A 113132-nucleotide genomic window follows, 5' to 3' on the forward strand; every position below is an offset into this window, starting at 1 on the left:
AGCTTCCAGGCCGCCAAAAGCCAGGTCGGTCTGGACCAGCACCAGGTCCGCCGTTGGGACTCCTGGCACCGGTTCACCACCCTGGCCCTGGCCGCCCTCGCCGTCCTGGCGATCTGCGCCGCCGACATTGCCGACCAGGACCACGCCGATAACGGCCTGATCAAGCTCACCGTCAACGAGATCCGCCGACTGATCAACGCCTGCATCATCCACCCGATCAGCGACCTCGCCCACCGTTTGCACTGGTCAGGCTGGCGACGCCGGCATCAAGCCCGAGCCCGCCGAGCCCACTACACACGCCGCCTCAACCTCGAACTCCAGCCATGATCCCGAACGGCGGCTGCCGTACTAGGAGGGTGGCGCAGGTTCTTCTGGCGTCGTGAACGGTGATCGGCTTGACGCCTGCTCTCTCGCACCTCGTCTGCCAGGAGCGTTGGAAGTTGCGCGGCTCGATGGGTGTGCCGTAGCGGGTGGTGAATACGAGTCCGGTTTCGTGCCACGCGTTGCCGGCGGCTGCTTCGGCCTCGTTGAGGTTCCCCCGGTAGCTCGGAGGCTTTCGATCATGCTCTGATGGAGCTGAAGGGAGTTATCCGTGGCACCACCGAAGAAGTACCCCGATGAGCTGCGTGAACGTGCGGTGCGCTTGTACCGGGAGTCGGACCCCAAGCCCGTGATCCGCCAACTGGCGCGGCAGCTCGGGGTGCATCACGAAGCGTTGCGCAACTGGATCCGCCAGGACGAAGCCGACCGCGGCCAGCGCAACGACCGGCCCACCACGTCCGAGGTGGAGGAGCTGCGCCGGCTGCGGCGGGAGAACGCCGAGTTGAAACGGGCCAACGAGATCCTCAAGGCCGCCTCGGCTTTTTTCGCCTCGGAACTCGATCCGACCCGGCGACGGTCATGATGCTCGTTGACGAGCTGAAAGACCGCTTCGGGGTCGAGCCCATCCTCCGGGTCCTCAACGTGGCCGTCTCCACCTATTACGGGTGGCGCACCCGGGCCGCCAACCCGTCTGTCCGACGCCGGCAGGATGAGGAACTGGCCGTGGAGATCGCCGAGATCCACGACGTCTCAGGTGGCACCTACGGCAGCCCGCGAGTGCACGCGATGTTGCGTCGGCAGGGCCGCCACGTCGGCCGCAAGCGGGTCGAGCGGCTGATGCGCGGCGCCGGCCTGCAAGGCGCGTTCCTGCGCAAGAAGTGGCGCATCCCCTCGACCCGGTCGAACCCGAAGGCGACACCGGCGCCGGACCTGGTCAACCGGCAGTTCACCGCCGCGGCTCCGAACCGGCTGTGGGGTCGCCGACGCCACCCGCATCCCCTGCGGAGAGGGCGTGTTCTGGCTCGCCGCGGTGCGGGATGTGTTCTCCAACCGCATCGTGGGCTGGCGCTGCTCCGACCGCTGCGACACCGACCTGATCCTCGGCGCCCTGGAATACGGCATCTGGTCCCGCGACGTCCGCGACGGCCAACTGATCCACCACTCAGACCGCGGGTTGAACTACACGTCTTTCCGCTTCGCCCAACGCCTGGCCGACAACGGCATCCTTCCGTCGATGGGCTCGGTCGGCGACAGCTACGACAACGCCCTGATGGAGAACTTCTGGTCGACACTGAAGATCGAGCTCGTCTACCGCAACTCGTGGCGCACCCGCGACGAGGCCGAGAACGCGATCTTCACCTACATCGACGGCTGGTACAACACCCGCCGCATCCAGAAAGACCTCGGCTGGCGATCCCCAGACGAGTACGAAACCGCCTGGCACACCCACCACGCCCAACAGAACGATACGGCTATCGTTCAGCCTGAGCCCTCCGGCGCCAGGTAACCAACCCTCCGGCAAACCGGGGGAACCTCACGTCCGTGGACTGCGGTGGACCGTTCGGACAGGTCAGCCCTGCTGCTGGCCCAGCTCATTGACGCCTGGTGGTTCCTTCGGGACGAAGTAGTCAAGCCCTGCCGGGCGGAGGGAACCGACGGGCTAGGCCAGGGAGATCAACACCCTGCCTCACCGTCGTGTGCGGCGGTAACTTCAACGCCGTACAGGTCGACGGGCGCCTGTAGCTCGGTGGATGCCTGTGGCTCGGCGGGGTCAAGAGGGTTCAGGTCGCTGGGGTACCACACCTTGAGGTATGCGGTGGTCCCGTCGACTTGCTTGGTGTAGCAGACGCCAGGACCAGTGACGACCAGGGTGCCTGGTGCGGGAGGGTGGTTCTCGCTGTGGAACTGCCAGCCGTCTTTCGCCGCTGCCGTCGCGTAGAAGGTGTGGATTGCCTGACGGTCGAGGCCGGGACGATACTGCCTCCCGGCGTAGGGGAAGCCGTCGTCGGTGTCGCATCCGGAGTAGTTGTCCGTCAGCACTGTTCCGTCGGGATGAGCCTGTAGCACGGGCAGCTCACCGAGCGTGCTTGCAAGTCGTACGTCGCGATCAGTGCAGCTGCCAAGGGGCGATGCGACGTGCAGGCAGCCGGCGAGTGCCCAAGCGGTTGAGGTCGCCACCAGGATGGGGGCGACTCCTCGTCGGACGTACGATTTGAGCACGATTAGAGCGTACGGGCAGCCGAGCAGACGGGGCGACTACCTGTGCCCGATGCGTGCCCGATGCAGGGGTCAACACCGGCCCACAACGACACCCGGCAACCGCGACCTGAACGTTCCGTGCTCATCCACGACCCAGGACAGCTACTAAGGCGTGTTTCGTAAGTCGGGCTGGCGGCGTCGGGGTCATGGCGTGGCGGTGATCGACAACTGAAGAGGTCTCCGGTATCTGGTTCTGCGACCAAGCAAGAACTTCATACCGGAGACCTCGTGGCCAGCGTAGCGGTGACGAGGCGGCATGACCTCACCGACGGGCAGTGGGCTGTTCTGGCTCCGCTGCTGCCTGCCGTGTCGGCCACGGGTCGTCCGCCGAAGTGGGAGAAACGGCAGCTCATCGATGGGATCCGGTGGCGGATCCGGATCGGTGCCCCATGGCGGGACGTCCCGGCTGAGTACGCGCCCTGGCCCACCGTCTATGGCCTGTTCCGTCGGTGGCAGAGGGACGGGACCTGGGACAAGATCCTGTCCGCGCTACAAGCCGCCGGTGACGCGAGCGGCCGGATCGGTTGGACGGTGAGCGTGGACTCGATGACCAGCCGCGCTCATCAGCACGCCGCCGGCGCCCGCACCGACGGGCATCTGCAGAAGGAACCGCCCGGCGGGGTGCACGACGAGCCGGCCGATCACGCGTTGGGCCGCTCCCGGGGTGGGCTGACCACCAAGACTCACCTGGCTTGCGAGCAGGGACAGAAGGTCCTCTCCCTGGTCGTGACCGCCGGGCACCGTGGTGACAGCCCGCAGTTCATCCCGGTCCTGCGCCGTATCCGGGTGACCCGCCTCGGTGTGGGCCGGCCCCGCACCTGCCCCGACCTGGTCCTGGCCGACAAGGCCTACACCAGCCGCGGTAACCGAGCCCACCTGCGCTCACGCGGCATCAAGGCCTGCATCCCCAGCAAGACCGACCAGGACGCCCACCGCAAAGCCAACGGCTCCAAAGGCGGGCGCCCGCCGAAGTTCGACCGAGACCTCTACCGGATGCGACATGCCGTCGAGAACGGCATCGCCCGACTCAAGCGCCACCGCGGCGTGGCCACCCGCTACGACAAGTTAGCCGTCCGGTTCCAGGCCGTCCTGACCATCACCATCATCTGCGAATGGCTCTGACCGGGCTTATGAAACACGCCTTAACGGTGTAGATCAATCTGATTCCCAAGCTGAGGGCGGGTCGTCGGCCAGATGTGGCAGCACGGCTGACGGACTCACGGCGAGTAGCGGAAATCCAACCGGAACTTCATCGCCTTCACGAACGAACACAGCCGAGACAGTGCCGGCGGTGGTCGCTGGAATCTCGGTGTCGACCTTGTCAGTTGACACTTCCGCTGCCACGTCACCGACCTGCACTTGGTCGCCCAGCTGCTTCTTGAGCCGGACAACGGTCGCGCTTGTGACTCCCTCGCCTAACGAAGGCATCTCGACTGCCGTTGTATCGTCGGGCAACCTTGGCCAGGGCCGTGTGTCGACAGCGGCTCGTGCAAGGTGTCGCCTACGAGCGCCGATGGCCGAGGCGATCACGACTGCGAGGCCGACCAGTGGTGCACCGATGTTCCATAACACGTGCAGCAACCTCACACCGCTCCTTGAATGGGGGACGCCAAGTCAAGCACAGGACTCAGCAGGTTGCTGTCGACAGCAATGGGGCCGGACGTCGGTGGCGGGCGAGGAGGGCTATGGATCAGCGCCCGACCTCAGAGACGTGTGCGGACGCGGCCGGGCGATGCGCTCAGAACTTACAAGCGAGGGGTCCAGACGCGGAGCCGTCCCAGGCTTACCGAGGAAGCGGGTTGGCTACGTAGACGCCCTTGCCCTGCCGACCGTCGATCAGCCCTTCGGCCTTGAGTAGCAGCATGGCGGCGCGGATGACGGTGTTGCTGACCTCGTAGTGCTCGCAGAGGGCGGCGAACGAGGGCAGCTTGTCGCCCGGCTTCAACTGGCCGGAGCTGACCTGCTCGCGGATATCCCGGGCGACCTGTAGGTATGCAGCTTCAGACATCGGTGGTGCTCCCAGCTTGGCGGCTGGTGCAAGCAGACCACATCGCGGGCTCGACTTACAACGCTATGTGTCGTAGCTGTTGACCCTGCGCACATTGCGTCCTAAGTTGCTCGTGGGGCTACTCAGCTTGGCGGCCGGGTCGTCCTGCCGTGGGCGCCCTGTCTCCGGACACGGCTGACCGGGTGCCCACGGGACCGCAAGCGTCGGCGGGGAGGCATGGTGACTAGACCGAACGATGCAACTGGTGCGACCGCAGGCGCCGTGCCGGATATCAGGCAAGACCTGATGCGGGACAACAGTCGGCGGCGTGTCTCGTACGACGAGTACGTCTTGGCGGTGGCGCTCACCCTTGCCCGCCGGCATCGACCCGTCTGGTCATGGCAGCACTGGCGGCACGTCTGCCGCTGCGGAAGCGACCTGCCCTGCCGAAGCCGTCATTCCATCCCGATCAACCGCGGCCACTGGCCCAGTCGGGACGGGCCGCGATGACGACGCACCATCCGATCAAGCCGGCTTGGACCTGCGGCGGCTGCGCGGGGGAGTGGCCCTGCCAGACCCGGCGGCGCGAGCTGCGAGCCGAGTACGACCGCGCCCCGGTCTCGCTGGCCCTCTATCTGGCCGCCCAACTCGTCGATGCCGCCCAGGACCTGGCCCACGTCCCCGCCGGCCACCTGCACCACCGCTTCCTCGGCTGGACCCGATGAGCATCCTGCGACGCGGCGACGAGAAGTTCCACTACAGCGACGGCTCCCACAAGTGGATTCCACCCGACCCGGACTACGACCAGGAGGTCTGGGACGAGCAGGTCCGCCAACACAAGCAGAGCCACCTAAGGAACGAGCGCCCGAAGGTCCGGATCCAACGCCTCGTGTGATGCCAGCAGTACAGCAGCGAAGTACAGCAACCGTGCCAGCCGAACCGAGCCGAGAGGGCGCCACCAGCCCGTCTGACCTCGCATCGAACCCGATCTGACCAGCCCGCCGAGAGTTCACACCGAAGAGGTCACTGGTTCGATCTCAGTATCGCCCACCATTGATGTATGCAGGTCTGAGGCCCGTCACCGGAACCACCGGTAACGGGTTTCCGCCGTCTTGCCCCTTAGGTTGGGAGCAGATTGGGAGCAATGGCGACCGGCTTGTGATCGTGACCTGGGAAACGCGACGCTCCTCCGTGGACCGCAGGCGTGCCCGTCGATCCCGTCGCCGGCGTCATGGCGACGCAATCGGTCGAACACGAGCCCATCTAGACGGCCTGGTTCGCGACCTGGTGGGATTACTGGAGGATCACTTACCGCTGGCTGCTGGCTGCTGGCTGCTGGCGGTGGCCGGTGCGGCAGTTCGTCGACGAGCACGAATTCCAGGCGACCGCAGTGGTGAACCTTCAGCGGTACCACTGGACGTACCCGCACGACCCGCTTCCCATGCTGCGGCTCGGTGATGCAGTCGGGTGATGCTGCATGAGCCAACGGCGCCACGGTCCTGCCTGTCGTGGAGGGCGTCCGGGTCTGGGGCGAGGCGCACCTTCAGCGCACCGACGGCCAGGCCACACCCGACGAGTCGATGCGCTGCACGCACGCGATCGCGTCGGCGCGCGGCCGGTCGAGCTCCGGCGACTTCGGGGGACTCCGGATCTGACGGTGCCTCGGGGTCGACCCGCCGGGCCGTGCAGGCACCGTGAGTGACTGAGTGTAGTCGCGTTCTATGCGGCTGGAGGGGGCGCGACGTCGGAGGCGGCGTGGCTGCTCGATGCAGGAGGTGCCGCCGAACGGGCGACCAGGGTGGCGCGGCGGCATCCGACCGCGACCTGCGCCGCCGCTGCCAACCGCTCCACCCGGAGGTCACGGGCAGCGCGTACCAGGGACACCTCGGTCCCGCGGAGACGCGGTCGCCGGCGATGCTGTGCTCCCCCAAGAGCGTCGTCGTGCCGTGCGGCCGAAGCGGGCAAGATGCTCCATCAGCGCCGATCGGGTGGAGTGGCGATTCATCCATCATGGATCGGCGGAATAGCAGCTTTAGTGGATGTAGGGCGCAGAAGGACTGTCGAAACGTCCAGGCCGGTAGCGCGATGCGTCATAGCGTGCAGGGTCCGGCACCCCATAGTCTCGATCATCGAAGTCTCGGGGCCAGGCCACCCGGCGCCCGGCACCCGAGCATGGATGGAGACGACGTGGTCACTGAAACCCTGCTGCTTGCCGAGACGGTCGCGAGCGGGCTCCGCGCTCTGGTCACGGCCGACGACGCAGGGCTGCGGCTCACCGCCCGCCGCGGATCCCGCACCCTCCTGCGGATCCGCCTGGGGGTGACCGTGGGTGGTCGCGACCTCGCTGCTGAGAGTCGCTTCCGCCGCGCGTCGACGCGCAGCATCGCCGAGACGCTGGCGCCCCGATCGGGAAAGTCGACGACACCGCGGACGTCGACGCACGAGGAGCTGACGGTGACGCTCGCGGATGCGAGCGACCGCGAGTGGTCCATCGATGTCCGAGTCGCCGCCGACGGCATCGCCCTCCGCTACGGCGTACCCGACCTGCAGGGGTTGAGCACCCTCGACGGCGAAGCGACCGCCCTCGAACTCGACGGGTTCGAGCGCGCGTGGATGCTCGCGTATCAGACCTGGTACGAGACCCCCCGATCCGGGTGGGACATCCCGCGGTTGTCCAGCGGCGCGTACGGGTTTCCCGCGCTCCTGCGCGGGCCGGAGGGTGAGCACGTCCTCGTCACCGAGTCCGGCATCGACGGGCGCTACAGCGGCGCGCACGCCCTCGTCGACGCGGCGGAAGGCGTACTCGCCTTTCAGCAGGCGGACGCCGTCACCGAGATCGCGCGCGGCGCCATCACGCCCTGGCGGGTCTTCGTCGTGGGTGGGATCGCCGACGTCGTGGAGAGCACGTTCGTCGACGAGCTCGCGCCCGCCCAGCATCGATCCGTCCAGGACGCCGGCTGGGTGCGGCCGGGTCGCGCCGCCTGGTCGTGGTGGTCGGACTTCTACTCCGGCGCCCAGTTGGACGCGCAGAAGCATTTCGTCGACGTCGCGGCCCGACTCGGCTGGGAGCACCTCCTCATCGACTGCGGCTGGGAGGAGACCTGGGTCCCCGAGATCGTGTCGTACGCCAGCCGTTTTGGCATCCAGGTCCACCTGTGGACCGTCTGGCACGACCTCGACGGGCCGGAGAAGCTCGAACGCCTCGCCCGGTGGCGCTCGTGGGGCGTCGCCGGCATCAAGGTCGACTTCATGGAGTCGGAGTCCAAGGATCGCTACCGCTGGTACGACTCGATCCTCCAGGAGACCGCTCGTCTCGGGATGATGGTGAACTTCCACGGGTCCGTCATCCCACGCGGCTGGGCGCGCACCTGGCCCCAGGTGATCGGCTACGAGGCGGTCCGCGGTTCCGAGTACTACGTCTTCTACAACGACACTCCGTTGACGGCTGAGCACAACGTCATCCAGCCGTTCACCCGCAACGTCGTCGGTGGGATGGACTACACGCCGGTGGCCTTCACGGCGCCGGGACGGTCGACCAGCGACGGGCACGAGCTCGCGCTCAGCGTCGCGTTCGAGTGCGGCATCACCCATTTCGCCGACAGCGTTGACGCGTACCTGGAACGTCCGCTCGTCGCGCGCTTCCTGGCGGAACTCGCCCCGAGCTGGGACGAGACCCGCCTGCTCGCAGGAACACCCGACACCGAGGCGATTGTGGCGCGCCGCTCCGGCGATCGCTGGTTCATCGGAGGAATCGCGACCGGCCCTGCCCGCACCGTCGAGGTCCCGCTCGACCGGCTCGGCGAGGGGTCCTTCGACGCGTGGATCGTCGGCGACGCCCTCACGGAGGACGGCCGCGGCCTGACCGAGACGAGCGCGACGGTCGATCAGACCCTCACCGTCCCGGTCAGCCGGGACGGCGGATTCGTCGCCATCCTGACATCGGCCGGCGGCGACCTGTTCCGCGCGGCACCCGTCGAGCCGGTGGCTCTTCCCCTCGTGCCCGCCGAACTCGTCGAGCTCGACGAAGACGGGCGGGCCGAGATCGTCGTCCCGGCCGCGGTGTCGGTGCGGGTGGCCCCCGGCTGGCGTGCGACCCGCCTACAGGCTGGTCGATGGGACATCCAGGCGCCCGCTGACCTTCTCCCGGGCGAACTGGGCGTCGTCACGGTCGAAGGCGGTCCCACCCGCGGGGTCCCTACCGTCACCCCCGTCCGGGCCGTCCGCCCGCTGTGCGGCACAGCGCCGCTGTCCTCCCTTCCGATGCTCGCGTTCCGCAACGAGAGCGGACCCGTCGAGCGGGACATGAGCAACGGCGGCGGCAACCCCGGGGACGGTCGGCGCATGTCGATCGCCGGACAGGAGTACGACACCGGCCTGGGCATGTCGTCGCCGGCGGAGGCGCACTTCCACCTCGGCGGACGTGCGGAATGGTTCGACGGTGCCGTCGGCATCGACGACGAGACACCGGCGACGGCGGCCGCGGCGATCGTCGAGGCCGACGGGAAGGTGCTGTTCCGCGTCGATCTGACCGCCGGAGTCCCGGCCGTCGGATTCCGGATCGACATCGCCGGCTACCGCACGCTGACTCTGCGCACCGAGCCGTACTCGGAGTCGGCCGCCCACATCGACTGGGCGAACGCCACTCTCACCACCCTGTCGTATCCACAGCAGTCCGGTCACTGACGACCACCGCCACATCAGAGGAGAACCCGTGCACAAGAGATTGCTCAACACCGCGGCGGTCGTCGCCGCGGCGGTCCTGCTCACTGCCTGTTCCAGTGGAAACACCGGTGGTGACTCGAACGAGAAGGTGGCCATCACCTACGGAGTCTGGGCGGGAACCCAGACTCCGGCGATGAAGGAGATCGCCGCCGCGTTCACCAAGGAGCACCCGAACATCACGGTCAAGGTCGAAGAGCGCCCGTGGCCGGAGTACTGGTCCACCCTGCAGACCGGCGCGGCCGGCGGCACCGCTCCCGACGCCTTCTGGATGCTCGCGCAGAACATCCGGCCCTATGCCTCGGGCGGTCAGCTCCTGAACATCTCCGACGAGATCAAGAAGGAGAAGGTCGACCTGAGCAAGTACCCGAAGGCCGTGCTCGACCTGTATGACCAGGGCGACGGCAAGACCTACGGTCTGCCGAAGGACGTCGACACCAACGCGGTGTGGTTCAACAAGGCGATCTTCGACAAGGCGGGCGTCGCCTACCCCGCCGCGGACTGGACGTGGGACGACTTCCGGCAGACCGCCAAGAAGCTCACCGATCCCGCCGCCGGTGTGTGGGGCGTCGCCGCTCCGATCGACTACCAGGGCGGCTACTACAACACCATCTTCCAGGCCGGCGGCCAGGTCATCTCGGCCGACGGCAAGACGGCCGAGATCGACAGCCCCGAAGCCCAAAAGGGCATCGAGTTCTGGACGAACCTCCACGCGGACAAGTCGTCGCCGACGCTGAAGCAGCTGTCGGACACCGAGGCTGAGACGATGTTCGAGCAGGGCAAGGTCGCCATGTACATGTCGGGCGCCTACTGGGCGCTGAAGCTTTACGAGAACAAGGCGATCGCCGGGAACGTCGACGTCGCCCCGCTCCCGATCGGCGAGAAGCGTGCCACCGTCACCAGCGGCATCGTGAACGTCGGCTACGCCGGAACCAAGCACCCGGACGCGGTGAAGAAGTTCCTGCTGTTCGCCAGCGGCAAGGAGGCGGCGGAGATCCAGGCCAGGTCCGGTGCCGTGCTCCCCGCGTACGAAGGCGGTGAGAAGACCTGGATGGCGGCGATGCCGGAGTTCAAGAACCTCCAGGTGTTCATCGACGCCAAGGAGTACTCGGTCCCGCTGCCGGTCCAGGGCAACGCCGCCGAGTGGCAGGGCGACCAGACCAAGTACCTCACCGCAGCGTGGGAGGGCACCACCAGCGTCGCGGACGCGACCAAGCAGTACGCGGACGCGATCGACAAGGTTCTGGCCGAGAAGTAATGAGGGCCATACTTAACCGGCCGGGGCGGCAGAACAGCCGTCCCGGCCCCACCTCGCCCCCGCCCGTCCGCCGGCCTCGGAACCGCATCGACTGGTGGGCGATCCCGATGATCGCCCCGGCGCTCGTCGGGCTCGCCGCGCTGTATCTCTGGCCGTTCCTCTCGACCTTCGTCAAGAGCTTCATGAAGGTGCCCGTCTTCGGCGCCGGCACGTTCACCGGCGTCGACAACTACACGAAGCTGTTGAGTGACGAGGACTTCTGGCGTGCTCTCGGCAACTCCGCTCGGTACACCCTCCTCGTCCTCCTCGGCATCCCGATCGCGATCGTCCTGGCGGCCCTGATCGAACAGGCCGCGAAGGGACGCACCCTCTACCGGGTGCTGTTCTTCCTCCCTGTCGTGACCCTCCCGGTCGCGGTCGGGATGGTGTGGCGGTTCATCCTCAACGGCGACTTCGGCATCCTGAACTACCTGCTCTCCCTCGTCGGCATCCCCGGGGAGTACTGGGTTGCGGACGACCGCTTCACGATCTACGCCTTCGCCGTCGTCGGCATCTGGATGGGCCTCGGGGTCAACCTGATCATTCTGGGCGCCGGGCTGCAGAGCATCCCGGTCGAGCTCTACGAGGCGTCGGCCGTCGACGGAGCCGGGCGCATCCGGCAGTTCTTCTCGATCACGCTGCCGCTGCTGAGCCCCAGCATATTCTTCGTCACCGTGCTCACGATCATCAGCGCGCTGCAGATGTTCGACCTGGTCTTCGTGATGCTCGGCAGCGTGAACAACACCGCCATCGACGGCTCAAAGACCATCGTCTATCTCTTCTACGAGGCCGCGTTCGTCCAGTTCAAGCAAGGGTACGGCGCGGCCATCGCGATCGTGCTGCTCGTCATCATCATGATCGCGACCGCGATCCAGTTCCGCCTGCAGAGGAGGTGGGTGAACTATGACTGAGATCGAACTCGCCACCCCGCGCGTGCTGACCGCCGGCCGACGCAGTCCGCGGGGCCGCTCCGCGAGCAGCAGAGGTCAGTGGCGGATCCACGTCCTCCTGATCGTCGCCGCGACGCTTATGGTCGTGCCGTTCGTCTGGCAGATCCTCACCGCGTTCAAGACCTCCAACGAGGTGGCCTCCCTCCCGCCCACGCTCTTCCCCGCGACCCCGACTCTCGTCGGCTTCGACACGTTCTTCGCGTCGGTCCCGTTCTGGGCCCAGTTCGCGGTGTCGGCGACCTCGCTCGTGCTCCGCGTCGCCGGGCAGGTCCTCGTGGCGGCGCTCGCCGGGTACGCCTTCGCCCGGCTCCGATTCCCCGGCCGCAAGGTGATCTTCGCGCTCTTCCTGCTCATGCTGATGGTGCCGAGTCAGCTGTTCGTGCTCGGCCAGTTCGACATCATGAAGGAACTGGGACTCCTCAACACCGTCCCCGCACTGGCCATCCCCGGCATCTTCAGCGCCTTCGGCACCTTCCTGATGCGGCAGGCGTTCATCACCATGCCGAAGGAGTACGAGGAGGCCGCGCAGCTCGACGGGGCCGGGACGCTGCGGGTCTTCTGGCGCGTGATGCTGCCGATGGCGCGACCCATGCTCGCCGCTCTCGCCGTGCTCACCTCCCTGTACTCCTGGAACGACCTGCTCTGGCCCCTGATCGTCTCGCCGGCCGGCGACAACCGTCCGCTCACGGTCGGCCTGGCGAGCATGCAGGGACAGTTCGGAACCGACTACCCCGCCCTGATGGCCGGGGCGCTCATCTGCACCCTGCCCCTCGTCATCGTCTTCATCGTCCTGCAGCGACAGTTCTTCGCCGGCATCGCCAGCAGCGGATTGAAGGGATAGAGATGCCCCTCGCACCGGACATCGTCCACCTCAGGCGCGGCGGCGTCAGCGTCGTCGTCGACCTCACCGACGGGCGCCTCCCGCGCATCCTGCACTGGGGAGCCGACCTCGGCGCCCTCGACCACGAGCAGCTCGCCGACCTGCGATCCGCCACGCTTCCGACCATCGGCGACAGCGCGGTGACCTACCCGCAGCCCGTGCCCGTCATCCCTCAGCTCGCCGAAGGGTGGCTCGGTCGTCCGGGTGTCACGGGAAACCGTGGCGGGCGGGCGTTCGCGCCGTGGTTCCGCGATGCTGCCAACACGACGACCGACGACCGGGTCGAGAGCGTGGCCACCGATCCAGACTCCGCGCTGCGGATCGCGCTCCGGCTCGACCTGAGCGCGGAGGGCGTGCTGTCGCTCTCCGCTGAACTGCGCAACGACGGGACGGAGCCCTACGCGCTCGACGGCGTCGAGCTGGCCCTGCCGCTCCCGGACACGGCCGGCGAGCTGCTCGACCTCAGCGGCCGGTGGGCACTGGAGCGCGTTCCGCAGCGCCATCCCCTCCCGATCGGGACCTGGCTGCGCGAAAGCCGTGGCGGAAAACCCGGACTCGACCACTCCACCATCTTCGCCGCCGGTGAGGCGGGGTTCGGGTTCGAGCGGGGCGCGGTGTGGACCGCGCACCTCGCCTGGAGCGGCAACCAGCTCCTCGCCGCCGAACGCACCCCCGCCGGCACCCGGCACCTGCGCGCGGGTGAGATCCTGCTCTCCGGCGAGCTCACCCTCCAGCCCGGCCAGTCCTATGCCGCCCCTACGGTCCACGGCGTGTGGGGCGACGGCCTGAACGAGGTCACCCACCGGATGCACCGGATGCTCCGGGCCCGTCCTGCGCACCCGAAGTCGGCCAGGCCGGTCCTCTCCAACACCTGGGAGGCCGTCTACTTCGACCACGACCTGGCGAAGCTGCGGCGGTTCGCCGAGCGCAGCGCAGACCTCGGGATCGAGCGGTTCGTCCTCGACGACGGCTGGTTCACCGGGCGCCGCGACGACACCAGCTCGCTCGGCGACTGGGACGTCGACCCGGTCGTCTGGCCGGACGGCCTCGACGGCCTCGCCGACCACGTCCACGGCCTCGGGCTGCAGTTCGGCCTCTGGTTCGAACCGGAGATGGTCAACCTCGACTCCGAGCTCGCGCGCGCCCACCCCGACTGGATCTTCGACGGCGGCCACGGACCGGGCCTCCCGTCGCGGTACCAGCACGTGCTCGACCTCGGGAACCCGGACGCCTACGCGCACGTCCTCGGAAAGGTGTCCGCCCTCGTCGACAGGCTCGGCATCGACTACATCAAGTGGGACCACAACCGGTACCTCACCGATGCCGGCCACAGCGGGAGCGGCCGGGCGGGCGTCCACGAGCAGACCCTCGCCGCGTACGCGATGATGGACGAGTTGCGCCGCCGGCATCCCGGGCTCGAGATCGAGTCGTGCGCGAGCGGCGGCGGTCGCATCGACCTCGGCGTCCTGCACCGGACGGACCGCGTCTGGCCCTCCGACTGTAACGACCCGCACGAACGCGTCGACATCCAGCGATGGACGGGCGTGCTCGTCCCGCCGGAGCTGCAGGGAACCCACATCGGTGCCGAGGACTCGCACACCACCCACCGCGTCGCGCCGCTCGACTTCCGCGCGGCGACGGCCTTCTGGGGCAACCTCGGCGTCGAACTGGACCTGACCGAGCTCGACGACGACACGTTCGCCCACGTCAGAAGATGGGTGGACGCGCACAAGCAGCATCGGAGCCTGCTCCACACCGGCCGAACGGTTCGCGCGGACACGGGTGCGGACGTGCGACTCGACGGGGTCGTCGCGGTCGACGGTTCCGAGGCGATCTTCGGATTCACCGTGCTGTCGCGCACGGCCACCTGGCCGCCCGCGCGCCTGCGGTTCCCCGGGCTCGATCCCGAACGGCGGTACCGCGTCACCGAGTTCGCGCCGGGGGTCCCCGTACCCGCCGGGCAGCGGCCGCCGTGGCTCGACGCCGGCGTGCGTACGACGGGGCGGGCACTGCATGTCCACGGTCTCGAGGCACCCTCCCTCGACCCGGATCGCACGGTGCTGTTCCGCATCGAGGCGGTATGAGTCCCGTCGCGTGGCCCCCACGGCCGACGGTCAGGTCCGCCTGCGGCTCGACCACGCTCGTCGTCGAGCCGCTGGCGGCGTCGCTGCGCCGCCTGACCGTCGGCGGCGTCGACCTCGTCGAGCCCACGGATACTATGCCTGGAGTCCCCGGCATGGCCGGGGCGATCCTCGCGCCGTGGCCGAACCGCGTCGAGGACGCGCGCTGGTGGCACGACGGCCGCCGCCACGAGCTCGACGTCAGCGAGCCGGAGCTCGGCAACGCCAACCACGGCCTGCTCGCCGGCAGACGCTTCGACATCGTCCGTCAGCAGAGGGCCGCGATCGTGCTCGGCACGATCATCCGACGTCCTCCCGGCTATCCGTTCGAACTCGATGTCGTCGTCGTCTACCGGGTCGATCACCGAGGAGTGACCGTCACCACCGACGTCGTCAACGTCGGCGCCGAGCGCGCCCCGGTCGCCCTGGGCGCCCACCCCTACCTACGTCTCGGCGAACAGCCAGTCGAAGCGCTGCGACTCAGCGTGGACGCGACGCACGCCTACCGTCTGGACAAGCGGCACATCCCGCGCGAACGCTTCCCGGTCGACGGCACGTCCAGCGACCTCCGGCGACCGCGACTCGTCGCCGAGGCACCCGGCCATGCCACGCTGATGCGGGAGGATGCCGACGGTGAGCTCGTGCATCGCCTCGGCGCCGATGACGGGACGCAGCTCGAGCTCTGGGCCGACCCGGCCTACCGCTGGACCCAGCTGTACCGGGCGGATGCGTTCCCCACCGAGCATGGCGAAGCGCGGGTCGCGCTCGCCGTGGAGCCGATGACCGCGCCGCCGAACGCGCTCCGCACGCGAGAGGGACTGCGCTGGCTCGACGCCGGCGAGCGATGGAGCGTCTCATGGGGCATCCGCCTCACCGGATGATCGGCGGAGCCCACCGCTCGCCAGTCACGAGTCCCGCGCGCGGAAGGCCGAGGGGCTCATCCCGTGGCGGCGCCGGAAGTGCCGTGAGAAGTAGAACGGGTCGTGGTATCCGACATCGCGGGCCACCTCCGCGATCGTCGCATCCGTCGTGTCGAGGAGCTGACGCGCTCGCGCCATCCGCAGCGCCGTGTGGTGGGCGAGGACGCCGCCGCCCGTCGCACGCCGGAACAACGACGTCAGATGGGTCGGAGAGACGCCGACCAGTCGGGCGAGCTCAGGCACCCGCACGGATCCGTCGAGCCGGTCGCTCAGATAGTTCATCGCCCGCTGCAGCGGATCTTCGGGTGCCGGCAGCAGGCAGTCGACCGCCAACTGGGTCAGCAGCTTCCACGCGGCGCCGGAGGCGGCCATCAGCCGGGCGGGCGTCTGGTCCCGTTCGAGGTTGGTGACGATCTCGTCGAGGAGCGCGACAGCGCGCTCCATCGTCCGTACCCGTAGCACCGGTCGCGCCGCCGTGACCTCCATCCCCTCGACGAGCTCCGGCGCATCGGTGCCCGCGATGTGTGCCCACCAGATCGTCCAGGGATGGCTCTCGTCCGAGCCGTACGAATGGGGGACGCCCCGAGGGATGACGATCGCCTGCTGGCTGCCGATCCGATGGGTCGTGTCGCCGATCCGCGCCCAGCCGGTGCCCGCGGCGCAGACCATGACGATCGTCTCGTTCGTGCCGCGCGGTCTGCTCATCTGATGGTCGAGCGCGTCCGGATAGTAGCCGACGTCGGTCACCAGAAGGCGCCGGGTGACCGGCTTCCTGAGCGCGCCGGAGACGACGGGCCGCGGCACGACGACGAGCCGCTGCCCCCGGAATCCATCCTCGACGGGCATGGGGACATTCTGGGGTAACAATCGTCGGATTGTCCATGGGTGCTTGCCCTTACTGCATTCCTAGCAGGAGGGGTTCGCCGATTGGATGGAGCAATGCTCAGCGATGACCTCCGCCCGGCCGCACCCGAACACCTGCGTGAACGCCTCGACGCCGGCGACGCTGTCGCGTGGAGCGCCCCGGTGACCATTCCGACCTATCAGCCCGGGACGCCCGACGAGTTCCCGATGTTCCTCGACCGTCGCGTCTACCAGGGGTCGAGCGGACGCGTCTATCCGATCCCGTTCATCGACCGGGTCTCCTCCGAGCCGACCGACCGGACCTGGCAGGCCATCCATCTGGAGAACCGCTGGATCCGGCTCATGGTCCTCCCCGAGCTGGGCGGACGCATCCACATCGGTTACGACAAGACGGCCGACTACGACTTCTTCTACCGCAACAATGTCATCAAGCCGGCGCTCGTCGGGCTCGCCGGACCCTGGATCTCCGGCGGCGTCGAGTTCAACTGGCCGCAGCACCACCGGCCCGCGACCTTCCTCCCCGTCGACACCGCGATCGAGGAGCACGCGGACGGATCCGTCACCGTCTGGTGCTCCGACCACGACCCGTTCACCCGCATGAAAGGGATGCACGGCGTACGCCTGTCCCCGGATCGTGCCGTCGTGGAACTCGTCGTGCGGCTCCACAACCGCACCAGCGACGTCCAGACCTTCCTCTGGTGGGCCAACGTCGCGGCGCGCGTGCACGACGACTACCAGTCGTTCTTCCCGACCGATGTCGCCTATGTGGCCGACCACGCCCGGCGCGCCGTCACCGCGTTCCCCGAGGCTGACCGGCCCTACTACGGCGTCGACTACCCGGCTCGGCACGCCACCGGCGGCGACCGGATCGACTTCTACCGGAACATCCCCGTGCCGACGTCGTACATGGTCACCGACACCGAGGACGACTTCTTCGGCGGCTACGACCACCGGGCCCGGGCCGGGTTCGTGCACGTCGCCGATCGCCACATCGCTCCGGGCAAGAAGCAGTGGACGTGGGGTGACGCGGCCTTCGGGCACGCGTGGGACCGGCTCCTGACCGACGAGGACGGGCCGTACGTGGAACTGATGGCCGGCGTCTACACCGACAACCAGCCCGACTTCGCCTGGCTCGAGCCGGGAGAGACGAAGGAGTTCAGCCAGCTGTGGTTCCCGATCCACGAGATCGGGCCCGCGCACCAGGCGACGGCGGAGGCCGCCGTGCGGCTCGACGTCGCGGACGGCGTGGTGGCCGGAGGCGTCTGCCTGGTCGCCGAGCGTGACGTACGCGTCACGGTGACGGCCGGTGACGACGTGATCATCGACGAGCGGGTTTGGATCGCCCCGGGGGTACCGTTCCGCTTCGAGGCGGCCACGGGGTCGGCTCGACCTGCTGATCACGAACTGCGGGTCACCGGCGATGATGGTGGACGCCTGATTGCCTGGCGTCCCCGCGCGGAGATCAGCACCGAGGAGCCGTGGACGGCGAGCGAGCCGCCCGCTCCGCAGGAGATCGCCAGCCAGGACGAGCTGTACTTCACGGGCATCCATCTCTCCCAGAACCGGCACCCGACGAGATCGCCGCTGCCCTACTGGGAGGAGGCGCTTCGCCGCGACGAGCTGGACAGCCGCAGCAACACGGCGCTCGCCGAGCACCTCCTGCGCCGCGGCCGCTATGCGGAGGCCGAGACGCACCTGCGGCGCGCGCTCGACCGCCAGACCCGGCGCAACGGCAACCCGCGCGACGGCGAGGCCCGGTACCTACTGGGGCTGGTCCTGATGCGCACCGGTCGCGACGCAGCTGCGCTCGATGCCTTCGCCAAGGCCGCGTGGGACGTCCGATGGCTCGCCCCGGCCCAGCTGGAATCCGCTCGGATCCTGGCGCGGGGCGGGTCGGACCGTGCTGCGCTGGCGGCCGTCGAGAAGGCGCTGGCCGTCAATGCCGCCGATTCGCGTGCGCTCGCGCTCCGGATCATCCTCGAGCGACGCCTCGGCCGCACCGACCTGGCGGACGAGCACCTCCGGAGCCGGCTCGCGCTCGATCCGCTCGACCAGGTGGCTCGCGCGCTCGCCGGTCTGCCGGTGAGCACCGACGGTCGTACCGTCATCGACGTGGCGCTCGAGCTCGCGGCGGCCGGCGAGGACGATCGGGCGATCACCCTGCTCGTGCAGGCGGGGGAGCGGCCGGTCGGACTGTCGGGCAATGTCCGTCCGATCGCCCACCTCCACCGGTCCGTGCTGCTCCGTCGGGCCGGCCAGATCGAGAGCGCGGACGACGCTCTCGCGGAGTCCCGCCGCGTCGACCCGCGCCGGTGTTTCCCCGTCGGGCTCGACGACCACGACGCGCTGCGTGCCGTGCTCGACCTGTTCCCCGACGACCACCGCACGGGTGCGCTGCTCGGGATGCTTCTCTACGACGCCGGCCGTGAGGAGGAAGCCCTGCGGCTCTGGCGGCGCGCGATCGACTCCGGGGAGGCGGACGCGGTGACGTTGCGCAACGCCGCCGTCGCCGCCGTGAACCTCTACGGCATGGCCGAGGATGCCCTCGGCTGGTACGGCGCGGCCCTCGGCCTTCACCCCTCGGCCCGTCTCCTCTATGAACGAGACCAGCTCCTCGCGCTCGTCGGCGCCCCGGCCGAGCGACGACTGGACCTCCTGGAGGACAGGCTCTCCTTGGTTCTTGAGCGCGACGACCTCACCATCTCGTACGTCGAACTGCTGACCGCCGTCGGCCGGGCCGCGGATGCCCATGCCGTCCTGACCTCGCGCCCCTTCGCGCCCTGGGAGGGCGGAGAGGGTCTGGCCCTCTCCGCGTGGGAGCACGTCGCCCTCGCGCTCAGCCGCCAGGCGGAGGCGGACGGGGACATCGACTCGGCGCTCCGGCATGCCGAAGCTGCGCTCACCCCTCCCGCGACTCTCGGCGAGGCGCGCCATCCGCTCGCACCGACGACAACGATCCACGAGCGCCTCTCGGCTCTGCACGCCCTCCTCGGCGACCAGAAGCGGGCGGAGGCGGCCCAGGCGATCGCCGACGCTCAACCGCTCCCGCGGAGCCTCGAACCGGACGCCGCGCCGGACTACTTCGCGACGTCGCTCCCGCAGCTGCTGCTGTTCCGACCTCGGACGCTCGCCCCGAGGGCGCCGGGAGCAGCGGCAACCGAGTCGGAACGTCCAGTCCCCGAGGCAGAAGGCGCATTCCTGGGTGACTCGACTGCTCCTAGCCTCGAGAACGTCTCCTGAGGACAGGACCTCGGGAGACCAAGGCACCCCACCATTGACAAGGGGAAGCATGCGAAATCGACGCCGTCCCACATCCATCGCCATCGGGGCGACGGTGGTCGCCGCGCTCGGGCTGTCGCTGCTCACAGCGACCCCGGCGGCCGCTCTCGTCACGCACACGATCACCTCGCCGGACGGTCAGATCAATCTCACCGTCAGCGACCACGCGAGCGGCGCGATCACCTACGGTGTCACCGCCGGCAGTACCACGGTGTTCGACTCGTCGCCGCTCGGCATCACCACCAGCACCACCGACTTCACCAGCGGCCTGACCTACACGGGAGAGACCCGGGCCGTGATCACCGAGACGTACTCGCTGCCGGCCGGGACGAAGCCGAGCTACACCAACGACGGCCGCGAGATGACGCTGACCTATACCAGGGGCGGCGCGACGCTGCAGCTCATCGCCCGCGCGTACAACGACGGCATCGCCTTCCGGTACCGGATCCCCGGCACCGGGGCCGCCAGCATCACCGGCGAGTCCACCGGCTTCCGGCTCAACCCAGGTGACGGAGGCTGGGCCGCACCCTGGAACGCCAACTACGAGCAGGACTACATCTACCGCAACGCCGCCGGCCTCAACGCCGGTACCAACCTGACGATGCCGGCCCTGATCTCGGTGAACAGCAACAGCTACTTCGCCCTCATCAGCGAGGCGAACGTCTACAACGCCAACGCCAGCTACGCGCCTGCGATGCTCCGGGGCGATGGCGCCGGCACCGGCCTGCTGAACGTCGCGCGAACTCCCGACCAGGGCTTTCCGATCGCGAGCACCTACCCGTTCCAGACGCCCTGGCGCACGGCCATCATTGCCTCGAACCTTGACAAGCTCTACAACAGCGACCTGGTGCAGAACCTCAACCCGCCGGCCGCGTCGACCCCCTCGTGGGTCCGGCCCGGGCGGGCGGCCTGGTCGTGGTACACCGACGAGGACAGCGCATCCGACCTGAACAAGCAGAAGCAGATGGTCGACTTCGCGGCCTCGATGGGCTTCGAGTACATCACCGTCGACTGCTGCTATGTCCCGGCGGTCGACCTTCCGGCCATCTCGGCCTACGCGCACCAGAAGGGGGTGAAGGTGTTCGCCTGGGTCACCGCGGACGCGGGGCAGACCCCGGCCGCGGCGACGAAACTCATCACGGATCACAAGGCGTACGGAGTGGACGGACTGAAGGTCGACTTCTTCCTGAACGACTCGCAGGCCGTCCAGCAGTGGTACCAGTCCATCGGCGACGCCGCCGGCGCCGGGCAGATGATGCTCGACCTGCACGGCAGCACGAAGCCCGGTGGCGAGAACCGCACTTGGCCGTGGGTGCTCACCACCGAGGCCGTCGCCGGCACCGAGCACTACAAGTACCCGCCGCCCACCACCGCCGCCGCCGACGTCACCTACCCCTTCACGCGTGGTCCGATCGGCCCGATGGACTACACGCCGGCGATGATCTCGCAGAACGCGTCCGTGCTCACCCAGGCACACACTCTCGCGCAGGCGATCGTCTACAACACCGGCATGATCAACTACGCCGACTCGGCCGCCGCGTACGAGCAGTGGCCGGGGCGCCACCTCATGCGGGCGATCCCGACAAGGTGGGATGAGACGAAGGTCGTGGAGGGCTTCCCGGGGGACCACATCACGATGGCCCGCCGCTCGGGCAGCGACTGGTTCATCGCCGGGATGACCTCGCCGGCGCGCACGGCGTCCGTTCCGCTGACCTTCCTCGGCGCGGGCTCCTACACCGCGACGATCTTCTCGGACAACGCGTCGGGCCGGGTGCAGGTCAGCACGCAGACCGTCACCAGCGCCACCACGCTGTCCCTGCCCGAGATCGCCACCGGTGGAGTGGCCGTGCAGATCTCTCAGACGCCGCTCGCCCAGATCGGAAGCGGCGACGCCCGGTACGAGGCGGAGTCCGCCGCCAACACCCTCGCCGGCGGCGCCTCCGTGCAGGCGTGCAAGGGCTGCTCCAACGGGTCGAAGATCGGCAGCGTCGGCTCGGGTGGCTCGGTCCAGTTCAACAACGTGACCGCGTCGACGGCAGGCACCCACCGGATGACCTTCAGCTACACGTCCGCCGATCCGCGATCCGTCCGCATCACGGTGAACGGGACCGTCCTGAGCACCGAGAACCTGCCGGACTCCGGCGGCTGGGAGTTCCTCAACAAGTGGAGCGTCGACGTGCCGCTGGTGGCGGGCAACAACACCATCAAGCTCGATAACCCCGGCGCCTTCGCCCCGGACATCGACGCCCTGACGATCGAGCGCGCCACCGAGGCGGAAGCAGCCGGCAACACGCTCGCCGGCTCCGCCACCGCGACGAGCTGCTCAGGCTGCTCGGGGAGCTCCGCGGTGACGGGCCTCAGCGGCAGCGGCACGCTGGACATCACCGGTCTGACGGTCGCGGCGGCCGGTAACCACACCGTCCGCCTGGACTACGCGAGCGCCACTGCGCAGACCGTCCAGCTCCAGGTCAACGGGGGCACCGCCAGCACGGTGAACCTCCCCGCGACGGGATCGGCCACCGCCGTGGCCACGAAGACACTCGGTCTGTCGCTGGCGACCGGTGCGAACACCATTCGGGTCAGGTCGGCATCGTCCGCTGCCGTCGCGATCGACCGAGTGACCGTGGTGCGGTAACCGCTCCGGTCGACCGTCGGGCGGCGACCTCGTGCATCCAGCACGAGGTCGCCGCCCGATGCCGGGTCGGACCGGTCGACGATTACGACGACTCCCGACGCTCGACCAGCCGTTCGTGCGGCTGGCCCACAACAGCGTGGTCGTCACCGACACCGGCGCCGGGTTCGGGGTGTCGGTACAGTCCGGCCCGCCCTCAGTTGGCGCGCCCGACCGTACGCGCGGCGCCGAGGTCGACCGCTCCGCCGAGTCTGGCGACGGTTCCGGATCCGTACGTGTCGCGCTGGCGGAGATCGATGACAGCCTCCGGAGCGTGTCGCCCTGGTGGATCTCGATTTCGCCCTTGCCGGATGTGTCGAGCGGGTGGGCGGCAAGGCAGCCGGCACTGTTGGCGTTCGCGATGTCCTCGTTGACGCCGATCGCGGCTGCGAACATGCGGGCCACGGCCGTTCTTGCGGTCACATCTCGTCTACCCGGCCCGTCCAGCAACATCTCAAACGGCGGCTGCCGTACTAGGGTCATGTCCCGTGTGGTGGGCATCCGATCAAGGCGGACGACTACCCGGTGGCCAGGGTCGTCTGCCAGGAGGAGCAGGGCGCGCTGTGGTTGGTGCGCGCGTCGGCGTGTCCTCCCGGTCATAGCCCCGCCCGGGAGGGCACGCTGCCGCTGCTCGCCGCCGCTTGCCCGGGACCGCCGAACTTGGAGTAGGGCTGTCAGTCGGTGCGGAAGCCGGTCATCATCGAAGCCGGGTAGCGGCTGCCTGCGGAGCCCTGGGGGAGGACCTCCCGGATACGGGCCAGGTCGGCCTCGGTGAGTTCTACGTCGGTGGCGCCGACGTTCTCCTCCAGACGTGTGGCGCTGCGGGTGCCCGGGATCGGGACGACGTCCTCGCCCTGGGCGAGCAGCCATGCCAGGGCGAGCTGGGCGGGGGTGATGCCCTTGGTGGCGGCGAGCTTTCGGAGCTGCTCGGCGGCGTTCAGGTTGTAGGCGTAGTTCTCGCCCTGCCAGCGCTCGTCCCAGCGGCGCATGTCGTCCTCGGGGTACTCGTCGGCGGGCTTGACCACACCGGAGAGGAAGCCGCGGCCGAGCGGCGAGTACGGCACCAGGCCGATCCCCAACTCCCGCAGGACCGGCAGGATCTCGTCCTCTACCTCGCGTTCGAAGATCGAGTACTCGTATTGAAGGGCTGTGACCGGGGTGACGGCGTGGGCGCGGCGGATGTACTGCGGGCCGACGTTACTCAGGCCGAAGTACTGCACTTTGCCTTCGGTGATCAGGTCACCGACAGTGCCGGCGACCTCCTCGGCCGGTACGTCGGGGTCGGAGATGTGCTGGTAGAAGAGGTCGATGCGGTCGGTCTGGAGGTAGCGCAGGCTGTTTTCGGCGACCTCGCGGATGTTCTCCGGGCGGCTGTTGACGCCGCTCCCCAACGTCTTGCTGGTCATGTCGAAGCCGAACTTGGTGGCCAGGACGACCTCGTCGCGGAAGTCGTTGACTGCGTTGCCGAGCAGCGTCTCGTTGCTGCCGGTGCCTTGGCCGTACAGCTCGGCGGTGTCGAAGAAGTCGACTCCGAGTTCGTGGGCGCGGTGAATGGTGGAGATGCCGTCCTCGTCGTTCGAGGGGCCGTAGGCCATGGACATCCCCATCACGCCCAGTCCGAGCGCGGAGACGCGCAGTCCCTGCCGTCCCAGGGTGCGGTGCTGCATGAGATCGCTCCTCGTGTCGAATTGGCAGCCCATAGCTGACCAAACCAAACTGTTCGGTATTACCGTACGCCTGTCCGGAGTGCCGCGCAAAACCGAACGGTTCGGTCGCCTATCCTGGGCTCATGCCTCGTTCCACCAGCCCTGGCCGGACCCCGGACGCCGCCACCTCGAGCGAGTCCACCGACTCCACGCGCCAGCGGATCGTCGCCGCGGCCAAGGAGGAGTTCGCCCGGCATGGGATCGCCGGCGCCCGCGTGGACCGCATCGCCAAGCACGCCAGGACGAGCAAGGAACGTGTCTACGCCTACTTCCGCAGCAAGGAAGCCCTTTACGCGCACGTCGCCGAACACGAGACGACCGCGCTCGTCGAGGCGACTCAGCTGGATCCGGCCGACCTGCCCGGTTATGCCGGCATCCTCTTCGACCACTTCGCGGCTCGTCCGGACCACTACCGCCTGATCACGTGGGGTCGCCTGGAACTGGCCGGGTCCGCAGACAACACCACCAGCCCCCTCCAGGCCACGATCGCCGGCAAGCTCGACAAACTCCGCGACGCTCAGCGCATCGGGCTGCTCGACCCGGCCTGGGACCCGGTCGACGTCCTCGCCCTGATCAACCAGATCGCCATGACCTGGGCAGGTCAGCCCGAAATCGCCGCCGCTGCCGCAGACCAGGCCGTGGACCCCTCTATCGCCGCCCGTCGCGCCGCACTGGTGACCGCCGTCGAGCGCATGTTCCCTCGTCCGCACTGAGGCCAACACCCAAACCGTTTGGTTTGACGCGCACCTCCGGGTGCGTCCGTTGAAGATGACCTGGTGGACGAACGCGCGGTCCGCTGGCGCGGGAGTGATGACGTGCCCTTGTGCTCCGTGACGAAGTCCTGCCCTTAGCGCAGCGATCGGCGGCAGGCAAACGAGCGTCACCGATCCGGGCGAACGCACTCCACTGCACAACCTGATCGATGCGGTCTTCGAGTGCTGACCGGCGACGGCGGACGAGCGGCGGCCCCAGGTCCGGGGCCGCCGCTGTCCCGTCACGACCGTGTGTGGCGTGGCGTCGCACCGCGGCCGGTTGGCCCGGGGGTGAGTGCTGGTCCTGTCTTTCGGGTACGCCACCAGATGGTCGCGGTGATGACGACGACCGCAAAGGCGGGGACGAGCTGGTACGGCGTGCCGACTCCGGCTGAGCGGTCCTGCAGTGCGCTACCGAGGTCCACCCGCAGGGACACGGCCAGGATGAGGCTGAACGTGTTGAGGACGGCGTGCAGCATGACGGGGATCTCAAGCCCGCCGGTGCGCCAGGTGATGATGGCCAGTCCGGTCCAGAGCACGAAGTACCAGACGATGATGTACGGATCCGTCGCGCCGTGTACGGCCGTGAACAGTACGCTCGAGGCCAGCACCCCGGTGATCAGTCCCGCCCGTGGGCTGCGGGTCCAGCTTCCGATCACTCGGAAGATCAGCCCCCGCACGCCGTATTCCTCACCAGCCGACTGCAGCGGGGTGAGGAGCATCGTGGCGAGGAAGATGGCGACGAGGTCGGTCTGCGACCAGGGGGACTCCTCGACGGGTGTGAGGGCTCCGAGGGCGTTGACCACCAGCCAGGCGGGACCGAAGATGAGCAGCGACTTGCCGAGCAGGTCGAAGCGGAACCGCGACGTCACGGAGTGCAGCGACGCACTGGGTACGCCGTAGAGCCACCGCTGGATGAGCATGCTCCACGGAATGAGCAGGCCGAGGGAGAACATCGTGCTGGCGTGGTAGAGCGGCGTGTAGTCGCTGCCGCCCAGGATTGGCGGGGTGTTGCCCATCCGTACGTCGAGGAGCGCAGCCGCTCTGCCGATGGCCGTCGGAAAGACGACGAGACCGGCCAGCAGGAGGATGATCGCGAGAATGCCGCGGCCGATACGGCGTTTGTCGCCGGCGAGCACCCGGTGGTACTCAACTCCGGTGGGGACTGACGGCCCGTTGCGGGGCTCGGCCGGAGTCAGTAGGGAGTTCGGTGTGTTCATGGTGGTCATGGCTTCCTCTGGTGGATGTGGTTACTTTCCGGCTTGGTCGAGCACGCTGTGACGCAGGCGGAGTGCCCGCTCGGTGCTCCCCAGCGCGGCCCCGACGGCCAGGGCGAAGTTGAGCCAGATCGGTAGCCGGACGGGCGATTCGAAAGTTCCGATGTTCTCGGCGATCGGGGGGATCTGCGACACCGGTTCGGCGAGTTGCAGCAGGTTCAGGCCCACGCCGACGAGGAGCATCAGCGCCGAGAGGAAACTGATCGAGTGGCTCAGTGCCGGGTGCTCGCGTTCGATGCGGGCGCGGCGTCCCTCGGCGGACTTCGGGTCAGGGATGAGTCGGTGCTCCGCGCCGGCGATGGTGACGTAGTGGCACCGCTTGAGCCCGAAGGCGCTGGCCGCCACTTCGATGGTGCCCCCCTCGACGGGAAAGGCAGCCGGGAGCTTGGACTCGGCGTGGTGTCTGCCGTCGAGATACAGGTGCGCTCTCGCCTTGCCGCCTTCCGGGTCGGTCCGGCGCGGGATGTCGACGGCATACACCGTCCGCCGGCCGCCCCCGTCGGGTAGCGGGAGGTAGTACAGGGCGCGGAAGGGCAGTTGCCACCAGCGGAGACGTTTCAAGGCCCGTCCGTCTCCGCTGGTGATGCGCTTGGCTGCCCGCCGTTGCCGCCAGTTGTCGATCACGTTTCCTCGCTCACCGTTGGCCGCCGCTTCGCACTAACACGCTGTACTAGTGGCGACGCTAGCACGGCGTGCTAGTACGCTGTGCCAGGAGGTGACGGATGGCACGAGACGACGGCAGTGCCGGCTCACGGGAACGGATCCTCGCGGCTGCGGCGGCGATGCTCGCAGAGGATGTGACCACGCGGTTGAGCGTGCGTGCGGTCGCGGCGCGGGCAGGGGTGAGCACGGGCTCGCTCAGGTTCCACTTCCCGACCCAGCGCGCGCTGCAGGACGCCGTGCTCGCCAGGATCTACGACCAGATTTTCCCGGACGACCCGATCCACGACCGGTCGCTACCCGCCCGGGATCGGCTGGTCAGCTGTCTGCGGCAGGTGCTCGCCCCCGCCGGAGTGGGGGAGCAGGCGCGTGCGGCGTGGGGCGCGGCGTACCAGACATTCATCGCCCCCGAACAGACCGCGGAGGTACGCGCGGCGTATCGGGCCGTGGAGCGGGAAGGGGGGCGCCGGGTCGAGTACTGGCTGACGGTTCTCGCTGACGAAGGCGCGCTCCCCAGGGAGGACCACACACGCCGAGTGAGATTCCTGCTCACCGTCCTGCAGGGGCTCTCCATCGAACGAGCCCTACCCGCCGAGGACTCGATCCTGAAATCCGAAACCGAAACCCTCTACCTGGCCGTTGACTGCATCCTCAACGCCCCGACCGCCTGAAGAGGCTGTCTCCGGTCGCACTCCGGTGCGGCTATGCCACACCGAGGCGGCCGCAGGTCGACGGATCAGGCACCCTGGCGCACGACAGGCTTCCTCAGAATGATCTACGACGGCAGCCGCCGGAGCCTCGCGTTTTCGGGTGGGTCGGGTTGGGCGGGCTGGCTGCGTTCCGCGCGCTGCGAGCCGCAGGCGTCGGCTGTCCAGCCGAGAACTCACCGGCACCTCTGATTCCGGCCGCCGACGACACGTGCCGGATGAGGTCCCGATGACCGAGGTCCGGGGCGGCACGCGGCCCGCTGCGGGTCGCCGCCCGGGCGGCGACCCGGACCGGCCGTGGCACCGTTGGGCCGCGGCCGATCCGGATCGATCTCAGCTGCTCCTGTGCCCGGCGGCGGCGGTCAGCGGGACCAGCGCTGGTTGCTGCCGCCGTTGCAGGTCCAGATCTCGACCGGGGTGCCGTTCGCCGTACCGGCCCCGGTGACGTCCAGGCAGAGCCCGGACTGGGCGCCGACGATGGTGCCGTCCGGGTTCAGCGTCCACTGCTGGTTGGCGCCGCCGTTGCAGTCCCAGATGCCGACCGCGGAGCCGGGCGCGGTGGCCTGCTGGAGCACGTCCAGGCACTTGTTCCCGTACACCCGCAGGGCCCCGCCGCTCGACGTCCAGTTCTGGTTGGCGCCGCCGTTGCAGTCCCAGATCGCCACCTGCGTGCCGTTGGTGGTGCTGGCGTTCGGGACGTCGAGGCACCGGCCGGATCCCGCGCCGAGGAGTCGGCCGCTGGTCGAGGGCGGCCCGGCGACCGCCGTGACGGACAGGTTGTCGAACTGCGCGGTCTCGCCCTGGCTGGTGCCGAGACCGACCTGGCCGGTCGCCCAGGTCGCGTCGGTCGCCGTGCCGACGGTCGCCCCGTCGATCTGGGCGGTGATGGTGCTGCCGGAGAAGGTCAGCGCCAGGTTGTGCCAGGTGTTGGTGCCGGGCGCGGCGACCGTGCCGCTCCGGATGGCGACCATCGCGTTGTCGGTGTTGTTGCGCAGCAACGACCAGGCCCCGGTGTTGCTCAGCCGCAGGTAGTAGGCGTTCAACCCGGCCGGCCCGAAGGCGTGCTGGGTGCCGGCCCGACCGATGATCTCGGTGTAGCCGGCCTGCTCCAGCAGGGTGTCCGCGGAGACCTTGTAGTTCGACCAGCCGACGTCGCCCAGCAGCGCGTACGGATCGCTCAGGGTGTCCCAGGTGATCGGCGCCCGGGGCGACATCTGCCGGACGCAGCGCCCGCCGCGGCCGCCGCCGCAGGCGGTCACCTCGAAGGCGCCCTGCATGTCGGAGAGCAGCCGCGCCTCCCGGCCCACCGCGTACCCGTCGAAGGTGTCGGGGTAGGGCAGCGCCAGGCTCCCGCTGGGCGGGCTGGTCGCGGCGCCGTGCCCACCACCGGCGCCGGTGGTCAGGGTGTAGACCCAGCCCGGCTGGAGGGTCACCGTGAAGCTCCCGCCCGACGGGGTGACGTCCTGGGTGTGCACCAGGTACTGGGCCGGGTCGGTGCCGGTGGCGTGGGTGGCCCACACGTGCACGGTGCCGGTGGAGAGCCCGCCGGTGACCGATGCGGTGAAGGTCTGCGCCGCGCCGGCGTCCATCGTCTCGATCACCGAACTCCAGGCGTTCGACCCGGGATCGCGCAGCGTGACGTAGCTGCCGTTGCTGCGGTTCCCGCCGAGGTAGCCCGAGGCGCTGTCCAGGTACCGCCAGCCGGGGGCGGTGAACTGGGTGGTCTGCGCCATCACCCAGGCGTTGCGGCCGATCGAGTAGGCGCCCGACCAGGGCTGGGCGGCCACCGCCACCCCCATCGTCGGGTACGGCAGGTTGGGGTAGAGGGCCGCGATGATCGGCCAGTTCAGGTAGCCGGTCATCCTGCCGTCGAGGTAGCCGCGGTTGATTCCCCGGGCCAGTGCCACCGCGCCGCTGTTGTAGTCGTCGGAGCCGTTCTCGCTGGCCCAGAGGGTCTTGCCGGAGGCCAGCGCGTTGGTCGAGCTCGGACAGTTGCTCTGCGACCCGCGGTAGCCGCAGACGTAGTGCGAGCCGAGCACGTCGACGGAGGCGGCGAAGGTCGGATCGGCGACCACCGCGTCGGCGACGTCGAAGCTGGTGTCGTCGGCGACCACCTTGACGTTGCCGTAGCCGTGCGCGTTGAGGCTCGTCTTGAGGCTCTCGTACCAGCCCTTGTCGTAGCCGCGCTCGTTCCACCCGCCGAGGTAGTCGACCGTCAGACCATGGGCGTTCTTCGCGCAGTCCAGGAAGTCGATCAGGTAGTTCACCATGTCGGCCGACCAGAAGTTGCCGTTGCCGATCCAGCCGGGCGCACCCCAGGAGAGCGCCGCCAGCCTGATGTTCGGGTTGCGCGCCTTGGCCTGCTCCATCAGCCACCACTCGTAGCCGCGATTGCAGTCCAGGTCGGACGCGGTGTGCCGGTGGCTCGGCTCGGCCCCGCTGGTCGAGTTGGTGTCCCCGCCGACCTCCACCTTCATGATCTGGACGCTGGCGCCGTAGCCGGGCTTGAACAGGTAGTCGAGGATCTGGCTGCGCTGCGGCTCGGGGTAGTCGTAGAGCAGCCGGCTGTTGCCCCCGCCGCCGCTGATCGCCCCGACCCCGTCGAGGGTCCGGCCGGTCGCGCCGCCGTTGATGGTCACGGTGGTCGCCGCCGCGGCCGGCGCCGCGTCGAGCGTCGTGGTGAGGATGGTGGCCAACCCGGAGGCGGTCAGGCAGAGCGCCAGGAACCGGGCCGTGCCACGTCTGAGGAGACCGCTGTACGCCATGGAGGCACCCCTTAGGAACGGGCGGTACGGGGAAGAATATATCGACAACTTTAGATCAGTGCCCTCACATCAATCAACGATTCCGCACAGAGTCGATCGGAAGATCTGTTGCTTCTTGTTGGCCGAGTGGTCGAGCTGACGTCCCCGACGACTCGGAGACCGGTGCGGCCGACACCGCGACGCCCCGGCAGCTGACCGGGCCGGGAGCCTGGTCCCGGCACTACCAGGAAAACCAGGAACCCGGATACCGGCGGCCCACCGGGTGACAGTGTCTGTCATGAGCACGATCGTGGAAGGGACCACAGCCATGACAGAGCGGATCACCACCCCGTTCGGGTTCGCCTCCACCGCCGACGAGGTCATCGACGGGGTCGACCTGACCGGCCAACGGGCCATCGTCACCGGCGGTGCGGGCGGCATCGGCATCGAGACCGCCCGCGCGCTGGCCCGCGCCGGCGCCGAGGTGGTCCTGGCGGTACGCCGGGTCGGCGCCGGTGAGGAGGCCGCCGCCGAGATCGCGACCAGCATCGGCGCGGACCGGGTCACCGCCCGCGAGCTGGACCTGGCCGACCAGGATTCGGTACGCCGGTTCGTCGCCGGCTGGGATCAGCCGCTGCACATGCTGATCAACAACGCCGGGATCATGGCGCTGCCGGAGCTGCAGCGCACCGCCGAGGGCTGGGAGATGCAGTTCGCCACCAACTTTCTGGGGCACTTCGCGCTGACCGTCGGGCTCCACGACGCGCTGGCCGCGGCCGGCCGCGCCCGGGTGGTGTCGGTCAGCTCCAGCGGCAACCTCTTTTCCCCGGTGGTCTTCGACGACCTCCACTTCGCGTTCCGGCCGTACGACCCGCTGCTGGCGTACGGGCAGTCCAAGAGCGCCGAGGCGCTGCTCGCCGTGGAGGTGACCCGCCGCTGGTCCGGCGACGGCATCTGGTCGAACGCGCTGAACCCGGGCGCGATCGCCACCGGGCTGCAGAAGCACACCGGTGGGCTGAAGTCGCCCAAGGAGATGCACAAGACCCCGCAGCAGGGCGCCGCCACCTCGGTGCTGCTCGCCGCGTCCCCCCTGCTGGACGGCGTGGGCGGGCGGTACTTCGAGGACTGCGTCGAGGCGCCGGTGGTCACCGAACGCCCGGTCGACTACGCGGGTGTGGCGGCGTACGCCGTCGACCCGGGCAACGCCGAGCGGCTGTGGAACGTCGCCTCGGACCTGGTCGCGGCGGGGGCGGGTGCCCGATGACCGTCGTCGGCTTCATCGGGCTCGGCGACCAGGGCGCGCCGATGGCGCGTGCGGTCGGCGAGAGCGACCACGACCTGCACGTGTGGGCCCGTCGTCCGGAGTCGCTGGCGGCGATCGAGGGGACGCCGTACACGGTGGCGGCGAGCATCGCGGAGCTGGCCGGAGCGGTCGACGTCCTGCTGCTGTGCCTGCGCGACGACGACGACATCGCCGACCTGCTGGACCACCGTCGGCTCTTGGACGGGCTGCGGCCCGGCAGCGTGGTGGTCAACCACGGCACCGGCGACCCCACCGGAAACGTGGCGTTCGGGGAGCGCTTCGCCGCGCGCGGCGTGGCGTACCTGGACGCTCCGGTCAGTGGCGGCGGACCCGGCGCCCGGGCCCGGACGCTGACCACGTTCGTGGGTGGCGACCGGGCGGCCCACGACCGCTGTGAGCCGATCTTCGACACGTTCTCCCGCCTGGTGGTGCACATGGGCCCGGTCGGCACCGGCCAGCTCACCAAGCTGCTCAACAACTCGATGACGATGAGCAACCTCAAGAACGCCGCCGACATGCTGCGCATCGCCGAGCGGCTCGACGTGGACATCCCGGCACTGATCACGGCGCTCTCGGTGAGCAGCGGGGCCAGCTTCATGCTGGGCGCGCTGAACACCGAGATCACCCCGGACGTCGCGCCGCACCTGCAGTCGCTCATGCGCAAGGACATCGAGCACTTCGCGGATGCGGTCCGGGCGCGCGGGGTCGACCCGGGCGAGCTGCGCGACCGCGGCCTGGCCGGCGCGGACAGCCTGGTGGAGGCCGTCGCCATCGTCGCCGGACGGTCGACGGCCGGGGCCGGTCGAGAAGCCACGCACCGTGGCGGATGAGTCGCGACGCCGGCTGACGTAGCCCTGCGGGTCAGCCGCGTGCGGCGGTGATCGCCGCGTCGAGCAGCCCGTCGAGGGCGCCCCGGGCGGCATCCGGATCAACGCGGTGGCGAGCGGATCGACCGATCGCCGACCGTGGTGGTGGGTTCACCCCATGCATACGTACCGTGGACTCGCGTGGTCCGTGCCGCAACGGGCGGTTCACGGCCCGTTTCCCGACACGTGCTGTGCTGCTCCGGTCGCAGGGAGGGCTCGATGGTCGCCGACGCACCACTGTCCTGGGATCCGCGCCGGCTGCTCGTCCTCGCCGAGGTGGCCCGCTCCGGTTCGCTCGCCGCCGCGGCCCGCCGGCTGCGGGTCTCCGTCTCCGGCCTGCACTACCAGCTCGACCGGCTGGAACGAGAGGTCGGCGTGCGGCTCGTGGACCGCTCGGGCGGGCGGGCCCGGCTCACCGTGGCCGGCGCGCTGCTGCACGCCCGGGCCGGGGGCCTGCTCCGTGAGCTCGACGCGGTGGCCGAGCAGGCCCGGCGCGGGCCCGCCGAGCTCACCCCCCTGCGACTCGTCGTGCCCTGGCCGGTGGCGTCCGGCCTGCTGCTGCCGGCGCTGCCCGACGGCCCGGCCGCGTGGGGGGTGAGCGTCCAGGTCGTGGAGCGGGCCGAGGGGCTGCGCCAGGTCCGCGACGGGCTGGCCGACGTGCTCGTGGCCGCCGACTGGTCCGGCGACCGCCTCCGGTGCGGCCCGGAGGTGCGGGTCGACCCGCTCTTCGCCGCGAGCTACCTGGTCGCCCTGCCCCGCTCCGGCCAGCTGGCCCGGCGGTCGGTGGTGGACGTCGCCGACGCCGCGCTGCGGTGGGTGGCGCCACCCGGCGGCGGCGCCCTGACGTACTGGCGGATGCAGCGGCACCGGCTGGGGATCAGGCTCGACGAGGTGGCGTCGACCGACCAGCAGGAGTACGTCGGTCTGATCGACACGGGCGAGTGCGCCGGCCTGGCCGAGCCGATCCTGGCCGGCAGCGTCGCACCGCAGACTGTGCTCCGACCGCTGCGCGGGCTCACCCCGTACCGGTACTTCGCCGCGTACCGCCCGGAGACGGCGGACGACTGGCGGGCCCGGTACCTCCTGGACGCGTTCCGGGCCGCGGGGCGCGCGTACCGGCCCACCCGTGACGATCTTTCGAAGAGTCCGTACGGCTGACCGCCGTCACCGCTGTCTGCGAGCCGGTCCACGGCGCGACACTGGCCGCGTCGTCCCGACATCCTCCAGGGAGCAGCCATGCGCCGAGTCCGCGCGCTCGTCAGCGTCCTCACCCTCCTCGTCGGCCTTCTCGTGGTCACCCCGTCCGCGGCCCGGGCGGACGACCCCGTCTTCGACCCCGGTCCGATCGCCGCGTCGCCCGGTTGCCGGGGGCGCAGCGGCGCCAGCCAGGAGATCGACAACGAGAACTACCGCACCGTCTTCGGCTGGGAGTACCAGGTCTGGCAGGCCCTCAGCGAGTGCGACACCCAGAACCTGATCCAGCAGTTGCAGCGCAACGCGCTGCTCACCGGCGGCTGCTCGCTGGCCTTCAAGGCGATCGGCCTGGCGCCACCGGCCAAGCTTCCGGCCACTGTCGGTGACGTGATCTGCACGTCCGCCACCCTGGCCCAGGGCGGGTTCGCGCTGGCGCTGGCCCAGGCCGACCAGAACGGCGGCGGTTGCGGCGTCATCATCAAGTACCGGGTGACCTACGTGGTGGACATGGTCGGCAACACCGGCGGAAGCCTGACCGTCAACGGTCTGCAGATCCTGTCCCGGCCCTGCCCGAACGGGGTCGCGCCCAAGGCCGACCTCGGCAGCCAGATCGTGGCCGGAACCGGAGCGGGCGAAATCAACTGGTACGACTACGACTACGACGGGCTGCCGGACCTCGGCGCCCCGACCACCGACCCGGTGGTGCTCGCCGACTACAGCCAGCCCGGCTGGGCGGCGGTCCCGCCGACCGAGGTGACGGCGGCGCACTGCGCCCCGATCACCGTCCCCGCGCCGTCGGTGACCGGTGACGGCGCCGCCGGGTACGCGGTGAGCGGCGTCGGCAACCTCGACCAGCTCCAGCACGGCACGGTCGACGCCTCGTCGGGGCCGGACGCGGTCACCTACACGCCCGACGGATCGGGCAACGGCACCGACGTCATCACGTTCAGCTATGACGGGCCGACGCAGCTCTCCTCGTCGGTCACCGTACGGGTCACCGGCTGCGCGAAGCTGTGGATCCAGTTCGGGTTGGGCGGCAACTGCGTGCAGGACTGCGACGACCCGCACTACGACACGATGATGCCGCTGACCATGAACGTCCGGATGACCAACACCCTGACCAACTCGGTGTATCTGACGGGGAACCCGTGGGGTGGCCGGGAGGAGGGCAACCTCCAGGTGGACGCGCCGGACTGGAACATCCGGCACGTGACCGTCAGCGACGGCACCATCCGGGACACCGAGTGCACCATCACCTACGGCGAGGACGGCGCACCGGTCGAGGTGACGTACCGGTACGTGTACCACGACGGTTCGCACGTGCGGGCCACCGACTGGATCACCACCAACCAGGTCATCTGAGTGGTGCCGTCGGGGCGGCCGGGACCCGGCCGCCCCGACGTCGCCACTGCTACGCCGGCGGTCGCCCACTCCCGGCGGCGCTGACCATCGCCGGGTATTGCCAGCACTACCGGAAGACTCGATCCAGAGTCCTGGTTCGTGCCGTCGGCGCTCACCTAGCCTGGGCAAATGACGTCGGACATCACCCTGCTGAGGGCCGTGACCCGGTCTCGGTTCCTGGTGTCGGCGTGGCCGTGGCGCGGCATCGCCTACACGGCGACCACGGCGGTGGCGGCCGGCCTGCTCTGGCTCCTGCTCGCCGTGCCGCTGACCCCGTTGGTCTCGGCGGTCTGGGTGCTGAGGTCCCATCCCACGAGCCCGGACGAGGCGGCGCTGCGCACCGGTTCCGACCTGTTCGCCGCCGCCGTGCTCGGTGTCGTCGGCGTGGGCCTGCTCGCGCTCGTGATGCCGAGACTCGCCCTCGCCGTGGGCGAGGTCGAGCGGTGGCGGCTGCGACTGGCAGACACCGCCCCGGTGCGAGCGCGGCGCATCGGCAACCTCTACGCCGATCCGGCGACCTGGCGTGCGGTGGCCTACCTGATGCTCCTCGGCATCGTGGCGCCGGTGTGGCTCGCCGTGCTCGCCGTCGTGGGCCTGCTCGTCGTATCGACACCGGTCGCGGTCCAGCACCGCGCGGTCAGCATGGACTCGGCCGGGAGCATCGCCGGTCGGGCCGTGCTCGGCCTGGTGCTGGTCCCCGTCCTGCTCTATCTGACCTCCGCGTTCGGTGGAGCGCACGCCGCCCTCGCACGCCTGCTGCTGTGCGCCGAACGCGACCCGGCCGAGGCCGAACTGGTCGAGGTGACCCGGTCCCGGGCCCGGCTGGCCGACGCGTTCGACGTCGAACGGAACCGCATCGAACGCGACCTGCACGATCTCGCCCAACAACGACTGGTGAGCCTGACCATGCAACTCGGCCTCGCCAAGCTCGACCTGCCCGACGACTCGCCTGCGGCCGCCGCGGTGGCCTCGGCGCACGCGCAGGCCAAGACGCTGATGGCCGAGCTGCGGGACCTGGTTCGCGGCATCAGCCCACGGACGCTGCGCGAGCTGGGACTGCGGGCGGCGGTGGAGGAACTCGCCGCGGGCAGCCCGCTGCGGGTACGCGTCGACGCCGACCCGGGCCGATTCCCGGCGGCGGTGGAGACGGTGGCCTTCGCGGCGGTGTCGGAGGCGCTCGCCAACGCCGTGAAGCACGCCGGGGCGACCGAGGCCGTCGTCACCACCCGGCACGCCGGCGGCACGCTCACGGTCCAGGTGTGCGACGACGGGCGCGGCGGCGCCGACCCGGCGCGCGGATCGGGCATCACCGGCCTCGCCGACCGGGCGGCGGCCGCCGACGGTCGGCTGCTGATCTCCAGCCCGCCCGGCGGGCCCACCATCCTGCGGGTGGAGCTGCCGTGCGCGTCGTGATCGCGGAGGACTCCGTCCTGCTCCGCGAAGGGTTGGTCGGCCTGCTGTCCCGATTCGGCTTCGACGTCGTGGCCGCGGTCGGTGACGCCGCCGCTCTGGTGGCGGCCGTGGACGACACCACTCCCGACCTGGTCGTCACCGATGTACGCATGCCGCCGAACTTCACCGACGAGGGGCTGCGGGCCGCCGTGGCCGTCCGCGCGGCGCACCCCGGCCTCGCCGTGGTCGCGCTGAGCCAGTACGTCCAGCACAGTTACGCCGGCGAACTGCTCGGCTCGGGTGACGGTCGGGCCATCGGATACCTGCTCAAGGACCGCGTGGCCGACGTCGCGGAGTTCGCCGACGTGCTGCGGCGGGTTGCCGCGGGCGGCACGGTCGTCGATTCCGAGGTCGTCCGTCAACTGATGCAACGCGGCCGTGATCCGCTGGCCCACCTGTCGACCCGCGAGCGTGAGGTGCTGGCACTGATCGCCGAGGGTCACTCGAACGCGGCCATCGCCCGCATCCTCGTGCTGACGGAGGCGGGAGTGAGCAAGCACATCAGCAGCGTCCTGGCCAAGTTGCACCTGCCGGTCAGTGACGACACCAACCGGCGGGTCCTCGCCGTTCTCGCATACCTGCGGGGCCAGCAGTAGGCGAGCCGAAAAACCGGCGTACGCCGTCCACACCCGATCGAGTAGAGGGAGTCCTCGTTGCACCGCCTCACCACCCCTTCACGGTCCACCGCTTTCTCCGGCGGGGCCCTCACCTCGCTCGTCGCCGTGGCCACGGCCCTCGTGGCCGCCTTCGTCCTCGCCCCGCCCAGGCTCGCGGCGGGCGGCTCCGGCGGGGAACTGGGTGACCAGGGACGCCTCGTCGACGCCCTCCGCGCCGCATTCGTCGAGTACTGGGCGTCCGGCGACCGGTCCTTCCCGCCGAGCCTGCAACGGGTCGTCGAGTACTGGTTCCGTTACCACCTCGCCAAGGCGGTTATCGCCGCCGCCCTGCTGATCGTGCTCGTGACGCTCGGCGGCCTGCTCTGGCAGGCATACCTGAGGGCCGGCGGCCTCCGGCGGCGGACGAGGGCCGTCCTCGCGTCGGCTGGCGTTCTCGTCACGGTGCTCACGACGATCGCCACGGCGGCCGTGATGGCCAACGTCCAGGGTGCCCTGGCCCCCTTCGCCTCGCTGCTGCCGATGCTGACCGACGGACCAGCAGACGGGGAACTCACCGACACGCTGGCGCAGGTCCGGCAGCGACTCGCCGACTCCACCAGCCCCGGCGCCCGGAACCGGCCCGTCATCGAGGCGATGATCAGCGACTTCGCCCACTATCACTCGGCGATGGCCGTGATCGCCGCGACCGTCGCGGTCCTCCTCGGCGGCGTGAGCCTGGTGCTCTGGACGAGACGTGCCGCCACGACCCCGCCCGACCGGCGAACCAGGCGTGTGCTGGGCTCGTACGGCGTCGCCTCGGCACTGCTCGCCCTGGCCGTGACAGCGGTCGTGGTGGCGAACGCGACCACCGCGGCGGACCCGGTGCCGGCACTTCGAGCGTTCTTCGCCGGCGGATGGTGACCGCCGGGCGGTGGTCACACCGGCCGCAGCGAACGGATCAGGATGGTGGCCGTGGTCAGCGGCCGAGCGGACGGTAACTGAGGCAGATGACCCCGTTGCCGAATCGGCGTTGGTCGAGCAGTTCGAAGTCGGTGCGTACGCCGGTGGGCAGCCCCGGCTTGCCGCCTCCGACGGCCGTGGGCCAGACGATCAACTGGCACTCGTCGACCAGCCCGGCCCGCATGGCCTGCGCCGCCAGATCGGCGCCTCCGATGGTGATGTCACCGTCGGCCGTGGCCTTCAGGTGCTCCACAGCCGCGGGGTCGAAACGGCGTTCCAGCCTGGTGGCGGCCGTCGACACCGAGGTGAGGGTCGTGGAGTAGACGATCTTGTCCGCCGATTTCCAGACGTCCGCGAAGGTGGCCATGAGGTCGGACTGGGCGGCCAGGGCAGCGTCGGTCTCCCAGACGGCCATCATCTCGTACAGGCGCCGTCCGTAGAGGAACGTGCCCACCGGCCGCAGCAGGTCGGTGGTGAACGCGAACACCTCGTCGTCGAGCGGGAAGAAGGCGAAGACTCCCTTCTCGTCCTCGATGTAGCCGTCGATCGACACGTTGGTCACGTAGATCAGCTTTGCCATACCGCTACCTCCGGGTGCGCTGCGATCCGACTCAGTCAGTCTCAGGATCTGGCAGACGTTTCTGCCTCTCGCCCGTCCTACGAACGACTCGGCCGGAATCCGACACCATCCCGGGAGAAGGTTCCACGGTAACGACGGCTGGTCGACGAACTGGCCCGGCACACCGACGCAGGGTCCCGGTCCGTGATCCGGCCGCGATCGCCGTTGAACCGCACCGGCCCCGGTGCGGCGCCGTCCGACCCGGCCCTGTGGCACCAGAACCACCTCTGGCCGACCATGGGCACGCTGCGCAGCCCCGACGGCCCGTTCGCCGGTTGCAAGCCGGGAGGCCACCGGCCGAAGGAGCGGCCCTGGGCCGAGCGGTACGACGACCGTTGAGCGACGCCGGTCGCCCCTCCGGATCGAGGAGGGGCAACCGGTGGCCACCGCGCTCAGCCGGCCCGGCGGGCGGGCCGGTCCCGCGGACGTTCCGGGACCGGCCGGCGGTGTCGCCGGCTCAGCCGACGGGGCTGGCGCCGGTCTGGAAGACGTTGATGAAGTTGCCGTCGGTGTCCCGGATGGCGGTGGAGCGGCTGCCGTCGCCGAGGTCCATCTGGTCCCAGACGATGGTCACGCCCAGCTCGCGGAACCGGTCGGTGGCCCGGGCGAGGTCGTCGACCCGCAACACGAGGGCCTTGTTGCCGATGGGCCGGATGTGCTCCGGCGGATCGAGGAACATGTCGGGGACCCGGTAACCGTTGGCGGGTTGGAGCAGTTCGAGCCGGAAGCCGGCGCCTTCGACGTACGCGACGTCGGCGTTGATGGCGTCGAACCGCGAGCGGGCGGTCTCCCGCAGCCCGAAGACGTCGTTCCACCAGCGCACCGCGGCGTCGATGTCGCTGACGGTGATCGTGATGTTGTGCAGGGACAGGGTGAATCCGGGACTGTCGTTGCTGGGCATGGTTCCCTCTTTGGAAGTGGTGTGGCGCTGCGCCGGCCCGGCCGACGCCTGCGTTTCGGGTTGGTGGCGGCGGCCCCGCTCGGCATGCTCCCGAGGTCACGGTCAGCATCCCAGCGGGGCGCCGTCGGCCGGACCGTAATGGCGGTTCCGGTTCCTGCCATGCGGCGGTAGGCGGTGCTCAGATCTGGTTGACGCCGCCGTCGACGAACAGCTCGATGCCGGTGACGAAGCTGCTCTGGTCGCCGGCCAGGAAGAGCGCGACCGAGGCGATCTCGTCGGGGGTACCCATCCGGCCCAGCGGGACCTGGCCGGCGAGGAAGCCCTTGAGCTGTGTCGCCTTCTCCTGGTCGGGAGCGAGGCCGGTGATGCCGGGCGTGTCGGTGGGGCCGGGGGTCAGGGTGTTGACCCGGATGCGGCGGCCGCGCAGCTCGTTGGCCCAGGTCCGGGCGAAGGAGCGCACGGCAGCCTTGGAAGCGCCGTAGACGCCGAAGGCCTCCGTGCCGGTGCTCGCGGCGGTGAAGCCGGTCAGGATCACCGAGGCGCCGTCGTTGAGCAGGGGCAGCGCCTTCTGCACGGTGAAGAGCAGACCCCTGACGTTGGTGTCGAAGATCTGGTCGAAGTGGTCCTCGGTGACCTGCTCCAGCGGGCGGAAGGATCCGCCGCCGGCGTTGGCGAACAACACGTCGATGCGCCTGCCCTGCTGCTCGACGGCCGCGTACAGGCGGTCGAGGTCGCCCGGCTCCGCGACGTCGCCCCGGATGCCGGTGACGGCGTCGCCGAGCTCGGCGACGGCCGCGTCGAGGGCGTCCTGCCGCCGGCCGGTGATGAACACGTGCGCGCCTTCCGCGGCGAATCGCCGGGCGGCTGCCAGGCCGATCCCGGTTGTGCCGCCGGTCACGACGGCGGTCCTGCCCTGAAGCTGACCCATGGTGTTGCCTTCCGGTCCGGTCGCTGTCCCCAGCGAGCTGGTGGTGTGCGGAACGGCCCTGGAAGTGGGCCGCTGAATGTAACCGTAACTGTTACGACTGACGGCGACAACCGAGGCCCGACCTGGGGTGACCGATGTATCATTTGTGGTTACAGCAGACGGGTGGGGTGGGCGGAATGAGTGGAAACAGCAGGTTGTGCGTCGCCGTGCACGTGTTGACGTGGATGGCCCTGGACCGGCGCGACCCGGCTGCGGTGGCCACGTCGCAGCGCATCGCCGTCAGCGTCAACACCAACCCGGTGGTCATCCGCCGCTGCCTCGGCCAGCTCCGCGAGGCCGGACTCGTCCAGTCCCGTCGGGGGGCCGGCGCCGGCTGGAGCCTGGCGCGGGAACCGGAGTCGATCACCCTGCTCGACGTGTACCTGGCGGTCGGGGACGACGAGCCGCTCTTCGCCCTGCATCACTCCCCGCCGAGTCAGTCGTGCCCGGTCGGATTCGGTATCCAACCCGCACTGCGGCAGGTCTTCGGCCGGCTCGACGAGGCCGTCCGGCGGGAGCTGGCGACCACCACCATCGCCGACATGCTCCTCGACGTGCTGGCCCGGCAGCCGTAGCGGGGGTGGATGCGGACGACATGACATCTCAGCCGTTCGCTCCGGCCTGAGGCGGGTATGCGGCGACGGCGACAACGTCCGTCTCCGACCCGTCCACCAGTCCCGGAGGGCCCGCGCCATGACCGCTCAGCCCGACCTCGACCTGGTCTTCTGGTCCGGTTCGGTCCGCACCAGGCCCTTCGTCGACCATGTCCGCGCCGCGCGGGCCGGCGGCTTCACGAGCATGGCCGTCGCCGCGGACACCTACCGGGCGGCGATCGGCTCGGGACTGTCGCCGCAGGCCGTGATCGGGATGGCCGAGGACGCCGGGGTGCCGATCCGGCATTTCGAGGCTTTCACCGACTGGGCCCCGATCGACCTCGCCGCCGGCGGCGGAGCCTCAGGGACAAGTTCGATGTCGCCGGTGGAGAGGGCTTCGCCATCGCCGAGCGGCTCGGAGTACGCACGATCCTCGCCTTCCCCGCCTTCGACACCGCCCAGGCCCCACCGGTCGACGTGCTGACCGAGGGTTTCGCGCAGCTGTGTGACCGCGCCGCCGATGCCGGGATGGACGTGCAGTTGGAGTTCGTGCCGGTCTTCGGGGTGCCGAACCTGGACCTGCTGCGTTCCATCCCGGCCGAGTACCTGTGGAGCGCCCAACTCGCCGACGGCGCGCGCGAACCCCAGGGAGAGAGCCTCGCCGACGACGGCCTGAACTACCGGGCCTTCGCGGGGGAGGGCGACATCCCGCTGGTGGACGTACTGCGGATCCTGGCCGAGAAGGGCAACCTGCGCCAAGCCGGCCCGGAGACCTTCTCCCGGGTCGCGGATGCGATGGACCCGGTGGAGGCCGGCCGGCGCGACGGTGAGACCACCCGCGCGGTCCTGGCCCGCGCCGGCATCGCGGTGCCGAAAAGGCCGTAGCGGCGCCTGGTCCGCCCCCGATTCCGATGAGCCCACCTCGAGGGAGCCTGCCGTGTCCGCCGAACGTGAGATCCAGAACCTGATGGCTCGCTACTGCATGATGCTCGATGCGGGAGACTTCGACGGTCTGGCCGAGTTGCTGTCCGACTGCACCCTCAACCTCGATGGCGCGACGGCCAGCGGACGGGAGGAAATCCCGCAGCTGGCCCGAGCGGCCCTCAAGGTCTACGACGACGGAACCCTGCGGACCAGCCACATCACCTCCAACATCCTGCTCGAGGTCGACGAGAGCGCCGAGACCGCCCGGGCGCGTTCCTATTACACGATCTTCCAGGGCCTGGAGAACTTCCCGCTCCAGGTCATCGCGACGGGCCGCTGGACCGACCGCTTCGAGAGAAGAGACGGACAGTGGCGCTTCGTCGAGCGGGAGGCGCGCATCCACACGGCAGGAGACGTCAGCCACTACATCCAGATGCAGGGCTGAGCCACCCGGTACCGGCCGCGAGAAGGGACATCGGATGAGAAGCGCACGCGAGCTGATGGTGGCCTACACCGCCACGATCGCCGATCCCGACGCCACGGCGGCGCTCTTCGCCGACGACGGGGTCATCGAACTCCCGTACGTGTCGTCGATCGGGCGGCCGCCCCGCATCGCCGGACCGGACGAGATCCGCGCGTTCATCGTGGGCCTGCTGGAGATGGTCCCGGACTTCGGCTTCGACCACGTCGAGGTCTTCATCGACACTCCGGACCAGGCGTTCGGGGAGTACTCGGTGGAGCGCCGCACCGTCACCGGCCGTCCCTTCAGCCAGCTGTACGCGGGACGGCTCGTCGCCGCGAACGGCAAGATCCAGCTCCTGCGGGAGTCGCTGGATCTCGTCCGCGCGGCCCGGGCCGTCCTGCCGGGCGGAGTTGCGGACATCCCGGCGTAGGGATGGCGTCTCCGGTGTGGCACGACGGTACGGCCTACGAGGCGTACGTGGGGCGGTGGAGCCGGCTCGTCGCGGTGGAGTTCCTGCGCTGGCTCGACCTGCCGGCCGGCCTGCGGTGGCTCGACGTCGGCAGCGGAACCGGCGTGTTGACCTCGACGGTGCTGGCAGCGGCGGGGCCGCGTCGGGTCGTCGGCGTGGACCCGTCCGAGGGCTTCGTGCGGCAGGCCCGCTCCGCCGTCGACGACCCGCGGGCCGACTTCTCCGTCGCCGACGCCCAGGTGCTGCCCCTGCCGCGCGGTGCCGTCGACGTGGTCGTCAGTGGGCTCGTACTGAACTTCGTTCCCGATCCGGCGCGGGCGGCGGCGGAGTTCGCCCGGGTGGTCGTCCCCGGTGGGGTGGTCGCCGCGTACCTGTGGGACTACGCCGAGGGCATGGCGATGATGCGCCACTTCTGGGACGCCGCCAGCACCCTCGATCCCGCGGCGGCCGTCCGGGACGACGGGCGCCGCTTCGCGCTGTGCCGCCCGGAGCGGTTGCGCGCGCTGTGGAGCGACGCCGGGCTGACCGACGTCTCGGTGCAGGCGCTCGGCGTTCCGACGGTCTTCGCCGACTTCGCCGACTACTGGACGCCGTTCCTGGGTGGTCAGGGCTCCGCCCCGGCCTACCTGGCCTCGCTGACCGAGCGGCAGCGGAGCGCCCTGCGGGACCTCCTCGCCGCCCGGCTCCCGGCCGGCCCCGACGGGTCGATCCGGCTGACGGCCCGTGCCTGGGCGGTCTGCGGCACGTCGTCGACCACGCCGGTCCCGGTCTGATCCGTGACGGGGAGGCGGGGTCAGTCCACCCGGGTCAGAAGCGGCTTGCCCTTCTCGACGACGTACGTGGCGAGTTCGACCGCGACGCCGGCACCGACGTTCTTCGCCTGGTGGTGCACGCCGTAGGGGACGGTGAGCGCGTCCCCGGCGTTGCACACCCTCGGCGGTTGGCCCTCGAGCGTGTACTCCAGGGATCCCTGTAGCACGCAGATGATCTCTTCACCGGGATGGAAGTGCTTGAACGGAGGTGAGTCCGGGGTGAACTCCACGCGGGTCTGGATGATCTCGCGTCCCGGAATGCTGATGTCCTGCCTCTGGAGATCGATGCGCCACAGCCCCGGCGCGCTCTCCGTCGCCGTCGGACTGATGCCCTCGGGTCGGTCCTGTCCACTCATCACGGCCTCCGACGAGCCGTCGTGCGGGACGGCAACCGCTCCGTTCGGTGCAACCACCAAAGGATAGGCGTCCCCGTCGGCCTCGACCCGAAATGCCGGACAGGGTGACCCGAAGGGGTGGTGGTGAAACGGGTCGGCACGCCGCCGGCGACCGGCCGGACGGCGTGCCGACCAGGGGTCGCGGGGCTAGACGGCCCGCGGCTTCGGCAGCGGGATGAACGTCCTGATCTTGCCGGAGACGCGACTGCGCTCGATCACGTCCACGGCCCGCACGGTGACCACCGGGTCGGCCATCCCCACCTCGCGCAGCGCCGCGACCAGGGCGTCGCGTACGTGGTCCAGGTCGTACTCGCTGCGCAGTTCGACGATCACGTCCGCGCCGGCGGGGGTCTGGCGGACCTGGTACTGCGCGATGTGCGAGTCCCACAACGGGGTCCAGAAGACGTACGGGTGGACCAGCACGTCGCCCGCGTACTCGAACAGGTCGTCGTGGCGGCCCCGCACCGGGGCGATGCGGCGGCCGGTCCACGGGCCGGGGTTGGGCGTGTCGAGGAACCTGACCTCGTCGGCGATCTCGTAGCGGATCAGCGGGAAGACCTTGTTGACCACGTTGGTGACGAGGAGCTTCGCGGAGAGCTCACCGGGCGGCACCGGCGCGCCGTGCGCGTCGACCGGCTCGTACACGACGGTGTCCTCGACCAGGTGCAGCGCCTCGTCGCCGGGGTAGGAGCAGGCCAGCATCCAGGTCTCGGAGGTGCCGTAGAAGTCGATCACCGGCGCGCCGAAGGCCGCCTCGATGGTCTCGCGCATGTGCGGATGGAGCGGCTCCGCGCCGACGAGCATGATTCGCGGCGCGATGGTGAGCCGACCGGCCTGCTTCTCGTACGCGAGCCGGTGCAGGATCGACGGGTAGGCCAGGATCTGGTCCGCGTCGAACTCGTTGAGCCGGGTCACGATCTCGGCCAGCGGCATCGTGACCGGCACCTTGCAGCTGTCCTTGGGCGGGTCGAAGGTGGCCCGGATGGCGTCCGAGGCGTGCGAGGCGTGCCCGGCCCCGACGAAGGCGCCCCGGCCCGGCAACGGCAGCGCCAGGTCGCGGGCCAGCCACGGATGCATCCGCCAGGCGGCCACGCCGACCTCCAGCCAGCCCTGCCAGTCCCACGGGAACAGCCCGGTGAGGCCGGACGACCCGCCGGTGGTGACGACGTGGTACTCGTCGAACAGGTAGGCGGGGCCCTCCGCCGACACCTTGTCGAGGTGGGCCTGCGCCACCTCCAGGTTCAGCCGGGGGTCGGTGACGATCTCGTCCCAGTTCTCCATCACGTCGGCCTTGGTCATCGGCGGGATGGCGTCGAGGTCGCCACCGGAGACGGTGTCGGGGTCGATGTGCTTGAGCCGCTTGGCGTGCCAGGGCGAGTTCAGCTTCGCGTGGCGGATCAGCTCGCGCAGCCGCTCGTCGCGCAGCCGGTGCAGCCGCTCCAGCGGCCAGGCCAGCTTCTCCGACTCCGCGGCGACCCGCGACAGCATCGCCTGAAGGTGGGGTTGCCGGGCCTCTTCGTAGGTGGGCGACATCGATGACCTCATCTCTGCGTGGACGGTGGGCCGGTGTGGTGGGGCGCCCCGGGAACGGTGGTGCGGGGCAGGAGCTGGACCAGTGCCGCGACGGTGAGTCCGAGACCGGTGAGGCAGAGCAGGCTGACCTGGACGGCCCGCGTCCCGGCCGGCTCGGTGGCGCCGTAGAAGACGATGCCGATCAGCGCGACGCCGACCGCGCTGCCGACCTGCACCGCGGTGTTCAGCACGCCGGACGCCGCCCCCGCGTGCCCGGCGCCGGTGCCGGCGAGGGTCATCGAGGTGAGCTGGGCCATGATCAGTCCCATCCCGACCCCGCAGACCAGCAGGGCCGGGGTGAGCAGCACGACGTGGCCGCCCGGACCCACCCCGCCCACGGTGACGGCCAGGACGATCCAGCCACCGGTGAGCGCGAGAGCGCCGAGGGCGACCGCCTGACGGCCCAGCGTGCGGGTGAGCACCGGCCCGGCCAGCGTGGCGGCGAAGAAACCCGCGCCGATCGCGGTGCAGATCAGGCCGGAGTGCAACGCGCTGAGCCCGTACCCCTGTTGCAGGCTCAGCGCCAGGACCAGCAGGAACGCGCCCATGCCGGCGTAGTACAGCAGGGTGGCGACGACGCCGACGGTGAACGCGCGCCCGCGGAAGAGCGCGGTGTCGACCAGCGGCTGGCCGCCGCGGGCGGTCAGCCGACGCTGGTGGGCGGCGAAGGCCGCCAGCAGCGGGACCGCGGCGGCCAGGCACAGCCACGACCAGAGCGGCCATCCCTGCCGGCGGCCCTCGACCAGCGGGAGCACCGCGGCGACCAGCCCCGAGGCGACCAGCACCGTGCCGACCAGGTCCAGCGACGTCCGGCCGCCGGCCCGCGATTCGGGCACCACCCGGGGCGCGGCGACCAGCACCGCGACGCCCACCGGCACGTTGATCAGGAAGCAGAGCCGCCAGCCCAGCCCACCCGCGTCGGCCTGGATCAGCAGCCCGCCGATGAGCTGCCCGAACACGGCGGCGAGCCCCTTGCCCAGCCCGGCGACGGCGAACGCGCGGGCGCGGTCGGCCCCGGTGTAGACGATGCCGAGGATCGCCAGCACCTGCGGCGCCATCAGGGCGGCGCCGAGGCCCTGCGCGATCCGGGCCGCCACCAGCGCGCCCGCCGTGGGTGCCAGCCCGCAGGCCGCCGAGGCGATGGTGAACAGGGCGACGCCCAGGGTGAACATCCGCCGCCGGCCGCGCATGTCGCCCAACCGACCCCAGGTGATCAGGCCGCTGGCGTACGCCAGGCCGTAGCCGGCGACGATGAACTGCACCGCCGCGGAGTTCGCCCGCAGGTCGGTCTGGATCGACGGGATGGCGACGTTCACGATGAAGAAGTCCAGCGTGATCATGAAGTCGCAGCAGAGGATGACCGCCAGGACGCCCCAGTGCCGCCAGAAGGTCTCCCGGTCGGTGGCCGCCACCGGTGCCGCTGCCTGCTGAACCACGGTGTCCTGCTTTCCAGCCCGGGGACGTGTTTCCGACAGTCAAGTGAAGTCCCCTGACCAGGGCCTGACACGACTCTGACGGCCGAGGTCAGGTGGCGGTCAGCCCTGGGTCGGCACGGCCGACGCGCAGAGCCTGCTGTTCCTGTCGCGAAACGCGAAGAACATCGGCGCGCAGACCGACATCAACGAGGCCGGGCAGGTCGCCTGGGTCCCGCTCGATGAGGCACGTGGGCTGGTGCACAACGGCGAGATCTTCGGCGCGGGCACGGTGATCGCGGTGCTGGAGCTGGTTGCCCGTGCGGCGCGCGGCGAGCTGTAGCGGTCACTCCAGCAGAGAATCGACTGCCTAGAGCTCGGTCTGGCGGCGCGGAGTGAGCCAGGCCAGCGGTTGTCCATCGAGGGCGGCGTCGGCGAGCCGGTGTGCGCTGGCCGTCTTCAGCGCCGCCCGCGAGCTGTCGATCCAGCGCTGCACGTTGTCGACGCCCTGGTGGCGGTACTCGACCGCCTGGATGAGGCATTCCAGCTTGTCGGCGTCCCGGGCGACGACAGCTTCCAGCGTCTCGCCGGCTTCGTACTCGGCCACCGCGCCGGTGATGGCGTCCGCGACGGCGGGTGGGCAGTCGGCCACCTGGTCGGCGGTGACTGCGGTGTTGGGTACGGCGGTCAGGTAGCGCTTGGCGATGTGGGGGATGTCGGTGATCCGCGTCTCCTGGGTGTCGTGCAGAACGCACAGCATCGACACCCGGGCCGGGTTGGCGCCCTCCATGGCGGCGAGCATCATTCCGATGAGCGCGGTGCGGAACGAGTGTTCGGCGATGGACTCGGGGTGCTTCACACCGGCGAACCACCAGCCGGTGCGGGCGGCGCGCTTCAGGACACCAGCCTCGAAGATGAAGGTCATGGCTCCGGCGGCGTCGTGGTCCTCGGTCATCTGCCCGTCCCTGTGCCGGTGAATCCGTCCGCCCGCAGGCTGTAGAGGATAGAGGTTAGTTCCTGCCGCGACTGTGCGGAGATCCGGTCGCTGTCCAGGAGTGGGATGGTGCGGTCAAGGAGTGCTCGGCCCTGGTGGGGTTGTCCAGAACGAGGCTACGGCGCGCCGCTAGCAGGGCCCAGATGTTGTGGATGTTGAGGTCGACGAAGGGGTGGCCCGGGTCCAGCCGTCCGACGAGGTGCCGAAGAAGGACCGAACCATGCCAGTCGGTGAGCGGTCCGGGCATGAAGGAGTCGTCGCGCTGGCGGTACGGGATCTCGCCCACCCAGTACGCCGAGTAGTTCAGGGCTGCTCGTTCACAGGCGTCATCGGGATGCGCGTGGGCGATGAAGCTACGTAGCGGATCCGGGTCGCCCTGGTTCGCGAGGGACGTTACAACGGAGCGGGCGTCCGGCCATAGCGGTGACCAGGTGTGAAAGGCGGTGGTTCGGCGGGCGCGGGCGGTGGTCTGGGTGAGCCACCCGGCAGCCGTCCTGGTCGGGTCCATGCCAGCGAGGAAGCAGGCTTGCCGGTGCAGGAGCACATCCTGGTTGGGCCCGGAGGCTGCCCGATCGGCGAGCACTTGAAGGTGGGCGAAGAATGCGCGTTGCTGGTCAACGGGCAGAGTCGGCCCGGGAGCTACCGGGCCCCGCCGCGAATGGACGAGGGCAAGCCCCCGAGCGAAGGTCGGTGTCTGCCCCAGCACTGCCCACAGAATCAGGTCGGTCAGGCGATGCGTGAGGACGGACCAGCCGAGCGGCTGCATGGCGATATCGGAGCGGGCCGTTTGGTCGTCGAGGACGGCAGCGAGGATGAAGTCAGCTTCGGCGGCGTCGGCGAGTGCCGCCAGCAGGACGGGGTTCGCCCCGAGCCGTCCGAGTCTGTGCCGGAAGGCGAGCGCTTGTCCGAGCGGCACTGCCGTGAATGGCCGACGTCCTGACTCCCAACTCTGCACAGTTGCCCGGTCGACGTCCAGGTCGGCGGCGAGCTGCTCCTGAGTCAGCGGGATGGACTCTCGAATCAGCTTGATCAGGTAGCCGGTCACCGCACCGCGCTGCGGTGCCGCTCGTCCGCGAGCTGCCATCCGAATCCCCCACGCTGACCGATGGTCGATGTTTCCGCCGTGGAACTCATGCTGCTGACGTGCTTGCGGTCTGCCCACTCGTACTCCGGGTGAGTCCAACCGTCGTCGTCGTGATCGTAGCGTCGTGGTTACCGAACGTTCCAACGCCGGCCCGTGGTTCGGGTCCGGCCACGACTTGGTGCCCGCCGGAGGAAATGTGTGATGCGAGAGAGGACGCCACCGTGGCGACGAGTGTCGTACGACCAGTACCTGATCGCCGTCGCAATGACGTTGGCACGGCGACACCGACCGGTGTGGTCGTGGCGGCGGTGGCGCTGGGTCTGCCGCTGCGGCGTCGACCTGCCGTGCCGCAACCGTCACCGCATCCCGATCGGCTCCGCGCACTGGCCGGAGCAGGAGCGGTGACCGGCCAGGAGTGGCGCATACTCGGCGTACACCTGCGGGGTGTCGATGGGATGTGCACCGGCTGCCGAGCCTGGTTGGGGGCGGCTCACGCCGTACCCGTGCTGGCAGGTGGAGTGGGCGACCAGCCGGCGGGCGCGGCACCTGACGGTGACCGTCCTCGGGGGCCGGCGGTGACCACGCACGGGCCGGTGCTGCCGCTGTGGAGCTGCGGCGGGTGCGGCGCGCCGTGGCCGTGCGGGACGCGGCGGCGGGAGTTGCGGGCGGAGTTCGTGGGCGCCCGGGTGTCGCTGGCGTTGTACATGGGGGCGCAGTTGGTGCGGGCGTCGGCGGATCTGCACTGGGTGCCGGGTGGGGTGCTGCATCGGCGGTTCCTGGGCTGGCTGCGGTGAGCATCCTGCGGGCTGGGGATGAGAAGTTCCACTACAGCGACGGCTCGCACCGGTGGATCCCGCCCGACCCGGACTACGACCAGGAGGTCTGGGACGAGCAGGTCCGCCAGCACAAGCAGGGTCATCTCAGGAACGAGCGGCCCAAGGTAAGCATCCGGCGCCTCGTCTGATTCGGGCGGTGAAGCGGCCGGGCTACGCAGTCCTGCGTAGGGACATGGCCGCTTGCGGTGGGATGTCGTGTCGCCGCCGACGGGCGAGAGTCGGTCACCGTGCAGTTCGCGATTCCACCGTCCCTGAGGGAGACCGTGTCATGGCCACCGACAGCTCATCCATCCCGGCGCGGATCGCGCTCGCGCTCGGCCTCGTCGTGGCAGCCCTCGGCGTCCTGGTCCAGTTCCTGGTCGGGGTGCCGGGTTTTCCCGCCATTCCACCCGGCCCGATCATCCTGGGCGTGGCAGCGATCGTCGTGCTGGCCCTGCCCCGGCGACGTTGGCCGCTGGTGGTCGGCCTGGTCGCGGCCGTCTTCGTCACCGGCGGTGGCCTGATCGAGGGTTCCGTCTGGGGTCGCCTGGCCGATCCGGCGACGTTCGACGTGTGGAGCGGGGCGGTGCTGCAGTGGAGTGGACTGCTGGTCGCACTGATCAGCGGCGCGCTGGCGGTCCGGCTGGCCTACCGCCGCCCGGGAGCCGTGCGCTGAAGCATCGCACCGGTGCGCTCGATGCGCCGAGGCCACCACGAGGGCCGGGTGCCGGATGATTCGAAGAAGTTACGTCTTGACGAAGCCCATGTTATCGACCACATTCGATGGTGAGGACGGAGCGGGGCTCACCGGGCAGGTCCTGCCTCCTCGAGAGTTGGCGCGCACCCGTAGTGCGCATATTCATGTTAGCGCTAACAGTCTCGACGTCAGACCGTCGGGACGATGGCCATCGAGGAGGATCATGTTCACTTTCGGAAGGACTGTGCCCAACGCCCCGCCCCAGCGGCGCGGATGGTTGCGGCGTGGCATCGCGGCCGGCGTGGCGGCGGTGCTGGCCGGCGTCGGCGCCACGGCGGTGATGTCGACTCCCGCCTCCGCGGCTACGGTCGACACGACCGCCTGGTACGTGCTGGTCAACCGCAACAGCGGCAAGGCCCTGGACGTCTACAACCTCGCCACGAACGACGGCGCGCGGATCGTGCAGTGGACCCGCAACAACGGCAACCAGCAGCAGTGGCAGTTCGTGGACTCGGGCGGCGGCTACTACCGGCTGCGGTCCCGGCTCTCCGGCAAGGTGCTGGACGTCTACAACTTCTCCACCGCCAACGGCGGCAACATCGTCCAGTGGTCCGACCTCAACGGGGTCAACCAGCAGTTCCGGCTGGCCGACTCCGACAGCGGCTACCTCCGGCTGGTCAACCGGAACAGCAACAAGGTGGTGGAGGTGCAGGGAGCCTCGACCGCCGACGGCGGCAGCATCGTCCAGTACGACGACTGGAACGGCGCCAACCAGCAGTGGCAACTCGTCCGGGTCGACGGCGGCGGCACCCCCACCACACCGCCGCCGAGCGGTGGGTGCAGCCTCCCGTCGACGTACCGCTGGTCCTCGACCGGCCCGCTGGCGAACCCGAAGTCGGGGTGGGTGTCGCTGAAGGACTTCACCGTCGCCCCCTACAACGGCCGGAACCTGGTCTACGCGACCACCCACGACTTCGGCTCGTCCTGGGGCTCGATGAACTTCGGCCTGTTCACCAACTGGTCGGAGATGGCCACGGCCAGCCAGAACGGGATGTCACAGGGCACGGTCGCACCCACGCTGTTCTACTTCGCCCCGCGCAACATCTGGGTCCTGTCCTACCAGTGGGGCCCGTCCGCGTTCTCCTACCGCACGTCCACCGACCCGACAAACGCCAACGGATGGTCGGCGGCGCAGCCGCTGTTCACCGGCAGCATCTCCGGCTCCGGCACCGGCCCGATCGACCAGACGCTGATCGCCGACGACACGACGATGTACCTCTTCTTCGCCGGCGACAACGGCAAGATCTACCGGGCCAGCATGCCGATCGGCAACTTCCCCGGCAGCTTCGGTTCCAACTACACCACCGTCATGAGCGACAGCACGAACAACCTGTTCGAGGCGGTCCAGGTCTACAAGCTCCAGGGCCAGACCCGGTATCTGATGCTCGTCGAGGCGATCGGCGCGCAGGGCCGCTACTTCCGCTCCTTCACCGCCACCAGCCTTGGTGGCACGTGGACCCCGCAGGCGGCCACCGAGAGCAACCCGTTCGCCGGCAAGGCCAACAGCGGCGCCACCTGGACCAACGACATCAGCCACGGTGAGCTGATCCGCGCCAGCGCCGACCAGACCTTCACCGTCGACCCGTGCAACCTCCAACTGCTCTACCAGGGCCGGGCCACGAACTCCGGCGGCGACTACGGCCTCCTGCCGTACCGGCCGGGCCTGCTGACCCTCCAGCGCTGACCGCTGCCGCACCCGGCCGCAGGGCCGGTCTCCCCGGATCGGAGGCCGGCCCCCGAGCCGCCCGCCGGCCCCTCCCGCCCACCACCGTACGACCAGTCGAGAGGAAACGATCATGCGGAGAACGGCAAGGTGGTTCGCGGCGTGCGCCGCGCTGGCCGTCATCGTCACCGGTGTGGTGGCCCCGGCCGGACCGGCCGACGCCGAATCCAACGGCGGGGTACGGGTGATGCCCCTCGGTGACTCCATCACCGAGGGCACCCAGGTGCCGGGCGGCTACCGCATCGGCCTCTGGCAGCGCCTGGCCAACGGCCGCTACACCACCGACTTCGTGGGCTCCCAGTACAACGGTCCCGGAAGCCTCGGCGACCACGACCACGAGGGCCACCCCGGCTGGCGCATCGACCAGATCGACGCCAACATCGTCGGCTGGCTGAACAGCTACCAACCACACACCCTGCTGCTGCACATCGGCACCAACGACATCCTCCAGAACTACAACGTCTCCACCGCACCGAACCGGCTCTCCACCCTGATCGACCGGATCACGAGCACCGCCCCCGCCGCGGAGGTGTTCGTCGCGCAGCTGACCCCGCTGGCCAACAGCGGTCAGGAGGCCGCGGTGCGCACCTTCAACGCCGCCGTCCCGGGCATCGTGCAGGCCAAGGCGAACGCCGGCCGGCACGTCCACCTGGTCGACATGCACAGCGCCGTGCCGACCGCCGACCTGATCGACGGCATCCACCCCACCGCCACCGGCTACGACCGGATGGCCGCCGCCTGGTACGCCGCCCTGCAGGCCGTCCCCGGCAGCATCGGCGTCCCAGGCGGCACGGGCGGCACCGCCACCCAGGTCGTCGGCGTGCAGTCCGGCCGGTGCCTGGACGTGCCGGGCGGCAGCACCACCAACGGCACCCAGGTGCAGCTCTACGACTGCTGGGGCGGCGCCATGCAGCGCTGGACGTACACCGCGGGAAGGCAGTTGCAGGTGTACGGCAGCAAGTGCCTGGACGCCGCCGGCACCGCCAACGGCACCCGCGTGGTCATCTGGGACTGCACCGGCGGGGCGAACCAGCAGTGGAACCTCAACGCGAACGGGACCATCAGCGGCGCACAGTCCGGGCGCTGCCTGGACGCCGCCAACTGGGGCACCGCCAACGGCACGAAGATCACCCTCTGGGACTGCCACGGCGGCGCCAACCAGCAGTGGAGCCTGCGCAACTGACCTCCGCCCGAGCCCGCGCAACCGACCAGGAGCCCCGGAGGCCGACATGACGCTGCCCGGCGGACCCCGCATCCGGCGGGAACCCGCTTCGAGGTCGGGCCGGCCGACATGCCGGTCAGGTGAAGTAGAGCAACCGGCAGGCCGGCAGTCGCTCGGCCAACTCCCGCTCGAACCACGCGCGCAGTTCCCGCATGGCGGGCGCCGGGTAGACGTACTTCACCGCGCCGTACCTGCCGAACTTGCGGCTGCGGGACTGCTCGTCCATCTCCAGCCGAGTGCGCGGATACCAGCCGAGCAGCACGTCCCTGCTGCCCGGGGTGAAGCGGTGGGTGATCAGCTCGGCGGTCAGGTCGAGTCGGTCCACGCCCGCGACGGCCGCCCGCACCTCGTCGAGGAGCGCGCCGTAGTGCTCCTGCCAGTTCGGGACCGGCATGATCGGCGCGATGGTCAGCCCGACGGGATAGCCGTCGAGGGCCACCCGGCGCAGCGCGTCGAGTCGGTCCCGGCCGGTCGCGGTGCCGCCCTCGAAGCGGCCGCTGATCGGTGCCGCGTTGATGCTGAAGCGGATCCGGGTACGGCCGGCGTGCGGCAGCCCGACGAAACCGTCGACGTCGGCGAACTTGGTGGTCCAGCGCAGCTGCACCGGCGCGTTCCAGGTGCCGAAGTGCTCCACCGCCCGACGCCAACCACCGGTGAGGTGCTCCAGGGCCAGCGGGTCGGTGTAGCAGGACGCCTCGAACGTCGTACCCTCGTCGGCCCGGGCCGTACTGCGGCTCGTCACCGTTCCCCGGCCCACGTAGCCGGCGAGCCCGGCGAGGATGTCGTCGAGGTCGGCGTACACCCGGGTGACCGGTGGACCGGACAGCGAACCGGCGAGGTAGCAGTACTGGCAGTGCGCGGGGCAGCCCTCGGCGAGGTCCACCCGCCAGTCCGCGCTGGGCGCGATGGGCTGCAGCGTCCGCCGGGACGGCGGGCTGACGACGATCGCCATCGTCGACTTGGCCCGCGCGTACGTCTCCCGGTCGGTCTCGCCGCGGACCCCGGTCAGCCGGTTGGCCCGCAGTCGCTCGACCTCGATGCCGAGCCCTTCGACCCGGGTGACGATCTGTCGTCCGTGCGGATGGTCGAGTGCGGCCGGGGTGACGACGACCCGGCGCGGTGTCCACCGGCGTGCCGGGCGGGCGGCGGGTGCCAGCCCGGCCAGGTCCCGGATCGCCACCTGTTCGCTGCTGGCGTCGTGCGTCGCCGCGGGCACCCCGACCGCGAGCGGTGCGTCGACGTCGACGGCGTCCTGTTCCGGGCTCATCCGGGCCGGATACCCGTTGCCGCGGCGTCCGCACCTGCTCGGCTCCTTCCAGGCGCCGCGCGGGGAGCTGCTGTCCGGCTCCACCCTTCGGCCGGTACGGTGCCACCGCTCGGCGCGGTAGGTTTCCATCGAGAGACATCGAAGTCGCAGTGTCGATCGACGCCGGAGTTCCGGCAAGGGAGCCCATCGTGACAGGTCAGGTTCGTGCCCGCAGCAAAGTCGTCTGCGCGGCCGTCGCCGGCATCCTCGCCGCCGCGTCGCCGGTCGCCGTCACCGCTCCGACCTACGCGGCCGAGGCGAACATGTCCGCCAATGCGGTGGTCGTCTGGGACCGCAACGCGCAGACCGCGATCTGGGACGTCGCGGGTCAACAACCGCAGGTGCAGGCGCGCAGCTTCGCCATGGTGCACGGCGCCGTCTACGACGCGGTCAACGCCATCGCCGGCCGGCCGTACCAGCCGTACCTGGTCGCGCCGCACACCAACGGCCGGGAGTCGGTGGACGCGGCGGTCGGCACCGCGGCGTTCCAGGTGCTCAGCACCCTGTTCCCGACCCAGCGGGAGCGGCTGGAGACGCAGTACGAACAGTGGCTGACCATGATCCCCGACGGGGCCGCCAGACGGCGCGGCGTCTCCGTGGGCAGCCAGACCGCCGCCGCCATGATCGCCGCCCGACAGAACGACGGCGCGTTCGGCAACCCGTCCTGGCCGGTCGGCACCGAGCCGGGCCAGTGGCGGCCCACCCCGCCGACGAACGCGAACGACGGGGCGTGGGTGGCGGACCTCAGGCCGTTCCTCCTCCCCAGCGCCTCGATGTTCCGCTCGTCCGGCCCGCCGGCGCTCACCAGTGACCGGTACGCCCGGGACTACCTCGAGGTCAAGGCGATCGGCCGGGTCGACAGCAGCATCCGGACGGTCGACCAGACGCAGGCGGCGATCTGGTGGCACGACCGCCACCTTGGTGAATGGGAGATCAAGCGTCAGCTCGCGGAGAACCAGCGGCTGACCACCCTGCAGACGGCGCGGATGTTCGCCATGGTCGACCTCGCCGAGGCCGACGCCACGACCGCCTGCTACAACGAGAAGCGCGCCTGGATGTTCTGGCGGCCGATCACCGCGATCCGGCTGGGCGACACCGACGGCAACCCGGCCACCGACGCCGATCCCACCTGGACACCGCTGCTCGTCACGCCGCCGCACCCCGACTACACCTCCGGGCACACCTGCTTCACCGCGGCCAGCATGTCGGCACTCGGGTACTTCTTCGGCCGGGACGACATCCCGTTCAGCGCGTACAGCGAGGCGTCGGGCACCACCAGGTACTTCGGCGGCTTCTCACAGGCCGTCGCGGAGGTCATCGAGGCCCGGATCTGGGGCGGAATCCACACCCGCACGGCCGACGTCGAGGGCGCGAGGATCGGCGCGCAGGTCACCGCGTACATGGTCAGGAACTACTTCCGTCCTCGGCGCTGACCCGCGCAGCATCGCGTCCAGGCCGGGATCGGGCAGGAGCTCCCGGACCTCCTGGGCGCAGCGGCACCCGGCGGCGATCGTGGCGGCCCAGTTCAGCGCCTCCTCCCGCGAGGCCACGTCGACGACCACCAGGCCGCCGATCACCTCCTTGGTCTCCGGGTACGGACCGTCGGTGACCAGCCCGTCGGTGCCGACGACGCTGGCCTGCTGGCGTTCGAGCCCGCCGGCGAACACGAACACGCCGGCGTCCACGGCCTCCTGGACCGCCGCGCGCGCGGCCTTGGCCACGTCGGGCAGTTCCTCGGCCGGGATGTGGTCCATCGCGCCGCCGTCGAACGTGATCAGGTACCGCGTCATCGGCTGACTCCCTCGTCCGGGCGGTCTCCTGCGGCCGCCTCCCACCTGCGCTACGAACGACCCACCCGGAATCCGACACCGGGCCGGGAGATCTGCCACCGGAACATCGCCGGGCCGGCCTCAGCCCGCCGGGTCGAAGGTGGCGGCGGCGCGGCGCAGCCGGTCGTTGACCGCGCGCCCCACGCCCACCTCGGGGACCGGCTCGACCAGGATCTCGTCCACCCCGGCGGCGTCCAGCCGGTGCAGGCCGTCGAAGAGGCGCGCGGCCGCCTCGGTCAGGTCGCCGGCGGCGGAGAGCACCTCCACCGCCGCGTACTCGGCCGCCGGCCGCTCCCGGAAGGCCAGGAAGCCGCGCCGGACGCCGTCGCCGGGCGACGGCTGCGCGCCTGCGACCAACCGCAACGGGGTACGCGGGGCGTAGTGCGCCGCCAGCGTGCCCGGCGCGACGGGCTGGCCCGAGCTGCCCGGGCGGACGGTCACCGGGCCGCCGACCGCGTCCTCCAGTTCCTCGACCGGCAGCGCGCCGAGCCGCAGCACCACCGGCCGTGCACCGCGGGCGTCCACGATCGTGGACTCGATCCCGCAGCGGGTCGGGCCACCGTCGAGCACCACGTCCACGGCGGCGCCGAGGCCGCGTACGACGTGCTCGGCCCGGGTGGGGCTGAGCTGGCCGAACCGGTTGGCGCTCGGGGCGGCGACCGGCACCCCGGCCGCCGCGATCAGCGCCCGGGCGGCCTCGTTGTCCGGCACCCGGACCGCCATCGTCGCCAGCCCCGAGGTGACGATCGGCGGGATCGCCGCCGGCCGGTCCACGATCAGCGTCAGCGCGCCGGGCCAGAACCGGTCGGCCAGCGCGGCGACCGCCGGCGGCACGTCACCGACCAGCTTCGCCAGCTCCGCCGGGTCGGCGAGGTGGGTGATCAGCGGGTCGAAGCTGGGCCGGGCCTTCGCCTCGAAGATCCGGGCGGCCGCCCGCGCGTCCAGCGCGTTCGCGCCCAGGCCGTAGACGGTCTCGGTGGGGAAGGCCACCAGCCCACCGGTACGCAGGACGGCGGCGGCCTCGGCGATGCCGCTGTCGGCCGGCAGGACGCGTGGGGATCCGGTGCTCACGCCCCGACGCTAACGCCCCGCCCCGGGTGAGGACGAATCAGCCCTCGACCAGCGAGTCGAAGCGTTCCCCCTGCTCGATCCGGTCGATGAGGTCGAGTACGGCGCGACCTGGGTCGGCGCCGGCCCACCGGTACACCCGGCAGGCGGCTCTGGCGTACACCTGCTCGTCCGCGGTGGCGGCGGCCAGCCAGGCGTCGTGTGTCCGGGGCAGCGGCCCCGCCGAGGAATCGCGGCAGCGGTCCGGGGCGGTGGGCGGGTACAGGTACCGCGCGTCGCCGGAGACCAGGACGGCGAGTCCCTCGTCGAACCACTGCGGAATCTGGGCACGCCGGGAACCGAGGCGCACGTGCAGCTCCACGTGCGAGAGCTCGTGTGCGGCGATCACCGGGTCGATGCCCCGGGGTGAGAGCATCACCGCCCGGTTGAGCACCGCGACCCCCCGTTCGCCACCGCCGCCGATCCGTCGGTAACACTCCGGCGTCAGGCAGGCGAGCACGGCCGGGTCGCTCTCGCGCCCCTGGTAGAAGGCGTCGACGGTCTGCTTCGCCGCCCGGTACGTGGCGATCAGTCGTTGCCGGTCGCTGTCCGGCAGGTCCCGTTCGGCGTAGAGCCGGTCCTGCACCGGTGCCAGTCCGTAGCAGCGGGGGCAGGTGGCGGCGGCGGCCGACGGGAACGTCAACACCGCCACGAGGCCCGCGGCCAGTAGCAACCCGACCAGGCCCCCCGCCAGCCAGAGCCGGCGTCGGACCGTACGTGTGGTGGACGTCATGCGGGCCCCCGAACTGTCGGGTCCGGATCGCGATCGACGGGTCGCCGCACGATCACCGGACGAGAGGTCCAGTCTCGGGCGGGGCGTACGCCACGCGCGTCATCCTGAGGTCGCAGGCCGCCCGGTTCGGGTCGGCGCGGGTGGCCGTGACCCGACTAGTCTCCTCGGACCATGGAGCCGATCGTCGCGGGGTGGTGGCTGTGAGCCCGACGCAGCGTGTCCTGGATCCGGATCGGGTGCGCCGCTATCTGGCCGCCTCGTTGGGGCCGAGCGGCGCCGTGGCCGACTGCGGGCCGCTCACCGGCGGCGGGTTCGCCGCCGTGTGGTGGGTACGCCTCGACGACGGCCGGGAGGTGGTGCTCAAGGTCGGGCCGCCCCCGCAGGTGCCGGTGCTGCGCTACGAGCGGGACATGATCGGGGCCGAGGCGCGCTACCTGCGGCTGGTGGCCGCCCGGGCGCCCGGGGTGCCGGTGCCGGCGCTGCTGCACCACGGCCGGCACCCGGAGCTGGGCGACTGGCTGCTCACGGCGCGGCTGCCCGGTCGTACCCTGTGGGAGCTGACCCGGGCCGGCGCGGACGTCGGGCCGCTGCGCGCGGAGTTCGGCCGGGCGTTGGCCGCGCTGCACGCCGTCACCGGCGACCGGTACGGCTACGACGGCGGACGCGCCGCCGCCCCCACCTGGCGCGGGGCCTATCCGGCGATGGTGGACGACCTGCTCGCCGACGCGGCCGACTGGGCGGTGCCGCTGCCGGTGCCCGCCGCCCGGATCCGGGAGCTGGTCGCCCGGCACGCCGCCGTCCTCGACGCGGTACGCCGTCCGGCGCTGCTGCACTTCGACGGCTGGGCCGGCAACGTGCTGGCGGTCGACGGGCGCGACGGTGTTCCCCGGCTCAGCGGGCTGGTCGACGGCGAACGGCACCTGTGGGGCGACCCGCTGGTGGACCTGGTGTCACCGCTGCTGTTCCGCCGCGCCGAGGACGAGCCGGACGACCCGCTGGTACGGGCCTACCGGGCGGCGTCGCCGTTCCCGCTGGACGCCGTGGCGCGCCGCCGCCTCGGCCTCTACCGGCTCTACCTCTATCTGCTGATGACCGTGGAGATGCCCAGCCGGGGCATCACCGCCGCATCCGACCCGGGGCGGGTCGATCGGCTGGCCGGGCTGCTCGACGCGGAGCTGACGGACCTGGCGCGGACGCCACCGTTCAGGCGCCCGCTCCTGCCGGACGGAGGGTAGGCGCTCGACGTCCGGGCCGGCCGGCGGTCACCGGCCGGCCCGGACGGCAGGCCCTACTGCTCCAGCGTCGGGTAGTCGATGTAGCCGCGCGGGCCCGGCGTGTAGAAGGTGCTCGGGTCCGGCTCGTTGAGCGGCGCGCCGATCTCCCAGCGGCGGGGCAGGTCCGGGTTGGCCAGGAAGTTGCGGCCGACCGCGACCAGGTCGCCGAGACCGCCGTCGAGGATCCGCTCCGCGTCCGCCCGGGTGGTCACCGAGCCGAAGCCGTCGTTGGCGATGAACGGGCCACCGAAGCGGCGCCGCAGGTCGACGATCAGGTCGCTCGCCGGGTCGGCCAGCGCGTGCAGGTAGGCCAGGCCGAGCGGCGCGATCGCGTCGACCAGCGCGCCGTAGGTGGCGGCCACGTCGGCGGCGTCCTCCTCCAGCGCGCCCTGGATGTTGTGCGCGGGCGAGATCCGGATGCCGACCCGGTCGGCGCCGACGGCGTCGGCGACCGCGCGGGTCACCTCGATCACCAGCCGGGCGCGGGCCTCCGGCGAGCCGCCGTACCCGTCGGTGCGCACGTTGCTCGACGGCGCCAGGAACTGGTGCAGCAGGTAGCCGTTGGCGGCGTGCAGCTCCACCCCGTCCAGGCCGGCCGCGACGGCGTTCCGCGCCGCCTGGACGAACTCCTCGACGATCCCGGGCAGCTCGTCGCCGCGCAGCTCACGCGGCTGCGGGTACGCCTTCATCCCGTCGCGGGTGAAGATCTCACCCGGGGCGGCGATGGCGCTGGGCGCCACGGACTCCAACCCGCCCGTGTTGTCGGGGTGGGCGATCCGCCCCACGTGCATCAGCTGCATGAAGATCGCGCCGCCGCCCGCGTGCACCGCGTCGGCGACCGCCCGCCAGCCCTCGACCTGCTCGGGCGAGTGGATGCCCGGGGTGTCCGCGTACCCCTGGCCGACCGCGCTGGGCTGGGTGCCCTCGGTGATGATCAGGCCGGCCGAGGCGCGCTGGCCGTAGTAGGTCGCGGAGATCTCCTGCGGCACCTGGCCCTCGCCCGCGCGGTTGCGGGTCAGCGGCGCCATCACGATCCGGTTGGTCAGTTCCAGCTTGCCGAGGGCGAACGGGCTGAACAGGGCTGTCATCGTGTCTCCGCTTCGTCGTCGAACGGACGTCGTGGATACGCCGGCGTCCCGGGATTGATCAACTCGGCGGCCTGCCCCGCGATTCCCGAACCCGCTCGTGACCCACGTCTCGGTGCCGGGAACCGCCCATCCTGGGACGGGCGATACCTGGTTGTGCACGCCGATGTCGGGCACCGTACAAGGGTGCCGGCGGACGCTCCGACCGGCGGAAGGAGAACCATGACCGGCGACAAGCTGCCCGGTGGCACCTACCGGATGGGCGACCTCACCGTGAGCCGGTTCGGCTACGGCGCCATGCAACTGGCCGGCCCGGGCGTCTTCGGGCCGCCCCGGGACCGGGCCGCCGCCGTCGACGTGCTGCGCACCGCGGTCGAGCTGGGCATCCGGCACATCGACACCTCGGACTACTACGGCCCGCACGTCACCAACGAGATCATCCGGGAGGCGCTCGCGCCGTACCCCGACGACTTGCACATCGTCACCAAGGTCGGCGCCCGCCGCGACGACCAGGGCGGCTGGCCGCCCGCGCGCACCCCGGCCGAGCTGACCGAGCAGGTGCACGACAACCTGCGCCGCCTCGGCCTGGACGCGCTGGACGTGGTGAACCTGCGGGTCGGCGGCATGAGCTCGCCCGAGCCGGGCTCGATCGCCGAGCAGTTCGGCGCCCTCGCCGAGCTGCGCGAGCGGGGGCTGATCCGGCACCTGGGGCTGAGCACGGTCACCGCCGACCAGCTCGCCGAGGCACAGTCGATCGCCCCGGTGGTGTGCGTGCAGAACTTCTACAACCTCGCCAACCGGCAGGACGACGACCTGGTCGACGACACCGCCCGACAGGGCATCGCGTTCGTGCCGTACTTCCCGCTGGGCGGCTTCTCCCGCCTCCAGTCCGACGTCCTGGACCGGGTGGCGGGCAGCCTCGGCAGCACGCCGATGTCGGTGGCGCTGGCCTGGCTGCTGCACCGCTCGCCGAACATCCTGCTCATCCCCGGCACGTCCTCGGTGGCACACCTGCGCGAGAACATCGCCGGCGCGGCCCTGAACCTGCCCGGCGACGCGCTCGCCGAACTGGACGCGGTCGGCGGGTGATCCCGGCCGGGCGTCGACCGCGTCGCCGGCGGGTCACCGGGGCGCGGGCAGGCTCCGCCGCCAGGCCGCCGCCAGCCAGCGCTCGTACTCGGGGCCGACGGGCTCGTCCACGACCAGGCAGAACGGGCCGATCACCCGGCCCGCGCCGCCGGCCAGTCCACCGTGCAGCATGGTGAGGTTGTGGCCGAAGAGCAGGTCGTACCGCTCGCTGGGGGCCAGCACCTCCCACCGGCCGCGGCCCTCGCCCCAGGTCCGCCCGGTGGCGGTGAGCAGTTGGTGGCAGAAGAGCCGCGCGGTGTCGCCGACGCACCCGCCGCACGCGCAGCGCCGGGCCAGCGGCCCGGCCAGCGGATACCGCGCCCGCTCGCCGTCGGTCAGCGGGGCCTCCGCGTGGTGGAAGGACAACCCGTGCCACATCGGCTCGCCCAGGCCGAGCATCGCGCCGATCGACGGGTACGCGCAGCCGTGCTCCGGCTGCCGGGCCAACGCCGCGCGCAGGTTGCCGCCGAGCCAGCGGGCCAGCGACCGGGCGTCCCCGGCTTCCTCGGTGGCCGCCCGTTCCCGGTGCACGGTGCCGAGCAGGTCCAGCCAGTCGTAGTAGGTGGTGGCGCTCAGCCCGTCACCCGGGTCGGCCAGGAACACGCCCTGGTACATCTTGTGCGCCGGGGTGGTGGTGTAGCCACGGTCGCCGAACTGCCGTCCCGCCGGCGCCCAGTCCGGGTCGTCGGCGGTGCTCGGGGTCAGGTACGAGCAGTGCTGTCCGTCGTGGTGCGGCAGCAGCGTCCGGCTGCCGAAGCCCTCCGGGACGTACGTCTGCTGCTCCTTGTCCTGCTCCAGTCGCATCGCCGAGGGCGCGCCGCGGCGCACCAGCGCCACCCGCAGTGCCTCGGAGAGCTCCACGGCCAGCCGCCGGCTCTCCTCGCCGTCGAGGCGTAACCGGCCCAGCCGGAAGATCACGTAACCCTGCTCGGTGATCAGCTGCGCGGCGGTGGCGACCAGCGCGTCGCGGGCGTCGGCGCGTTCCCGCTGGTCGCCCTCGACCAGGCTCGCGCAGTCCAGGTGCAGCTGGGCCGGGGCGAATCGCATGGCCTACCCCCTGTCGGCGGAGCGCCACTGCGGCAGCTCGGGGTCGTGGTGGTCGACGCGGAAGAGGTGCTCGAAGAGCAGCCGGGCGGCGATCTGGGCGGTGGCCCCGGTCGGGTCGTAGCGGGGAGCGATCTCGGCGACGTCCAGGGCGCCGACGGGCAGCCGGCGGAGCACCTCGTAGACGTCGAACAGGTCGCCGACCTGGAGCCCGCCCATCGTCACGTGGCCGGTCCCGGTCGCCGCGCTGGTGTCCAGGACGTCGATGTCCAGCGAGACGTAGACGGTGTCGCACTCGTTGCCCAGCCGCTCCACGGTGGCCGCGAGCGCCGCCGCGGCGCCGTCCCGGACGATCCGCGCCCCGGGTACGACGTGGAAGCCGTCGTCGACGAGCTGCCGGAACTGGTCGTACCTGGTCACGTCGCCGACGCCGACGAAGGCCATGCCGGCGCCCGTCATCCCGGGCAGCTCGCTGATCCGGCGGGAGTTCGAGCCGTGGTAGAGCGGCCCGTGCAGGGTGCTCCAGTTGCCGAAGTCGAAGTGGTGGTCGATGTTGACGAAGCCGACCCGGTGGCCGGCGGCCCGGTCCAGCTGGGCTGCCCGGAACCCGGCGAAGGTGGGGAAGGTCGTCGAGTGGTCGCCGTTGAGGAAGATCACCTGCTCGGCGGCGGCGGCCAGCCGCCGGCTCTCGGCCGCCACGGCCTGGAACGTCCGGACCGTGTCCGTCGGATAGACGTGCAGGTCACCGGCGTCGACCAGGCGCGGCGCCCGGTAGCGGAAGCCCTGCCCGGTGCGGGTGTCCAGCATGTCCCACTGGCCGAGGCTGGCCAGGGAGTTGGCGAAGACGCCGCTGGCCTGGCGTACCGCGCGGGGTCCCTCGGCCGCGCCCGGCCGGGAACTGGCGGTCCCGTCGAACGGCACCGCGGCGACCGCCCAGCCGTCCCACCCGGACAGCTCCCCGGCCCGGACGGCGGGGGCGCCGAAGAGCGTCCCCGGGCCGGCCCAGCCGGGCAGCGGGTCGTCCTGGAAGTCGGCCGGGGCCGCCCGCCGGGCCAGCTCGGCGAAGTCCGGAAGGGCACTCATGTCAGCTGACCTAGCCTCTCTCCGACGATGCGGCCGGCCCGCGCGACCTTCTCCTGGAACAGCTCCCAGCTGCGGTCCGGGGTGAGGTTGCGGGGCCGGTAGACCGGCGGCGCGTCCTCCCGCCAGTTCGCGAAGTCCCAGTCGAAGATCCGCGGTCGCAGCCGCGCGAAGTCCGGGACCAGCGGGTACGGGACGAAGTTGTAGAGGTTGAACAGCCAGAGCAGTTCGCGGTGCTGCCAGAGCCAGTCGACGGTCTGGGCGTGCGACTCCTCGGTCTCCTCGTCCAGCCCGCCCATCACGTTGAGCACCACCCGCAGGCCACCGTCGTGCAGCAGCCGCACCTTGCGGCCGTAGTCGTCCAGGCCGCGGGAGAGCTTGCTCATCCGCTTGAGCAGCTCCGAGTCGCCGGACTCGAAGCCCAGCTCGACCGCGGCGACGCCGAGCGCCTGCATCTGCTCCAGGATGGCCGGGCGGACCTGCATGACGTGGGTCTGCACGATGAACCGGTAGCCGGGGCGGTCGGCGAAGACGTCGATGAGGTTGCGCACCGCCTCCGGTGACTGGCCGAACGTCTTGTCCCCGATGTAGAACAGCCGCGCCTCGGGGAAGCGGGCGGTCAGCCGGTCCACCTCTGCCTCGAGGGCCCTGCGGTGCACCAGGATGAGCTGCCGGGTCCAGGCGTCGCCGCAGAACGAGCAGCGGTAGAGGCAGCCGTGGCTGGCGTTGAGGCGCAGCAGCGGCACCTGACCCCGGTAGCCGTCCAGGTGCCGGTAGTCCGGCACCCAGTCGATGAGGTCGTCGGCCCTGCCGAGTACGGGAAGGTTCTCCGACAGCCGGCCGGTGCCCCGGGCGAGCCCTACCAGCCGGCCCACCAGCGCCGGGGTGAGCTGCCCCCGGTGCACCAGGTCGACCTCGTCCGGGTCGACCAGCGGGGCCATGTTGCCGCCCAGCACCACCTTGCGCCCGGCCCGGCGCAGCAGGGGAGCGACGTGCAGCGCCAGCCGCAGGTTCTGCGCCAGCGGGGAGATGAGCACCAGGTCGCCGGGGGAGCTGTCGGCGAGGATCGCCTCGGCGCAGCCCTCGGGCTGGGCCGGTTGCCTCGACAGGTCGCAGAACCGTGAGTCGAGGCCGCCGCTGCGGACCAGCGCCGTCAGGTGCGCCACCCACAGCGGCATCTCCCAGAGGCCGTCCTGCGGGATGAAGTACTCCGGGAAGTCCGCCCGGAAGGTGGCGTCGTAGTCGGCGTAGTACCGGGTCAGGTGGGGGTCGGGCTCCGCGGTCGACGGGAACGGGAGCTGGACGATGACGGCGGAGGTCATGTGCGCTGGTACCGATCGACCGGTGGCATGAAGAAGTGAGCCCCCGTACGAGATGGAGCGGCGCGCTGCGCCGGCTACTGATCGACGTCCGTGACTTTCCAGACCGAGCGTACGCAGTTCGACCCGGGGCCGGGAGTAGCCGACCGGGGGTAGCCGAACGAGGTGGCCCGCTGGTGTTCTCAGCGGCGCCGGTGGGCGTTGAGCCGGGCGGCCCGACGGGTCAGATGGTCGCGTTCGGCCAGGTGGGAGGCCTTGCCGGCGGCCTCGACGTACAGCTTCACCGCGGTGGCCAGGTCACCGGCGCGTTCGTGCAGGTACGCCGCCACCGCCGTGTGCCGGGGCAGCGAGGCGTCCAGTTTCGCCAGCGCCGCCAGCCCGGCCCGGGGCCCGTCGGCCTCCCCGACGGCCACCGCCCGGTTGAGCCGGGCGATCGGACTGCCGGTCAACCGCACCAGCTCGTCGTACCACTCGACGATCTGCACCCAGTCGGTCTCCTCGGCGGTGGGCGCGTCGGCGTGCAGGGCCGCGACGGCGGCCTGGGCCTGGAACTCGCCCAGCCGGTCGCGGGCCAGGGCCGCCTGGAGGATGACGACGGCCTCCGCGATCGACGTGGTGTCCCATCGGGCGCGGTCCTGCTCGGCGAGCGGCACCAGGCTGCCGTCCGGCGCGGTCCGGGTGTCCCGCCGGGCGTGGTGCAGCAGCATGAGGGCGAGCAACCCCGCCACCTCGGGGTGGTCGATCGTCACCGCGAGCTGCCGGGTCAGCCGGATCGCCTCGGCGGCCAGGTCGACGTCGCCGGAGTAGCCCTCGTTGAACACCAGGTAGAGCACCCGCAGCACCGTGGCGACGTCGCCGGGCTGGTCGAACCGTACGCCGGAGACGGTGCGCTTGGCGCGGCTGATCCGCTGCGCCATGGTCGCCTCCGGCACCAGGTAGGCCCGGGCGATCTGCCGGGTGGTCAGGCCGCCCACGGCGCGCAGGGTGAGCGCCACCGCGGACGACGGCGTCAGCGACGGATGGGCGCAGAGGAAGTAGAGCTGGAGGGTGTCGTCCGCCACCGGCGCCGGCCCGGGCGGCGGTTCGTCGTGCAGCAGTTCCTCCCGCCGCCGGCGCGCGGCGTCCGCCCGGGTGGCGTCCAGGAACTTGCGCCAGGCCGCCGTGACCAGCCAGCCCTTCGGATCCCGTGGCGGGTCGGCCGGCCAGACCCGGACCGCCTCGACCAGCGCGTCCTGCACGGCGTCCTCGGCCGCCGCGAAGTCGGCTCCGCGGCGGACGAGGGCACCGAGCACACTCGGCGTGAGACGCCGGAGCAGGAGCTCATCCATCGGAGGAGGTCATTCCGTGATGGTCGGCGCCTCGGTCAGGAACGGGCGCAGCTCGAGCCACTCGTGGATCGGCCGCCCGCCCGCCCCGGGCGCCGCCGACAGCTCCCCGGCCAGCTCGACCGCCCGGTCGTAACTGTCCACGTCGATCACCATCCAGCCGGCGATGAGGTCCTTGGTCTCGGCGAACGGGCCGTCGGTGACCGGCGGCCGGCCCTCGCCGTCGTACTGGACCCACGTGCCCTCGGGGGCGAGCGCCTGCCCGTCGACGAACTCGCCGGTGCCCTCCAGCCGGGCCGCGAAGTCGTTCATGTACTGGATGTGCGCCGAGATCTCCTCCGGAGTCCACCGGTCCATCGGCACGTTGTTCACCGCGTCCGGAGCGCCGCGGTAGTGCTTGAGCAGCAGGTACTTGGCCATCGTCTTCTCCTCGGTGCCGGGTGCGACCCCATTCTGGTCGCGTTCACACCGGGGACGGAGCCGGCCACGCGTTCTCGACATCGCCGTCCGAACCTTTCGCGGCGCGCCGCCGACGGGCCTGCCGGGACCCGACCGCCGGTAGGATCGCAGGCCATGGCGCTGGGACCGGTGTTGGTGATCGGGCTCGATCCGGTGCGGATCCCGGGCTGGGATCCCGAACCGGTGGTGGCGGCGATCGCCCGCGGCCAGGCCCGCTTCGGCGAGCACGGGATCGAGGCAGACCTCTGCCTGGTGGTGCCGGACGACCACCCCGAACGGGAGATCGTCGCGGCGCTGACCCGCCGGGACTACGCCTGCGTGGTCGTGGGAGGTGGCATCCGCAAGCACGAGCCGTTGCTGGAGCTCTTCGAACGCGTGGTCAACCTGGTCCGGCAGCATGCGCCCGGCGCCGCGATCGCCTTCAACAGCACCCCGGACGACACCGCCGCCGCCGCACTGCGCTGGCTGAGGTAGGCCCTGCGGATCAGCGCTCGGCGTCGAGGAGCCGGTCCAGGACGCCGGCGGTGCTGATCAGGGAGAGGTGGCTGAACGCCTGCGGGAAGTTGCCGATCTGCTCCCCGCTCGGCGCGATCTCCTCGGAGTACAGGCCGAGGTGGCTGCTGTAGGTCAGCATCTTCTCGAAGGTGAGCCGGGCGTCGTCGAGGCGGCCGGACTCGGCGAGGGCCTGGACGTACCAGAACGTGCACATGGTGAAGGTGCCCTCGGCGCCCGGCAGCCCGTCCGGGGAGGCCTCCGGGTCGTATCGGTAGACCAGGCTGTCGGAGACCAGCTCGGCGTCCATCGCCCGCAGCGTCGACTGCCACATCGGGTCACGGGGCGCGATGAAGCCGACGGTCGGCATGGCCAGCAGCGAGGCGTCCAGCACGTCGCACGCGTAGTGCTGCACGAACGCGCCGCGTCCCGGGTGGAAGCCGCGGGTCATGATCTGTTCGTACGCGGCGTCCCGCTCGGCCGTCCAGCGGGCGACGTCGGCCGGCCGGCCGTGCCGTTGGGCCAGCCGGATGCCCCGGTCGAAGGCCACCCAGGACATCAGTCGGCCGTAGGTGAAGTCCTGCCGCCCGCCCCGGGTCTCCCAGATGCCGTCCTCCGGCTGGTCCCAGTGGTCACAGAGCCAGTCCAGCACCTTGGTCGTGTTGCGCCACTCCTGGTAGGAGCTCGGCAGACCCTCGATGTCGGCGAGGTGCAGACAGTTCATCGCCTCGCCGAAGATGTCCAGTTGCAGCTGGGCGGCGGCGTCGTTGCCGATCCGCACCGGTCTCGAGCCGCGGTACCCCTCCAGGTGCGGCAGCACCTCCTCGCCGAGCTCCCGGGAGCCGTCCACCCGGTACATGATCTGAAGCGACTCCCCGCTCTGCTCGGCGTCGCGGATCCGCTCGGTCAGCCAGTCCAGGTAGCCGCGAGCCTCGGCGGTGAAGCCCAGGCTGAGCAGGGCGTGCACCGAGAAGGAGGCGTCCCGCACCCAGGTGTAGCGGTAGTCCCAGTTGCGTTCCCCACCGATCTGCTCCGGCAGGCCCGCGGTGGGCGCGGCGACCAGCCCACCGGTCGGGGCGTACGTCATCAGTTTCAACGTCATCGCCGAGCGCTCGACCATCTCCCGCCAGCGGCCGGTGTAGCGGGAGCCGCCGAGCCACCGCCGCCAGAATTCGCGGGTCTGCTCGTACAGCTCGAGGACCTCGGCCGGGCTGACCACCCGGGGCGGCTCGGGGGACTGGGTGTGCAGCACCACCCCGCCGGTGTGCCCCTGGCGCAGGACGCCGGTGGCCGTCACCCCGCCGTGCTCGTCGTGGTCGAAGTCCCGTTCGTCGAGGAGCATCCCGTCGCGCCGGACCGGGTTGACGGTGAGGGTCAGGTCGCCGCTGCGGAAGACGGTGCCCTCCAGGGTGAAGTCGACCGTGTGCGGCCGGCGACCGTAGTCGAAGCGGGGTTGGCAGTCCATCCGGAACCGCATGCTGCCCCGCACGACGCGGATCATCCGGACGATGCAGTGGTGGTCGGTGGCCACCGCGCCGGCCACCGGCATGAAGTCCACCACCTCCCCGACGCCGTCGGCGCTGAGGAACCGGGTGATCAGGATGGCGGTGCCGGGCAGGTAGATCTGCCGGCTGACGTAGTCGACGTCGCACGGGGAGATCTGGAAGTGCCCGCCCCGCTGCCGGTCCAGCAGGCCGCCGAAGATGCTGGGCGAGTCGAACCGGGGCGCGCAGAACCAGTCGAGCGTGCCGTCCCGGGTGACCAGCGCGGCGGTCTGCAGGTCACCGATCAGCCCGTGGTTCTCCACCGCCGGATACGCCTCCACCAGCAACCTCCCCCTGGTCCCGGTCGAGCGGGTACCCGGTGAGCCGTCGACCATTCCCCGTCCGGTGTCGGCCCGCGGAGACGACGCCGCCCGCGTCGTCCGGTCGGGCCCCGGATCCCGGCGTGCCCCGCAGGAATGCCCATTGAGCTGGGAAAACTCCTCTCTCGGGCCTGGACACCTGCCCTTCCGAAGGTGCTATAGCTGTATTGACCCATTTTGATGGATTGCGAACGTTCGTCGCGTTCGGAGCCCATCATCGGCGCACCCGACGGGTGCCGGCTCCGGGGACAGCGCGGTCCCCTCCGGCCAGCAGGGGCTCCCGCCGCGCCGCGGTCGATCCTTTCCGGCCGGACGAGCGCCCGTTCACGATGTCGAGCGACGGGTGCTCAGCTAGGAGCACCGATGTCCCTGTCACCGTCCCAGCGATTCCGACTACTGGTCGCTCCAGCGGCCGCCCTCGCCCTGGCGCTCTCGGCCGCCGCCGTCACGCCCGCCTCCGCCCGGAGCCCCGGCGCGGACCGGGCGACCACCGTGGCGCCGGTCGCCGCCCCGACCGTCACCCCGATCGCCAAGCCCACCTCCCGGGCCGTCAAGCCCGCCGCGCCGGCGAAGCCCACCGCCGCCCGCAAAGGCAGCCGCGCCGTGGTCACCTGGAAGAAGCCCGCCGACCACGGCAGCGCCATCACCGGGTACGTCGTGACGCCCTACCGCAACGGACGCGTCCAGCCGGCGAAGTCCTTCGACGCCACCACCACCCGCCGGTACGTCACCGGGCTGCGCACCGGCGGGACGTACACCTTCACCGTGGCGGCCCGCAACAAGGCCGGCGTCGGGCCGACCAGCCCGCGCTCCGGCGCGCCGAAGGTGCTGGCGCTCCCGTCCGCACCGACCATCATCGCGGTGTACGCCAACAGCGTCGGCGCGACGCTGAGCTGGACCCCCGGATCCGACGGCGGTTCCCCGGTGACCAACTGGGTGATCACCCCGTACGTCGGTGGCGTCCGGCTGGCCGGTCAGACCGTCGGCCCGGCGACCACCGGCAGCGTCACCGGCCTCACCGCGGGCGTCACCTACCGGTTCACCGTCGCCGCCCGCACGGTCGAGGGCACCGGGCCGGAGTCGCCGCTGTCGCCGCCGGTCATCACCAACGTGTCGCCCACGTTGTCGTTCGGCACGCCACCGCCGGCCGCGGTCGGCGTCGCGTACGTGGCCAACCTGAACGTCACCCACGGGGTGCCACCGTTCGTCTGGTCGGTAGCCTCGGGCAGCCTGCCGTCCGGCCTGACCCTCCAGGCCTCGAACGGCACCCTCTCCGGCGTGCCGACCACCGCGGGGACCTACCCGTTCGTGGTCCGGGTGGTCGACTCGGCCGGCAACGCCGGCTCCCGACTGGTGGTGCTCGTCGTCAACCAGGCACCCAGCCTGAACTTCCCGCCGCCGCCGCTGGCCGAGGTGGGCGCGATCTACTCCGACCAGCTCGTGGTGGTCGGCGGCACGGCGCCGTTCAGCTGGTCGCTGGCCGCCGGCTCGCTGCCGCCCGGGCTGACCCTCGACCCGGCCACCGGGCTGCTCTCCGGCCGGCCGACGGTGGCCGGCGCCTACTCGTTCACGGTCCGGGTCACCGACGCCTTCGGGCTGACCGACACCCAGGACGTCCGGCTGATCGTCCAGGCGGCCAGCATCGTCACACTGACCGCCGACACGACTCTCACCAACTTCGGCACCCCGGTGGGCTTCCACGTGACGATCGGACCGGGCGTCGCCGAGGGGAGCGTCACCCTGATCGACGTGCTGCCCAACGGCACCGAGAACCCGATCGCCTCCTTCCCGGTGACCCTCAACGCGGCGGCGTTCCAGGTGCAGATGCCGGCGTTCGGCCTGAACACCTTCCGCGTCCAGTACGACAGCACCAACACCAACGCGACGGTGGAGTCCAACACCGTCACCATCGACGTGCGGGCCGTCACGAGCCAGCTGTCGATCGACCAGTTCGCCCAGTCCGGCGTCGGTGGCGTCGCCGACCAGTTCATCTCGGTGATCAACACCACCTCGATCGACCTGCCGATCGCCGGCTTCCAGATCCAGACCCCGGGCCTGACGGTCACCGTGCCGTCCAGCGCCCGGCCGCTGCCGCCCCGGCGGGGCTACCTGATCGCGGCCACCGACTACAGCCTGACCAACATCCAGGCCGACCTGGTGGTGCCGAGCCTCGGCACCGGCGGCGGGTTCCGGATCGTCGCCCCGGACGTGCCGCACACCGTGGTGGACGCCGCGGGCAACGCCCCCGGATATTCCGAGGGCACCCCGCTGCCGGCGTTCGGCAGCCCGCCGTTCGTGCACTTCGCCTGGGTACGCCTGCGGGTGAACGGGGCGCCGTACGACTCGGTCAACAACGCGGCCGACTTCCGGCTGGTCTCCACGGTGATCGGCCCGATCAACGGGGTGCCGTCGGCGCTGGGCAGCCCGTCGCCGCAGAACAGCCTCGGCACCTACCAGCAGAACGCCAACCTCCAGTCGACCCTGCTGGACAACGGGGTCGCCGCGACCGCCACACCCAACCAGGACAAGACGGCGACCCGGTGGGTGGTCCGGTTCACCGTCACCAACCGCTCCACCGCGCCGATCACCCAGGCCCGGGTCCGGATCACCGCGCTGAGCCAGGCCAACGGCGCCCCGAAGCCGTGGGGGCCGACGCCGATCTCGCACGGCGACCTGCGGCTGATCAACCCGGCCACGCCCACCAGCACGGTCACGCTCAGCAACGGCAACACGGTGACCGTGAACAACCTGTCGATGGACGCGCCGGCGACCTACCCGCCCGGTGGTGGGCTGTCCACCACCCTGGCCATCCCGCTCGACCTGGGTGGGCTCGGCTCGGGCCGCTCGGTCAACCTGGCGTTGACCTTCGCCATCGACACCGCGGGCCCGATCTGGGTGGGCTGGGACCTCGACGCGCTCGGCGGAACGCCCACCGTCACCACCGCCCGGGTGGCGGCCAGGTCCGCCCACCTGCCCAAGGCGGGGCCGAACACGGCCGGTTTCCGCACGTCCCCCAAGCTCAGCGGCGCCCAGCGGTGAGCTGAGACGAACCACCACGTGCGGGTGGCGTGCCTCCGGGCCGCCACCCGCACCGCCGTCCGCGCGTTGACCCTCTGTAGCGCCATCGAAGGGGGCACAGAGATGCGGACGTCCGGACGCTTCGCCTACGGCCTGCGGGTCCGCGGCCTGGACGACGTCGAGGAGTTGATGCCGGCGGACCCGGACGGCACCGAGCCGGAGCTGGAGATCCGGCAGGCCGGTGACGGCCCGCCACCCACCACGGTTCCTCTCAACCAGCGGTACGGGGCGCGGCTGCTCGCCGACGGGCGGCGGCACCTCGCCATGGACCGGGACCGGGGCACCGCCACCTTCCACGGGCCGCCGCTGAGTCGCGACCTGCTCGCCCACCCGTACCTGGCGCCGGCCGCGGTCGCGTTCAACCGGTGGGCGGGCCGGGAGACGTTCCACGCCGGCGCCTTCGTCCGCGACGGCCGGGCCTGGGCGGTACTGGGCCCGCGTACGGCCGGCAAGAGCAGTCTGCTGGCGGCGCTGGCGGCGCGCGGCGTACCGGTGGTGGCCGACGACGTGGTGGTGGTGGACGGCGCCGACGTCTTCGCCGGACCACGCTGCATCGACCTCCGGGAGCCGGTGCCCGGGGTGGGACTCGACACCCGGCCCGCCCGGGAGCGCACCCGCACGAGGGTGCCGCTGCCGCCGATCGCCGACCGGACACCGCTGGGCGGCTGGTACTTCCTGCGCTGGGGGGACGAGTTGAGTGTGCCGGCCGTGACCGCCGCCGAACTGCTCGGCCGGCTGGCCGCCTGGCGCTCCTGCCCCGAGCTGCCGTCCGCCCCGGCGACCCTGCTGGCGCTCGCCGCCCTGCCGGCCTGGGACCTGACCCGGCCGCGGGACTGGGCCGCGCTGGACCGGACCTGCGCGCTGCTCGGCGTGGCCCGGGCCGAACGGGGCCCGGCGTGACCGCCGCGGCCCTGCCGGACGCCGTCCGCTGCCTCGCCCTCGACGAGGCGGCCGTGCGGACCTCGGCCGCGCTGCACGCCGACGGGATCGACAGCCTGCTGCTCAAGGGCGCCGGGCTGGCCCGGCACCTCGGGACCGCACCCGTACGCCGCTACATCGACGTCGACCTGCTGGTCGCCCCGGAGGCGTTCGACGCCGCCCGGACGGTGCTGGACGGGCTCGGATACCGCTCGGTGATGCCGGGCGCCCGCCCCGACGACTGGGTGCTCGACTACGAGCAGGCGTGGACCGTTCCCGGCCCCGGCGGCCTGGTGGTCGACCTGCACCGCGGCTTCCACGGCGTACGCGACCCCGACGCGTTCTGGGCCGCCCTCTCCGCGACGGCGGTGCGGATCCCGCTGGCCGGCGGCGTCGTGGCGGTCCCCGACCGGGTGGGGGCGGCGCTGCTGGTGGCCCTGCACGCCGCCATGCCGGGCCGGTCGACCGGACCCCGCGCCGACCTGGAACGGGCGCTGGAGGTGTTCCCGCCGGACGTCTGGTCCGCCGCCGCCGACCTCGCCGGCCGGACCCGGGCGACCGCGATGTTCGACCTGGGGCTGCGCCGCGTCGAGGCCGGCGCCCGGCTCGCCGAGCGGCTCGGGCCCGGCGGTGAGCTGACGACGGTGGAGTGGCTCACCGGTCACCGTGGTTCGGGGGCGGCGCACCTGCTGGCCCGGGCCGCCGAGTTGCCGACCCGCCGGCAGCGGCTGCGCTACCTGGCCCGTCGGCTCGTGCCCTCCCCGGCCGCCATGCGCTACGGCCGACCGCTGGCCGGTCGCGGTCGTGCCGGACTGACGCTGGCCTACCTGGCCCGGTTCACCCGGGCGACCTGGCAGGTGCCGCGGGCCGTACCCGAGCTGCGTCGCGCGGCCCGGCTCGCCCGCCGCGACGTCGCCGCACGGACCGGTGCCGGCCGGCCGCGCGCCAGGCGCTCCGGCGGCGTCCTGCCGGCGCTGGCCCGGCAGACGCGCCGGTACGGGCCGGCGGGGCTGCGGGTGGCGGCGTGGACGGTCCGCGCGCACCGGCTGGTCCGCCGGCAGCTGGCCGATGGCGGCCTGGCGGCCGTCCGGCTCTCCGCTCCACCGTCGGGCGCCGATCGTGGGCTGGTCCGGGGGGTGCTGCGCCGCACCGGCGCGAACTGCCTGGAACGGTCCCTGGTGCTGCAACGCTTCGACGCCGACCGGGGCGCCGCCCGGGTGCTGGTGATCGGGGTGACCGCCCCCCGGCGCGGGTTCCACGCCCACGCCTGGCTGGACGGTGACGCCGACCAGCACCGGGCGGGCATGCAGGAGATCCTGCGTCGACCCGCGCCGGCCGGCTGGTTCCCGGCCGGTCAGGACCGCTGAAGCAGGCCGTGGCCGTCCAGCTCGGACAGGAAGCGGGTGACGTCGTCGGCGGCCCGCTCCCGCTCGACCGGAGCGGTCGCGGCCAGCGCCTCGGTCAGCTCGTCGGCGGTGGCGCCGTCGAGCAGCCGTCGCCAGAGCAGTGCCGCTGAGCGGTCCAGGCCGAAGTAGACCGAGTTCCTGGTGTCCAGGACGACGATCTCGTCGCCGGCCTCCCGCCAGGCCGCGTGCTGCTGGCCGATCCGGTAGACGGTGTGCCGTTGTCCGTTCATCGGGAGACCTCCGTGGTCGGTGACTGAACCGGTGGGTGTCGGACGAGCCAGAGCTGCTGGACGAGCGCCATCGTGCCGGCCGGGATCGGCCAGTGGGACCACACCGTCCGCAGGCCGGCCGGGTCGACCAGCGTCTCGTCCACCCCGGCGCCGTCCCAGCTCCGGACGAACTCCCGGGTGGGGGTGCGCAGGAAGGCGCCGAGGAAGTTCGCCTTGCGGCGCGCAGCGACGATCACCTCGGGCAGCTGCCCGGCGGCGATGCCGGCGAGCAGGTCCACCCGGGCCGGGCGCCACCGCCGCCCCGCCCAGCCGGTCAGCGCGGCCACGAAGCCGGGGTCCAGCAGCGGATGCACCGGCAGCACGTCGTGGTCGTCGCTGACCAGCGCGAAGGCGTCGATCCCGGTACGCAGGTCCCGGCGCCGAAGGTGCCAGGCGACGCGCCGGTCGAGCCGGTGCGGCTCGGCCCGCACCTCGGCCCGGTACGCCTCGGCGACGGCCACGGCCACCTCCGGGCGCAGCCACGGCATCGGCGGCAGCAGCGGCGCCGGTCGGCGGCCGAGCCGGCGCACCGCACCGGCGGCCCGGCGCAGGTACGCCCACGCCGTACGCGGCGCCGGCCGGCGCCAGCCGGCGAGCACCTGGTCGCCACCGGCCCCGGTGAGCAGTGCGCCGCCCCGGGCCAGCTCGATGATGGGCAGGTGCACGTGCAGGTTCACCGGGTGCCGCAGGCCGTACCGGTGCAGGAACCGTCGCGCCACCTCGCCGACCAGGTCGAGCTCGTCGTACACGTGCTGGATCTGCCAGTGCTCGCGGACGCCGAGCACGTCGACGATCCGTTCCTGCCAGGACGACTCGTCGGTGCGCGGCACGTCGGGATAGCGCCAGGTGAACGGGACGGGGTCGGGCAGCCCGTGGCGGCGGGCGACCCGCACCGCGACGGCCAGGACCAGGGACGAGTCCAGGCCACCGGAGAAGCTGACCAGGCAGGGCGGCCGGAGCAGCGCGGGCAGCACCGCCGATTCCAGCGCGGCCAGCGGCGAGTCGGCGGCCGGGCTGGCCGGGGCGGTCGACGGCGGATCGACGCCCAGCACGACGCCGGCGGCGATGTCGAAGGTGGCGACGGAGGACATGGTCACCTCAGATCCGGGTGAGGCGGCCGCGCCGCCGGGCCGAGCGCAGCGCGCGGTCGAACAGCCACACCGACGCCGGAAGCAGGACCGCCACGCCGCCGGTGAGCAGCAACAGCTCCGCCCCCCAGGGGTCGCCGGCCAGCGCCTGCCGCAGACCGTCGATGGCGACCCGGCTGGGCAGCACCGCCGTCAGCGCGGCCGGCACGCCGGGCAACGCGGTGACCGGGAAGTAGGCGCCGGAGACGAAGGAGAGCGCCACGAGCAGCAGTCGGGCCAGCACGTCTCCACGGCCGGTGACCACCGTGACCGCCATCAGCGCGATCCCGACCCCCATCATCGCGGCGGCGCCGGCCAGCAGGATCAGCGCCACTCCGAGCCCGCTGGCCTCGCCCACGTCCAGGCCGAACAGCAGCGCGAGGACCACCAGGTAGAGGGCGGCCCGCAGCAGGGCGACCAGGAACGGGTACGCCGCCAACCCGACCGCGAGCACCCCGGCGGAGACGGGTTGGACGGTCAGCAGCTCCAGGGTGCCGTCGCGCTGCTCCTGGGCGACGCGCCCGGCGACCTGGCTGGTGGCCGTCTGGACCACGAGCATGAAGGTGATGCCCACGGCCACGAAGTCGAAGTAGTGCGGCGACGCGCCGAGCAGGCCGTCCTTCGGGGTGAGCACCCGGGAGATCACCAGGAAGAGGGCGAGGTTCACCACCCCGTAGGCGATGTCCAGCAGGAGCGGCGCCCACATCCGGCGACCCTCGGCGAGGTCCCGCCCGGCCAGCGCCAGAACCGCCCGGGCGCTGCCCGGTGCGCGCGCCGGCGCGGCGGACACCGGTCGGGCGGTCGGCGCGTACCCGGACGACGGCACGGGGACGGTCATCGGGTCACCGTTCACCGTGGACCGGGAAGCTGAGGGCGCGGTCGCACCGGTCACGGTCCTCGGGATGGTGGGACACCAGGACGCAGGTGAGGTCGCGGCGGCGGTCCAGGGCGGCCCAGAGCAGGGCGCGGGCGTGGACGTCCAGGGACCGGCCGGGCTCGTCGAGCAGGAGCAGGGCCGGATCGCCGAGCAGCGCGCGGGCGATGGTGACCCGGGCCCGCATGCCGGCCGAGCAGCGCTCCGTCGGCACGCGGGCGAAGGGCTCGATCTCCAACTCGGTCTCCAGCCGGGCGACCGCCGTGCGCGCGGCCGGCCCCGCGAGCCGGAGCCGGGCGGCCAGCAACAGGTTGTCGTGTCCGGACAGGCGGCCGTAGAGGCCCTGCTCGGGGGTGAGGCAGACGCCGGTGAGCCGCCGGGCCTGCGCCGAGCCGGCCGGGTGACCGGCGACGCTGGCCTCGCCGGCGGTGAAGGTGAGCGTGCCGGCGAGGCAGCGCAGCAGGGTGGTCTTCCCGGCGCCGTTCCGGCCGTCGAGCAGCAGACGCGTGCCGGCCGGGACGTCGAGGTCGAGCCCGTCGAAGACGGGGCGGGAACCGAAGCGCCGGGCGGCGTCGCGCACGCGCAACGTCACCACCGGCTCCGTCTCAGGCCGAGGCGCCGGCACCGCCGAAACCGTCATCCGCACCCAGGCCGCCGCCCTGGGTGAGTTCGGCGAGGGTGCCCAGCCGCTGGATGCGCGGCGGCTGGTAGACCCGGTCGGTGTCCGACTCCTGCGTGGCGCCCTGCGGCATGCGTACCTCGTTCACTTTGTTTCCCCTTGTCGTTTTGCGGCCCTTCTGGGAGATTACCGGCTCCTGGTCCTTTTCGTGGGAAGAAAGGCCAGGTCAACCGGTCGAGCAGCCGCGTCATGCGGTGCTGGCGGTGCCGGCGCCGGGATCCGCCGCGATCCGCTCGGCGCCGACCCGGCCCTGGTGGCCGGCGAGGACCCGGTCGACGATCCGCTCGGCGAACGCCCGGTCCAGGGCGCCACCGGAGACCGCCCGCCGGTAGAACAGCGGCCCGGCCAGCTGGTCGAGCACGTCGGCCGGGTCGGTGTCGGCGGGCAGTTCCCCGCGATCGATGCCCCGCTCGACGGCGCGCAGGATGACGGCGTGCCGCGCCTCGCCCTCCCGGCGGTGCAGGGCCGCGACCTGCGGGTCGCGTTCGGCGGCGTCCACCAGCGCGAACATCAGCCCCGCTGCCGGGCCGGCGGAGAGCGCCGCGGCGAGGCCGGCGACCAGGTCGAGCAGGTCGCCGCGGAGGGTGCCGGTGTCGGGGTCGACGGGTGGGCGCCGCACGCTGTCGAAGGCGTCGAGGATCAGCGCCGCCTGGCCGTCCCAGTGCCGGTAGATGGTCGTCTTCGCCACCCCGGAACGCTCCGCCACGGCCTCGATGGTGGTGCCGGCGATGCCGCGCTCGGCGAGCAGGTCCAGCGCCGTGGCGATGACCACGGCCCGGGTACGCCGTACCCGTGGATCGGTCGCCCGGCCCATCCGTGTCCCCTCCCGTCCGGCGCCGGGCGGGTGGCGCCTACCGCCACAGCTCCCGGTGCTCCTGCACATACTGGCGCAGGGTGCGGGGTGGCCGCCCGAGCAGGTGGGGCAGGGTGGGGTCGACCCGTTCGGCCTGGCCCCGCCGCAGGCCGGTGTGCAGCACGGTCTGCACCAGCGCCTGGACCAGTGGCAGGCCCCGGCGGCGCAGGTGGGCCAGGTAGCCGCCGACGGTGGCCGGCCGGTAGCCGATCGGCCGGCCGAGGACCTCGGCGAGCAGGGCCGCCACCTGGTCGAAGTCGAGCGCCTCCGGGCCGGTGAGGGTGTACCCGGCGCCGGCGTGCGCCGCCGGGTCGGCGAGGACGACGGCCGCGACGTCACCCAGGTCGCGGGTGTCGACGAAGGCGACCCGTCCGTTGCCCGCAGGCAGGAAGATCCGGTCGTCCTCGCGGATGTCCCGCCGGTAGGCGTCGGCGAGGTTCTGGGCGAAGAAGCCGGGCCGCAGGATCGTGTACGGCAGGCCGCAGGCGCGCAGGTGCGTCTCGACCCGGTGGTGGGGGACCACCCGGTTGGTGTCGGCGCCGGTGACCGAGGCGAACACGACGTGCCCGACGCGGTGCCGGACGGCGGCGTCGACGAGCGCGTTGAGGGTGGGTCCGACCCGGGCGATCTGCGGCGGCCGGAGCAGGAACAGCGCGCCCGCGTCGGCCAGCGCCGGGTCGAAGGTGCCGGGGTCGGCGAAGTCCAGGCGTACGGCGGGGACGCCGGGGAAGCGTCGCCGCAGCTCGGCCAGGTCGAGTCCGGCGACCCGCACCGGCATGCCGGCGGCGGCCAGGGACCGGGCGACCGCCCCGCCGACGTTGCCGGTCGCACCGGTGACCAGCACCGGGGCGGTCACCGCGCACCGCCGGCGACGTCCAGGTAGACCAGGGCGAGGCCGTCGCGGCGCGACGCCTCGGCCAACTCGTCGTGGGTGGGGGTCCGGGGCACGTTGATCCGGATGCCCATCCGCCGCCCCGCCCGTCGGTGTCCGGCCGCCTCGATCAGCGTGCGGTAGGCGGTGGCCACCCGGTCCGGGTCCTCGACGAGTTCGGCGCGGGCCGGCCGGTGCCGGCCGAGCAGGGTCACCGCCACGTCCGGCCGGTCGCGCAGGTTGACCCGCCAGGGCGAGTTGGTCAGCACCAGCAGCCGGCCGTCGCCGTTGTCCCGGTAGGCCACCGGGAAGACCAGCTCGCGCCCGGTACGCCGCCCGGTCACGTGCAGCAGCAGCAGGTGCCGGCCCACCCGGCCGGCCCGGGCCGGATCGGTGAGCAGCCAGCGCATGACCCGGTTGACGACCCGGTAGGGGGCCTTGGGCGGCCGGATCCGTTGCACGGCCGGCCGGGGGGAGGATGCCATACCGGTACGGTAACGCTACGGGACCGTAGCGGAAAGGGGTTCGTCGCGCCGCTGCGATGATCACCGGGTGCCGTCGTCGCATGCCGTCCGGCACAGCGGGAAGGCCCACCGGTCGACCGGACCGAGCCGAGGAGGCCGCGCCATGCCCGACACGTCACCCGCCGCAGGCGGCTTCGCCGTCGTGGAGATGTTCACCTCGCAGGGCTGCAACAGCTGCCCGCCGGCGGAGGAACTGCTCTCCGAGATCGACCGGGACGCGCGCCGGCACGGCAGACCCGTCCACGCCCTCGGCTTCCACGTCGACTACTGGGACCACCTGGGCTGGGCCGACCCGTACGGCGCGCAGGCGCACACCCTGCGCCAGGAGGCGTACGCGCGGGCGTTCGGCTCGGGTGGGTTGTACACGCCGCAGATGATCGTCAACGGCACCGTCGAGTTCGTCGGCTCGGACCGCCGGCAGGCCGACTCGGCGATCGCCGCCGCCCTGGCGCGCCCGCCCGCCACGACGCTGACCCTGACGGTGGCCGGGGCCGGGGCCGGGGCCGGGGCCGGTGACCGGGTGGTGCTGGACTACGCGACCGGGCCTTTGCCCGCGCAGTCGGTGTTGAACGTGGCGGTGGTGGAACGCGGCCTGGAGAACCACGTCCCCCGGGGGGAGAACGCCGGGCGGACGCTGCGCCAGGACGGCGTGGTGCGCGCCTTCACCGCCACGCCGGTGGACACCCAACGGGGGCGGGTGGAACTCCAGGTGCCGCCGGCCGTCGACCCGCACCGCGCCTCGGTGGTCGGCTACCTGCAGAACGACGCCGACAAGAGCGTCGTGGCCGCCACCGCCGTCGACCTCTGACCAGGGGAACCGACGATGTCGAGCGGCCCGGCGACACTGCTGAGACGCCGCGACGAGCCGCTCCAGGCGTCGTTCCTGGAACTCTTCTTCGACCTCTCCTTCGTCTTCGCGCTGCGCCAGCTGTCGGTCGTCCTGCTGGACGACGTGAGCCTCGCCGGGGCGGCCCGCACCGGCCTGCTCCTGCTGCCACTCTGGTCGGTCTGGGTGGTGACGGCCTGGTTCACCGACTGGTTCGACCGCGACAACCGGTGGATCCAGGCCCTGCTCGTCGGCGCCACCCTCGGGGTGCTGCTGATGAGCGTCGCCGTGCCCGAGGCGACCGGGGACCGGGCGCTGCTCTTCGCCGGGGCGTACGTCGTGCTGCACGTCGGGCGCAGCCTCGTCACGGCGGTATCGTTGCGCGGCCACCCGCTACGCCGCCGTACGCTGCGGATCCTGGTCTGGTTCGTCGCCTCCGGTGTGCTGTGGCTGACGGGGGCGGTGTGGCCGCCGGGCCGGGTGCCGCTGTGGGTGCTGGCCGCCGGCTGGGACCTCGCGGGACCGCACCTGGGCTGGCCGGTGCCCGGTCTCGGCCGGGCGCAGCCCGGCGAGCTGCGGCTGCGCGGGCGGCACCTCACCGACCGGTTCCAGCAGGTCTTTATCGTCGCGCTCGGCGAGCTGGTGATCGCCGCCGGCCTGGCGTACGCCTCGACCGGACTGGCGCCGCCGGAGTCCATCGCGTTCCTGCTGGCCTTCGCGGCGGCGGTGCTGATCGGCCGGCTCTACGTCCGGCCGGCCGGCCCTCGCCTCGGCGCCGCCATCGACGAGCGGAACCCGGCCAGGTTCGCCACCCTCACCGGCAACCTGCACGGGATCATGATCGCCGGTGTGCTGGGCACCTCCGTGGCGGCCGACCTGGTCATCACGCACCCCGTCGAGGTGGAGTCCACCGCCGCGACGGTCCTGACCGCCGTCGGACCCGCGCTCTTCCTGACCGGCCGGATCGCCCTGTCCGCCGTCGTGTACCGCCGATGGTCCTGGTCCCGGCTGCTCGGCCTGCCCGCGCTGCTGGCCATCGCGCTCGCCGGGCGCTTCGCGCCGCTGCTGGTGGTCACCGCGGCGACCGTCGGGGTGCTCCTCGCCGTGGCGCTGGCCGAGCGCCGGCCGGCCGTTCCGGCTCGCCGGTCCGGTGTCCGAGCCTAGGCTGAGGCTGCCCCGACCAGCGGACCCGCGGAGGACAGATGGCGACGGCAGGCGTGGCGACGCGGCTTCCCCCGATCACTGTCGAACGCTGGGTGAACTCCCCGCCGTTGACCCCGGAGGCGTTGCGCGGCCGGGTGGTGCTGGTCGACATCTGGGAGTACACCTGCGTCAACTGGATCCGCACCGCCCCGTACGTCAGGGCGTGGCACCGCGACTACGCCGACCTCGGACTGGTCGTCGTCGGGGCGCACGCGCCGGAGTTCGCGTTCGGACGACGGCCGGAGAACATCGACCGGGCGATCGAGGAGCACCGGCTCACCCATCCCGTCGCCATCGACAACGACTACCGGTTCTGGCGGGCCCTGCGCAACGACGCCTGGCCGGCGAAGTTCCTCTTCGACGCCGACGGCCGGCTGGTGGACCGGTGGGTCGGCGAGGGCGACTACGACCGGGTGGAGTCGGAGATCCGGCGGTTGGTCGAGGCGACCACGCCGGGTGTCGCGCTCCCACCGGTCACCCCCGAGGTGACGGCGTTCGTCGCCGGCGGGCAACCCACCTACGTCGGCATCACCCCCGAGACGTACCTCGGCGGGGACCGGGCGGTCCCCGGCACGTACGCCCTCACCGGTGACTGGCAGGTCGCCGGCGAGTACGTCGAGCTGACCGGCGGCACCGGCGAGCTGACCCTGCCCTTCGACGCCGGCGAGGTCAACCTCGTCGTCGACCCCGGTCCGGGCGGGCCCGCCGAGGTTAACGTGCTGCTGGACGGGAACCCGATCGACGGCGAGCGGGGCCCCGACGTCGGCCCCGGCGCGATGGCGTGGGTCGACCGGCCGGCGATGTTCCGGCTGGTCGCCGGGGCGGCACGCGGCCAGCGCCGGCTCACCCTGGTCACCGACCGGCCCGGCCTGCGCGCGTACGTCTTCACCTTCGGCCCGTAGGCGCTGTCCCGGCGGGCGGAACCCGGACGGATGGGCGGTGCGATGAGCGACACGACCGAGCAGGCGATCCTGGCCGGCGGCTGCTTCTGGGGGATGCAGGACCTGATCCGCAAACGCCCCGGGGTGCGGCAGACCCGGGTGGGCTACACCGGCGGAGAGGTGCCGAACGCCACCTACCAGCACCATCCCGGGCACGCCGAGGCCATCGAGATCACCTTCGATCCGGCGCAGCTGGCCTACCGGGACCTGCTGGAGTTCTTCTTCCAGGTGCACGACCCCACCACCAGGGACCGGCAGGGCAACGACGTCGGGTCCAGCTACCGGTCGGCCATCTTCTACACCGACGAGGAGCAGCGGAGGGTCGCCGAGGACACCATCGCCGACGTCGACGCCTCCGGCCTCTGGCCCGGCAAGGTGGTCACCGAGGTCACCCCGGCCGGCCCGTTCTGGGAGGCCGAGCCGGAACACCAGGACTACCTGGAGCGCAACCCCGGCGGCTACACCTGCCACTTCGTCCGCCCCGACTGGAAGCTACCCCGCCGCGGGCAGGGCGCCGCCTGAGGCCCGCCGCCCCGGCACGACCGACCGACCGGAAGGAAGAGCAGATGGCCACCCGGACCATGACCCGTCCCACCGCCGACATCCGGCCGTTCCACGTGGAGTTCCCGGAGTCCGACCTTGAGGATCTGCGCCGCCGCATCGCGGCCACCCGCTGGCCGGAGAAGCAGAACGTCGCCGACCAGTCCCAGGGCGTGCCGCTGGAGACCAGTCAGGCCCTCGCCCGCTACTGGGAGAAGGAGTACGACTGGCGCCGGGTCGAGGCGCGGATCAACGAGTTGCCCAACCACATCACCACGATCGACGGGCTGGACATCCACTTCGTCCACGTCCGGTCCAAGCACGAGGACGCGATGCCGCTGATCGTCACCCACGGGTGGCCCGGCTCGATCATCGAGCAGATGAAGATCATCGGACCGCTGACCGACCCGACCGCGCACGGCGGGAACGCCTCCGACGCGTTCCACCTGGTGATCCCGTCGCTGCCCGGGTACGGCTTCTCCGGCAAGCCGACCGAGCCGGGCTGGGGCCCCGAACACGTCGCCACCGCGTGGATCGAGCTGATGCGCCGGCTCGGCTACTCCCGCTTCGTGGCACAGGGCGGCGACTGGGGCGCGCTGATCACCGACCTGATCGGTCTGCAGGCCCCGCCCGAGCTGGCCGGCATCCTCACCAACATGCCCGGTGCCGTGCCGCCCGACCTCGACCTGCTGATGCAGAGCGGCATCAGCGGGGCGTCCGACCCGTTGGCCAAGCTGCCCGACGGGCTCTCCGCCGAGGAGCGGAAGGCCTGCGAGGAACTGGCCTTCTTCTGGCAGCACTCCGCGTACGCCCTGATGATGGCCACCCGGCCGGAGACGCTGACCGGGTTCGCCGACTCGCCGGTCGCCCTGGCCAGCTACCTGATCGACCACGACGCGGCGAGCCTGGAGCTGATCTGCCGGGCCTTCGCCGGGGAGACCGTCGGCCTGAGCCGCGACGACGTGCTCGACAACGTCACCCTGTACTGGCTCACCAACACCGGCGTCTCGTCGGCCCGGCTCTACTCGGAGAACAAGCTCTCCTTCTTCGCCGCCAAGGGCGTCACCGTCCCGGCCGCGGTCAGCGTCTTCCCGTGCGAGCTGTACGAGGCGCCGCGCAGCTGGGCCGAGCGGGCCTACCCGAACCTCATCCACTACAACAAGCTCGACCGGGGCGGGCACTTCGCGGCCTTCGAGCAGCCGATGCTGCTCACCGAGGAGCTGCGTACCGCCTTCCGGTCGCTGCGCTGAGCCACCCGTCGCCGGCGACGCTCACCGGGCGTCGCCGGCGACGGCCGCGACCCGGTCCCGCCGGGCGTACCCCGCCGGTGGGCGCCGGCCGGCGGCCCGACGGCGCAGCGCCCGGGTGGAGTGCGCGGCCAGCCGCAGCCGGCCGTCGGAGTAGTGCACCCCACCCCGGAACAGCCGCTGGCCGACCGCGAGCCAGCTGCACAGGCCCCGCTCGGCCAGCCACAACGGCGCCAGCGCGGCGGTGCCCGGCGGGAAGACCGACCGACCACCGGCCCGGCGACGCCCCGCCTCCGCCACCCCGACCACCGCCGCCGCGGCGACGGCCAGCAGCCCGGGCCGCCGGGCAGCGAGCGCCGCGGCCATCCCGGGCAGCACCAGCAGCGCCACCGCCATTCGCGCCGGCCGGGCGAACTCGTCGTACGCCTGCCGTACCCGCTGGGAGCGGAAGTGTCCGGCGGTGGGCGGGAGACGCCGGACGTACAGCCCGGCGGGGGCGGCCACCCTGCCCCCGTGGGCCCGTACGGTCCGGATCAGCTCCAGGTTCTCGAAGAGCACGTCCGGGTCGTAGCCGCCGATGGCGAGGAAGACGCTGCGCCGCACCGCCAGGGTGCCCGGGAAGTCCGCCCCGACCGCCCGGTTGAGCAGGATCCGACCGGTGTCCCAGCGGGCGTGCCAGGGCAGCGGGGCGAAGTGGTTCTGCGGCTGCACCAGATCCGCCCGGCGCAGCAGGTGGACCACCGCACGCAGCCCCGCCTCGTCGTAGCGGACGTCGTCGTCGGCGATCACCACGTCCTCGTGCCGGGCCGCCGGTACGCCGGTCAGCACGCCCAGCACCTTGCCGTTGCGCCCGGTCAGCGCCGGGTCGGGCGGCAGGTGCCGGACCAGTCCGGCCCAGCGCCGGGCGTGCCGGGCGAAGACCGGCGGCGGTGACCCGTCCACCACGATCACCTCGGCCACCCGGGTCGCCAGCCAGCGCAGGTAGCCGGTCAGCTCGACGGGGTCGCCGTCGTCGACCCGCCGGATCGGCAGCACGTACGCCAGCGGCAGCGCGGCCGGCGCGACCGCCTCGCCGGTGGGGGCGCCAAGGGTGCCCGGCTCGAGCGCCACCGCTGCCTCCCGCAGGACGTTGGGCCGTCCCTGTGCCCGCTGCGTCACAGCTCAAACAGGTTTGCCCCGCTCGCGCCAGGGCACCCCGATAGTCCCGAGAGGAGAACAGGTGTCCGAGACCCATGGCCGCGCCACGCTGCCACAGCCGCGCGGCCCGGTGTCGACGATCGTCCGCGACGCCCTGCTGCGGCCGCCGCACGACCTTCCCGCGGTTCCGGACCTCACCGGCGACGGCCCGCTGACCGACGACGACCTCCAGCTCACCCTCTTCCTCTGCTACGAGCTCCACTACCGCGGCTGGCACGGGGTCGACGACGGGTGGGAGTGGCAGCCGTCCCTGCTCGCCCTGCGGGCCGCCGCGGAACGTCCCTTCGAGGCGGCGATCCGGGCCCTGGTCGGCCCCCCGCCGGCGGTGTCACCGCAGCAGCTGCCGGCGGCGCTGCACGAGGTCACCACCGCGGGTGACGGGCCGTCGCTGGCCGGGTTCCTCCGCGGGCGCGGCACCCTGGCCCAGTTCCGGGAGTTCGTCGCCCACCGGTCGGTCTACCACCTGCGCGAGGCCGACCCGCACACCTGGGGCCTGCCCCGGCTCGGCGGCCCGGCCAAGGCCGCCCTGGTCGAGATCCAGATGGACGAGTACGGCAACGGCCAGCTGCACCGGATGCACGCCGAGCTGTTCCGCACCACCATGGGCCGGCTCGGGCTGGACACCCGGTACGGCGCCCACCTGGACGCGGTCCCCGCGATCACCCTGGCCGGCAACAACGCGATGTCACTGTTCGGCCTGCACCGCCGGTGGCGGGGGGCCCTGCTGGGGCACCTGGCCGCCCTGGAGATGACCTCGTCGCTGCCCAACCGCCGCTACGGCGACGCGCTGCGCCGGCTCGGCGGCGACGAGACGGCCACCCGCTTCTTCGACGAGCACGTGGAGGCCGACGCCGTCCACGAGCAGATCGCCCTGCACGACCTCTGTGGCGGACTGGTCAGCCAGGAGCCCGAGCTGACCGCCGACGTGCTGCTCGGCGCGTCGGCCGCGCTCGCTCTCGACGACCTCTTCGCCGCCCACCTGCTGGACTCCTGGGCCGCCGGGCGCAGCTCGCTGCGGAACGCCGCGAGCCGGCCGGCCGGGCCGCTGCGGGTGACCGTCCCCGGTGTGCCGGCCGCGAAGACGAAGGTGGCGTCGTGACCGCGGCCTGTCCGTGGCAGGGGACCGTCGAGCCGGAGGATCACGGGACGGCGGCGCCGGCGGCCGCCACGATCACCCCGTACCCGGACGGGCCGCTGGTGGTGCGTGGCGACTTCGCCCTGACCACGCCGGACGGCCGGCAGATCGACGCGCGGCGGCGCACGGTCGCGCTGTGCCGCTGCGGCAAGTCGACGATGATCCCGTTCTGCGACGCCACCCACAAGGCGATCGGCTTCCGCGCCGGCAACCCGCCGGACCCGGCCGCCCCGGCCTGACGGACCACCCGGCCGCCGCCGGGCGCGTACCGTCGAGGCCCTGTCCCGGACGCGAGGACCGACGCAGCGCCGGCCAGGCCGGTTCCCGGTGCCGCGTCCGTACGCACGATCCGCCGAACCCGGTGAGAGCTCCAAGGCCCGCCGGAACGTCGGTGCCCCGCTGACCGGGATCAGCCCATCGTCTCCACCGCGTCGAGCGGTGGCCCTGATGCCGACAACTGCCCGAGGAGTGGACCATGAGGATAGCCAAGCACCGGATCGTTGCCGCCCTTCGCGAGCGCGACCAGCAGAGCAGGGCCGACTGGGTGGAGCGGGAACTGCCGGACCCGGTGGACACCGACAAGAACGCCGGGCTGCTCGCCACCCTGCGTCTCGATCCGGCCGACCTGGCGGACCTACCGTCCCCGTAACCGGCTGGTCGATCGGTTCGGGCGTTGAGCGGGGCCCCTTCCTGTGCCTGAGGCGCTGAGAAGGGGCCCCTTCCTACACCTTGCGCAGCCAGAACGTCAGGCCGAGGGCGTCGTCCCGGACCGCCTCCGGCTGCTCCCAGGTCGGCTCGCCGGCGGCGATGTCGGCGGCCAGCACCTCCTCGCCCACCAGGTCGCGGTGCTCCTCCAGGGCGAGCGCCGTCTCCTCGACGGTGGCCGCGTAGCGCAGCACGATCCGGTCGGTGACCTCCAGGCCGCTGCTCTTGCGCGCCTCCTGCACCAGCCGGATGACGTCCCGGGCGGCGCCGGCCCGGCGCAGTTCCGGCGTGAGGGTCAGGTCCAGGGCGAGCGTCGCGCCGCTGTCCGCGGCCACCGCCCAGCCCTCCCTGGGCGTCTCGGTGATGAACACGTCCTCCGGCTCCAGCGTCACGCTCTCGCCGTCCGGCAGCACCAGGGTGGCGCTGCCGGAGCCCCGCAGCTCGGCCTTGAGCACGGCCGCGTCGGCCGCCGCGACGGCCTTCGCCACCGCCTGCACGCCCTTGCCGAACCGCCTGCCCAGGCTGCGGAAGTTGGCCTTGGCGGTGGTGTCGACCAGCGACTCGCCGGCCGTGTCGACGGGCAGCACCGAACCGGTGTTCAGCTCCGCGGCGATCTCCGCCAGCAGCTCGGGGGAGAGGTCCGTGAAGCCGGGCGCCGAGGCCAGTGCCCGGGACAACGGCTGGCGGGTCTTCACCCCGGAGTCCGCCCGGGCCGCCCGACCCAGCTCGACCAGCCGCCGGACCACGCCCATCTGCTCCGACAGGCGCGGGTCCACCAGCCGGTCGTCGGCGACCGGGTAGTCGGCCAGGTGCACCGACTGCGGCGCGTCCGGGGTCACCGGCACCACCAGGAGCTGCCAGACCTGCTCGGTGATGAACGGCACGATCGGCGCCATCAGCAGGGTGACCGTGGAGAGCGCCTCGTGCAGGGTGGCCAGCGCCGCCCGGTCGCCCCGCCAGAACCGCCGCCGGCTGCGCCGCACGTACCAGTTCGACATGTCGTCGACGAACCGGGCCAGCAGCCGGCCCGCCTCGTGCGTGTCGAACCCCGCCAGCGCGGCGTCGACCTCACCGACCAGCGTGTTCAACTCGGAGAGCAGCCAGCGGTCCAGCACCGGACGGTCCGCCGGCGCCGGGTCCGCCGCCGACGGCGTCCAGTTGGCGGTACGGCCGTACAGCGACTGGAAGGAGGCGGTGTTCCAGTAGGTCAGCAGCGTCTTGCGGACCACCTCCTGGAGCGCGTTGTGCCCGACCCGCCGCGCCGACCAGGGCGAACCCACGGCCGCCATGAACCAGCGCACCGCGTCCGCACCGTGCCGCTCCATCAGCGGGATCGGCTCCAGGATGTTGCCCAGGTGCTTGGACATCTTCCGGCCGTCCTCGGCCAGGATGTGGCCCAGGCAGACCACGTTCTCGTACGGCGACCGGTCGAACACCAGCGTGCCGACCGCCATCAGGGTGTAGAACCAGCCCCGGGTCTGGTCGATCGCCTCGGAGATGAACTGCGCCGGGTAGCGCCGCTCGAACAGCTCGACGTTCCGGTACGGGTAGCCGAACTGGGCGAACGGCATCGAACCGGAGTCGTACCAGGCGTCGATCACCTCGGGCACCCGGCGGGCGGTCTCGCCGCAGGTGCAGGCGAAGGTCACCTCGTCGATGTACGGGCGGTGCGGGTCCAGCTCCGACAGGTCGGTGCCGGTCAGCTCGCTCAGCTCGGCCAGCGAACCCACGCAGGTCAGGTGCCCCTCCGGGCAGCGCCAGATCGGCAGCGGGGTGCCCCAGTAGCGCTGCCGGGACAGCGCCCAGTCGACGTTGTTGTTCAGCCAGTCGCCGTACCGGCCGTGCTTGACCGTCTCCGGGTGCCAGGTGGTCCGCTCGTTCTCCCGCAGCAGCGCGTCGCGGATCTCGGTGGTCCGCACGTACCAGGACGGCTGGGCGTAGTAGATCAGCGCGGTGTGGCAACGCCAGCAGTGCGGGTAGCTGTGCTCGTACGGCACGGAGCGGAACAGCAGGCCACGAGCCTGGAGGTCGGCCACCAGCGGCGCGTCGGCGGCCTTGAAGAAGAGCCCGCCGACCAGCGGCAGGTCCGCGTCGAAGGTGCCGTCCGGGCGCACCGGGTTGACCATCGGCAGCCCGTACGCCCGGCAGCTGGCCAGGTCGTCGGCGCCGAACGCCGGGGCCTGGTGGACCAGGCCGGTGCCGCTGTCGGTGGTGACGTAGGAGGCCAGGATCACGATGTGCGCGTCCGGCACCTCGACCAGGTCGAACGGCGGGCGGTAGGTCCACCGCTCCAGCTCCCGGCCGGTGAAGGTCTCCCCGGTGGTCTTCCAGCCCTCGCCGAGCACCGCGTCGAAGAGCGCCTCGGCGACCACCAGCTGCTCGGTGCCGTCGGTGGCCACCACGTAGGTGACGTCCGGGTGCACGGCCACGGCGGTGTTCGACACCAGCGTCCACGGGGTGGTGGTCCACACCAGCAGGGCGGCGCGGTCGGCCAGCGGGCCGGAGGTGAGCGGGAAGCGGACGTACGCCGACGGGTCGACGTCGATCTCGTACCCCTGGGCCAGCTCGTGGTCCGACAGGGCCGTCTGGTCCCGCGGGCACCAGGGGGCGACCCGGAAGTCCTCCACCAGCAGGCCCTTGTCGAAGATCTGCTTGAGCGACCACCACACCGACTGGATGTAGTCCGGATCCATGGTCCGGTAGGCGTCGTCCATGTCGACCCAGTAGCCCATGCGCTCGGTCAGCTCGGCGAACGCGTCGGTGTGCCGGGTCACCGACGCCCGGCACCGGGCGTTGAACTCGGCGATGCCGTACGCCTCGATGTCCTGCTTGCCGGAGAAGCCGAGCTCCTTCTCGACGGCCAGCTCGACCGGCAGGCCGTGGCAGTCCCAGCCGGCCTTGCGGGCGACGTGGAAGCCCTTCATGGTCCGGTAGCGGGGGAAGACGTCCTTGAAGACGCGGGCCTCGATGTGGTGCGCGCCGGGCATCCCGTTCGCGGTCGGCGGGCCCTCGTAGAAGACCCACTCGGGCCGGCCCTGCGACTGGGCCAGGCTGCGACCGAAGATGTCCTGCTCGCGCCAGAAGCGCAGCACGTCATGATCCAGAGCGGGCAGGTCGACCTGGACGGGAACGGCGCTGTACATCGATTCCTCCGTCGTGCTGGTGCTCGTCCCCATCTGGGCGTTGCACCCCGGAATGCTAGCGCAGCCGGCCGACCTGCCTCCGCGCGGCGAACGGCCGCCGACGGTTTCCCGCCGGCGGCCGTCGACGGCCGGGCTCAGGCCAGCGGCTTGCCGCCGGTGACGCCGAGCACCTCGCCGGTGATGTAGCTGGACTCCTGCGAGGCGAAGAAGACGTACGCGGGGGCCAGCTCGGCCGGCTGGCCGGCCCGCCCCAGCGGCACGTCCTTGCCGAACGACTCGACCTTCTCCTTCGGCATGGTGGCCGGGATCAGCGGGGTCCAGATCGGGCCCGGGGCGACCGCGTTGACCCGGATGCCCTTTTCGGCCAGCCCCTCGCCGAGGCCCTTGGTGAAGGCGATGATGCCCGCCTTGGTGGTGGCGTAGTCGAGCAGGTCCGGGGAGGGCTGGTAACCCTGGATGGACGCGGTGTTGATGATCGTCGAGCCGGGCGCCATGTGCGGCACGGCCGCCTTCGACAGCCAGAACATCGCGTACAGGTTGGTCCTGAGCACCCGGTCGAACTGCTCGGTGCTGATGTCCAGGATGCCGCCGGCCTGCGACATCTGGTATGCGGCGTTGTTGACCAGGATGTCCAGCCCACCGAGGTCGCTCACCGCCCGCGAGATGACCTCCTCGCAGTGGCTCTCGTCGCGGATGTCGCCGGGCACGGTGACGGCCCGGCGGCCGGCCTTCTCGACCAGCTGCGCGGTCTCCCGGGCGTCGTCCTCCTCCTCCGGCAGGTACGCGATCAGCACGTCCGCGCCCTCCCGGGCGAAGGCGATGGCGACCGCCCGGCCGATGCCGGAGTCCCCGCCGGTGATCACCGCCCGCTTCCCGGTCAACCGCCCGGTGCCCTGGTAGCTCCGCTCGCCGTGGTCCGGCTGGTCGGGCATCTCCTCGGTGGTGCCGGGCGCCGACTGCTGCCCCCCGGTCTGCTCCTCGGGGGAGCGGTACTGCTGCTGCGGGTCCTGCTCGTCGTACTGGCTCTGGCTCACGTCGTACCTCTCCTGGCTGCGGGGTGACGGACGGATTCCCCGACGTGCCCGGCGCTGCCGCGCCACGCCGGTCGGCCGCCGCGGCGGCGGCGGCCGGTCCGAGGGCGCGTGTCTCGACCCGAGGCCATCGCTACCCCCGTCCCGGCCGCCTACACCTGCGGCCCGTCGGTCCCCCCCGGGGCGGCTCAGCTGGTCAGCTGCCGGCGCAGCTTCGCCAGCGCCCGGGTGAGCAGCCGGGAGACGTGCATCTGGGAGAGCCCCACCTGGGCCGCGATCTCCTGCTGGGTGAGGTTGCCGTGGAAGCGCAGGGCGACGATCCGCTGCTCGCGCTCGCCGAGGGAGGCGATCGCCGGGGCCAGGGCCAGCCGCAGCTCCGCCAGGGCCAGTTCGTGGTCCTCGCCGCCGATCAGGTCACCCAGCTCGGCGGGGCCGCCACCGTCGCCGACGGGGGTGGACAGCGACACCGCGTTGTACGCCCGGGCCCCCTCCAGCCCTTCGAGCACCTCCTCCTCGGTGAGGTCGAGGTGGGTGGCGATGTCCGCGACGGTGGGGGACCTGCCCAGCGTGTGGGTGAGGGTGGCGTTGGCCTGGCTGATGGCGATCCGCCGCTCCTGGAGCCGGCGGGGCACCCGGATGTCCCAGGTTCGGTCGCGGAAGTGCCGCTTGATCTCACCGACGATGGTGGGGATGGCGTAGCTGGTGAAGTCGATCCCGCGGCTCGGGTCGAACTTGTCGATCGCCTTGATCAGGCCGAGGGCGGCGATCTGCGTCAGGTCGTCACCCGGCTCGCCGCGGCCGTGGTAGCGGCGGGCCAGGTGGTTGGCCAGCGGCAGCCAGGCCTCGATGGCCCGGGCCCGTACGTCCGGCCGGGACGGGTGGTCCTGCGGCAGCGCGGCGAAGGTGGCGAGGAGGCGGCTGGCCGGCGTCTCGGCGCGCTGCTCCCGGTCGACCTCGACGGTCGACGGCCGGGTGGTGGGAATGGCGGTCATGCGGTTTCCTCCGCTATGTCGTTCGCAGCGGAGGGCCGATCGGTCGGTCGCGTGCCGGCCCCCCGACACGCTGAAGTGTCGCGGGCACGTGGCTTGACCCAGAAGGAAGCCTAGGGCCCACACCCGCGCCCCGCCACCGGAGACGCCGGGTGGCGCCCGGGGGGTCCGGCGGGCCCGCCATGATGGTCGGGTGAAGATTCTGTCCATCCAGTCGTCCGTCGCGTACGGGCACGTCGGCAACTCGGCGGCCGTGTTCCCCCTCCAGCGGCTCGGGCACGAGGTGTGGCCGGTGCTGACGGTCCACTTCTCCAACCACACCGGCTACGGCGCGTGGCGCGGCCCGCTGCTGGCGCCGGCCGACGTGGCTGAGGTGATCGCCGGCATCGCCGACCGTGGGGTGCTCGGGGACGCCGACGCGGTGCTCTCCGGCTACCAGGGGGATCCGGCGATGGGGGCGGTGATCCTCGACGCGGTGGAGCAGGTGAAGGCGGCCAACCCGGCCGCGGTGTACTGCTGCGACCCGGTGATGGGGGACACCGGGCGAGGGATGTTCGTCCGGCCCGGGATCCCGGAGTTCCTGCGCGACACGGTCGTCCCGCGCGCCGACATCATCACCCCGAACCACTTCGAGCTGGACTTCCTCGCCGGCGGCGCGACGGGCACGCTGGCCGAGGTGCTGGCGGCGGTGGACGCGGTCCGCGCCACCGGACCGCGGCACGTCCTGGTCACCAGCGTGCTGCACGGCGACGTGCCGGAGGGCTCGCTGGAGGTGGTGGCCGTCTCGGACGAGGGCGCCTGGGCGGTGACCACACCGCTGCTGCCGATCAGCCCGAACGGCGGGGGCGACGTCACCGCCGCGCTCTACCTGGCGCACCTGCGGACCACCGGGTCGCCCGCGACCGCGCTGGAACGCACCATCGGCTCGGTCTTCGCCGTGCTCCAGGCGACCCTCGCGGCCGGCACCCGGGAGATCCAGCTGGTCGCGGCCCAGGATGCGATCGCGGCGCCGCCGGCCAGCTTCACCGCCCGCCGGGTGCGCTGACGGCCGATACCGCGCAACCGGGGCGAAACATTGACAGGCGACGTCGCGGCGGGCATGGTCGGAGGCCTGCGGGAACGCTCCCACAGTCCGTCCCCTGTCTCTGACCAGGAGCAATGACGTGGCCTTCACCCCATTGCGTCGGCGAGTCGTGACCGGTCTCGCCGCCGTCGCCGCGACGCTCGCCGCGGCCGTGCCCTTCTCCGCCGCGCCGGCCGGCGCGGCGATCCCCGACGGCACCACCTTCTACACCCCACGCCCCGACCACGGCGCGGTCGAGCAGATCGCCGCGCTCACCGCCGCCGGGCGGCACGACCAGGCCGCCCAGCTGCGCACCATGATCCGTACGCCGCAGGCGGTCTGGGTGACCGGCGGCTCCGGCCACAAGCTGACCCAGTCGGTCAAGGCCGAGGTGCAACGGGCGGCCGGCAAGAAGACCGTGCCGGTCCTGGTGGCCTACAACATCCCGTTCCGCGACTGCTCGCAGTACTCGGCGGGCGGCGCCACCTCGGTGGCCGAGTACGAAGCCTGGATCGACGCCTTCGCCGCCGGCATCGGCCGGCACGAGGTGGCCGTCATGCTGGAGCCGGACGGCCTCGGCATCATCCCCTGGTACACCACCATCAACGGCAACCAGGAGTGGTGCAAGCCGGCCGAGGCCGACGCGGCGACCGCCGCCGCCGACCGCTTCGCCATGCTCAACTACGCCGTGGACAAGCTGACCGCGCTGCCGCGCACCAGCGTCTATCTCGACGGTACGCACAGCGCCTGGCTCGGCGTCGGCGACATCGCCGACCGGCTGGTCAAGGCGGGCGTCGAGAAGGCCGACGGGTTCTTCCTCAACGTCTCCAACTACGAGACCACCGAGCGGCAGCTGAAGTTCGGCAACTGGATCTCGAAGTGCGTCTGGTACGGCACCGAGGGCCCGCAGGAGGCCCGCGGTCACTTCGAGGCGTGTGCCAGCCAGTACTACCCGGCCGACCCGGCCGACTTCGGCACCTGGACCCGCACCGACGCCTGGTACGCCGAGAACGTCGGCGACGTCCCCGCCGACCGGCTCGCCCACTACGTGGTGGACACCAGCCGCAACGGTCAGGGCCCGTGGACCGCGCCCGCCGGGGTGACCTGGCCGGACCCGCAGACCTGGTGCAATCCGCCGGACCGCGGCCTCGGCCTGCGGCCCACCACCGCCACCGGTGAGCCGCTCGCCGACGCGTTCCTCTGGATCAAGACGCCCGGCCAGTCCGACGGGCAGTGCGACCGGGGCACCGGCACCGGTCACGACCCGGCCCGCGGCGGCATCGCCGACCCGGCCGCCGGGGCGTGGTTCCCCCAGCAGGCCCTGGAGCTGGTGCGCTTCGCCAACCCGCCGCTGCGCTGAGCGACGCGGCACGACCGGGGCGGCTCCCTGCCGGGGCCGCCCCGGTCCGCGTCCGGAATCCCACCACCCTGCCGGGCACAACCGAACCGGGCTCCGGACCACTCCTAGTCATCGTGGGAGGCCGGGTTGCGCAATGAACATGAGTACGTCGAGTACGTGCAGGCCCGGATGCGGTGGCTGCGCCGGCTGGCGTACGGGCTGTGCGGGCAGTGGTCGGCCGCCGACGACCTGGTCCAGGAGTGCCTCGTCGCCCTCTACCGGCACTGGCACCGGGCGTCGGCGGCGGACTCCGTCGACGGCTACGTCCGGGCGATGCTGGTGCACGCGTACCTGGCCGAGCGGGACCGGTCCTGGAGTCGCCGGGTCAGCCCGGTCGCCGAGGTCGTCGGGGCAGCCACGGTCCCGTCGGTGGACGCGGAGCACCGGGTGGACCTGCTGGCCGCCCTGGCGAAGCTGTCCCGCGGGCAGCGCGCCGTGCTGGTGCTGCGGTACTGGGAGGACCTCGACGTCGCCGGGACCGCGGCGGCGCTGGGCTGCTCCACCGGGACGGTCAAGAGCCAGACCTCGTACGCCATCTCGGCGCTGCGCCGCCTGCTGCCGAACTACCAGCCGGGAGGGGCGGACACGCCATGAGGGACCTCTTCGCCACGCTGCCGGACGAACCGCCGTCGCTGCCGCCCGGCTACCTCGACACCGTGCTCACCCGGGGCCGCCGGGCGGTCCGGCGTCGGCGGATCGGCGTCGCCGCGGCCTGGGCGGTGCTGCTGCTCCTGGTTGCCGCCCTGCTGCCCGCCGTCCACCTGCCCGCCCAGCCGGCGGCCCGGTCGGCGCGGCCGAGCCTGCCGGACCACGTCGCCGGCTACTCGCTGTTGACCAGCACCGTCGGCCGGGCCCCGGCCGGCCGGGCGATCGCCCTCTACGGCTACGGCAACGGCGAGCTGTTCAACATGTTCCAGCCGCTGGTCGTCGGCGCCGACGGCGACACCTACCGGCGGGTCGACGCCATGGTGGAGCGGAACCGCCCCTCGGCGCTGCTCGCCCCGGACGGCACCCGGGTGCTGCTCGGCGACGACCGCGGTCAGACCGGTGACCTGCTCCTGGTGGACCTGACCACCGGCGAGCGCCGGTCGATCCCGCTCGGCGAGCGGGTCGGCGTACGCCTGCTGGCCTGGTCGCCCGACGGCGGGCACGTCGCGTACAGCGCCGCGCCGCTGCGCGCCACCGACGAGTTCGGCACCGGCAACGTGGTCGAGGCGCAGGTGGCCCGCACCGGCACGCTGCGGCTGCTGGACGTGGCGACCGGGCGCAGCACCCCGGTGCCGGCGCTGCGGCCGGCCTGGACGGCGGCGTTCGCGCCGGACGGCCGGCGACTCGCCGTGCAGGTCGGCCAGGAGGCCCACCTGATCGACCTGACCGGCCGCGAGTACGCCCGGGTGCCCGTCCCGGCCGGGCGTGAACTGGCCGCCGAGGCCGGCTGGACACCGGACGGCGCCTTCCTCGCCACCGTCCCGTGGCTCGGCGGCGGTCCCTCCACCGGCGAGACCGGCCACGCCACGTTCCTCTGGAAGGTGGGCGACGTGCAGTTCGTGCCGCTCGCCGCCGGCACACCACCGGCCCGCGTCCCGGACGTGGTGCAGCTGCTCGGCTGGCGCTCGGCGCAGAGCATGGTCGTGGCGACGGTCGACGGCGCGGGTCGGGCCTCCCTGGCGGAGGTGCGGCTCGACACCCGCGCCCGGCGCACGCTGTCCCGCTTCGCCACCGGCCACAGCTGCGAGCTGGGCACGCAGAGCTGCCAGCTGTTCGACCTGCACCTGGCCACCGGACTGCTGGCCGACCTGACCGTCCGCGACGCCGGTCGCCCCCGACGCGGACCCTGGCCGACACCGCTGAGCGTCGTCGTCGGCGTGACGCTGGCCGGTGTGGCGTACCTCGTGTGGCGCCGGACCGGGCGCGTGCCGGGACGCGGGCGCGAACCGGCGGCGTGAGCGGCTCAGAACAGCGTCGAGGGTCCGACCGGCTCCGGCTCGGGCAGCGGCGCCAGCTCCGGTAGCAGGGCGCGCACCTGGTCGTGGAAGCGGCGGGCCAGCTCCGGGGCGTCGGCGTTGTCCGGGGTGTGCACGAAGAAGGTGGGGGAGCGGCCCTCGCGCAGCCAGCCGGCCACCACCGGCAGCCAGGGTTGCCAGCCCTCCACCGTCCGCGCCGGATCGTCCCGGCCCAGGTAACGGACGACCGGCCGGTCGGTCAGCGCCGCCGTGCGCAACGGCGTACGCGGCTTGCGGGTCCACGCCTCCCGCTCCGCGTCGCTGGTCGGCGGGGTACCGAAGAACGCGGTGGTGTCGAACGGCACCCACTCCGCGCCGAGCGCCGCCTCCAGCGCCGCCACCGCCGCCGGGTCGGTGAAGAACGCGGGGTGGCGGACCTCGACGGCGTACCGGTGGGTGGTGGGCAGGCCGCGCAGGAACCGACCCAGGGTTGGTACGTCGCCGGGGCCGAACGAGCCCGGCAGCTGGATCCAGAGGGCGTGGGTCCGCGGGCCGAGCGGCTCGATCGCGGTCAGGAAGGAGCGCAGCTCCTCGTCGGCGCCGGTGAGCCGCCGGTCGTGGGTGACCACCCTCGGCAGCTTCAGCACGAACCGGAAGTCCGGACCGGTCTGCCGGGCCCACGACGCCACCGTCTCCCGGGCCGGGGTGGCGTAGAAGGTGGTGTTCCCCTCCACCGCGGTGCACCAGCCCGCGTACGCGCGCAGCCGCTCGTCGGCCGGCAGCGGATGCGGCAGGAACCGCCCCTGCCAGGACCGGTGCTGCCACATCGCGCACCCCACGTGCAGCCGCATCAGACCTCCCGCTCGCAGCCGACCCGGGCGTACGCTATCCGGCGGGCCGCGCCCCGACCACCGGGGCACTATCGTCGGCGCATGCCCGAGCTGGTCGAGCCGACGGTACGCCTGCACGCCGCGTGGCTGGACGCGCGCGACGACTGGGGTCCCGGCCTCCACGAGGACGGCTTCGGCCTGCGCCCCTCCGACGAGGTCGACTCGCCCGCCGGGTTCGCCGCCTGGGTGGCCCGACTGACCGAGAGCGCGCGGCCGGCCGACGACGACCGGCCCCGCTGCACCTACCGGTGGATCGTCGAGGAAGGCCGGGTGCTCGGCGGGATCGCGCTGCGGCACCAGCCCAGCGACCTGGGCCAGATCGGGTACGGCATCCGGCCGTCCGCCCGCCGGCGCGGGCTGGCCACCTGGGCGCTGGGCCGGATGCTCGACGAGGCGCGCGCGCTCGGCCGGGACCGGCTGCTGATCGTCTGCGTGACGGACAACATCGCCTCGGCGCGCACCATCGAGCGCAACGGTGGCGTGCTCGAAGGCGTGGTGGCGAGCTCCCTCGGCCCGGTCCGGCGCTACCGGGTCGTCCTCCGGCAGCCCATCGACAGCGCCGCCGACAATCCATAGACTCCGATCCTTCTGGTACCACGAGTCCCGGGAGGACCCACGTGTCGAGCGAAACCCGACCGCACGCCGCCGTACCGCTGCTGTCCCGCCTCGCCGCGACGGCGGTGCTCTCCGCCGCGCTGGTCGCCGCCGGTGGCGCCGCCGCGACCGCCGCACCGGCCGCTGCCGGCGGCGCCGAGGGTGCCGCGCCGACCGGCGAGCCCACGCCGACCGGCGGGCCGTGCGCGTACACGCCGACGCCGGACGACCCGGCGGCCCGGCCGGTGCCGCTGCCGCCGGACCCCCGGCGGACGCCGGACCACGGGACGGTCCGGGTCACCCTGCGGACCAGCCAGGGCCCGATCGGGCTCACCCTTGACCGGGAGCAGGCGCCCTGCACGGTGCAGAGCTTCCTGCACCTGGCCCGGCACAGGTTCTACGACCACACGCCCTGCCACCGGCTGACCGCGTCCCCGCGGCTCAAGGTGCTCCAGTGCGGCGACCCGACCGGCACCGGTGAGGGCGGCCCCGGCTACCGCTACGCCGACGAGCTGCCGACCGACCTGCCGCCGACGCCGATCGACCCGACCGGGGTCCGTCGGCTCTACGCCCGGGGCACCCTGGCGATGGCCAACGCCGGCCCGGACACCAACGGCAGCCAGTTCTTCCTGGTGCAGTCCGACTCGGCGCTGCGCCCCGACTACACCATCTTCGGCACCATCGACGCGGCCGGACTGGCCACCCTGGACCGGATCGCGGCCGGCGGGATCGTCGCCACCCCGGAGAACCCGACCCCGATCGACGGCGCGCCGGCCCTGCCGGTGGAGATCTACCGGGCCAAGCGGGGCAGCTGACCGCCGCGGTCCGGCCGGGGTGGCGCGTCCGCCCCGCCGGGCCGCTCCCGGTTGCGTCGCTGGCCTACGCTGCCGCCGGTGAACGCTCCTCGCCGCATCCTGGTGTACGCGGAGCGGATCGAGGCGATCTGCCGGCGGGATGGGGGAGCGTGCTCTCCGGCGACTCGATCCTGCTCGGGCACCTCACCGGTTTCGGCACGGTCCGCCGCCGCCTCCACGCCTGGCTGACCACCCTCCCCACCCCCTGACAGGGGGCAACTTCGGGGAAGTTGCTGCGTCCTGCCTCGGCCAGGGAGCAACTTCGGCGAAGTCGTTGACTGCTCCGCGCCGCGAGGCGCGGGGAGGGGCCGCCACCTCCGCGGGTGCGGTGGTGGCGGCCCCTCGTCGAGTGCGGTGGGTCAGGAGACGGAGCTGGGGAAGCGGTCCCAGACACGGTGGGCGGCCATCAGGCTCTGCACGGCCGCGAGGGTGTCGCTGCCGTCCTCACCCGTGACCACGCCGGGGGTGCCGGCCACGCCGGCCCGCTCCAGCACGGTCACGCCGGTGCCCCAGGCGCCGATCGCCTTGGCGTGCCGCCAGCACTCCTGGACCATCAGCAGCACCCGCGGGTCGATCCCCGGCGCGCCCGGCGCGCCCGCCTTCTCGTCCCGGGCGGCCAGCGCGTCCGGTGCCGGCGCGGGCGCCCCGGCCAGCAGCAACGCGTCGAACTCCACCGAGCGGCCGGTGGCGAAGGTCCGCTGCACCGGCAGGCCGCCGACCGTGCCGCCGTGCGCGGCGACCAGCAGCGGCACCATGCCGGCGGAGAACACCGCCCGGCGTACGTGGCCGACGCCGTCGAGATCGCTGTCGGCGTCCACCACGATCCCGACCATCCGGCCGTCGGCCGGCCACTGGCGTCCCACCTGGGACAGCGCGGGGCTCGGCGCGACCTCGGCCAGCGGCTCGCTCGGCTGCGGCGCGGGCAGGCCCAACCCGGTGGCCACCTGCTCGCAGAGCACCGGGTCGATGTTGGCCAGCGCCCGCAGCTGCCGTTCCTTGATCGCCTGGTGGTAGCACTTGCCCAGCTCGAAGGTGTACGCCCGGACGATGTGCTCCCTCTCCACCGGCGACATGCTCAGCCAGAACAGCCGGGCCTGGCTGAAGTGGTCGTCGAACGAGGCGGGACTGGCCCGGACCTTCGGGGCCTCGGCCACGGTCACCGGCACGTCGACGAAGGGGTGGTCGTCCGGGCCGGCCGGGAAGGGGTTGCCGCCGTCCAGCGAGTTCGGCCGGTACGGCGCCACCCCCGCGTGGACGGCCTGCTGGTGGAAGCCGTCGCGCAGCATGTCGTTGACCGCGGCGTGCGGCCGGTTGATCGGGATCTGGGTGAAGTTCGGCCCGGCCAGGCGGGTGAGCTGCGTGTCCAGGTAGGAGAAGAGCCGGCCCTGCAACAGCGGGTCGTTGGTGACGTCGATGCCCGGCGGCAGGTGGCCGAGGTGGAAGGCGACCTGCTCGGTCTCGGCGAAGAAGTTGCGCGGCGTACGGTTCAGCACCAGCCGGCCCACCGGCTGCACCTCGGCCAGCTCCTCCGGCACGATCTTCGTCGGGTCGAGCAGGTCGATCCCGGCGAAGGTCTCCTCCGGGGTGTCCGGGAAGACCTGGATGCCGAGTTCCCACTCGGGGAACGCGCCGGCCTCGATCGCGTCGTACAGGTCCCGCCGGTGGAAGTCGGGGTCGATGCCGTTGAGCAGCTGCGCCTCCTCCCAGGTCAGCGAGTGCACGCCCAGCTTCGGCTTCCAGTGGAACTTGACCAGCACCGTCTCACCGGCGGCGTTGACCAGCCGGAAGGTGTGGACGCCGAAACCCTCCATGGTCCGGTACGAGCGGGGGATGCCCCGGTCGGACATGTTCCAGATGGTGTGGTGCTGCGCCTCGGTGTGCAGCGACACGAAGTCCCAGAAGGTGTCGTGCGCGCTCTGCGCCTGCGGGATCTCCCGGTCCGGGTGCGGCTTGGCGGCGTGGATGATGTCGGGGAACTTGATGGCGTCCTGGATGAAGAAGACCGGCATGTTGTTGCCGACCAGGTCGAAGGTGCCCTCGTCGGTGTAGAACTTGGTCGCGAAGCCGCGGGTGTCGCGGACGGTGTCGGCCGACCCGCGCGAGCCGAGGACTGTGGAGAACCGGACGAAGACCTCGGTCTCCTTGCCCTTGGCGAGGAAGCCCGCGGTGGTCAGCCGATCGGCGGTGCCGTAGCCGGTGAAGACGCCGTGTGCCCCGGTGCCCCTGGCGTGCACCACCCGCTCCGGGATCCGTTCGTGGTCGAAGTGGGTGATCTTCTCGCGGAAGTGGTGGTCCTGGAGCAGGATCGGGCCGCGGGGGCCGGCCTTGAGGGAGTGGTCGGTGTCGCGCAGCCGGGTGCCGTTGGCGGTGGTGAGATAGGCGCCCTGCTGGCCCTTGGCGATCTTCGGTACGCCGGTGCGGGCGCCGGTCGGCGTGACCGTCTCCGGTGCGCCCTGTTCCTTCTTCGGCGGCAGCGGGTCGTGCGGCGTGGTGGGCTCCTCGAGCGGCGGGGGCGCGCTGCCGGGGGCGCCGGGCACGTCGGGGGTCAGGACACCGGCCACCTTCTCCGCCGCGTTCTCCACGACGTCCTTGACGGCCTTTGCGGGGTTGCTGGATTCCACGGAACGGATCCCTCCCTGGAGCTGTTGCGGGCGCTCCTACCGAGCTGGTCGCGGGCAGGTTTCTCCTGCCCTACCCCGGTCACAACCGGCAAAACAACGCGGATTGCCCCAGCGGCGATGGACAGGTGGTTTGGCCGGGAGCCAGGCGGGGCAAAGATCCGGGCCGAAGGACACCCCCTGAAAAGGACGGCTCTCATGACTGTTACCGGCATCCTCACCGCCATCGTCATCGGTCTGATCATCGGCGCGCTCGGCCGCCTGGTCGTACCGGGCAAGCAGAACATCCCGATCTGGCTCACACTGCTCATCGGTGTGGTCGCCGCGATCCTCGGCACCATCGTCGCCAACGCGTTCGGCGTGAAGGACACCAACGGCATCGACTGGATCGAGCTCCTGCTCCAGGTGATCTTCGCCGCCATCGGTGTGGCCATCGTCGCCGGCACCTACGGCCGTCGCCGGGTGCGCTGACCCCCGCAGCGCCACGACGCCGACCCACCCCGACCCCCGGGGTGGGTCGGCGTTCTGCTGTCCGCCGCCGGGCGCGGGATACTGGGGCGATGGTTTCGCGTACGCCGGTGGGCTGGGCGCCGCCGACCGCCCCGGTGCTGCTGGTCTTCGGCCGGGGCGTCGACTGCGTCGACGGCGGCTACCGGCTCGGTCCCGACGGCCTCGCCCGGGTCCACGCCGCCGTGGACTACGTCGCGGCCCATCGCGACGAGTTCCAGCGGGCCGCCCGGCGCGGCCGGCCGCCACGGGTCGTCTTCACCGGCGGCTGGGCCGACGCGTGCGAGGGCGCGGCGGCGCCACCGGCCGGCAGCCGGGAGGGCGACCTGATGCTCCGCGCGGCCCGCGCCGCCGGCCTGCACCGGTACGCGGACCTGCGGGTCGAGAGCCGGTCCCGCAGCACCCTGGAGAACCTGGTCCACACCGCGGCCGACGGCCTGCTGGCGGGGTGGAAGTTCGGCGCCCGGCAACCGTTGGGGCTGGTCTCGCACTCGTGGCACCTGCCCCGGGTGCGGCTCCTCGCCGCCAAGGTGCTCGGCCTGCGCGGCCCGGCGCTGCGCGACGTACCGGTGTCCGATGCTGACCCGCGGGGGCGGCGGTCGGAACGGGCCGCCCGCCTCGCCTGCCGGGTGGCCTACCTGGGCGTGGGCGACCCGGCCGCCCTGCTGCGCCGGGAGCGCGCGATGGTGGCCACGCTGCGGCGGGCCGAACGGCTCGGCGCGGCGCTGGGCCTGGGCGGACCGGCCACGGACGAGGCGCCGGGCGGCGCGACCCGGAGGCCGGGCCGGCGCGGGTGACGGCGGTCCGGGAAATCGACGCCGGCGAGGGCGCGACGCGGCGACCCGAACTGGGTATGTGAGGCCGTCCGGCCCACCGGCGCCGCCACCGACCACCGTCGACGGCGGGCGGCGCAGGCGACGAGAGGAAACCGATGATCGTTCTCCTGCCCGTGCACCAGCCCGGCGAGGGGCTGCCCACGCTGGTCGCCGAACTCCGGGCCGCCGCGCCGGACCTCACGATGGTGGTGGTCGACGACGGCAGCAGCGGTCGGGGGCCCGCCGAGGCGCTGCGGGCGGCCCGCGAACTCGGCTGCACCGTGCTGCGCCACCGGCGGAACCTGGGCAAGGGGGTCGCCCTGCGGACCGGCTTCCGCTACGTCCTCCGTACCTGGCCCGGGCAGGACGTGGTCTGCGCCGACGCCGACGGGCAGCACCGCACCGAGGACATCGTGCGGGTGGCCCGGCGGGTCCGCGAGACCGGCCGGATGGTGCTCGGCGTACGCCGGTTCACCGGCCGGGTGCCGCTGCGCAGCCGGGTCGGCAACGAGGTGACCCGGCTGCTGTTCCGCGCGGTCACCGGCTGCCCGGTGCGGGACACCCAGACCGGCCTGCGGGGTCACCCGGCGGCCCAGCTGGACTGGCTGCTGACGGTGCCCGGTGACCGGTTCGACTACGAGATGGCGGTGCTGCTGGCGGCGACCCGGACCGGTGACCGGATCGAGCAGACCCCGGTCGCCACCCGGTACGTGGCGAACAACGCCTCGTCGCACTTCGGCTCGGTGGTCGACTCGGCCCGGGTCTACCGTCCGCTGCTGCTGTTCGCGATCTCCGCACGCTCGAGCAGCGGCCCCACGGCCGACGAGGCCTGCCCGGTCGAGGCATGCCCGGTCGCCGACGCCACCGCACCTGAGCGGGTGCGTCCCGCCGACTCACCGGTCGGCAGCCGGTAGCGGACGGCCGGCCCCGGGGAGGGGCCCGGAGTCACCCATTCGGTCGGACTCGTGCGCGGTGCGTCACATTCCGGTGATCCGGGCTCCGCCGGGTGGTCAGATCTGGTACCGCTCCCTGGGGCCTTCCCGCAGCCCACTGGTACGGTCGGCAGGTGATCGTCGAGGAACACTGGTGGAACGGGGACGCGACCGCGCGTGGTCGCCGCGACGTGTACATCCGCACCGATGGTCAGCGCTGGGAGGTGCAGGCGCAGATCGGTGGTGAGCACGGCCGGTCGGAGGTGCTGGAGTGCTCCAGCCGCAGCTCCGCCGCGATCCTGGCGGACGCGTGGCGGGGTGGCGGCAAGGGCTGGCGGGAGCTGCGGCACTGACCGATCCGCCGGCGGCCGCAGGCCCGCCGTACCCTGCGCCGGGGCTTCTGGAGGGCGGGCGATGAGGCAGCGTGACCGGCCGGCCCGGGCGTGGCCCGCGGCGGCGCTGGCCGCGCTGGCCCTGCTCCTGGCCCCCGACGTGGCGGCGGCGGCGCCGGCGGGGCCCGGTGCTCCGCTCTGTGAGGTACGCGACCGTCGGCTCAACGAGTTGTCCGGGCTGGGCGTGGTCGGCGACGGGTTCGTCGCGGTCGACGACGGCTCGGACGACGAGTCGCACCGGCGGATCTTCTTCCTGGACGCCGACTGCTCGGTGACCCGGGCGGTGCGCTACCCCACGCCGCCACGGGACACCGAGGACCTGGCCGTCGGCCCCGACGGCACCGTCTGGGTGGCCGACATCGGCGACAACGACCGGGACCGGCAGACCGTCGGGGTGTGGCGGCTGCGCCCCGGTGCGAGCCGGCCGGTGCTGTACCGGATGGCCTATCCGGACCGGGCGCACGACGCCGAGGCGATGCTGATGACCGGCGACGGCCGGCCGTTGGTCGTCACCAAGTCCACCGGCACCCTGTACGCGCCGGCCACGCCGCTGCGGGCCGGCGGCATCACCCCGCTGGTGAAGCTCGGGGAGGTGCGGTTGCCCTCGACGACCACGCGCAACCCGTTCTCGTTCGTCGGACGGACCCTGATCACCGGCGCCGCCACCGCCCCGGACGGGAAGCGGGTGGTCCTGCGCACGTACGCCGACGCCTTCGAGTTCGACGTGCCCGACGGCGACGTGGTCCGGGCGTTGACCACCGGTACGCCGCGTGGCACGCCGTTGCCCGACGAGCCGCAGGGCGAGTCGGTCGCCTACGGCCGCGACGGCCGCTCGCTGCTCACCGTCTCGGAGAGCGCCGGTGAGCCGGCCGGTGACCTCCCGGTGATCCGCCGGTACGCGTTGTCGACGTCCGGCGGGGTCACCACCCCCACCGGCTCCGCGGCCACCACCGGCTCCGCGGCCACCACCGGCTCCGCCGAGGCCACCGCCGCCACCGTGGCGGCGGCGGACGGCTCACGCGCCCGGGAGCGGGGTTCCGTGGGCTTCGGCGTCGCGGCCGCGCTCGGGCTCGGCGTCTTCGCGCTTGGGCTGGCCGGCGTGCTGCGCGCCCGCCGCTCCGCCCCCCGCTGACCAGCACCTGACCGGCGCCCGCCACTCACCGGCCGGGCCGCCCGGCCGGCGGGGCCGGCGGTCAGCCGGCGGCGCCCGCGTCCGGCTCGGCGGCCCGCCGGCCGGTGCGGGTCGCGTACGCCCGGCGCATCTTCACCCAGTTGCCGCAGCCCGCCATCGAGCACCAGCGACGGGCCTGGTTGCGGGAGGCGTCGTAGTACGCCCAGCGGCAGGTGTCCCGGTCGCAGACCTTGAGCCGGTTCCAGGCGCCGGTCGCGTCGCAGCGGCGGACGGCGTCGACCAGCCGGGCGAGCGCGTGGTCGAGCGGCGCGTCGCGGGCGGCGGCGAGGTGGTGGGCGTCGGCGGTGAAGGCGAGCCGGACGGGCACCTCGGCCAGGGCCCGGTTGAGGCGGTCGAGCACGGCCGGATCGGTGGCGTGGCCGGCGTGGGCGAGCAGCACCGCGCGCAACCCCTCCCGGATCGCCAGCGCCAGCGCCAGGTCGGCTGCCGCCAGCCGGGTGCCCGCCGGCAGGAGTTCCCGCCGCGCGAGCCAGTCGCCCAGCCGGTCCGGCGTGGTCAGGGACTCGTCGTCGACCTGCGGTTCGTAGCTGTTGACGAAGTCGCGTACCAGCCGCGCCTCGGGTGGGACGGCCTCTTCCTCGTTCATCGACGCCCCTCCGTTCCACACCAGCGTAATGCCTTGACAGGTGTGACTGCCCTCTGCGAGGGTCCGGAGTACACCACCTAAAGAGCTTTGCCGGTGTGAGAAGGCGGGGGAGCCGGTCATGCCCACCACGCTCAAGGACGTCGCGCGGCTCGCCGAGGTCTCGATCAAGACCGTGTCCAACGTCGTCAACGACTACCCGCATGTCAGCGACGCCGTTCGCAGCCGGGTCCGGGCCGCGCTCGCCGAACTCGACTACCGGCCCAACCCGACCGCCCGTCAGCTGCGTACCGGCCGCACCGGGATGCTGGCCCTCGTGCTCTCCGGCGGCGGGCCCGCCTGCCCCGACGGGCTCGCCGGTGAGGTGGCCGCGGCGGCGGCGGAGCGGGGCTATCGGGTCGTCGTCGAGGAGGCCGACGCGCTCGCCCGGGAGCTGCGCCCGGCCCCGGTCGACGGGGTCCTGCTCGGCGCGGACGGCCGGCCACCCGGGCCGGCCGGGACGCCCGTGGTGCTGCTCGGCGGGACCGGCGACGGGCGGCGCGACCTGGTCGCGGTGGACCATGCCCGGGCGGCCGAGGACGCCACCGCGCACCTGCTGCGCGCCGGCTGCCGGCGGGTCGCCGCGATCGGGCTGGAGCTCGACGGCCCCGGCGGGACCACGCCTCCGTACGTCCTCGGCTACCGGCGGGCCCTCGACCGGGCCGGGCTGGCGCCACCCGCCGGCCCTCCGCATCCCACCGGCCGGCACCGGCGGGCCGAGGGCTACCGCGCCGCGCGGGCGCTCCTCGCCGACGCGGCACGCCCCGACGGGGTGGTCTGCGCCTCGGACCCGCTGGCCATCGGCGCGATGCGCGCGGCGTTCGACCTCGGCCTGCGGGTGCCGGAGGACGTCGCGGTGATCGGCATGGGCGACAGCGAGGAGGGCCGCTTCTACCGGCCGGCGCTGAGCAGCGTCTCCGTCGACACCGCCCGCCTGGCCCGGGAGGCCGTGGCGCGGATCGTGGCCCGGATCGCCCGGCCGGGCGCCCCTGCGGCGCGGATCACCGTGGCGCACTCCGTTCGAGTCCGGGCGAGCACGGGGGGCTGACCGGCGGGGTCCGGGTACCGGCCGTCCGCAGGCACCGGCGGATGACGGACGGCAGCGCCAGCCCCGCGGTCGTGAAGATCGCGGCCAGCCCGAGCCAGCCCGGTACGCCCCCGCCCAGCACCAGGGCGGTGAGCAGCGGTGGCGCCACCAGATTGCCGATCTGCCGCCCGGTCTGGTGGGCGCCCTGGTACTGCCCCTGGGCCCAGGGCGGCGGCAGGTCGAAGATCACCGCGAAGGTCGCGCTGGCCAGCCAGAGCTCGCCGAGCACGTGCACCGTCGCGCCGGTGAGCACCAGCGCGACGACCAGCCCGTCCGGGCGGTGCGCGGTCAGCCCGAACAGCACGCACGACGCGGCCACCACGAGGGCGCCCCGCCGGGCGACCGGGATCGCGTCGGTGGCCGTGCGGGTGCCCCGGGAGGCCCGGACCTGAAGCGTCACGCAGCCGACGGTGTTGATCAGCAGCGCGGCCGACACCAGCGTCACCGGGGCGGTGGTGAAGGTGACCAGCCACAGCGGCAGGGCCAGGCTGAGCAGGGCGTTGTAGAGCGCCGCCACCAGCCCGTCCAGCGCGGCGAAGGCGAGGAACGGCCGGTCCCGCAGGGCCACCATGGCCGGTCCGCCCGCCGGCGCGGCGACCGGGTCGACGTCGGGGAGCCGGCGGACGATGCCGGCCGCCAGCAGGTAGGTGGCCGCGTTGCCGAACAGCACCGCGAGGTAGCCGGCCCGGGTGTCCAGGGCCAGCGGGAGGCTGCCAACCAGCGCGCCGAGTGCCACACCGGCGTTGTTGGCCGAGCGGACGAAGGCCCGGGTGCGGACCCGGTCCGGCGGTGGCACGGCGCCGGCGATCAGCGCGCCGTTGGCCGCCTTCACCGTTCCGTCGCCGACGGCGAGCAGGCAGGCGAGCGGAACGAAGGACCACAGCCCGTCGACCCGGGTCAGCCCGGCGAAGCAGGCGGCGGAGAGAAGCAGGGCCAGGATCTGGACCTGTTTCGGGCCCCGCCGGTCGGCGAGGTGGCCCATCGGGGTGGTGAGCACGACCCCGGCGAGGGCCGCGCTGCTCAGCCCGATGGCGACCTGGGCGGCGCTCAGCCCGACCGACCGGGTGAGGAAGAGCGTGCCGGTGGCCAGGTAGGCGCCGTTGCCGAAGGTGTTGACCAGCGTCGCCGCCATCAGGATCCGCGGCGTGCCGGGTGGGGGGAGCAGCGAGCGGATCACCTCCCCGATTTAACAGTACGTACGTACGGTATGCAATAGTCGCCGAGTTCCTCGCGACGCGCGAAATTCCGCCGGGGGAGGCAACCGGCGCCCGGGGTCCCGCGTGACTAGGGGTACGACAGGCCCGGGAGGGTCGGAGGGGGCAGATGTTGTCACGCGAGGACAGCTTCGACGGTTTCTACCGGGCGAGCCGACAACGGCTCTACGACTGCGTGTACGCACTCACCGGCAACGCGGCCGAGGCGCAGGACGCGGTGCACGAGGCGTACGCCCGGGCCTGGCAGCGCTGGTCGACCGTCGGCGAGTACGCCGACCCGGAGGCCTGGGTGCGTACGGTCGCCCGCCGGGTGGCGGTGAGCCGCTGGCGCCGGGCCCGTTCGGCGTGGACCGCCCACCGCCGGCACGGCCCGCCACCGGACGTTCCCGGCCCCAACCCGGACGCCGTGGTGCTGACCGAGGCGCTGGCCCGGCTGCCGATCGCCCAGCGCACCGCGGTGGTGCTCCACCACCTGGTCGGCCTGCCGGTGGCCGAGGTGGCCCGGGAGACCGGCGTGCCCGAGGGCACCGTCAAGGCCCGCCTGTCCCGGGGACGGCGGGCGCTGGCCGACCTGATCGAGGAGACCCCTGCGGAGGCGCACCATGTCTGACGGATTCGAGCGCGGCTTCGAGTCGCTGCGCGGACAGCAGCCACCCGCGCCGTTCGCCAACCCCTCGGCGGTACGCCGCCGTGGCCGGCAACGCGCCCGGCACCAGGCGCTCGCCGCCGGCCTGGCCGTGGTCGCCGTGGTCGGGGTCGGCTTCGGCTGGGCCGCGAACGTCCGACCGGTCGGCAACCCGGTGACCCCCGCCCCGGCGGCCACCTCGACGACCGCGGCGCCGCTGACCGCCCCACCCACCGACCCGCCCAGCCTCGCCCCGACCGTCTCCGGTGCGCCGGAGCCGAAGCCGAGCCGGCCGTTCGTCCCCTCACCCGAGCCGGACGCCGGCCCGCCGCACCGGGCCGGGCTGTTGCTCCGCCCGAACGACCTCGGCCCCGGTGACTGGATCGAGCGCGCGCCGCAGGAGCCGTTCGAGGGCGACACCTGGCGGTGGGCGGACCTCTGCCCGGCGTACCGCAGCGCGGACTATCCGTCGCTGAGGCACCAGGCCGACGTGGACCTCACCGGGTACGCCGCCGGAAGGAGCTACGTCTACGAACACCTGCACCGGTACGCCGACGGCTGGGGGAAGCGCGCGTACGCCGACGTCATGGCCGCGCTCACCCGGTGCGGCGCCACGGCCGCCCCGAAGACACCGCCGCGACCGCCGTCGGTCGAGCCCGGGGGAGTTGCGCCGACCACCTACACGATCCTCGAGAGCGGTCCGCTGGGGAACCAGGCCGGCGGGGGAGAGGCCATCCTGGTCCGCGAGGAACAGTGGGGCTACGACGGCGACGTGCCGGCCAAGGAGCCGTTCGTGACGCTGACCGCCGTGGTCCGGGTCGGCGACCTGGTCGCGACGCTGATGTTCTCGCCGGACCGCGACCAGAAGTACGTCAACAGGGTGGTCAGGACGACGGCGACCCGGCTGACGGCGGGCTAGCGGATCACGAGCCGAGGTAGCGCAGGATCGCCAGGACGCGGCGGCTGTAGCCGGTGGCGTGGGACAGGTCGAGCTTGTCGAAAATGATGTTGACGTGCTTCTCGACCGCACTCTGTGAGACATGCAGCCGCTCGGCGACGGCGGCGTTGGTGTGTCCCTGGGCCATGTGGTGCAGCACGTCGCGTTCCCGCGGGGTGAGGCGGCTGAGCGGGTCGGTGTGGCGGGTCGAGGAGATGAGCTGCCGGACGACCTCGGGGTCGAGCGCGGTGGAGCCGGCGGCGACTCGGTCCAGCGCGTCGAGGAAGTCCTCGACCTGGGCCACCCGGTCCTTCAGTACGTAGCCGACGCCTTCGGACCGGTCGGCGAGGAGCTGGGCGGCGTACCGCTTCTCGACGTACTGGGACAGGACGAGTACGGCGGTGTCGGGCCACCGGCGGCGGATCTCCAGTGCGGCCCGCAGCCCGTCGTCGGTGTTGGTGGGCGGCATCCGCACGTCGGTGACCACGGCGTCGGGGTGATGCCGCTCGACGGCGGTGACGAGGCGGTCGGCGTCCGCGACGGCGGCGACCACCTCGTGTCCCTCGTCGGCCAGCAGGCGGACCAGTCCTTCGCGGAGCAGGGTCGAGTCTTCGGCGAGGACTATCCGCACGGCAGTTCCGCCCGGACAGTCGTGGGGCCACCGGGTGGGCTGTCCAGGTCGAACCGGCCGTCCAGCGCCACTACCCGACGGGCGATGCCCTGCAGGCCGCTGCCCTGCGGGTCGGCGCCGCCGGTGCCGTCGTCGCCCACCCGCATCTCGATTCTTCCGTCCCGCGCCTCGATCGCGACGGTGATCAGGGTAGCCGAGGCGTGCTTCGTGGCGTTGGTGATCGCCTCGCACGCGACGAAGTACAGGACGGTCTCGACCGGACGAGCCGGCCGGACCGGGACCTCGTAGCTGATCCGCACCGGTGTCGTGGACCGTTGCGCGACCATGCCCAGCACCTCGTCCAGTGTGGTGTGGTCGAGTGCGGCCGGGTAGACCCGCCAGGCCACCTCTCGCAACTCGTCGACGGCCCGTTGGGTGACCTCGTGTGCCTGGGTGAGAAGTTCGCGGGCCTGGTCGGGGTCGCGGGTGCGGCGGGCTCGACCGACCAGCATGCCGAGGGCGACCAGGTGCTGTTGCAACCCGTCGTGGAGGTCGCGTTCGATGCGTTGGCGTTCGGCGTCGACGGCGGCGATGACGCCGGCCCGGCTGACGGCCAGCTCGCTGATCCGCCGTTGCAGCGCGTCCCGGGTGCTCGTCTCCAGCAGGCTCCGGGCCAGGGCCCGGTCGAGTGTGGCGACGCCGGCCATCGCTTGCAGGTTCACGATCAGCAGCACCGTCCCGATGAGCAGCTGCAGCAGAAGTCCGGTCACGGTCATGGTGCCGGCGACGAACGATCGCACCACGATCACGGCGAGTACGGCGCCGACCAGGAGCAGGCCGGTGGTGAGCATCGCGAGCGTCGCCGGCACGACCCGTGCGGCGAGATAGCCGAAGACCCGCGGCCCGCTCGCCCGGATCGGGGGTGGGGCCGGTTCGTCGGACGTGACGGCCAGGCGTCGCCGCTCCCAGTCGGCGATCCGCCGCGCGTATCGAACGATGCGAGCGCCGAGGCGGCGACGAACCAGCGGCGCCGGCGACACCGCGACCACGGCGACCGCCGCGACGAGCAGGAACAGCACCTCGGCCACGGCGGTGGGGACACCGAGCGCCACGCCCGCGACGGACCGGCTCCAGCGGGCGACGCCGACGGCCCGTGACCACCGGCCGTCCGTCGTCAGCTCCGCCATCGACGCTCCCTCCACGGCTCCTCGTCCCGACCCGCCGTCACCGGCCGTCCTCCGGCCGGCGCGCGACTCCGTAGACGGTGCCGCGTACCGGGTGGACCGGGTTCGTCTCCGGCACCGGTCGCCTCCGGCGCGCCACGACCACGCGCGAGGTGACGAACCAGGCCAGCGCAAGTACGCAGACTACGACGACGATCTTCTGGAACACGCCGACGTACGCCTCGACGACGTGCCAGTTCTCCCCGAGCAGGTAGCCGGCCATCACGAACGCCGTGTTCCAGATCAGACTGCCCAGGGTGGTGTAGAGCAGAAACGTGGCCATCGGCATCCGCTCCACCCCGGCCGGGACGGAGATCAGGCTACGGAAGATGGGGATCATCCGACCGAGGAAGACGGTCTTCGTCCCGTGTCGAGCGAACCATGCCTCCGTCCGGTCGATGTCGCTC

The 113132-nt window shown here is 72.1% G+C and carries 107 protein-coding genes and 7 pseudogenes (1 of these 114 running past the window's edge); 67 read left to right on the forward strand and 47 right to left on the reverse strand.

Annotated features, from left to right (window positions below; all coding sequences use genetic code 11):
* Positions 1-327: pseudogene (locus tag GA0070564_RS29350) on the forward strand (IS701 family transposase); the annotation flags it as partial.
* 22 nt (positions 328-349) lie between these two features.
* Here GA0070564_RS29350 and GA0070564_RS29905 read toward each other — a convergent pair.
* Positions 350-529, reverse strand: a pseudogene (locus GA0070564_RS29905) (site-specific integrase); the annotation flags it as partial.
* Positions 530-592: 63 nt separating this feature from the next.
* Here GA0070564_RS29905 and GA0070564_RS17225 point away from each other — a divergent pair.
* From GA0070564_RS17225 to GA0070564_RS29360, 3 genes and pseudogenes are all read left to right on the forward strand, one after another.
* Complete coding sequence (locus tag GA0070564_RS17225; protein WP_091609706.1) at positions 593-904, forward strand: transposase; 312 nt, start codon at positions 593-595, stop codon at positions 902-904.
* Positions 904-1188, forward strand: a pseudogene (locus GA0070564_RS30495) (IS3 family transposase); the annotation flags it as partial. The gene GA0070564_RS17225 and the pseudogene GA0070564_RS30495, both read left to right, overlap by 1 nt.
* A 121-nt stretch (positions 1189-1309) precedes the next feature.
* A pseudogene (locus GA0070564_RS29360) lies at positions 1310-1828 on the forward strand (IS3 family transposase); the annotation flags it as partial.
* Between the two features lie 167 nt (positions 1829-1995).
* Here the strand turns inward: GA0070564_RS29360 and GA0070564_RS17240 are convergent.
* Complete coding sequence (locus GA0070564_RS17240) at positions 1996-2541, reverse strand: hypothetical protein (RefSeq protein ID WP_141714800.1); 546 nt, start codon at positions 2539-2541, stop codon at positions 1996-1998.
* Positions 2542-2823: 282 nt separating this feature from the next.
* Between GA0070564_RS17240 and GA0070564_RS17245 the strand changes: the two genes are divergently transcribed.
* Entirely contained in the window at positions 2824-3702 is an 879-nt protein-coding gene (locus tag GA0070564_RS17245; protein WP_425412500.1) for an IS5 family transposase, read from the forward strand.
* A 33-nt stretch (positions 3703-3735) separates the two neighbouring features.
* Here GA0070564_RS17245 and GA0070564_RS29630 read toward each other — a convergent pair whose 3' ends face one another.
* Together GA0070564_RS29630 and GA0070564_RS17255 are read right to left on the reverse strand one after the other, a co-directional pair.
* Complete coding sequence (locus tag GA0070564_RS29630; RefSeq protein WP_091609710.1) at positions 3736-4008, reverse strand: biotin/lipoyl-containing protein; 273 nt, start codon at positions 4006-4008, stop codon at positions 3736-3738.
* A gap of 355 nt (positions 4009-4363) precedes the next feature.
* Positions 4364-4588 (reverse strand): winged helix-turn-helix domain-containing protein, encoded by a 225-nt coding sequence (locus GA0070564_RS17255; protein ID WP_026268779.1) that lies wholly within the window; start codon positions 4586-4588, stop codon positions 4364-4366.
* 485 nt (positions 4589-5073) lie between these two features.
* On the opposite strand from GA0070564_RS17255, the gene GA0070564_RS17265 reads away from it, so the two are divergent.
* The 8 genes from GA0070564_RS17265 to GA0070564_RS17295 all read left to right on the forward strand — a co-directional run bounded on the left by GA0070564_RS17265 (position 5074) and on the right by GA0070564_RS17295 (position 15414).
* Positions 5074-5292, forward strand: a complete 219-nt coding sequence (locus GA0070564_RS17265) for a flavin reductase (RefSeq protein WP_091609711.1) — start codon at positions 5074-5076, stop codon at positions 5290-5292.
* On the forward strand, positions 5289-5462 hold the full coding sequence (locus GA0070564_RS29365) for a hypothetical protein (RefSeq protein WP_176730713.1): 174 nt from the start codon (positions 5289-5291) through the stop codon (positions 5460-5462). Before GA0070564_RS17265 ends, GA0070564_RS29365 begins: the two co-directional genes overlap by 4 nt.
* A gap of 1292 nt (positions 5463-6754) precedes the next feature.
* Complete coding sequence (locus GA0070564_RS17270; protein ID WP_176730714.1) at positions 6755-9250, forward strand: glycoside hydrolase family 97 catalytic domain-containing protein; 2496 nt, start codon at positions 6755-6757, stop codon at positions 9248-9250.
* Positions 9251-9278: 28 nt separating this feature from the next.
* Positions 9279-10544, forward strand: a complete 1266-nt coding sequence (locus GA0070564_RS17275) for an ABC transporter substrate-binding protein (RefSeq protein WP_141714802.1) — start codon at positions 9279-9281, stop codon at positions 10542-10544.
* A gap of 107 nt (positions 10545-10651) precedes the next feature.
* Positions 10652-11494 (forward strand): carbohydrate ABC transporter permease, encoded by an 843-nt coding sequence (locus GA0070564_RS17280; RefSeq protein WP_091609714.1) that lies wholly within the window; start codon positions 10652-10654, stop codon positions 11492-11494.
* Positions 11487-12374, forward strand: coding sequence for a carbohydrate ABC transporter permease (locus GA0070564_RS17285; RefSeq protein ID WP_091609715.1), 888 nt, complete (start codon positions 11487-11489; stop codon positions 12372-12374). The genes GA0070564_RS17280 and GA0070564_RS17285 overlap by 8 nt, the downstream gene beginning before the upstream one ends.
* 2 nt (positions 12375-12376) lie before the next feature.
* Entirely contained in the window at positions 12377-14497 is a 2121-nt protein-coding gene (locus GA0070564_RS17290; RefSeq protein WP_091609716.1) for an alpha-galactosidase, read from the forward strand.
* On the forward strand, positions 14494-15414 hold the full coding sequence (locus tag GA0070564_RS17295) for an aldose epimerase family protein (RefSeq protein WP_091609717.1): 921 nt from the start codon (positions 14494-14496) through the stop codon (positions 15412-15414). Before GA0070564_RS17290 ends, GA0070564_RS17295 begins: the two co-directional genes overlap by 4 nt.
* Positions 15415-15438: 24 nt before the next feature.
* On the opposite strand, the gene GA0070564_RS17300 is transcribed toward GA0070564_RS17295, so the two are convergent.
* A complete protein-coding gene (locus tag GA0070564_RS17300) occupies positions 15439-16299 on the reverse strand; it encodes an AraC family transcriptional regulator (protein WP_091609718.1) in 861 nt (286 codons plus the stop codon).
* A gap of 93 nt (positions 16300-16392) precedes the next feature.
* Here GA0070564_RS17300 and GA0070564_RS17305 point away from each other — a divergent pair, with 93 nt between their 5' ends.
* Both GA0070564_RS17305 and GA0070564_RS28920 read left to right on the forward strand, forming a co-directional pair.
* The gene (locus GA0070564_RS17305) at positions 16393-19557 is read left to right on the forward strand and encodes a DUF5107 domain-containing protein (protein WP_091609719.1); all 3165 of its coding nucleotides are present in this window, start codon (positions 16393-16395) and stop codon (positions 19555-19557) included.
* Positions 19558-19606: 49 nt separating this feature from the next.
* Positions 19607-22231: a glycoside hydrolase family 97 N-terminal domain-containing protein gene (locus tag GA0070564_RS28920; protein ID WP_176730715.1), complete on the forward strand. Its 2625-nt coding sequence runs from the start codon at positions 19607-19609 to the stop codon at positions 22229-22231.
* 710 nt (positions 22232-22941) lie between these two features.
* Here GA0070564_RS28920 and GA0070564_RS17335 read toward each other — a convergent pair.
* Complete coding sequence (locus tag GA0070564_RS17335) at positions 22942-23934, reverse strand: aldo/keto reductase (RefSeq protein WP_091609723.1); 993 nt, start codon at positions 23932-23934, stop codon at positions 22942-22944.
* Between the two features lie 122 nt (positions 23935-24056).
* On the opposite strand from GA0070564_RS17335, the gene GA0070564_RS17340 reads away from it, so the two are divergent.
* A complete protein-coding gene (locus GA0070564_RS17340) occupies positions 24057-24686 on the forward strand; it encodes a TetR/AcrR family transcriptional regulator (protein WP_091609724.1) in 630 nt (209 codons plus the stop codon).
* Between the two features lie 281 nt (positions 24687-24967).
* Here the strand turns inward: GA0070564_RS17340 and GA0070564_RS17345 are convergent, their stop codons facing one another.
* Both GA0070564_RS17345 and GA0070564_RS17350 read right to left on the reverse strand, forming a co-directional pair.
* Positions 24968-25954, reverse strand: a complete 987-nt coding sequence (locus GA0070564_RS17345) for a CPBP family intramembrane glutamic endopeptidase (protein ID WP_091609725.1) — start codon at positions 25952-25954, stop codon at positions 24968-24970.
* 21 nt (positions 25955-25975) lie between these two features.
* Positions 25976-26626, reverse strand: a complete 651-nt coding sequence (locus tag GA0070564_RS17350; RefSeq protein WP_091609726.1) for a hypothetical protein — start codon at positions 26624-26626, stop codon at positions 25976-25978.
* Between the two features lie 98 nt (positions 26627-26724).
* Here GA0070564_RS17350 and GA0070564_RS17355 point away from each other — a divergent pair, with 98 nt between their 5' ends.
* On the forward strand, positions 26725-27333 hold the full coding sequence (locus tag GA0070564_RS17355; protein ID WP_091609727.1) for a TetR/AcrR family transcriptional regulator: 609 nt from the start codon (positions 26725-26727) through the stop codon (positions 27331-27333).
* 398 nt (positions 27334-27731) lie between these two features.
* On the opposite strand, the gene GA0070564_RS17360 is transcribed toward GA0070564_RS17355, so the two are convergent.
* On the reverse strand, positions 27732-30134 hold the full coding sequence (locus tag GA0070564_RS17360) for an RICIN domain-containing protein (RefSeq protein WP_091609728.1): 2403 nt from the start codon (positions 30132-30134) through the stop codon (positions 27732-27734).
* A 307-nt stretch (positions 30135-30441) separates the two neighbouring features.
* Here GA0070564_RS17360 and GA0070564_RS17365 point away from each other — a divergent pair, with 307 nt between their 5' ends.
* The 7 genes from GA0070564_RS17365 (at position 30442) to GA0070564_RS17395 (ending at position 37846) form a co-directional block, all read left to right on the forward strand.
* Positions 30442-31377: an SDR family NAD(P)-dependent oxidoreductase gene (locus GA0070564_RS17365; RefSeq protein WP_091609729.1), complete on the forward strand. Its 936-nt coding sequence runs from the start codon at positions 30442-30444 to the stop codon at positions 31375-31377.
* Entirely contained in the window at positions 31374-32246 is an 873-nt protein-coding gene (locus GA0070564_RS17370) for an NAD(P)-dependent oxidoreductase (RefSeq protein ID WP_091609730.1), read from the forward strand. Before GA0070564_RS17365 ends, GA0070564_RS17370 begins: the two co-directional genes overlap by 4 nt.
* Positions 32247-32501: 255 nt before the next feature.
* Positions 32502-33440, forward strand: a complete 939-nt coding sequence (locus GA0070564_RS17375) for a LysR family transcriptional regulator (RefSeq protein WP_091609731.1) — start codon at positions 32502-32504, stop codon at positions 33438-33440.
* A 78-nt stretch (positions 33441-33518) separates the two neighbouring features.
* Entirely contained in the window at positions 33519-34838 is a 1320-nt protein-coding gene (locus GA0070564_RS17380) for a hypothetical protein (protein WP_091609732.1), read from the forward strand.
* A 168-nt stretch (positions 34839-35006) separates the two neighbouring features.
* The gene (locus GA0070564_RS17385) at positions 35007-36290 is read left to right on the forward strand and encodes a sensor histidine kinase (RefSeq protein WP_091609733.1); all 1284 of its coding nucleotides are present in this window, start codon (positions 35007-35009) and stop codon (positions 36288-36290) included.
* Entirely contained in the window at positions 36278-36925 is a 648-nt protein-coding gene (locus GA0070564_RS17390) for a response regulator transcription factor (RefSeq protein ID WP_091609734.1), read from the forward strand. The genes GA0070564_RS17385 and GA0070564_RS17390 overlap by 13 nt, the downstream gene beginning before the upstream one ends.
* Before the next feature lie 126 nt (positions 36926-37051).
* Positions 37052-37846, forward strand: a complete 795-nt coding sequence (locus GA0070564_RS17395; protein ID WP_091609735.1) for a hypothetical protein — start codon at positions 37052-37054, stop codon at positions 37844-37846.
* 55 nt (positions 37847-37901) lie between these two features.
* Here the strand turns inward: GA0070564_RS17395 and GA0070564_RS17400 are convergent, their stop codons facing one another.
* Entirely contained in the window at positions 37902-38465 is a 564-nt protein-coding gene (locus GA0070564_RS17400) for a dihydrofolate reductase family protein (protein WP_091609736.1), read from the reverse strand.
* Between the two features lie 183 nt (positions 38466-38648).
* Between GA0070564_RS17400 and GA0070564_RS17405 the strand changes: the two genes are divergently transcribed.
* Positions 38649-38843 (forward strand): DUF4913 domain-containing protein, encoded by a 195-nt coding sequence (locus tag GA0070564_RS17405; RefSeq protein ID WP_245670088.1) that lies wholly within the window; start codon positions 38649-38651, stop codon positions 38841-38843.
* A gap of 118 nt (positions 38844-38961) precedes the next feature.
* On the opposite strand, the gene GA0070564_RS17410 is transcribed toward GA0070564_RS17405, so the two are convergent.
* The gene (locus tag GA0070564_RS17410; protein ID WP_091609737.1) at positions 38962-39405 is read right to left on the reverse strand and encodes a VOC family protein; all 444 of its coding nucleotides are present in this window, start codon (positions 39403-39405) and stop codon (positions 38962-38964) included.
* A gap of 178 nt (positions 39406-39583) precedes the next feature.
* Positions 39584-40333, reverse strand: a complete 750-nt coding sequence (locus GA0070564_RS17415) for an SDR family oxidoreductase (RefSeq protein WP_091609738.1) — start codon at positions 40331-40333, stop codon at positions 39584-39586.
* Positions 40334-40509: 176 nt separating this feature from the next.
* On the opposite strand from GA0070564_RS17415, the gene GA0070564_RS17420 reads away from it, so the two are divergent.
* The 6 genes from GA0070564_RS17420 to GA0070564_RS17440 all read left to right on the forward strand — a co-directional run bounded on the left by GA0070564_RS17420 (position 40510) and on the right by GA0070564_RS17440 (position 43594).
* Complete coding sequence (locus GA0070564_RS17420) at positions 40510-40947, forward strand: Rrf2 family transcriptional regulator (protein WP_091609739.1); 438 nt, start codon at positions 40510-40512, stop codon at positions 40945-40947.
* A 118-nt stretch (positions 40948-41065) separates the two neighbouring features.
* The gene (locus GA0070564_RS28930; protein WP_141714805.1) at positions 41066-41449 is read left to right on the forward strand and encodes a hypothetical protein; all 384 of its coding nucleotides are present in this window, start codon (positions 41066-41068) and stop codon (positions 41447-41449) included.
* Between the two features lie 44 nt (positions 41450-41493).
* The gene (locus GA0070564_RS28935; RefSeq protein WP_141714806.1) at positions 41494-41850 is read left to right on the forward strand and encodes a hypothetical protein; all 357 of its coding nucleotides are present in this window, start codon (positions 41494-41496) and stop codon (positions 41848-41850) included.
* A gap of 52 nt (positions 41851-41902) precedes the next feature.
* A complete protein-coding gene (locus GA0070564_RS17430; protein WP_218104953.1) occupies positions 41903-42334 on the forward strand; it encodes a nuclear transport factor 2 family protein in 432 nt (143 codons plus the stop codon).
* 34 nt (positions 42335-42368) lie between these two features.
* On the forward strand, positions 42369-42782 hold the full coding sequence (locus tag GA0070564_RS17435; RefSeq protein WP_091609742.1) for a nuclear transport factor 2 family protein: 414 nt from the start codon (positions 42369-42371) through the stop codon (positions 42780-42782).
* Positions 42783-42784: 2 nt separating this feature from the next.
* Positions 42785-43594 (forward strand): class I SAM-dependent methyltransferase, encoded by an 810-nt coding sequence (locus GA0070564_RS17440; RefSeq protein ID WP_091609743.1) that lies wholly within the window; start codon positions 42785-42787, stop codon positions 43592-43594.
* 20 nt (positions 43595-43614) lie between these two features.
* On the opposite strand, the gene GA0070564_RS17445 is transcribed toward GA0070564_RS17440, so the two are convergent.
* From GA0070564_RS17445 to GA0070564_RS17455, 3 genes are all read right to left on the reverse strand, one after another.
* Positions 43615-43989, reverse strand: a complete 375-nt coding sequence (locus tag GA0070564_RS17445; protein WP_091610277.1) for a cupin domain-containing protein — start codon at positions 43987-43989, stop codon at positions 43615-43617.
* Positions 43990-44175: 186 nt separating this feature from the next.
* A complete protein-coding gene (locus GA0070564_RS17450; protein WP_141714807.1) occupies positions 44176-45561 on the reverse strand; it encodes a phenylacetate--CoA ligase family protein in 1386 nt (461 codons plus the stop codon).
* 8 nt (positions 45562-45569) lie between these two features.
* Complete coding sequence (locus GA0070564_RS17455; RefSeq protein WP_245670089.1) at positions 45570-47036, reverse strand: MFS transporter; 1467 nt, start codon at positions 47034-47036, stop codon at positions 45570-45572.
* Between the two features lie 100 nt (positions 47037-47136).
* On the opposite strand from GA0070564_RS17455, the pseudogene GA0070564_RS29910 reads away from it, so the two are divergent.
* Positions 47137-47355: pseudogene (locus tag GA0070564_RS29910) on the forward strand (NUDIX hydrolase); the annotation flags it as partial.
* 27 nt (positions 47356-47382) lie between these two features.
* Here the strand turns inward: GA0070564_RS29910 and GA0070564_RS17465 are convergent.
* Both GA0070564_RS17465 and GA0070564_RS17470 read right to left on the reverse strand, forming a co-directional pair.
* Entirely contained in the window at positions 47383-47967 is a 585-nt protein-coding gene (locus GA0070564_RS17465) for an HD domain-containing protein (RefSeq protein WP_091609745.1), read from the reverse strand.
* Positions 47964-49090: pseudogene (locus tag GA0070564_RS17470) on the reverse strand (helix-turn-helix domain-containing protein). The gene GA0070564_RS17465 and the pseudogene GA0070564_RS17470 overlap by 4 nt, the downstream one beginning before the upstream one ends.
* A gap of 231 nt (positions 49091-49321) precedes the next feature.
* On the opposite strand from GA0070564_RS17470, the gene GA0070564_RS29370 reads away from it, so the two are divergent.
* The 6 genes from GA0070564_RS29370 to GA0070564_RS17495 all read left to right on the forward strand — a co-directional run bounded on the left by GA0070564_RS29370 (position 49322) and on the right by GA0070564_RS17495 (position 53568).
* Positions 49322-49495 (forward strand): hypothetical protein, encoded by a 174-nt coding sequence (locus tag GA0070564_RS29370; protein ID WP_245670090.1) that lies wholly within the window; start codon positions 49322-49324, stop codon positions 49493-49495.
* Positions 49496-49665: 170 nt separating this feature from the next.
* Positions 49666-49884 carry a hypothetical protein gene (locus GA0070564_RS17480; RefSeq protein ID WP_091609746.1) on the forward strand — a complete coding sequence of 73 codons (219 nt, stop codon included), beginning with the start codon at positions 49666-49668 and terminating at the stop codon, positions 49882-49884.
* Positions 49881-50054 (forward strand): hypothetical protein, encoded by a 174-nt coding sequence (locus GA0070564_RS29375; protein WP_176730717.1) that lies wholly within the window; start codon positions 49881-49883, stop codon positions 50052-50054. Before GA0070564_RS17480 ends, GA0070564_RS29375 begins: the two co-directional genes overlap by 4 nt.
* Positions 50055-50194: 140 nt before the next feature.
* Entirely contained in the window at positions 50195-50581 is a 387-nt protein-coding gene (locus GA0070564_RS17485; protein WP_218104954.1) for a hypothetical protein, read from the forward strand.
* A gap of 244 nt (positions 50582-50825) precedes the next feature.
* Positions 50826-52346: a non-reducing end alpha-L-arabinofuranosidase family hydrolase gene (locus tag GA0070564_RS17490; protein WP_091609747.1), complete on the forward strand. Its 1521-nt coding sequence runs from the start codon at positions 50826-50828 to the stop codon at positions 52344-52346.
* 112 nt (positions 52347-52458) lie between these two features.
* Positions 52459-53568: a ricin-type beta-trefoil lectin domain protein gene (locus GA0070564_RS17495; RefSeq protein WP_091609748.1), complete on the forward strand. Its 1110-nt coding sequence runs from the start codon at positions 52459-52461 to the stop codon at positions 53566-53568.
* A 115-nt stretch (positions 53569-53683) separates the two neighbouring features.
* Here the strand turns inward: GA0070564_RS17495 and GA0070564_RS17500 are convergent, their stop codons facing one another.
* Complete coding sequence (locus GA0070564_RS17500; RefSeq protein ID WP_218104955.1) at positions 53684-54874, reverse strand: spore photoproduct lyase family protein; 1191 nt, start codon at positions 54872-54874, stop codon at positions 53684-53686.
* A 188-nt stretch (positions 54875-55062) separates the two neighbouring features.
* Here GA0070564_RS17500 and GA0070564_RS29915 point away from each other — a divergent pair, with 188 nt between their 5' ends.
* Positions 55063-56346 carry a vanadium-dependent haloperoxidase gene (locus GA0070564_RS29915; protein ID WP_091609749.1) on the forward strand — a complete coding sequence of 428 codons (1284 nt, stop codon included), beginning with the start codon at positions 55063-55065 and terminating at the stop codon, positions 56344-56346.
* An 81-nt stretch (positions 56347-56427) separates the two neighbouring features.
* Here the strand turns inward: GA0070564_RS29915 and GA0070564_RS17510 are convergent.
* From GA0070564_RS17510 to GA0070564_RS17520, 3 genes and pseudogenes are all read right to left on the reverse strand, one after another.
* A pseudogene (locus tag GA0070564_RS17510) lies at positions 56428-56703 on the reverse strand (YciI family protein); the annotation flags it as partial.
* Between the two features lie 120 nt (positions 56704-56823).
* Positions 56824-57789: an L-threonylcarbamoyladenylate synthase gene (locus GA0070564_RS17515; protein ID WP_091610287.1), complete on the reverse strand. Its 966-nt coding sequence runs from the start codon at positions 57787-57789 to the stop codon at positions 56824-56826.
* 61 nt (positions 57790-57850) lie between these two features.
* Complete coding sequence (locus tag GA0070564_RS17520) at positions 57851-58582, reverse strand: hypothetical protein (RefSeq protein WP_091609751.1); 732 nt, start codon at positions 58580-58582, stop codon at positions 57851-57853.
* Positions 58583-58782: 200 nt separating this feature from the next.
* Here GA0070564_RS17520 and GA0070564_RS17525 point away from each other — a divergent pair, with 200 nt between their 5' ends.
* Complete coding sequence (locus tag GA0070564_RS17525) at positions 58783-59817, forward strand: phosphotransferase family protein (protein ID WP_245670091.1); 1035 nt, start codon at positions 58783-58785, stop codon at positions 59815-59817.
* Positions 59818-59870: 53 nt separating this feature from the next.
* Here GA0070564_RS17525 and GA0070564_RS17530 read toward each other — a convergent pair whose 3' ends face one another.
* The gene (locus GA0070564_RS17530) at positions 59871-60944 is read right to left on the reverse strand and encodes an alkene reductase (RefSeq protein WP_091609752.1); all 1074 of its coding nucleotides are present in this window, start codon (positions 60942-60944) and stop codon (positions 59871-59873) included.
* 219 nt (positions 60945-61163) lie between these two features.
* Between GA0070564_RS17530 and GA0070564_RS17535 the strand changes: the two genes are divergently transcribed.
* On the forward strand, positions 61164-62030 hold the full coding sequence (locus tag GA0070564_RS17535; RefSeq protein WP_091609753.1) for an aldo/keto reductase family oxidoreductase: 867 nt from the start codon (positions 61164-61166) through the stop codon (positions 62028-62030).
* 33 nt (positions 62031-62063) lie between these two features.
* Here GA0070564_RS17535 and GA0070564_RS17540 read toward each other — a convergent pair whose 3' ends face one another.
* The 5 genes from GA0070564_RS17540 to GA0070564_RS17560 form a co-directional block, all read right to left on the reverse strand.
* Positions 62064-63116 carry a hypothetical protein gene (locus GA0070564_RS17540; protein ID WP_091609754.1) on the reverse strand — a complete coding sequence of 351 codons (1053 nt, stop codon included), beginning with the start codon at positions 63114-63116 and terminating at the stop codon, positions 62064-62066.
* Between the two features lie 3 nt (positions 63117-63119).
* Positions 63120-64196: an arginase family protein gene (locus tag GA0070564_RS17545; RefSeq protein ID WP_091609755.1), complete on the reverse strand. Its 1077-nt coding sequence runs from the start codon at positions 64194-64196 to the stop codon at positions 63120-63122.
* Positions 64193-65515, reverse strand: a complete 1323-nt coding sequence (locus tag GA0070564_RS17550) for a B12-binding domain-containing radical SAM protein (RefSeq protein WP_091609756.1) — start codon at positions 65513-65515, stop codon at positions 64193-64195. The genes GA0070564_RS17545 and GA0070564_RS17550 overlap by 4 nt, the downstream gene beginning before the upstream one ends.
* A gap of 179 nt (positions 65516-65694) precedes the next feature.
* A complete protein-coding gene (locus tag GA0070564_RS17555; RefSeq protein WP_091609757.1) occupies positions 65695-66840 on the reverse strand; it encodes an RNA polymerase sigma factor in 1146 nt (381 codons plus the stop codon).
* 9 nt (positions 66841-66849) lie between these two features.
* Complete coding sequence (locus GA0070564_RS17560; protein WP_091609758.1) at positions 66850-67257, reverse strand: YciI family protein; 408 nt, start codon at positions 67255-67257, stop codon at positions 66850-66852.
* Between the two features lie 153 nt (positions 67258-67410).
* Between GA0070564_RS17560 and GA0070564_RS17565 the strand changes: the two genes are divergently transcribed.
* Positions 67411-67770, forward strand: coding sequence for a hypothetical protein (locus GA0070564_RS17565; RefSeq protein WP_091609759.1), 360 nt, complete (start codon positions 67411-67413; stop codon positions 67768-67770).
* A 10-nt stretch (positions 67771-67780) separates the two neighbouring features.
* Here the strand turns inward: GA0070564_RS17565 and GA0070564_RS17570 are convergent, their stop codons facing one another.
* A complete protein-coding gene (locus GA0070564_RS17570) occupies positions 67781-69613 on the reverse strand; it encodes a glycoside hydrolase family 15 protein (protein ID WP_091609760.1) in 1833 nt (610 codons plus the stop codon).
* A 402-nt stretch (positions 69614-70015) separates the two neighbouring features.
* Here GA0070564_RS17570 and GA0070564_RS17575 point away from each other — a divergent pair, with 402 nt between their 5' ends.
* From GA0070564_RS17575 to GA0070564_RS17580, 3 genes are all read left to right on the forward strand, one after another.
* A complete protein-coding gene (locus GA0070564_RS17575) occupies positions 70016-72691 on the forward strand; it encodes a putative Ig domain-containing protein (protein WP_176730718.1) in 2676 nt (891 codons plus the stop codon).
* A 102-nt stretch (positions 72692-72793) separates the two neighbouring features.
* A complete protein-coding gene (locus GA0070564_RS29380; protein WP_176730719.1) occupies positions 72794-73630 on the forward strand; it encodes a hypothetical protein in 837 nt (278 codons plus the stop codon).
* Entirely contained in the window at positions 73627-75015 is a 1389-nt protein-coding gene (locus GA0070564_RS17580) for a nucleotidyltransferase family protein (protein ID WP_176730720.1), read from the forward strand. Before GA0070564_RS29380 ends, GA0070564_RS17580 begins: the two co-directional genes overlap by 4 nt.
* On the opposite strand, the gene GA0070564_RS17585 is transcribed toward GA0070564_RS17580, so the two are convergent.
* The 8 genes from GA0070564_RS17585 to GA0070564_RS17615 all read right to left on the reverse strand — a co-directional run bounded on the left by GA0070564_RS17585 (position 75003) and on the right by GA0070564_RS17615 (position 80212).
* Positions 75003-75284, reverse strand: coding sequence for a PqqD family protein (locus GA0070564_RS17585; RefSeq protein ID WP_091609763.1), 282 nt, complete (start codon positions 75282-75284; stop codon positions 75003-75005). The genes GA0070564_RS17580 and GA0070564_RS17585 overlap by 13 nt on opposite strands.
* Positions 75281-76414 carry an asparagine synthase-related protein gene (locus tag GA0070564_RS17590; protein ID WP_245670108.1) on the reverse strand — a complete coding sequence of 378 codons (1134 nt, stop codon included), beginning with the start codon at positions 76412-76414 and terminating at the stop codon, positions 75281-75283. Before GA0070564_RS17590 ends, GA0070564_RS17585 begins: the two co-directional genes overlap by 4 nt.
* 7 nt (positions 76415-76421) lie before the next feature.
* A complete protein-coding gene (locus GA0070564_RS17595; protein WP_141714808.1) occupies positions 76422-77288 on the reverse strand; it encodes an ABC transporter permease in 867 nt (288 codons plus the stop codon).
* 4 nt (positions 77289-77292) lie between these two features.
* Entirely contained in the window at positions 77293-77916 is a 624-nt protein-coding gene (locus GA0070564_RS17600; protein WP_176730721.1) for an ABC transporter ATP-binding protein, read from the reverse strand.
* A 13-nt stretch (positions 77917-77929) separates the two neighbouring features.
* Positions 77930-78091 (reverse strand): lasso RiPP family leader peptide-containing protein, encoded by a 162-nt coding sequence (locus tag GA0070564_RS28940; protein ID WP_141714809.1) that lies wholly within the window; start codon positions 78089-78091, stop codon positions 77930-77932.
* A 99-nt stretch (positions 78092-78190) separates the two neighbouring features.
* Positions 78191-78817, reverse strand: coding sequence for a TetR/AcrR family transcriptional regulator (locus GA0070564_RS17605; protein ID WP_091609767.1), 627 nt, complete (start codon positions 78815-78817; stop codon positions 78191-78193).
* A gap of 37 nt (positions 78818-78854) precedes the next feature.
* Entirely contained in the window at positions 78855-79712 is an 858-nt protein-coding gene (locus tag GA0070564_RS17610) for an SDR family oxidoreductase (RefSeq protein WP_091609768.1), read from the reverse strand.
* Positions 79709-80212 (reverse strand): nitroreductase/quinone reductase family protein, encoded by a 504-nt coding sequence (locus tag GA0070564_RS17615; RefSeq protein ID WP_091609769.1) that lies wholly within the window; start codon positions 80210-80212, stop codon positions 79709-79711. The genes GA0070564_RS17610 and GA0070564_RS17615 overlap by 4 nt, the downstream gene beginning before the upstream one ends.
* Before the next feature lie 142 nt (positions 80213-80354).
* Here GA0070564_RS17615 and GA0070564_RS17620 point away from each other — a divergent pair, with 142 nt between their 5' ends.
* Genes GA0070564_RS17620 through GA0070564_RS17640 form a run of 5 tightly spaced genes read left to right on the forward strand, consistent with a single transcriptional unit; the run spans position 80355 to position 85011 of the window.
* Positions 80355-81059: a DUF1223 domain-containing protein gene (locus tag GA0070564_RS17620; RefSeq protein ID WP_091609770.1), complete on the forward strand. Its 705-nt coding sequence runs from the start codon at positions 80355-80357 to the stop codon at positions 81057-81059.
* Between the two features lie 15 nt (positions 81060-81074).
* On the forward strand, positions 81075-82241 hold the full coding sequence (locus GA0070564_RS17625; protein WP_091609771.1) for a low temperature requirement protein A: 1167 nt from the start codon (positions 81075-81077) through the stop codon (positions 82239-82241).
* A gap of 38 nt (positions 82242-82279) precedes the next feature.
* Positions 82280-83182, forward strand: a complete 903-nt coding sequence (locus tag GA0070564_RS17630; protein WP_091609772.1) for a thioredoxin family protein — start codon at positions 82280-82282, stop codon at positions 83180-83182.
* Between the two features lie 42 nt (positions 83183-83224).
* A complete protein-coding gene (msrA, locus tag GA0070564_RS17635; RefSeq protein WP_091609773.1) occupies positions 83225-83743 on the forward strand; it encodes a peptide-methionine (S)-S-oxide reductase MsrA in 519 nt (172 codons plus the stop codon).
* 44 nt (positions 83744-83787) lie between these two features.
* Complete coding sequence (locus tag GA0070564_RS17640) at positions 83788-85011, forward strand: epoxide hydrolase family protein (protein WP_091609774.1); 1224 nt, start codon at positions 83788-83790, stop codon at positions 85009-85011.
* Between the two features lie 21 nt (positions 85012-85032).
* Here GA0070564_RS17640 and GA0070564_RS17645 read toward each other — a convergent pair whose 3' ends face one another.
* A complete protein-coding gene (locus tag GA0070564_RS17645) occupies positions 85033-86118 on the reverse strand; it encodes a glycosyltransferase family 2 protein (RefSeq protein ID WP_091609775.1) in 1086 nt (361 codons plus the stop codon).
* Positions 86119-86227: 109 nt separating this feature from the next.
* Between GA0070564_RS17645 and GA0070564_RS17650 the strand changes: the two genes are divergently transcribed.
* The 3 genes from GA0070564_RS17650 to GA0070564_RS29385 all read left to right on the forward strand — a co-directional run bounded on the left by GA0070564_RS17650 (position 86228) and on the right by GA0070564_RS29385 (position 87989).
* Positions 86228-87304: an iron-containing redox enzyme family protein gene (locus GA0070564_RS17650; RefSeq protein WP_091609776.1), complete on the forward strand. Its 1077-nt coding sequence runs from the start codon at positions 86228-86230 to the stop codon at positions 87302-87304.
* Positions 87301-87579, forward strand: a complete 279-nt coding sequence (locus tag GA0070564_RS17655; protein ID WP_091609777.1) for a CDGSH iron-sulfur domain-containing protein — start codon at positions 87301-87303, stop codon at positions 87577-87579. The genes GA0070564_RS17650 and GA0070564_RS17655 overlap by 4 nt, the downstream gene beginning before the upstream one ends.
* Positions 87580-87815: 236 nt before the next feature.
* Positions 87816-87989: a hypothetical protein gene (locus tag GA0070564_RS29385; protein ID WP_176730722.1), complete on the forward strand. Its 174-nt coding sequence runs from the start codon at positions 87816-87818 to the stop codon at positions 87987-87989.
* Positions 87990-88062: 73 nt separating this feature from the next.
* On the opposite strand, the gene ileS is transcribed toward GA0070564_RS29385, so the two are convergent.
* From ileS to GA0070564_RS17670, 3 genes are all read right to left on the reverse strand, one after another.
* On the reverse strand, positions 88063-91188 hold the full coding sequence (gene ileS / locus GA0070564_RS17660) for an isoleucine--tRNA ligase (protein ID WP_091609778.1): 3126 nt from the start codon (positions 91186-91188) through the stop codon (positions 88063-88065).
* A gap of 134 nt (positions 91189-91322) precedes the next feature.
* Complete coding sequence (locus tag GA0070564_RS17665) at positions 91323-92222, reverse strand: SDR family oxidoreductase (protein ID WP_091609779.1); 900 nt, start codon at positions 92220-92222, stop codon at positions 91323-91325.
* Positions 92223-92407: 185 nt separating this feature from the next.
* Positions 92408-93211 carry a SigB/SigF/SigG family RNA polymerase sigma factor gene (locus GA0070564_RS17670; protein WP_091609780.1) on the reverse strand — a complete coding sequence of 268 codons (804 nt, stop codon included), beginning with the start codon at positions 93209-93211 and terminating at the stop codon, positions 92408-92410.
* Between the two features lie 190 nt (positions 93212-93401).
* On the opposite strand from GA0070564_RS17670, the gene pdxY reads away from it, so the two are divergent.
* The 4 genes from pdxY (at position 93402) to GA0070564_RS17690 (ending at position 97616) form a co-directional block, all read left to right on the forward strand.
* The gene (gene pdxY / locus GA0070564_RS17675) at positions 93402-94253 is read left to right on the forward strand and encodes a pyridoxal kinase PdxY (RefSeq protein WP_091609781.1); all 852 of its coding nucleotides are present in this window, start codon (positions 93402-93404) and stop codon (positions 94251-94253) included.
* A gap of 118 nt (positions 94254-94371) precedes the next feature.
* Complete coding sequence (locus GA0070564_RS17680) at positions 94372-95631, forward strand: glycoside hydrolase family 6 protein (protein ID WP_245670092.1); 1260 nt, start codon at positions 94372-94374, stop codon at positions 95629-95631.
* A gap of 126 nt (positions 95632-95757) precedes the next feature.
* Positions 95758-96264, forward strand: a complete 507-nt coding sequence (locus tag GA0070564_RS17685; protein WP_218104956.1) for a SigE family RNA polymerase sigma factor — start codon at positions 95758-95760, stop codon at positions 96262-96264.
* Positions 96261-97616 carry a hypothetical protein gene (locus GA0070564_RS17690; protein ID WP_091609783.1) on the forward strand — a complete coding sequence of 452 codons (1356 nt, stop codon included), beginning with the start codon at positions 96261-96263 and terminating at the stop codon, positions 97614-97616. Before GA0070564_RS17685 ends, GA0070564_RS17690 begins: the two co-directional genes overlap by 4 nt.
* A gap of 5 nt (positions 97617-97621) precedes the next feature.
* Here the strand turns inward: GA0070564_RS17690 and GA0070564_RS17695 are convergent, their stop codons facing one another.
* Entirely contained in the window at positions 97622-98440 is an 819-nt protein-coding gene (locus GA0070564_RS17695; RefSeq protein ID WP_218104970.1) for a DUF72 domain-containing protein, read from the reverse strand.
* 105 nt (positions 98441-98545) lie between these two features.
* Here GA0070564_RS17695 and GA0070564_RS17700 point away from each other — a divergent pair, with 105 nt between their 5' ends.
* Together GA0070564_RS17700 and GA0070564_RS17705 are read left to right on the forward strand one after the other, a co-directional pair.
* Positions 98546-99079, forward strand: a complete 534-nt coding sequence (locus GA0070564_RS17700; RefSeq protein ID WP_091609785.1) for a GNAT family N-acetyltransferase — start codon at positions 98546-98548, stop codon at positions 99077-99079.
* Between the two features lie 41 nt (positions 99080-99120).
* Positions 99121-99912: a peptidylprolyl isomerase gene (locus tag GA0070564_RS17705; protein WP_091609786.1), complete on the forward strand. Its 792-nt coding sequence runs from the start codon at positions 99121-99123 to the stop codon at positions 99910-99912.
* 398 nt (positions 99913-100310) lie between these two features.
* Here the strand turns inward: GA0070564_RS17705 and GA0070564_RS17710 are convergent, their stop codons facing one another.
* Positions 100311-102572 (reverse strand): catalase, encoded by a 2262-nt coding sequence (locus GA0070564_RS17710; RefSeq protein WP_091609787.1) that lies wholly within the window; start codon positions 102570-102572, stop codon positions 100311-100313.
* A gap of 195 nt (positions 102573-102767) precedes the next feature.
* Here GA0070564_RS17710 and GA0070564_RS17715 point away from each other — a divergent pair, with 195 nt between their 5' ends.
* From GA0070564_RS17715 to GA0070564_RS17735, 5 genes are all read left to right on the forward strand, one after another.
* Positions 102768-103040 (forward strand): GlsB/YeaQ/YmgE family stress response membrane protein, encoded by a 273-nt coding sequence (locus tag GA0070564_RS17715; protein WP_091609788.1) that lies wholly within the window; start codon positions 102768-102770, stop codon positions 103038-103040.
* An 89-nt stretch (positions 103041-103129) separates the two neighbouring features.
* Positions 103130-103873 (forward strand): YdcF family protein, encoded by a 744-nt coding sequence (locus tag GA0070564_RS17720; protein WP_091609789.1) that lies wholly within the window; start codon positions 103130-103132, stop codon positions 103871-103873.
* A gap of 134 nt (positions 103874-104007) precedes the next feature.
* The gene (locus GA0070564_RS17725; protein ID WP_091609790.1) at positions 104008-104805 is read left to right on the forward strand and encodes a glycosyltransferase family 2 protein; all 798 of its coding nucleotides are present in this window, start codon (positions 104008-104010) and stop codon (positions 104803-104805) included.
* A 152-nt stretch (positions 104806-104957) separates the two neighbouring features.
* Complete coding sequence (locus GA0070564_RS17730; RefSeq protein WP_091609791.1) at positions 104958-105176, forward strand: hypothetical protein; 219 nt, start codon at positions 104958-104960, stop codon at positions 105174-105176.
* Positions 105177-105237: 61 nt separating this feature from the next.
* Positions 105238-106347: an NHL repeat-containing protein gene (locus tag GA0070564_RS17735; protein WP_091609792.1), complete on the forward strand. Its 1110-nt coding sequence runs from the start codon at positions 105238-105240 to the stop codon at positions 106345-106347.
* Between the two features lie 61 nt (positions 106348-106408).
* On the opposite strand, the gene GA0070564_RS17740 is transcribed toward GA0070564_RS17735, so the two are convergent.
* Entirely contained in the window at positions 106409-106993 is a 585-nt protein-coding gene (locus GA0070564_RS17740) for a CGNR zinc finger domain-containing protein (protein WP_091609793.1), read from the reverse strand.
* Between the two features lie 118 nt (positions 106994-107111).
* On the opposite strand from GA0070564_RS17740, the gene GA0070564_RS17745 reads away from it, so the two are divergent.
* Positions 107112-108077, forward strand: a complete 966-nt coding sequence (locus GA0070564_RS17745) for a LacI family DNA-binding transcriptional regulator (protein ID WP_091609794.1) — start codon at positions 107112-107114, stop codon at positions 108075-108077.
* Here the strand turns inward: GA0070564_RS17745 and GA0070564_RS17750 are convergent.
* Positions 108031-109293, reverse strand: a complete 1263-nt coding sequence (locus tag GA0070564_RS17750; protein ID WP_245670093.1) for an MFS transporter — start codon at positions 109291-109293, stop codon at positions 108031-108033. The two genes, GA0070564_RS17745 and GA0070564_RS17750, sit on opposite strands and share 47 nt — an antisense overlap.
* Positions 109294-109439: 146 nt before the next feature.
* On the opposite strand from GA0070564_RS17750, the gene GA0070564_RS17755 reads away from it, so the two are divergent.
* Both GA0070564_RS17755 and GA0070564_RS17760 read left to right on the forward strand, forming a co-directional pair.
* Entirely contained in the window at positions 109440-109940 is a 501-nt protein-coding gene (locus tag GA0070564_RS17755; protein ID WP_425412493.1) for a SigE family RNA polymerase sigma factor, read from the forward strand.
* Positions 109933-110874, forward strand: a complete 942-nt coding sequence (locus tag GA0070564_RS17760) for a hypothetical protein (RefSeq protein WP_091609795.1) — start codon at positions 109933-109935, stop codon at positions 110872-110874. Before GA0070564_RS17755 ends, GA0070564_RS17760 begins: the two co-directional genes overlap by 8 nt.
* A 4-nt stretch (positions 110875-110878) precedes the next feature.
* On the opposite strand, the gene GA0070564_RS17765 is transcribed toward GA0070564_RS17760, so the two are convergent.
* The 3 genes in view from GA0070564_RS17765 to GA0070564_RS17775 are tightly spaced (at most 37 nt apart) and all read right to left on the reverse strand, a layout consistent with a single transcriptional unit that may run on beyond the window.
* Positions 110879-111523, reverse strand: a complete 645-nt coding sequence (locus GA0070564_RS17765) for a response regulator (protein WP_091609796.1) — start codon at positions 111521-111523, stop codon at positions 110879-110881.
* On the reverse strand, positions 111514-112689 hold the full coding sequence (locus GA0070564_RS17770) for a sensor histidine kinase (RefSeq protein WP_091609797.1): 1176 nt from the start codon (positions 112687-112689) through the stop codon (positions 111514-111516). The genes GA0070564_RS17765 and GA0070564_RS17770 overlap by 10 nt, the downstream gene beginning before the upstream one ends.
* Before the next feature lie 37 nt (positions 112690-112726).
* A protein-coding gene (locus tag GA0070564_RS17775; RefSeq protein ID WP_091609798.1) for a DedA family protein crosses the window boundary here: on the reverse strand, positions 112727-113132 show its 3' portion. Its footprint extends 347 nt past the window's final position; the window shows 406 of its 753 coding nt (coding positions 348-753); its start codon lies beyond the right edge, outside the window; it ends in the stop codon at positions 112727-112729.

The sequence above is a fragment of the Micromonospora mirobrigensis genome (assembly GCF_900091555.1).
Classification (GTDB): Bacteria; Actinomycetota; Actinomycetes; order Mycobacteriales; family Micromonosporaceae; genus Micromonospora; species Micromonospora mirobrigensis.

Bases quoted from the DNA above. Each gene is read 5' to 3' on its own strand.
- GA0070564_RS17305 (WP_091609719.1), top strand. From the start codon at position 16,393: ATGCTCAGCGATGACCTCCGCCCGGCCGCACCCGAACACCTGCGTGAA.
- GA0070564_RS17670 (WP_091609780.1), bottom strand. From the start codon at position 93,211: ATGACCGCCATTCCCACCACCCGGCCGTCGACCGTCGAGGTCGACCGG.
- GA0070564_RS28920 (WP_176730715.1), top strand. From the start codon at position 19,607: ATGCGAAATCGACGCCGTCCCACATCCATCGCCATCGGGGCGACGGTG.
- GA0070564_RS29630 (WP_091609710.1), bottom strand. From the start codon at position 4,008: ATGCCTTCGTTAGGCGAGGGAGTCACAAGCGCGACCGTTGTCCGGCTC.
- GA0070564_RS17640 (WP_091609774.1), top strand. From the start codon at position 83,788: ATGGCCACCCGGACCATGACCCGTCCCACCGCCGACATCCGGCCGTTC.
- GA0070564_RS28930 (WP_141714805.1), top strand. From the start codon at position 41,066: ATGACCGCTCAGCCCGACCTCGACCTGGTCTTCTGGTCCGGTTCGGTC.
- GA0070564_RS17410 (WP_091609737.1), bottom strand. From the start codon at position 39,405: ATGCCCAGCAACGACAGTCCCGGATTCACCCTGTCCCTGCACAACATC.
- GA0070564_RS17745 (WP_091609794.1), top strand. From the start codon at position 107,112: ATGCCCACCACGCTCAAGGACGTCGCGCGGCTCGCCGAGGTCTCGATC.
- GA0070564_RS17700 (WP_091609785.1), top strand. From the start codon at position 98,546: ATGCCCGAGCTGGTCGAGCCGACGGTACGCCTGCACGCCGCGTGGCTG.
- GA0070564_RS17485 (WP_218104954.1), top strand. From the start codon at position 50,195: ATGGCCACCGACAGCTCATCCATCCCGGCGCGGATCGCGCTCGCGCTC.
- GA0070564_RS17280 (WP_091609714.1), top strand. From the start codon at position 10,652: ATGATCGCCCCGGCGCTCGTCGGGCTCGCCGCGCTGTATCTCTGGCCG.
- GA0070564_RS17265 (WP_091609711.1), top strand. From the start codon at position 5,074: ATGACGACGCACCATCCGATCAAGCCGGCTTGGACCTGCGGCGGCTGC.
- GA0070564_RS17535 (WP_091609753.1), top strand. From the start codon at position 61,164: ATGACCGGCGACAAGCTGCCCGGTGGCACCTACCGGATGGGCGACCTC.
- GA0070564_RS17490 (WP_091609747.1), top strand. From the start codon at position 50,826: ATGTTCACTTTCGGAAGGACTGTGCCCAACGCCCCGCCCCAGCGGCGC.
- GA0070564_RS17625 (WP_091609771.1), top strand. From the start codon at position 81,075: ATGTCGAGCGGCCCGGCGACACTGCTGAGACGCCGCGACGAGCCGCTC.
- GA0070564_RS29385 (WP_176730722.1), top strand. From the start codon at position 87,816: ATGAGGATAGCCAAGCACCGGATCGTTGCCGCCCTTCGCGAGCGCGAC.
- GA0070564_RS17360 (WP_091609728.1), bottom strand. From the start codon at position 30,134: ATGGCGTACAGCGGTCTCCTCAGACGTGGCACGGCCCGGTTCCTGGCG.
- GA0070564_RS17335 (WP_091609723.1), bottom strand. From the start codon at position 23,934: ATGCAGCACCGCACCCTGGGACGGCAGGGACTGCGCGTCTCCGCGCTC.
- GA0070564_RS17375 (WP_091609731.1), top strand. From the start codon at position 32,502: ATGGTCGCCGACGCACCACTGTCCTGGGATCCGCGCCGGCTGCTCGTC.
- GA0070564_RS17630 (WP_091609772.1), top strand. From the start codon at position 82,280: ATGGCGACGGCAGGCGTGGCGACGCGGCTTCCCCCGATCACTGTCGAA.
- GA0070564_RS17300 (WP_091609718.1), bottom strand. From the start codon at position 16,299: ATGCCCGTCGAGGATGGATTCCGGGGGCAGCGGCTCGTCGTCGTGCCG.
- GA0070564_RS17445 (WP_091610277.1), bottom strand. From the start codon at position 43,989: ATGAGTGGACAGGACCGACCCGAGGGCATCAGTCCGACGGCGACGGAG.
- GA0070564_RS17385 (WP_091609733.1), top strand. From the start codon at position 35,007: ATGACGTCGGACATCACCCTGCTGAGGGCCGTGACCCGGTCTCGGTTC.
- GA0070564_RS17720 (WP_091609789.1), top strand. From the start codon at position 103,130: ATGGTTTCGCGTACGCCGGTGGGCTGGGCGCCGCCGACCGCCCCGGTG.
- GA0070564_RS17420 (WP_091609739.1), top strand. From the start codon at position 40,510: ATGAGTGGAAACAGCAGGTTGTGCGTCGCCGTGCACGTGTTGACGTGG.
- GA0070564_RS17255 (WP_026268779.1), bottom strand. From the start codon at position 4,588: ATGTCTGAAGCTGCATACCTACAGGTCGCCCGGGATATCCGCGAGCAG.
- GA0070564_RS17435 (WP_091609742.1), top strand. From the start codon at position 42,369: ATGAGAAGCGCACGCGAGCTGATGGTGGCCTACACCGCCACGATCGCC.
- GA0070564_RS17695 (WP_218104970.1), bottom strand. From the start codon at position 98,440: ATGTGGCAGCACCGGTCCTGGCAGGGGCGGTTCCTGCCGCATCCGCTG.
- GA0070564_RS17530 (WP_091609752.1), bottom strand. From the start codon at position 60,944: ATGACAGCCCTGTTCAGCCCGTTCGCCCTCGGCAAGCTGGAACTGACC.
- GA0070564_RS17560 (WP_091609758.1), bottom strand. From the start codon at position 67,257: ATGGCCAAGTACCTGCTGCTCAAGCACTACCGCGGCGCTCCGGACGCG.
- GA0070564_RS17770 (WP_091609797.1), bottom strand. From the start codon at position 112,689: ATGGCGGAGCTGACGACGGACGGCCGGTGGTCACGGGCCGTCGGCGTC.
- GA0070564_RS17735 (WP_091609792.1), top strand. From the start codon at position 105,238: ATGAGGCAGCGTGACCGGCCGGCCCGGGCGTGGCCCGCGGCGGCGCTG.
- GA0070564_RS17380 (WP_091609732.1), top strand. From the start codon at position 33,519: ATGCGCCGAGTCCGCGCGCTCGTCAGCGTCCTCACCCTCCTCGTCGGC.
- GA0070564_RS17370 (WP_091609730.1), top strand. From the start codon at position 31,374: ATGACCGTCGTCGGCTTCATCGGGCTCGGCGACCAGGGCGCGCCGATG.
- GA0070564_RS28935 (WP_141714806.1), top strand. From the start codon at position 41,494: ATGGACGTGCAGTTGGAGTTCGTGCCGGTCTTCGGGGTGCCGAACCTG.
- GA0070564_RS17715 (WP_091609788.1), top strand. From the start codon at position 102,768: ATGACTGTTACCGGCATCCTCACCGCCATCGTCATCGGTCTGATCATC.
- GA0070564_RS17760 (WP_091609795.1), top strand. From the start codon at position 109,933: ATGTCTGACGGATTCGAGCGCGGCTTCGAGTCGCTGCGCGGACAGCAG.
- GA0070564_RS17690 (WP_091609783.1), top strand. From the start codon at position 96,261: ATGAGGGACCTCTTCGCCACGCTGCCGGACGAACCGCCGTCGCTGCCG.
- GA0070564_RS17555 (WP_091609757.1), bottom strand. From the start codon at position 66,840: ATGGATGAGCTCCTGCTCCGGCGTCTCACGCCGAGTGTGCTCGGTGCC.
- GA0070564_RS17595 (WP_141714808.1), bottom strand. From the start codon at position 77,288: ATGACCGTCCCCGTGCCGTCGTCCGGGTACGCGCCGACCGCCCGACCG.
- GA0070564_RS17355 (WP_091609727.1), top strand. From the start codon at position 26,725: ATGGCACGAGACGACGGCAGTGCCGGCTCACGGGAACGGATCCTCGCG.
- GA0070564_RS17545 (WP_091609755.1), bottom strand. From the start codon at position 64,196: ATGAGTGCCCTTCCGGACTTCGCCGAGCTGGCCCGGCGGGCGGCCCCG.
- GA0070564_RS17755 (WP_425412493.1), top strand. From the start codon at position 109,440: ATGTTGTCACGCGAGGACAGCTTCGACGGTTTCTACCGGGCGAGCCGA.
- GA0070564_RS17585 (WP_091609763.1), bottom strand. From the start codon at position 75,284: ATGAACGGACAACGGCACACCGTCTACCGGATCGGCCAGCAGCACGCG.
- GA0070564_RS17340 (WP_091609724.1), top strand. From the start codon at position 24,057: ATGCCTCGTTCCACCAGCCCTGGCCGGACCCCGGACGCCGCCACCTCG.
- GA0070564_RS17590 (WP_245670108.1), bottom strand. From the start codon at position 76,414: ATGTCCTCCGTCGCCACCTTCGACATCGCCGCCGGCGTCGTGCTGGGC.
- GA0070564_RS17565 (WP_091609759.1), top strand. From the start codon at position 67,411: ATGGCGCTGGGACCGGTGTTGGTGATCGGGCTCGATCCGGTGCGGATC.
- GA0070564_RS17290 (WP_091609716.1), top strand. From the start codon at position 12,377: ATGCCCCTCGCACCGGACATCGTCCACCTCAGGCGCGGCGGCGTCAGC.
- ileS (WP_091609778.1), bottom strand. From the start codon at position 91,188: ATGTACAGCGCCGTTCCCGTCCAGGTCGACCTGCCCGCTCTGGATCAT.
- GA0070564_RS17500 (WP_218104955.1), bottom strand. From the start codon at position 54,874: ATGAGCCCGGAACAGGACGCCGTCGACGTCGACGCACCGCTCGCGGTC.
- GA0070564_RS17520 (WP_091609751.1), bottom strand. From the start codon at position 58,582: ATGACGTCCACCACACGTACGGTCCGACGCCGGCTCTGGCTGGCGGGG.
- GA0070564_RS17365 (WP_091609729.1), top strand. From the start codon at position 30,442: ATGACAGAGCGGATCACCACCCCGTTCGGGTTCGCCTCCACCGCCGAC.
- GA0070564_RS17440 (WP_091609743.1), top strand. From the start codon at position 42,785: ATGGCGTCTCCGGTGTGGCACGACGGTACGGCCTACGAGGCGTACGTG.
- GA0070564_RS17615 (WP_091609769.1), bottom strand. From the start codon at position 80,212: ATGGCATCCTCCCCCCGGCCGGCCGTGCAACGGATCCGGCCGCCCAAG.
- msrA (WP_091609773.1), top strand. From the start codon at position 83,225: ATGAGCGACACGACCGAGCAGGCGATCCTGGCCGGCGGCTGCTTCTGG.
- GA0070564_RS17400 (WP_091609736.1), bottom strand. From the start codon at position 38,465: ATGGCAAAGCTGATCTACGTGACCAACGTGTCGATCGACGGCTACATC.
- GA0070564_RS17295 (WP_091609717.1), top strand. From the start codon at position 14,494: ATGAGTCCCGTCGCGTGGCCCCCACGGCCGACGGTCAGGTCCGCCTGC.
- GA0070564_RS29380 (WP_176730719.1), top strand. From the start codon at position 72,794: ATGCGGACGTCCGGACGCTTCGCCTACGGCCTGCGGGTCCGCGGCCTG.
- GA0070564_RS17575 (WP_176730718.1), top strand. From the start codon at position 70,016: ATGTCCCTGTCACCGTCCCAGCGATTCCGACTACTGGTCGCTCCAGCG.
- GA0070564_RS17550 (WP_091609756.1), bottom strand. From the start codon at position 65,515: ATGACCTCCGCCGTCATCGTCCAGCTCCCGTTCCCGTCGACCGCGGAG.
- GA0070564_RS17620 (WP_091609770.1), top strand. From the start codon at position 80,355: ATGCCCGACACGTCACCCGCCGCAGGCGGCTTCGCCGTCGTGGAGATG.
- GA0070564_RS17740 (WP_091609793.1), bottom strand. From the start codon at position 106,993: ATGAACGAGGAAGAGGCCGTCCCACCCGAGGCGCGGCTGGTACGCGAC.
- GA0070564_RS17415 (WP_091609738.1), bottom strand. From the start codon at position 40,333: ATGGGTCAGCTTCAGGGCAGGACCGCCGTCGTGACCGGCGGCACAACC.
- GA0070564_RS17495 (WP_091609748.1), top strand. From the start codon at position 52,459: ATGCGGAGAACGGCAAGGTGGTTCGCGGCGTGCGCCGCGCTGGCCGTC.
- GA0070564_RS17465 (WP_091609745.1), bottom strand. From the start codon at position 47,967: ATGACCGAGGACCACGACGCCGCCGGAGCCATGACCTTCATCTTCGAG.
- GA0070564_RS17725 (WP_091609790.1), top strand. From the start codon at position 104,008: ATGATCGTTCTCCTGCCCGTGCACCAGCCCGGCGAGGGGCTGCCCACG.
- GA0070564_RS17345 (WP_091609725.1), bottom strand. From the start codon at position 25,954: ATGACCACCATGAACACACCGAACTCCCTACTGACTCCGGCCGAGCCC.
- GA0070564_RS29365 (WP_176730713.1), top strand. From the start codon at position 5,289: ATGAGCATCCTGCGACGCGGCGACGAGAAGTTCCACTACAGCGACGGC.
- GA0070564_RS17540 (WP_091609754.1), bottom strand. From the start codon at position 63,116: ATGCGATTCGCCCCGGCCCAGCTGCACCTGGACTGCGCGAGCCTGGTC.
- GA0070564_RS17450 (WP_141714807.1), bottom strand. From the start codon at position 45,561: ATGTCGCCCACCTACGAAGAGGCCCGGCAACCCCACCTTCAGGCGATG.
- GA0070564_RS17605 (WP_091609767.1), bottom strand. From the start codon at position 78,817: ATGGGCCGGGCGACCGATCCACGGGTACGGCGTACCCGGGCCGTGGTC.
- GA0070564_RS17285 (WP_091609715.1), top strand. From the start codon at position 11,487: ATGACTGAGATCGAACTCGCCACCCCGCGCGTGCTGACCGCCGGCCGA.